The 111,867-nt window shown below is 67.3% G+C and carries 111 protein-coding genes, 1 tRNA gene and 1 pseudogene (2 of these 113 only partly in view); 67 read left to right on the top strand and 46 right to left on the bottom strand.

Annotation, left to right across the window (positions count from 1 at the left end; genetic code table 11):
• Together ABN401_RS04990 and ABN401_RS04985 are read left to right on the top strand one after the other, a co-directional pair.
• A protein-coding gene (locus ABN401_RS04990) for an IS110 family RNA-guided transposase (protein ID WP_349683729.1) crosses the window boundary here: on the top strand, positions 1-33 show its end. It extends 990 nt beyond the left edge of the window; only the last 33 of its 1,023 coding nucleotides appear in the window; its start codon lies beyond the left edge, outside the window; the stop codon is at positions 31-33.
• Positions 34-332: 299 nt separating this feature from the next.
• A complete protein-coding gene (locus ABN401_RS04985; protein ID WP_349683728.1) occupies positions 333-1,301 on the top strand; it encodes a phosphotransferase family protein in 969 nt (322 codons plus the stop codon).
• Between the two features lie 153 nt (positions 1,302-1,454).
• Here ABN401_RS04985 and ABN401_RS04980 read toward each other — a convergent pair whose 3' ends face one another.
• The 3 genes from ABN401_RS04980 to ABN401_RS04970 form a co-directional block, all read right to left on the bottom strand.
• Entirely contained in the window at positions 1,455-2,000 is a 546-nt protein-coding gene (locus ABN401_RS04980; RefSeq protein ID WP_349683727.1) for a hypothetical protein, read from the bottom strand.
• Between the two features lie 411 nt (positions 2,001-2,411).
• A complete protein-coding gene (locus ABN401_RS04975) occupies positions 2,412-3,173 on the bottom strand; it encodes a GntR family transcriptional regulator (RefSeq protein WP_349683726.1) in 762 nt (253 codons plus the stop codon).
• A gap of 34 nt (positions 3,174-3,207) precedes the next feature.
• On the bottom strand, positions 3,208-4,542 hold the full coding sequence (locus tag ABN401_RS04970; RefSeq protein ID WP_432763524.1) for a hypothetical protein: 1,335 nt from the start codon (positions 4,540-4,542) through the stop codon (positions 3,208-3,210).
• Positions 4,543-4,771: 229 nt separating this feature from the next.
• On the opposite strand from ABN401_RS04970, the gene ABN401_RS04965 reads away from it, so the two are divergent.
• The 8 genes from ABN401_RS04965 (at position 4,772) to ABN401_RS04930 (ending at position 14,917) form a co-directional block, all read left to right on the top strand.
• Positions 4,772-5,344: a DUF1214 domain-containing protein gene (locus ABN401_RS04965; protein WP_349683848.1), complete on the top strand. Its 573-nt coding sequence runs from the start codon at positions 4,772-4,774 to the stop codon at positions 5,342-5,344.
• Positions 5,341-5,886, top strand: coding sequence for a DUF1254 domain-containing protein (locus ABN401_RS04960; protein ID WP_349683724.1), 546 nt, complete (start codon positions 5,341-5,343; stop codon positions 5,884-5,886). The genes ABN401_RS04965 and ABN401_RS04960 overlap by 4 nt, the downstream gene beginning before the upstream one ends.
• Complete coding sequence (locus tag ABN401_RS04955) at positions 5,837-8,185, top strand: TonB-dependent receptor (protein ID WP_349683723.1); 2,349 nt, start codon at positions 5,837-5,839, stop codon at positions 8,183-8,185. Before ABN401_RS04960 ends, ABN401_RS04955 begins: the two co-directional genes overlap by 50 nt.
• 46 nt (positions 8,186-8,231) lie before the next feature.
• A complete protein-coding gene (locus ABN401_RS04950) occupies positions 8,232-9,395 on the top strand; it encodes an amidohydrolase family protein (RefSeq protein ID WP_349683722.1) in 1,164 nt (387 codons plus the stop codon).
• Positions 9,396-9,653: 258 nt separating this feature from the next.
• Complete coding sequence (locus ABN401_RS04945; protein ID WP_349683721.1) at positions 9,654-10,682, top strand: hypothetical protein; 1,029 nt, start codon at positions 9,654-9,656, stop codon at positions 10,680-10,682.
• A gap of 41 nt (positions 10,683-10,723) precedes the next feature.
• Positions 10,724-12,718: an outer membrane protein assembly factor BamB family protein gene (locus tag ABN401_RS16405; RefSeq protein WP_349683720.1), complete on the top strand. Its 1,995-nt coding sequence runs from the start codon at positions 10,724-10,726 to the stop codon at positions 12,716-12,718.
• An 11-nt stretch (positions 12,719-12,729) separates the two neighbouring features.
• Positions 12,730-13,563, top strand: coding sequence for an EthD domain-containing protein (locus ABN401_RS04935; protein ID WP_349683719.1), 834 nt, complete (start codon positions 12,730-12,732; stop codon positions 13,561-13,563).
• 31 nt (positions 13,564-13,594) lie between these two features.
• Positions 13,595-14,917, top strand: a complete 1,323-nt coding sequence (locus ABN401_RS04930; protein ID WP_349683718.1) for a serine hydrolase domain-containing protein — start codon at positions 13,595-13,597, stop codon at positions 14,915-14,917.
• Between the two features lie 91 nt (positions 14,918-15,008).
• Here the strand turns inward: ABN401_RS04930 and ABN401_RS04925 are convergent, their stop codons facing one another.
• From ABN401_RS04925 to ABN401_RS04915, 3 genes are all read right to left on the bottom strand, one after another.
• Complete coding sequence (locus ABN401_RS04925) at positions 15,009-16,598, bottom strand: serine hydrolase (RefSeq protein ID WP_349683717.1); 1,590 nt, start codon at positions 16,596-16,598, stop codon at positions 15,009-15,011.
• A 347-nt stretch (positions 16,599-16,945) separates the two neighbouring features.
• On the bottom strand, positions 16,946-17,974 hold the full coding sequence (locus tag ABN401_RS04920; RefSeq protein WP_349683716.1) for a serine hydrolase domain-containing protein: 1,029 nt from the start codon (positions 17,972-17,974) through the stop codon (positions 16,946-16,948).
• 90 nt (positions 17,975-18,064) lie between these two features.
• Positions 18,065-19,531, bottom strand: coding sequence for a serine hydrolase (locus ABN401_RS04915; RefSeq protein ID WP_349683847.1), 1,467 nt, complete (start codon positions 19,529-19,531; stop codon positions 18,065-18,067).
• A gap of 175 nt (positions 19,532-19,706) precedes the next feature.
• Between ABN401_RS04915 and ABN401_RS04910 the strand changes: the two genes are divergently transcribed.
• Both ABN401_RS04910 and ABN401_RS04905 read left to right on the top strand, forming a co-directional pair.
• The gene (locus ABN401_RS04910; RefSeq protein WP_349683715.1) at positions 19,707-20,921 is read left to right on the top strand and encodes an acyl-CoA dehydrogenase family protein; all 1,215 of its coding nucleotides are present in this window, start codon (positions 19,707-19,709) and stop codon (positions 20,919-20,921) included.
• Between the two features lie 43 nt (positions 20,922-20,964).
• Positions 20,965-21,270, top strand: a complete 306-nt coding sequence (locus tag ABN401_RS04905) for a YciI family protein (RefSeq protein WP_349683714.1) — start codon at positions 20,965-20,967, stop codon at positions 21,268-21,270.
• Here ABN401_RS04905 and ABN401_RS04900 read toward each other — a convergent pair.
• Entirely contained in the window at positions 21,224-21,733 is a 510-nt protein-coding gene (locus ABN401_RS04900; RefSeq protein ID WP_349683713.1) for an FCD domain-containing protein, read from the bottom strand. The genes ABN401_RS04905 and ABN401_RS04900 overlap by 47 nt on opposite strands.
• A 9-nt stretch (positions 21,734-21,742) precedes the next feature.
• Positions 21,743-21,958: pseudogene (locus ABN401_RS16320) on the bottom strand (winged helix-turn-helix domain-containing protein); the annotation flags it as partial.
• A 181-nt stretch (positions 21,959-22,139) separates the two neighbouring features.
• Here ABN401_RS16320 and ABN401_RS04895 point away from each other — a divergent pair.
• The 3 genes from ABN401_RS04895 (at position 22,140) to ABN401_RS04885 (ending at position 26,310) form a co-directional block, all read left to right on the top strand.
• Positions 22,140-24,398 carry a TonB-dependent receptor gene (locus tag ABN401_RS04895; protein WP_349683712.1) on the top strand — a complete coding sequence of 753 codons (2,259 nt, stop codon included), beginning with the start codon at positions 22,140-22,142 and terminating at the stop codon, positions 24,396-24,398.
• Between the two features lie 89 nt (positions 24,399-24,487).
• Positions 24,488-25,579 (top strand): alpha/beta hydrolase family protein, encoded by a 1,092-nt coding sequence (locus tag ABN401_RS04890; RefSeq protein WP_349683711.1) that lies wholly within the window; start codon positions 24,488-24,490, stop codon positions 25,577-25,579.
• Positions 25,576-26,310, top strand: a complete 735-nt coding sequence (locus tag ABN401_RS04885) for a hypothetical protein (RefSeq protein WP_349683710.1) — start codon at positions 25,576-25,578, stop codon at positions 26,308-26,310. Before ABN401_RS04890 ends, ABN401_RS04885 begins: the two co-directional genes overlap by 4 nt.
• 120 nt (positions 26,311-26,430) lie before the next feature.
• On the opposite strand, the gene ABN401_RS04880 is transcribed toward ABN401_RS04885, so the two are convergent.
• The 5 genes from ABN401_RS04880 to ABN401_RS04860 all read right to left on the bottom strand — a co-directional run bounded on the left by ABN401_RS04880 (position 26,431) and on the right by ABN401_RS04860 (position 29,611).
• Positions 26,431-26,805, bottom strand: coding sequence for a DUF3106 domain-containing protein (locus ABN401_RS04880; RefSeq protein WP_349683709.1), 375 nt, complete (start codon positions 26,803-26,805; stop codon positions 26,431-26,433).
• A gap of 154 nt (positions 26,806-26,959) precedes the next feature.
• Positions 26,960-27,259 carry a putative quinol monooxygenase gene (locus ABN401_RS04875; RefSeq protein ID WP_349683708.1) on the bottom strand — a complete coding sequence of 100 codons (300 nt, stop codon included), beginning with the start codon at positions 27,257-27,259 and terminating at the stop codon, positions 26,960-26,962.
• Between the two features lie 37 nt (positions 27,260-27,296).
• A complete protein-coding gene (locus ABN401_RS04870; protein WP_349683707.1) occupies positions 27,297-27,743 on the bottom strand; it encodes a putative quinol monooxygenase in 447 nt (148 codons plus the stop codon).
• Between the two features lie 29 nt (positions 27,744-27,772).
• Positions 27,773-28,777 carry a zinc-dependent alcohol dehydrogenase family protein gene (locus tag ABN401_RS04865; protein ID WP_349683706.1) on the bottom strand — a complete coding sequence of 335 codons (1,005 nt, stop codon included), beginning with the start codon at positions 28,775-28,777 and terminating at the stop codon, positions 27,773-27,775.
• A gap of 30 nt (positions 28,778-28,807) precedes the next feature.
• Complete coding sequence (locus ABN401_RS04860) at positions 28,808-29,611, bottom strand: SDR family NAD(P)-dependent oxidoreductase (protein WP_349683705.1); 804 nt, start codon at positions 29,609-29,611, stop codon at positions 28,808-28,810.
• A gap of 121 nt (positions 29,612-29,732) precedes the next feature.
• On the opposite strand from ABN401_RS04860, the gene ABN401_RS04855 reads away from it, so the two are divergent.
• The gene (locus ABN401_RS04855) at positions 29,733-30,647 is read left to right on the top strand and encodes a LysR family transcriptional regulator (protein WP_349683704.1); all 915 of its coding nucleotides are present in this window, start codon (positions 29,733-29,735) and stop codon (positions 30,645-30,647) included.
• A gap of 287 nt (positions 30,648-30,934) precedes the next feature.
• On the opposite strand, the gene ABN401_RS04850 is transcribed toward ABN401_RS04855, so the two are convergent.
• Positions 30,935-31,795 carry an autotransporter domain-containing protein gene (locus ABN401_RS04850; RefSeq protein ID WP_349683703.1) on the bottom strand — a complete coding sequence of 287 codons (861 nt, stop codon included), beginning with the start codon at positions 31,793-31,795 and terminating at the stop codon, positions 30,935-30,937.
• A 128-nt stretch (positions 31,796-31,923) separates the two neighbouring features.
• Here ABN401_RS04850 and ABN401_RS04845 point away from each other — a divergent pair, with 128 nt between their 5' ends.
• Positions 31,924-32,493, top strand: a complete 570-nt coding sequence (locus tag ABN401_RS04845; RefSeq protein ID WP_349683702.1) for an RNA polymerase sigma factor — start codon at positions 31,924-31,926, stop codon at positions 32,491-32,493.
• Positions 32,490-33,503 carry a hypothetical protein gene (locus ABN401_RS04840; RefSeq protein ID WP_349683701.1) on the top strand — a complete coding sequence of 338 codons (1,014 nt, stop codon included), beginning with the start codon at positions 32,490-32,492 and terminating at the stop codon, positions 33,501-33,503. The genes ABN401_RS04845 and ABN401_RS04840 overlap by 4 nt, the downstream gene beginning before the upstream one ends.
• Positions 33,504-34,124: 621 nt before the next feature.
• Here ABN401_RS04840 and ABN401_RS04835 read toward each other — a convergent pair.
• The 3 genes from ABN401_RS04835 to ABN401_RS04825 all read right to left on the bottom strand — a co-directional run bounded on the left by ABN401_RS04835 (position 34,125) and on the right by ABN401_RS04825 (position 37,402).
• Positions 34,125-35,330, bottom strand: coding sequence for a DUF1501 domain-containing protein (locus ABN401_RS04835; RefSeq protein ID WP_349683700.1), 1,206 nt, complete (start codon positions 35,328-35,330; stop codon positions 34,125-34,127).
• Positions 35,331-35,339: 9 nt separating this feature from the next.
• Complete coding sequence (locus ABN401_RS04830; protein ID WP_349683699.1) at positions 35,340-36,749, bottom strand: DUF1800 domain-containing protein; 1,410 nt, start codon at positions 36,747-36,749, stop codon at positions 35,340-35,342.
• 83 nt (positions 36,750-36,832) lie between these two features.
• Positions 36,833-37,402 (bottom strand): hypothetical protein, encoded by a 570-nt coding sequence (locus tag ABN401_RS04825; RefSeq protein WP_349683698.1) that lies wholly within the window; start codon positions 37,400-37,402, stop codon positions 36,833-36,835.
• Between the two features lie 183 nt (positions 37,403-37,585).
• Here ABN401_RS04825 and ABN401_RS04820 point away from each other — a divergent pair, with 183 nt between their 5' ends.
• Positions 37,586-37,936: a YciI family protein gene (locus ABN401_RS04820; RefSeq protein WP_349683697.1), complete on the top strand. Its 351-nt coding sequence runs from the start codon at positions 37,586-37,588 to the stop codon at positions 37,934-37,936.
• Entirely contained in the window at positions 37,936-39,186 is a 1,251-nt protein-coding gene (locus tag ABN401_RS04815) for an RNA polymerase sigma factor (protein WP_349683696.1), read from the top strand. The genes ABN401_RS04820 and ABN401_RS04815 overlap by 1 nt, the downstream gene beginning before the upstream one ends.
• On the opposite strand, the gene ABN401_RS04810 is transcribed toward ABN401_RS04815, so the two are convergent.
• Positions 39,183-40,151, bottom strand: a complete 969-nt coding sequence (locus tag ABN401_RS04810) for a LytTR family DNA-binding domain-containing protein (RefSeq protein ID WP_349683695.1) — start codon at positions 40,149-40,151, stop codon at positions 39,183-39,185. The two genes, ABN401_RS04815 and ABN401_RS04810, sit on opposite strands and share 4 nt — an antisense overlap.
• An 11-nt stretch (positions 40,152-40,162) precedes the next feature.
• Here ABN401_RS04810 and ABN401_RS04805 point away from each other — a divergent pair, with 11 nt between their 5' ends.
• The 3 genes from ABN401_RS04805 to ABN401_RS04795 all read left to right on the top strand — a co-directional run bounded on the left by ABN401_RS04805 (position 40,163) and on the right by ABN401_RS04795 (position 44,784).
• Positions 40,163-41,389, top strand: a complete 1,227-nt coding sequence (locus ABN401_RS04805) for an acyltransferase family protein (protein WP_349683694.1) — start codon at positions 40,163-40,165, stop codon at positions 41,387-41,389.
• Positions 41,390-41,551: 162 nt separating this feature from the next.
• A complete protein-coding gene (locus tag ABN401_RS04800; RefSeq protein ID WP_349683693.1) occupies positions 41,552-43,822 on the top strand; it encodes a TonB-dependent receptor plug domain-containing protein in 2,271 nt (756 codons plus the stop codon).
• A 32-nt stretch (positions 43,823-43,854) separates the two neighbouring features.
• The gene (locus ABN401_RS04795) at positions 43,855-44,784 is read left to right on the top strand and encodes a S1/P1 nuclease (RefSeq protein WP_349683692.1); all 930 of its coding nucleotides are present in this window, start codon (positions 43,855-43,857) and stop codon (positions 44,782-44,784) included.
• On the opposite strand, the gene ABN401_RS04790 is transcribed toward ABN401_RS04795, so the two are convergent.
• The 3 genes from ABN401_RS04790 to ABN401_RS04780 form a co-directional block, all read right to left on the bottom strand.
• On the bottom strand, positions 44,721-45,692 hold the full coding sequence (locus tag ABN401_RS04790) for a LysR family transcriptional regulator (RefSeq protein ID WP_349683691.1): 972 nt from the start codon (positions 45,690-45,692) through the stop codon (positions 44,721-44,723). The genes ABN401_RS04795 and ABN401_RS04790 overlap by 64 nt on opposite strands.
• Positions 45,693-45,881: 189 nt before the next feature.
• The gene (locus ABN401_RS04785) at positions 45,882-47,072 is read right to left on the bottom strand and encodes a hypothetical protein (RefSeq protein WP_349683690.1); all 1,191 of its coding nucleotides are present in this window, start codon (positions 47,070-47,072) and stop codon (positions 45,882-45,884) included.
• Positions 47,069-47,926, bottom strand: a complete 858-nt coding sequence (locus ABN401_RS04780; RefSeq protein WP_349683689.1) for a LytTR family DNA-binding domain-containing protein — start codon at positions 47,924-47,926, stop codon at positions 47,069-47,071. Before ABN401_RS04780 ends, ABN401_RS04785 begins: the two co-directional genes overlap by 4 nt.
• A gap of 131 nt (positions 47,927-48,057) precedes the next feature.
• Between ABN401_RS04780 and ABN401_RS04775 the strand changes: the two genes are divergently transcribed.
• Both ABN401_RS04775 and ABN401_RS04770 read left to right on the top strand, forming a co-directional pair.
• Entirely contained in the window at positions 48,058-48,819 is a 762-nt protein-coding gene (locus ABN401_RS04775) for a DUF8737 domain-containing protein (protein ID WP_349683688.1), read from the top strand.
• Positions 48,816-50,351 carry a hypothetical protein gene (locus ABN401_RS04770; RefSeq protein WP_349683687.1) on the top strand — a complete coding sequence of 512 codons (1,536 nt, stop codon included), beginning with the start codon at positions 48,816-48,818 and terminating at the stop codon, positions 50,349-50,351. Before ABN401_RS04775 ends, ABN401_RS04770 begins: the two co-directional genes overlap by 4 nt.
• 764 nt (positions 50,352-51,115) lie before the next feature.
• On the opposite strand, the gene ABN401_RS04765 is transcribed toward ABN401_RS04770, so the two are convergent.
• Complete coding sequence (locus ABN401_RS04765; RefSeq protein ID WP_349683686.1) at positions 51,116-52,357, bottom strand: ATP-binding protein; 1,242 nt, start codon at positions 52,355-52,357, stop codon at positions 51,116-51,118.
• A 47-nt stretch (positions 52,358-52,404) separates the two neighbouring features.
• The gene (locus tag ABN401_RS04760) at positions 52,405-53,118 is read right to left on the bottom strand and encodes a response regulator (RefSeq protein WP_349683685.1); all 714 of its coding nucleotides are present in this window, start codon (positions 53,116-53,118) and stop codon (positions 52,405-52,407) included.
• Positions 53,119-53,326: 208 nt separating this feature from the next.
• Between ABN401_RS04760 and ABN401_RS04755 the strand changes: the two genes are divergently transcribed.
• The 19 genes from ABN401_RS04755 to ABN401_RS04665 all read left to right on the top strand — a co-directional run bounded on the left by ABN401_RS04755 (position 53,327) and on the right by ABN401_RS04665 (position 70,690).
• Complete coding sequence (locus tag ABN401_RS04755) at positions 53,327-53,827, top strand: hypothetical protein (protein ID WP_349683684.1); 501 nt, start codon at positions 53,327-53,329, stop codon at positions 53,825-53,827.
• Positions 53,828-53,889: 62 nt separating this feature from the next.
• Entirely contained in the window at positions 53,890-54,723 is an 834-nt protein-coding gene (locus ABN401_RS04750) for a sterol desaturase family protein (protein ID WP_349683683.1), read from the top strand.
• Complete coding sequence (locus ABN401_RS04745) at positions 54,720-55,136, top strand: EF-hand domain-containing protein (RefSeq protein WP_349683682.1); 417 nt, start codon at positions 54,720-54,722, stop codon at positions 55,134-55,136. Before ABN401_RS04750 ends, ABN401_RS04745 begins: the two co-directional genes overlap by 4 nt.
• A gap of 316 nt (positions 55,137-55,452) precedes the next feature.
• Positions 55,453-56,778, top strand: coding sequence for a hypothetical protein (locus ABN401_RS04740; RefSeq protein WP_349683681.1), 1,326 nt, complete (start codon positions 55,453-55,455; stop codon positions 56,776-56,778).
• Between the two features lie 180 nt (positions 56,779-56,958).
• A complete protein-coding gene (locus tag ABN401_RS04735; RefSeq protein ID WP_349683680.1) occupies positions 56,959-58,857 on the top strand; it encodes a type IV secretory system conjugative DNA transfer family protein in 1,899 nt (632 codons plus the stop codon).
• Between the two features lie 9 nt (positions 58,858-58,866).
• The gene (locus tag ABN401_RS04730; protein WP_349683679.1) at positions 58,867-59,319 is read left to right on the top strand and encodes a hypothetical protein; all 453 of its coding nucleotides are present in this window, start codon (positions 58,867-58,869) and stop codon (positions 59,317-59,319) included.
• Between the two features lies 1 nt (position 59,320).
• The gene (gene trbB, locus ABN401_RS04725; protein WP_349683678.1) at positions 59,321-60,277 is read left to right on the top strand and encodes a P-type conjugative transfer ATPase TrbB; all 957 of its coding nucleotides are present in this window, start codon (positions 59,321-59,323) and stop codon (positions 60,275-60,277) included.
• A gap of 273 nt (positions 60,278-60,550) precedes the next feature.
• The gene (locus tag ABN401_RS04720; RefSeq protein WP_349683677.1) at positions 60,551-60,871 is read left to right on the top strand and encodes a TrbC/VirB2 family type IV secretion system protein; all 321 of its coding nucleotides are present in this window, start codon (positions 60,551-60,553) and stop codon (positions 60,869-60,871) included.
• Positions 60,871-61,158: a VirB3 family type IV secretion system protein gene (locus ABN401_RS04715; protein ID WP_349683676.1), complete on the top strand. Its 288-nt coding sequence runs from the start codon at positions 60,871-60,873 to the stop codon at positions 61,156-61,158. Before ABN401_RS04720 ends, ABN401_RS04715 begins: the two co-directional genes overlap by 1 nt.
• 7 nt (positions 61,159-61,165) lie before the next feature.
• Positions 61,166-63,631: a conjugal transfer protein TrbE gene (gene trbE / locus ABN401_RS04710; RefSeq protein ID WP_349683675.1), complete on the top strand. Its 2,466-nt coding sequence runs from the start codon at positions 61,166-61,168 to the stop codon at positions 63,629-63,631.
• Positions 63,600-64,382, top strand: coding sequence for a conjugal transfer protein TrbJ (locus ABN401_RS04705; RefSeq protein WP_349683674.1), 783 nt, complete (start codon positions 63,600-63,602; stop codon positions 64,380-64,382). The genes trbE and ABN401_RS04705 overlap by 32 nt, the downstream gene beginning before the upstream one ends.
• Before the next feature lie 13 nt (positions 64,383-64,395).
• Positions 64,396-65,793 carry a type IV secretion system protein gene (locus ABN401_RS04700; RefSeq protein ID WP_349683673.1) on the top strand — a complete coding sequence of 466 codons (1,398 nt, stop codon included), beginning with the start codon at positions 64,396-64,398 and terminating at the stop codon, positions 65,791-65,793.
• Between the two features lie 2 nt (positions 65,794-65,795).
• Entirely contained in the window at positions 65,796-66,479 is a 684-nt protein-coding gene (trbF, locus tag ABN401_RS04695; RefSeq protein ID WP_349683672.1) for a conjugal transfer protein TrbF, read from the top strand.
• A gap of 104 nt (positions 66,480-66,583) precedes the next feature.
• Complete coding sequence (locus tag ABN401_RS04690) at positions 66,584-67,591, top strand: TrbG/VirB9 family P-type conjugative transfer protein (protein WP_349683671.1); 1,008 nt, start codon at positions 66,584-66,586, stop codon at positions 67,589-67,591.
• Entirely contained in the window at positions 67,588-68,751 is a 1,164-nt protein-coding gene (locus ABN401_RS04685; RefSeq protein WP_349683670.1) for a TraB/TrbI/VirB10 family type IV secretion system protein, read from the top strand. Before ABN401_RS04690 ends, ABN401_RS04685 begins: the two co-directional genes overlap by 4 nt.
• On the top strand, positions 68,748-69,260 hold the full coding sequence (locus tag ABN401_RS04680; RefSeq protein ID WP_349683669.1) for a S26 family signal peptidase: 513 nt from the start codon (positions 68,748-68,750) through the stop codon (positions 69,258-69,260). Before ABN401_RS04685 ends, ABN401_RS04680 begins: the two co-directional genes overlap by 4 nt.
• Positions 69,254-69,862, top strand: a complete 609-nt coding sequence (locus ABN401_RS04675; RefSeq protein ID WP_349683668.1) for a lytic transglycosylase domain-containing protein — start codon at positions 69,254-69,256, stop codon at positions 69,860-69,862. Before ABN401_RS04680 ends, ABN401_RS04675 begins: the two co-directional genes overlap by 7 nt.
• The gene (locus tag ABN401_RS04670; protein WP_349683667.1) at positions 69,859-70,137 is read left to right on the top strand and encodes a hypothetical protein; all 279 of its coding nucleotides are present in this window, start codon (positions 69,859-69,861) and stop codon (positions 70,135-70,137) included. The genes ABN401_RS04675 and ABN401_RS04670 overlap by 4 nt, the downstream gene beginning before the upstream one ends.
• A 130-nt stretch (positions 70,138-70,267) precedes the next feature.
• On the top strand, positions 70,268-70,690 hold the full coding sequence (locus ABN401_RS04665) for a helix-turn-helix transcriptional regulator (RefSeq protein WP_349683666.1): 423 nt from the start codon (positions 70,268-70,270) through the stop codon (positions 70,688-70,690).
• Between the two features lie 231 nt (positions 70,691-70,921).
• Here the strand turns inward: ABN401_RS04665 and ABN401_RS04660 are convergent, their stop codons facing one another.
• From ABN401_RS04660 to ABN401_RS04645, 4 genes are all read right to left on the bottom strand, one after another.
• Complete coding sequence (locus ABN401_RS04660) at positions 70,922-72,499, bottom strand: tyrosine-type recombinase/integrase (protein WP_349683665.1); 1,578 nt, start codon at positions 72,497-72,499, stop codon at positions 70,922-70,924.
• 243 nt (positions 72,500-72,742) lie between these two features.
• On the bottom strand, positions 72,743-73,354 hold the full coding sequence (locus tag ABN401_RS04655; protein WP_349683664.1) for a DUF1190 domain-containing protein: 612 nt from the start codon (positions 73,352-73,354) through the stop codon (positions 72,743-72,745).
• A gap of 4 nt (positions 73,355-73,358) precedes the next feature.
• Positions 73,359-73,772, bottom strand: coding sequence for a DUF350 domain-containing protein (locus ABN401_RS04650; RefSeq protein ID WP_349683663.1), 414 nt, complete (start codon positions 73,770-73,772; stop codon positions 73,359-73,361).
• A 22-nt stretch (positions 73,773-73,794) separates the two neighbouring features.
• Positions 73,795-74,442: a DUF2491 family protein gene (locus tag ABN401_RS04645; protein WP_349683662.1), complete on the bottom strand. Its 648-nt coding sequence runs from the start codon at positions 74,440-74,442 to the stop codon at positions 73,795-73,797.
• A gap of 152 nt (positions 74,443-74,594) precedes the next feature.
• On the opposite strand from ABN401_RS04645, the gene ABN401_RS04640 reads away from it, so the two are divergent.
• From ABN401_RS04640 to ABN401_RS04630, 3 genes are read left to right on the top strand one after another with little or no spacing between them, the layout of a single operon-like run.
• Entirely contained in the window at positions 74,595-75,191 is a 597-nt protein-coding gene (locus ABN401_RS04640; protein WP_349683661.1) for a YjfI family protein, read from the top strand.
• Between the two features lie 15 nt (positions 75,192-75,206).
• Positions 75,207-75,950, top strand: coding sequence for a PspA/IM30 family protein (locus tag ABN401_RS04635; RefSeq protein WP_349683660.1), 744 nt, complete (start codon positions 75,207-75,209; stop codon positions 75,948-75,950).
• Between the two features lie 4 nt (positions 75,951-75,954).
• The gene (locus ABN401_RS04630; protein ID WP_349683659.1) at positions 75,955-77,118 is read left to right on the top strand and encodes a glutathionylspermidine synthase family protein; all 1,164 of its coding nucleotides are present in this window, start codon (positions 75,955-75,957) and stop codon (positions 77,116-77,118) included.
• Between the two features lie 38 nt (positions 77,119-77,156).
• Here the strand turns inward: ABN401_RS04630 and ABN401_RS04625 are convergent, their stop codons facing one another.
• Genes ABN401_RS04625 through ABN401_RS04610 form a run of 4 tightly spaced genes read right to left on the bottom strand, consistent with a single transcriptional unit; the run spans position 77,157 to position 80,015 of the window.
• Positions 77,157-78,353, bottom strand: a complete 1,197-nt coding sequence (locus ABN401_RS04625) for a class I SAM-dependent methyltransferase (protein ID WP_349683658.1) — start codon at positions 78,351-78,353, stop codon at positions 77,157-77,159.
• Between the two features lie 2 nt (positions 78,354-78,355).
• On the bottom strand, positions 78,356-79,360 hold the full coding sequence (gene hemB / locus ABN401_RS04620; protein WP_349683657.1) for a porphobilinogen synthase: 1,005 nt from the start codon (positions 79,358-79,360) through the stop codon (positions 78,356-78,358).
• 8 nt (positions 79,361-79,368) lie between these two features.
• Positions 79,369-79,758 (bottom strand): type II toxin-antitoxin system VapC family toxin, encoded by a 390-nt coding sequence (locus ABN401_RS04615; RefSeq protein ID WP_349683656.1) that lies wholly within the window; start codon positions 79,756-79,758, stop codon positions 79,369-79,371.
• Entirely contained in the window at positions 79,758-80,015 is a 258-nt protein-coding gene (locus ABN401_RS04610; protein ID WP_349683655.1) for a type II toxin-antitoxin system VapB family antitoxin, read from the bottom strand. Before ABN401_RS04610 ends, ABN401_RS04615 begins: the two co-directional genes overlap by 1 nt.
• Positions 80,016-80,135: 120 nt before the next feature.
• Here ABN401_RS04610 and ABN401_RS04605 point away from each other — a divergent pair, with 120 nt between their 5' ends.
• The 4 genes from ABN401_RS04605 to ABN401_RS04590 all read left to right on the top strand — a co-directional run bounded on the left by ABN401_RS04605 (position 80,136) and on the right by ABN401_RS04590 (position 82,230).
• Positions 80,136-81,275, top strand: a complete 1,140-nt coding sequence (locus tag ABN401_RS04605; RefSeq protein WP_349683654.1) for an isobutyryl-CoA dehydrogenase — start codon at positions 80,136-80,138, stop codon at positions 81,273-81,275.
• A gap of 75 nt (positions 81,276-81,350) precedes the next feature.
• Complete coding sequence (locus tag ABN401_RS04600; protein ID WP_349683653.1) at positions 81,351-81,656, top strand: ETC complex I subunit; 306 nt, start codon at positions 81,351-81,353, stop codon at positions 81,654-81,656.
• 85 nt (positions 81,657-81,741) lie between these two features.
• Positions 81,742-81,818: transfer RNA gene (locus tag ABN401_RS04595), tRNA-Arg, on the top strand.
• Between the two features lie 79 nt (positions 81,819-81,897).
• Positions 81,898-82,230: a hypothetical protein gene (locus tag ABN401_RS04590; protein WP_349683652.1), complete on the top strand. Its 333-nt coding sequence runs from the start codon at positions 81,898-81,900 to the stop codon at positions 82,228-82,230.
• Here ABN401_RS04590 and metC read toward each other — a convergent pair.
• Positions 82,227-83,393 (bottom strand): cystathionine beta-lyase, encoded by a 1,167-nt coding sequence (gene metC / locus ABN401_RS04585; RefSeq protein ID WP_349683651.1) that lies wholly within the window; start codon positions 83,391-83,393, stop codon positions 82,227-82,229. The two genes, ABN401_RS04590 and metC, sit on opposite strands and share 4 nt — an antisense overlap.
• Positions 83,394-83,495: 102 nt before the next feature.
• On the opposite strand from metC, the gene ABN401_RS04580 reads away from it, so the two are divergent.
• Both ABN401_RS04580 and ABN401_RS04575 read left to right on the top strand, forming a co-directional pair.
• Positions 83,496-84,605, top strand: a complete 1,110-nt coding sequence (locus tag ABN401_RS04580) for an amino acid ABC transporter substrate-binding protein (protein ID WP_349683650.1) — start codon at positions 83,496-83,498, stop codon at positions 84,603-84,605.
• Between the two features lie 50 nt (positions 84,606-84,655).
• Positions 84,656-85,978, top strand: a complete 1,323-nt coding sequence (locus ABN401_RS04575; RefSeq protein WP_349683649.1) for a dicarboxylate/amino acid:cation symporter — start codon at positions 84,656-84,658, stop codon at positions 85,976-85,978.
• A 4-nt stretch (positions 85,979-85,982) separates the two neighbouring features.
• Here the strand turns inward: ABN401_RS04575 and sseA are convergent, their stop codons facing one another.
• On the bottom strand, positions 85,983-86,816 hold the full coding sequence (sseA, locus tag ABN401_RS04570) for a 3-mercaptopyruvate sulfurtransferase (protein ID WP_349683648.1): 834 nt from the start codon (positions 86,814-86,816) through the stop codon (positions 85,983-85,985).
• Between sseA and ABN401_RS04565 the strand changes: the two genes are divergently transcribed.
• A complete protein-coding gene (locus tag ABN401_RS04565; protein ID WP_349683647.1) occupies positions 86,815-88,374 on the top strand; it encodes a cryptochrome/photolyase family protein in 1,560 nt (519 codons plus the stop codon). The genes sseA and ABN401_RS04565 overlap by 2 nt on opposite strands.
• A gap of 6 nt (positions 88,375-88,380) precedes the next feature.
• Here the strand turns inward: ABN401_RS04565 and ABN401_RS04560 are convergent, their stop codons facing one another.
• From ABN401_RS04560 to ABN401_RS04550, 3 genes are read right to left on the bottom strand one after another with little or no spacing between them, the layout of a single operon-like run.
• Positions 88,381-88,605, bottom strand: coding sequence for a YdcH family protein (locus ABN401_RS04560; protein WP_349683646.1), 225 nt, complete (start codon positions 88,603-88,605; stop codon positions 88,381-88,383).
• 39 nt (positions 88,606-88,644) lie between these two features.
• Positions 88,645-89,112: a TIGR02444 family protein gene (locus ABN401_RS04555; RefSeq protein ID WP_349683645.1), complete on the bottom strand. Its 468-nt coding sequence runs from the start codon at positions 89,110-89,112 to the stop codon at positions 88,645-88,647.
• Complete coding sequence (locus ABN401_RS04550; RefSeq protein ID WP_349683644.1) at positions 89,109-89,726, bottom strand: UbiX family flavin prenyltransferase; 618 nt, start codon at positions 89,724-89,726, stop codon at positions 89,109-89,111. The genes ABN401_RS04555 and ABN401_RS04550 overlap by 4 nt, the downstream gene beginning before the upstream one ends.
• A 139-nt stretch (positions 89,727-89,865) precedes the next feature.
• Here ABN401_RS04550 and ABN401_RS04545 point away from each other — a divergent pair, with 139 nt between their 5' ends.
• Positions 89,866-90,039, top strand: coding sequence for a YdcH family protein (locus ABN401_RS04545; RefSeq protein ID WP_349683643.1), 174 nt, complete (start codon positions 89,866-89,868; stop codon positions 90,037-90,039).
• A gap of 66 nt (positions 90,040-90,105) precedes the next feature.
• On the opposite strand, the gene ABN401_RS04540 is transcribed toward ABN401_RS04545, so the two are convergent.
• The gene (locus ABN401_RS04540; protein WP_349683642.1) at positions 90,106-90,336 is read right to left on the bottom strand and encodes a ribbon-helix-helix domain-containing protein; all 231 of its coding nucleotides are present in this window, start codon (positions 90,334-90,336) and stop codon (positions 90,106-90,108) included.
• A 75-nt stretch (positions 90,337-90,411) separates the two neighbouring features.
• Between ABN401_RS04540 and ABN401_RS04535 the strand changes: the two genes are divergently transcribed.
• Both ABN401_RS04535 and ABN401_RS04530 read left to right on the top strand, forming a co-directional pair.
• Entirely contained in the window at positions 90,412-91,173 is a 762-nt protein-coding gene (locus ABN401_RS04535; protein ID WP_349683641.1) for a Coq4 family protein, read from the top strand.
• A 90-nt stretch (positions 91,174-91,263) separates the two neighbouring features.
• Positions 91,264-92,178: a DMT family transporter gene (locus ABN401_RS04530; RefSeq protein ID WP_349683640.1), complete on the top strand. Its 915-nt coding sequence runs from the start codon at positions 91,264-91,266 to the stop codon at positions 92,176-92,178.
• Positions 92,179-92,319: 141 nt separating this feature from the next.
• On the opposite strand, the gene ABN401_RS04525 is transcribed toward ABN401_RS04530, so the two are convergent.
• Positions 92,320-92,505, bottom strand: coding sequence for a DUF4169 family protein (locus tag ABN401_RS04525; protein ID WP_349683639.1), 186 nt, complete (start codon positions 92,503-92,505; stop codon positions 92,320-92,322).
• A gap of 68 nt (positions 92,506-92,573) precedes the next feature.
• On the opposite strand from ABN401_RS04525, the gene ABN401_RS04520 reads away from it, so the two are divergent.
• Both ABN401_RS04520 and ABN401_RS04515 read left to right on the top strand, forming a co-directional pair.
• Positions 92,574-92,810 carry a DUF2171 domain-containing protein gene (locus tag ABN401_RS04520; RefSeq protein ID WP_349683638.1) on the top strand — a complete coding sequence of 79 codons (237 nt, stop codon included), beginning with the start codon at positions 92,574-92,576 and terminating at the stop codon, positions 92,808-92,810.
• Positions 92,811-92,957: 147 nt separating this feature from the next.
• Positions 92,958-93,350, top strand: a complete 393-nt coding sequence (locus tag ABN401_RS04515) for a YccF domain-containing protein (protein WP_349683637.1) — start codon at positions 92,958-92,960, stop codon at positions 93,348-93,350.
• A 9-nt stretch (positions 93,351-93,359) separates the two neighbouring features.
• Here the strand turns inward: ABN401_RS04515 and ABN401_RS04510 are convergent, their stop codons facing one another.
• Both ABN401_RS04510 and purE read right to left on the bottom strand, forming a co-directional pair.
• Positions 93,360-94,445: a 5-(carboxyamino)imidazole ribonucleotide synthase gene (locus ABN401_RS04510; protein ID WP_349683636.1), complete on the bottom strand. Its 1,086-nt coding sequence runs from the start codon at positions 94,443-94,445 to the stop codon at positions 93,360-93,362.
• Between the two features lie 2 nt (positions 94,446-94,447).
• Positions 94,448-94,939: a 5-(carboxyamino)imidazole ribonucleotide mutase gene (gene purE, locus ABN401_RS04505; protein WP_349683635.1), complete on the bottom strand. Its 492-nt coding sequence runs from the start codon at positions 94,937-94,939 to the stop codon at positions 94,448-94,450.
• A gap of 118 nt (positions 94,940-95,057) precedes the next feature.
• On the opposite strand from purE, the gene ABN401_RS04500 reads away from it, so the two are divergent.
• Positions 95,058-95,633 (top strand): GGDEF domain-containing protein, encoded by a 576-nt coding sequence (locus tag ABN401_RS04500; RefSeq protein WP_349683634.1) that lies wholly within the window; start codon positions 95,058-95,060, stop codon positions 95,631-95,633.
• On the opposite strand, the gene ABN401_RS04495 is transcribed toward ABN401_RS04500, so the two are convergent.
• Positions 95,630-96,850 (bottom strand): SAM-dependent methyltransferase, encoded by a 1,221-nt coding sequence (locus ABN401_RS04495; protein WP_349683633.1) that lies wholly within the window; start codon positions 96,848-96,850, stop codon positions 95,630-95,632. The genes ABN401_RS04500 and ABN401_RS04495 overlap by 4 nt on opposite strands.
• A gap of 32 nt (positions 96,851-96,882) precedes the next feature.
• Positions 96,883-98,346 carry a cryptochrome/photolyase family protein gene (locus ABN401_RS04490; RefSeq protein ID WP_349683632.1) on the bottom strand — a complete coding sequence of 488 codons (1,464 nt, stop codon included), beginning with the start codon at positions 98,344-98,346 and terminating at the stop codon, positions 96,883-96,885.
• A gap of 118 nt (positions 98,347-98,464) precedes the next feature.
• Here ABN401_RS04490 and kdsA point away from each other — a divergent pair, with 118 nt between their 5' ends.
• The 4 genes from kdsA to ABN401_RS04470 are packed head-to-tail and all read left to right on the top strand — an operon-like array spanning position 98,465 to position 102,916.
• Positions 98,465-99,331, top strand: a complete 867-nt coding sequence (kdsA, locus tag ABN401_RS04485) for a 3-deoxy-8-phosphooctulonate synthase (RefSeq protein WP_349683631.1) — start codon at positions 98,465-98,467, stop codon at positions 99,329-99,331.
• Between the two features lie 18 nt (positions 99,332-99,349).
• A complete protein-coding gene (rfaE2, locus tag ABN401_RS04480) occupies positions 99,350-100,807 on the top strand; it encodes a D-glycero-beta-D-manno-heptose 1-phosphate adenylyltransferase (protein WP_349683630.1) in 1,458 nt (485 codons plus the stop codon).
• The gene (gene rfaD / locus ABN401_RS04475) at positions 100,804-101,802 is read left to right on the top strand and encodes an ADP-glyceromanno-heptose 6-epimerase (RefSeq protein ID WP_349683629.1); all 999 of its coding nucleotides are present in this window, start codon (positions 100,804-100,806) and stop codon (positions 101,800-101,802) included. Before rfaE2 ends, rfaD begins: the two co-directional genes overlap by 4 nt.
• Before the next feature lie 13 nt (positions 101,803-101,815).
• On the top strand, positions 101,816-102,916 hold the full coding sequence (locus ABN401_RS04470; protein ID WP_432763523.1) for a DUF3089 domain-containing protein: 1,101 nt from the start codon (positions 101,816-101,818) through the stop codon (positions 102,914-102,916).
• Here the strand turns inward: ABN401_RS04470 and recG are convergent.
• The gene (gene recG, locus ABN401_RS04465) at positions 102,913-105,003 is read right to left on the bottom strand and encodes an ATP-dependent DNA helicase RecG (protein ID WP_349683627.1); all 2,091 of its coding nucleotides are present in this window, start codon (positions 105,001-105,003) and stop codon (positions 102,913-102,915) included. The two genes, ABN401_RS04470 and recG, sit on opposite strands and share 4 nt — an antisense overlap.
• A 98-nt stretch (positions 105,004-105,101) precedes the next feature.
• Here recG and ABN401_RS04460 point away from each other — a divergent pair, with 98 nt between their 5' ends.
• Both ABN401_RS04460 and mfd read left to right on the top strand, forming a co-directional pair.
• Positions 105,102-105,437 carry an FAD assembly factor SdhE gene (locus tag ABN401_RS04460; protein ID WP_349683626.1) on the top strand — a complete coding sequence of 112 codons (336 nt, stop codon included), beginning with the start codon at positions 105,102-105,104 and terminating at the stop codon, positions 105,435-105,437.
• Positions 105,437-108,889 carry a transcription-repair coupling factor gene (gene mfd / locus ABN401_RS04455; protein WP_349683625.1) on the top strand — a complete coding sequence of 1,151 codons (3,453 nt, stop codon included), beginning with the start codon at positions 105,437-105,439 and terminating at the stop codon, positions 108,887-108,889. The genes ABN401_RS04460 and mfd overlap by 1 nt, the downstream gene beginning before the upstream one ends.
• Positions 108,890-108,898: 9 nt before the next feature.
• Here mfd and ABN401_RS04450 read toward each other — a convergent pair whose 3' ends face one another.
• A complete protein-coding gene (locus tag ABN401_RS04450; RefSeq protein WP_349683624.1) occupies positions 108,899-110,209 on the bottom strand; it encodes a diguanylate cyclase domain-containing protein in 1,311 nt (436 codons plus the stop codon).
• A gap of 188 nt (positions 110,210-110,397) precedes the next feature.
• Between ABN401_RS04450 and ABN401_RS04445 the strand changes: the two genes are divergently transcribed.
• Positions 110,398-111,330: a YihY/virulence factor BrkB family protein gene (locus ABN401_RS04445; RefSeq protein WP_349683623.1), complete on the top strand. Its 933-nt coding sequence runs from the start codon at positions 110,398-110,400 to the stop codon at positions 111,328-111,330.
• Here ABN401_RS04445 and ABN401_RS04440 read toward each other — a convergent pair.
• Complete coding sequence (locus tag ABN401_RS04440; RefSeq protein WP_349683622.1) at positions 111,296-111,538, bottom strand: sulfurtransferase TusA family protein; 243 nt, start codon at positions 111,536-111,538, stop codon at positions 111,296-111,298. The genes ABN401_RS04445 and ABN401_RS04440 overlap by 35 nt on opposite strands.
• Positions 111,535-111,867: the 3' portion of a CinA family protein gene (locus ABN401_RS04435; RefSeq protein ID WP_349683621.1), read on the bottom strand. 162 nt of this gene lie beyond the right edge of the window; only the last 333 of its 495 coding nucleotides appear in the window; the start codon falls outside the window, past its right edge — the gene reads right to left on this strand; it ends in the stop codon at positions 111,535-111,537. Before ABN401_RS04435 ends, ABN401_RS04440 begins: the two co-directional genes overlap by 4 nt.

Genomic DNA, 111,867 nt, shown 5'->3' with positions numbered 1-111,867 from the left:
GGCGAGAGCTACCGGACCATGGCGATGGTCTAAATGAGATCGCGACGGACCGTCGGTCCGCCGCTCCGAACTGGAAGGGTGCACACGGGTTGATGATGATCAGATAGCGGCCATAGGCCAGGAAAACCCGAGGCGCTGTCGGAGCCCCGAGCTCGATAACCTGATTGGGACCTGGTCCAGCGGACTCCATCAGGGCCAGCGGCCATCGACACCGCACAAACAGGCCGGACAGATGACCGCACCACCCAGATCGTCACTTCAATCCAAATTCACCCTTGCAGTGCAGGGGCCGTCCACAGACGACAGCGCTTGAGGCCTGGCTGGCGGACCATGTGCGCGGCTATGTTGGTCCGCTTTCAGTCCGCCAGTTCAAGGGCGGCCAATCCAATCCCACGTTCGAGCTCACGACGCCGACGAAGCGATATGTCCTGCGTCGCAAGCCCCCGGGGATGTTGCTGTTCAGTGCCCATGCGGTGGACCGGGAGTTCGAGGTGATTTCGGCGCTGCATGCGCAGGGCTTTCCTGTCGCCCAACCGTTGGCGCTCTGTTCGGACGACCGGGTTCTCGGTTCCATGTTCTACGTCATGGAGCGCGTCGATGGCCGGATCTTCTGGGACCTTAAGTTGCCGGGCCTTTCGCCAGACGAGCGGCGCGCTGTCTATTTGGCCCAGGTCGACGCCTTGGCGGCGCTCCACCGAATGACCCCGGACACTGTCGGCCTCCTGAGCTACGGCCGACCGGGAAACTATTTCGGCCGGCAAGTCGCGCGCTGGAGCAAACAGTATCGCGCGTCCGAAACCCGGACGCGCCCGGCCATGGATCGACTGATCGCTTTCCTTCCTAGCAGCCTGCCGACCGAAGGCCGGGCCCGCATCGTCCATGGCGACTATCGGCTCGACAACATCATCTTCAGTCCCACGACGCCGGATATCCTGGCGGTGATTGACTGGGAACTCTCGACCCTCGGCGACCCTTTGGCCGATTTCTCATACCTGCTGCTTGCCTGGGTGCTTCCCGCGACCCAAAGAAACGGCTTGGCGGGAGCCGATCTGGAGGCGTTGGGCATACCGTCGTTGGACGAGGTGCTCGACCGCTATGTCGGTGCGGCGGACGTCACGGTCCCGCCATCGTTCGACTGGCTGCATGCCTACAACCTGTTCCGTCTGGCGGCGATCTGTCAGGGCATCGCGGGTCGTATTCGGGAAGGCACGTCGGTCAGTACGCAAGCCGCCGCCATGGCGGACCAGGTCGAAAGTCTGTCTGATCTGGCTTGGACGTACGCGAAAAGAGCCGGTGCGTGAACGGATATCACTCGGAGACCCTAAGCCAACGTGGCCAGACTCGGCGTCGTGGCCGAGTCGCAGGCGCTTGGCCGCGATACCCGGCGAAACTGTATTCCCGAGATCGCTGGTCCTCCCGCGATTGCCGATTCACACAGGTCTCGGAACCCAATCCTAGCCGCGGGCTATGAGCCGCATGAGGATATAAAGCTGCAACACGAGCGTCTGGGGCCCGATCGATAGACTGAACTGTTGAGCTCGCGTTGGACCGGTCAGCTCTGGGTGCATGAGATCCTCCAGACTTGGCGAGAAAACGGTGCCCCACAGTGTCGCTTCCGCGAGGCCGACCAGGGCAAAAGCCCACGCCACGCCCCGCCACCGCCGACACGGCCGCAGGCTCCAGCCCGCGACGAGAACGGCGATCAGGCCTAGGGCGAGATTGGCCGAGAACGCCACACCGACGGCAGGGCTCTGCAAGAAACCGGACGACGACAGGGCCGTGACCGGCAGCAGCCGGAGCGTGAGCAATCCGATCAGGACGCCGATGGGAACAGCACCAACGAGTTCACCCCATCGCCGAAAAACGAAAACCGCGAGAACGGACGCAGTAACCAACAGCGCTCCCGGCGGCGAAGGGCCGGGCCATCCCGGGACTGTCGATTGCCAGGACCAGCTCAGCCAGATCGCCAGCATGCTCACCACCGTCAGCGATGCGGTCAAAGGCTGGTCGGTTCGGAGGCGCCGACGGTGACGGACGAATGCGATCGCCTTTGCCGGTAGTGCATTGGCGCTGGATCGAGTCACAGCGCGGCCATGGTCAAGACTGGGAGAGATTTGGCTCATGGTGGGGAGGCCTCAGATCGAGCGTCTGAGTGATCCACGGTCCCCGCCGGTGAAACCGTCGCGGCCCTCGAATCCCCTTGAGAAACCGCCGTCGTGTTCGCCGCCACAGCGGCCTAAGCTCTGCGCTTGAGTGGCCTGAATGGTCTTGGAGCCACACGGCACGATCTCGGCCCTGTCGCGTGACGAGGAGTGGGGTCGTCAGGGGCCTTACGGGATGACAGCGCTTCTCGCGGCGCTTGAGACCGCGTGCACCTCTATCGCGGGCGACTCGCTAAAGGTCAGCTTCGTCTAGGCTGCGGGTTCCGGGGTCCGTCGTCGCAGTCTGGCGCGCGGCAGCGCCGGAGACGCGCCAGCGCCTTCCTCGCCTCGGAGCTTGCTCATGGTGAAGGTCTGCGTCCGGCGGACAATGCCTCGGGCGATGGTCTCCGCGCCCTCATCGTCCCGGTCGGAGATGGCTACCCCGAGTCGTCTCCAGTCCGTGAGCGCTTCCTGCTGCCAGGCTTCGTCGGCGGAAAGAGCGACCTTGTGGTTCAGGAAAGCGATGCGTGAGGTGCGGAGCAACATCTCGCTCACCCGGGTCGAGCCACACATCCGGCGCAAGACTCCGGCGGCGTCGAAGGCGATCTTGACCCTTTCGACCGGCGAGACATTTTCGGATCTGGCGCGCCGCATCCGATCCACGGCAGCCTCGAACAGCCGCATGTCGGACCGCGATCCATGCCGCGCGGCAAGTTTGGCGACCAGGCCAAAGAGAGCGCTCAACATCTCGAAGAGGTCGTCGATCTCATCGACGCTCAGCTCTACCACGCTGGCCCCTCGCCAGTGCTGGGTCTCGATCAACCCATCGATCTCGAGGAGACGGATGGCCTCGCGCACAGGGGCCCGGCTTGTTTGAAACCGGTCCGCAAGGTCCTGCTCGCGGATGCGTTGCCCAGGGGCAAATCGCCCCTCCAAGATGTCCTGACTGAGCTCTTCGACGATCTGGGCGACAAGCGTCGGAACGCGACCTTGGCCTTCGCCACCTTGGGTTCCTGTCAGTCGTCTCGCCATGCTCTCGTCCACATAGTCAAAGAATAAGCCGGCGCTAGCCGCGGTTTTCAGAGCGACCGGTCAAGAACTGATCGATGGCCCACTCGAAGGCTTGGCCGGCGTTGGCCACTAATCCCGGTGCGACGCATCGAAGATCGTCGCCGACGGCATGGTGGAACCGATGGGCACCGAAAACCCCAAACGCGTGGGCGTAGCCCCCCGCCTTGATCTCCGCCAACTCCCCTTGAACGCCTCGATCCCAACTGTAGGGATTTTCGAGGCCCGGCAAGCCCGCAAAGGCGCGCGCCAAATCCGGCAACATCGCCTCCGGCGCCGCCAGGAAGCGCTGGGGGTCGGCGCTCGGTAGTGGGGCGAGGCCAGTCCCAACCTCGTGCCAATCTCGCGCTGCCAGATTGGCGCCCAGGTGCGCCCACAACCGGGTTCGGTCCGGGTGCGGGGCTCCATTGGCGAGGAAGCGCTGACCGCCGACGTTGTCATATTCATGCCCGCTCGTCGAAACCCACGTCGCCGATCCCCAACGGCCGTCCGCCGCAAGACGCGCCAGACCTAACCAGGCCGCGATCCCGGGCCCGCGCTCGCCCACACTGCCGAGCCATCCAGATCGGGGGGTGGAGACCACGAGCTGGGGATCCGTCGGCTCTCCCAGACGTCCGATAACGTTGAAGGCCTCGCGCCGCCCAGACCGGCCCGTGATGCAAAGGCGACCCGTCGCGCCCACTCTTGCCGCCTCAATCAGCGGCGCTGCGTCCTTCGGGGCGACGACCGCGGTTGGTCCCGCGAAAGGGGGGGCATCCGGCGGGGCGTTGAGCACGAGGGCCTCCCCGGTCGGACCTGTCGTCACGATGAGGACCGCGACGGCCCCTGCGGCGAAGGCCGCGCGCACCGGCTCTTGTATTTCGCGTTGGCTGGCGGATGACCAGCGCCGGAACGGGAGACTCACAACCGCGATCCCGCTGATCGCGTCTTGCTGTGACCAGAGAAGGAGAGGTGCCGCCGACCCACCGTCGCCGGTCTGGCGAACGGGCGCTTGCGCGACCACGTCCAAGCGGGCTGTTCCGAATTCAAGCAACGATTCCGCCGGTTCAAAGAACGGCGTGTCATAGGTCTGGCGTTCCGTCTCGAAGCCAAGGGTTTGGAGCGATGCCTCGAGCCAGGTGCCCGTCGCGCGGTCACCTTCGCCGCCCGCCGCCTTGATCCCAAAGCCGGCGTAGCGATCCAAGTCGCTCTGCAAGGTGGTTTCGTCCCACCCGGAGCGCTGAGGGGCCGCCACGGCAGGGGCCGTGACCAGCCCGGCCGAGACCGCGCCGACAAGCCCGACAAGGCCACGTCGGGTTGCCCCGGCCGGCGTGCTGACTGGTTCATGGGTCACTGTCGACAAGCTTTTGCTCCGAATGCAGAAGGCGTCAAGCAAACGTGTCACTATCGAGCGACAGGATTGAGAGCCCGTTTCGTTGGGGTATTGACGCACCGATCCTTTTAGCGGCTAACTGATTGTCGACAATAAGGGCGAAAAGCTCAAGTCTGGGAGGACGAAAAGGCATGCGTGAGTTTCGCGCGAGATCTCAGCGGGTCCGATCGTGAGGCCGTGGTTGATCGGCGTGGCGTCCGTCGTTGTCGGGCTCGTTGTCGGTGCGGTTTCCGCGCTGGTTCTCTTGGGCAATGGGCAACTGCTCGGGCGTCAGCAGCACGCGGGCGGTTGGTTCGGAAACGCCAACGCGGGCTCCACGGCAGCGGACCCCTACACGCGCGCCATCATCGCCAGGATCGGGCTGATGGCCCTCAACCGGTCAGAGACCATCTATTTTCACAACTACACCGACGACCGTGGCGATCGGTTGAGCCAAGACTGCGTTTATGAGCTCAGCGGAGGAGACCTGCCGGCGCGTTGGTGGGGCGTGACGATCTACGCCGGCGACGACTTCCTGCCGGTGAACGGTGATGACGCCCAGTCGGTGGACAAGACCCGCATGGTTCGCGACGCGGATGGCCGTTGGACCGCGCGCGTCGCGGCCACGAGGGCCGACGCGTCCAACTGGATCTCGTCGAAGAACGCCGGAACGTTCAGCCTCGGCATCCGGATGTATAATCCGGACCCGGGCGCTCGCGACGATCCCGCGACCATTCCCTTCCCCGTCTTGAAGCGGCTGTCCTGCGCGGGAGATCAGGCATGAAGCGCACGATTTGGCCTTGGGTCGGGCTCGCCGTGGGCGCGGCCGTCGTGGCTCATCTCGGCGTCGTGTTCGCCGCGCCCTATGTCCTGATGAACGCGTCGATGAAGCGGATCGGGCAGGACGGCGAGCGGGAGAATGTCTGGGTTCACCCGCCCCGCACCACGGAGGCTTCGCGCACGGTTGTGAGGCCGTCGCCCGACCTGGCCTATTCCGCCTGCGTCTACGACTTGAGCGACGGCCCGGTTCGCGTCACGGCCGCCCCTTGGGGCGATTACATGTCGGTCTCGGTGTTCGCGGCCAACAGTGACAACATCTTCGTGGTCAACGACCGACAGGCCCCGCAGGGCGTCGATCTGGTGCTGGTCAAGGCGGGCTCTGAAGCCCCCGCAGGCGCAGGCACGGTCGTCATGTCGCCGAGCACGCGAGGCATCGTTCTTCAGCGCCGCCTTGCGCCAACGGCCGAGAGCTGGGCGAGCGCCGCGCGAGCGCGGCGTGGCGACGTCTGTCAATCCATTTCAGCCGGCGCAGACCGGTCAACCTAGAAGACAAACCGGGGAGGGTTTGATGCGTCTCAACAGCCTTTATTGCGGAGCGGCGTTGGCCGCCCTCCTGTCAACACCCGCTTTGGCGCAAACGCCACCCCGGAGCGCGGGCGATCAGGCAAGCACAGTGGAAGACGTCATCGTCACTTCGAGGCGGCGCGAGGAACAGATCCAGGAAGTCCCCGCCTCGGTGTCCGCGCTCTCGGGCCGCCAGCTCGAAGAACTCAACATCAGCACCCAGGGCGGCCTGTCCTACATCTTGCCCGGCGTCGCCTATGTGGATACGGGCAACATCAACGCGGAAAGCAATATTCGAGGCGCCGGGTCGGGCACGTCACGCACGGCGGGCGTGGATGCGCCCATCGCCTACCTCAAGGACGGTGCGTCGATCACGGGCGGCAACATCGGAGGTCGTGGCTATGTCCGGTCCGACCTGTTCGACTTGGAACGGCTTGAGGTCACCCGCGGCCCGCAAGGTTCGCTCTACGGCGTGAACGCCGTCGGCGGCGTGTTGCAGGCGATCAGCAAGCGGCCCGAAGCGGAGTTCGGCTTCTCGGGGCGTATCGGCTACACGTTCGAAACAGAACGGAATGATTTCGAGGCCATCGTCAACCTGCCGCTTTCCGAGACGCTGGCGTTTCGCCTGGGAGGCCAGTTCGCCGAGAAGCACGACGGCTTCTTTCGCAACGCCTTCGACGGCAGTTTCGGCGATGTTGAAGAGTATCAAGGCGGGCGGGCGTCACTGCTGTGGACTCCGACACCAGACGTCACCGTTTTCTCCGCGTTGGACTTGTCGGACGAGACCTCGGCCTCGAACGGCGTCCGCAACCTGAACATTCGCAACGACCCTCTGGCGACGGCGCTTCCCGCCGACACCGATGGGCCGTTCGTGTACGCGTCAAACTTCAACACGCCTGTCGAGCGCAGCGTCATCAATTTCGTGACGGTCATCGACTACGACAGTGATCTTGGCCGCTTCACCTCAACGTCGCTGTATCGGGAACGCGACGCCGTCTTTCCTCAAGACGCGGATGGCACGGCTCCCGGCTACTATCTGACCCCAACGCCTGCGGCGACTTGCGCGACCCGCTCTTGCACCAACGTCAACGCGGATCTGACCGAGCTGATCAGCCAGGAGCTCCGTCTCGACGGAGAGCTCCGCCCCGGCCTGGATTTCTTGATCGGCGGCAATATCGCGCGTCGTGAAACCGAGTTCACCATCGTTCAGGACGGCCGCGTGATCTCGGCGACCAACAGCGCCCCCAGTCCGACCGCCAACATCAGCCAAGCGTCGCGAGAGGAAGAGACCCAGACGGGTCTGTTCGCCTCGCTGACCTGGGCCGCCACCGACCGCCTGTCTCTGGATTTCGCAGCTCGGTACAATTACTCGGACAAGACGCTGGACGCCTATCAGGTGCCTCGTGTGTCCGGCACGACGTTGTGCGCGTATACCGATCCCTTGTCGGTCGATCCGCTGGTCACGCCCCAGTGCGTACGGCAGCGGGCGGTGTTGCAGGAATCCTTTTCCAACGCGGCCCCCACGTTTTCAGCGCGCTATGATCTGACGCCGGATTGGCGCGTTTTCGCCAGCTATGCCCTGGGCTATCGGGCAGGGGGCTTCAACTCGAACACCGTGCTGGACCCCGCCATTCCGGCGGCGTTCGAGCCAGAGCAGACCAAGGCCTTTGAGGCCGGGACCAAGTTCGAGACGCTCGGTGCCCTGTTCAGCTTGACCGGCTTCTTCAATGAGTTCGACGACCTGCTTGTCACCGTGGATAGCCTCGGTCCCGACAACGTCACCCGCAATTACCGTTTCAACGCCGGCGCTGCCGAGTCTTATGGAGTGGATTTCGAAGTCAACGGCCGCGTCGATGTGAACGGCAATGGGGGATCGCTCGGCTACACGGCGGCGGTGAACTATCTGAAGGGCGAGATCACCGGTGGGCGCTTCGATGGTGCCCGCATAGAGGGGTCCCCGGAATGGACCTATACCTTCACCGGCATCTATTCTCAGGACCTCGTCGACGACTGGCGGTTCGGCGCAAACGCCTCCTACCGGGCCCAACGCGGCGGGTTCACCGGCACCGTGGGCCTGACCAATCGTGTCGAGCTCGCGGATCTTGATCTGGTTGGAGCGTCGTTGTGGCTGTCGCGCGGTCCGGTCCGGCTCGAACTGGTGGCGTCCAATCTGCTGGACGAGACCTATGAGTCGATCCGGAACCCCACCACCTCCACCTATGGCGATCCCCGCACCGTGAGGTTGGGCCTCGTCTACCGGTTCGGCAGTGAAGCCCGATGAACCTTAGGTGCTGACATATCCCTGATCCCTTCGAGAGGCCACCGCCATGCACATTCATGATGACGCTTGCGCCTGCGGGCCATCGCGCCGTCGGCTCCTGGGGGCAGGGGCTATTCTGACGGCCGGTCTGGCGGCCGGAAGCGCCTCGGCCAAGACGCAAACCCAGGCGAACCCTCAGGCCGCCGCGCAGGCGATTGGCGGGGTCCAAAAGAGGGGCCCCTGGATTGACGCCCATGTGCACCTCCAAGCCCTCGATTGGTTCAGGGGGAATGTGTTCGAGCGGCGGATGCGAACCCGGCGCAACCGGTCGACCCCTCGGCCCCAAGCGGCAGGGCTGGGGGCGCGCTCGATCGATGAAGCCGCCGCGTCGGGTCCGCGTCGCGCCTATGGGCCCGATCTGGAAGGTCAGACTCAACGGCTGCTGGACCAAATGAACGAGGCCGGGATCGCTACCTCTGTTCTGTTCGCTATGGACTATGACTATACTGGCGAGAAGTTGCGCGTGCCCCACTACGAGCAGCTCATCGCGCTGGCGGGGGTGCGAGATCGTCACCCGGGTCGCTTCGTTCTGTTCGCCGCCATCGACCCGCGGCGGGGCCCAGCCGGCCTCGACCTTCTTCGCCGGGCCCACAATGAGCTCGGCATCGTCGGCATGGGGGAGTTCGCCCCGCATTTCTTCGGCTTCGCGCCCAATGATCGGGAGCGTTGCTATCCCATCTACGAACTTTGTTCGGAGCTCGATCTGCCGATTGCGCCGAACTGTTCGATCGTCGCCAGCCACGTCTCACGCTGGTGCGATCCGATCTACTTCGAAGACGTCGCCTACGATTTCCCCAATCTGAACATCTGCCTGACGAGCTCCGGCATCCCGCTGTGGAGCGAGAGCGCGCTGGCCTTGGCGCAGTCCAAGCAGAACGTCTGGATCGACGTCGCGGACTGGCAGGCGCCGGTGACCTCTGACCCGGTCGGCAATGTGCTCCAGTTCGTTCGACGGGCGCTCGATACCGAGGCGCGCCACAAGATCCTGTTCGGCTCGGACTATCCCGTCTTCGCCCGCGCCGTGAGCGAGAAAAGCTGGGTCGAGGTCTTCACGGTTCAGGCGCGCCAGCGCGGGATCCTCTTCTCGGATGAGGATCTGCATCTGCTGTTCTCCGATAATGTCCAGGAGTTCCTGGACCGCGACCTGCCTATGCCGCCGGGCTTCGGCTGAGCCATGACGCTGAACCTTGATCGACGGACCTTCGCCCTTGCCGGCGGGCTGGTCTTGACGGCCGGTCCCAGCTTCGCCGGTGCGGAGGAGGGCTTCGCCGTGCAAGCGACGCCGAGTGTCCCACTCGGGGACAGTCTGTTCAGCGACCTCGTGCGTTACTCCGCCTACGGTCCCAAGCGCACGGGAACCCCAGCGGATCACGGCGTGTCCCGTTGGCTGGCCGAGGAGGCGCGGGCGGCTGGAGCCGCCGTCGAGGTCGTGCCCTTCACGGTGCGACAATTTCTGCTGGACCGGGCCGTTCTGATCGCAGACGGACACGCTCTGGAGGCGCTGCCCTACTGGTTTCCAAAGGCGACGCCGGGATTGCTTCGCCGACGCTTGGTAGCGGATCCGGGGCAGGCTCGCGATGCCATCCTGCTTGCGCAGGCGCCTGAGGGACTCGCCGGCCTTCGCGCATTGCCGGGCTTGGTTCAGAGCGCCGCCCAGGCAGGCGCAGCAGGGCTGGTGATCGTGTCCAGCACGCCATCAGGCGAGTACTTCGGCCATGGACAGGGCGAGGCCTGCGCCACACCAACCCTGCTGGTCGGATCCAAGGATCTCTCCGCCCTCCAGGCCGCCGTCGCAAGCGGTCAACCCATTGACATGGAGATTGCGGGCGAGGTTAGAAATGACGCTGAGGGCTTCAATGTTGTGGCGCGGGTCGGCACGGCGGGTCCGGTCGTCGGCGTATCGACTCCCACAAGCGCATGGACGACCTCGGCCGGAGAGCGGGGCCCTGGCGTGGCCCTTTGGTTGATGCTGCTGCGCCGCGCCGCCGCGAGGCCCGGTCGTTGGACCTTCGTGGCGTCTTCGGGCCATGAACTTCGTGCCGCTGGTGGCCGCGCCTTCGCCGAAAGCGGTGCGGGTCCCAAGCCTGAAGACACCGCCCTTTGGGTGCATCTGGGTGCCTCGATCGCCACACGACGCTTCGAGCGCGACGCCTTGGGTCGATTCAGCCCGACCGATCAACCTGGGCGGGGCGCTCGCCTTCTCACCAATCAGACGGCCTGGTTGGCACCCCTCACAACGGCGTTTGGCGAGCGAACGCCGTTCACGCCCGTGCTCGCCACCGCAGCCACAGCGCGTGGCGAGCTCCAGCTCTATTTCGGAGAAGGTTACCGCGCCGTCGGCTTCGAAGGATCCCACGACTTTTTCCATGCGCCCGGGGATTTGCCGAATGTGACCTCGCCAGCGCTCCTGGAAGCGGTCGGACTCAGCCTGATCCAATTCATCGACGGAGTTGTCTGACCCGCGCAGGAACCGCCCCATTTCGGAAAGTGCCGCGAACCATGGCTTCATCTACCCGCCCTCTCACGCCGCACCGCCGAGACGTGCTTGCAGGCATGGCAGGCGCGGCGGCGACAGCGCCCCTAGCGTCGTGCGCCTCCGCGCGCTCACGCGAACACGGGCGGAGCCTCGCCGTCGTCCCGGGAGAATGGCGGACCTACGGCGGCGACAATCGGGCGAGCAAATATGCGCCGCTCGACCAGATTGACGCCACGAACGCGGCGCGTCTGGAGGTGGTCTGGATTTGGGAGTCCCCGGACGCCGAGATCATGGCCGCCAACCCCGGTCTGGCGCCTGGTGAGTTCCAGGCCACGCCTCTGATGGTGGGCGAGACCCTCTATCTCACAACGGCCTTCTCGCAGGTTGTCGCCGTAGACGCGGTGACGGGCGAGACGGTTTGGCGCTTCGACCCGGAGAGCTGGCGGGCGGGCCCTCCGACCGCCAAGGGATTTCTACATCGGGGCCTGGCCTGGTGGGATGACGGGGCCGGCGGTCGGCTGTTGGTCGCGACGGGCGACGCACGGCTGTTGGCGCTGGACGCCCGGACCGGCCAGCCGGTTTCGAGCTTCGGATCGAGCGGATCGGTCGACCTGAGCACGGACGGCCTGCAGCGGCCGGCGGATCGGCAGCCTCCCGATCTTTACAGCTGTACGTCGCCGCCGCTGATCTGCCGCGACGTCGTCGTCGTAGGATCCCAGATCCGCGACCGGGTCGGGTCGATCGCGCGGATGCCGCCTGGCGATGTTCGAGGTTACGACGTGCGCTCCGGGGCCCATCTCTGGACCTTCCATACGGTTCCCAAGGACGGGGAATTCGGGTCCGACACCTGGGAGGCCGGTTCCGCGGCGCGAACCGGCAACGCCAATGTCTGGGCGCCGATGAGCGCCGACGACGATCTCGGCCTGATCTACCTGCCCGGCAGTTGCCCCTCCAACAATGTGTTCGGCGGGGCCCGGCCCGGCGACAATCTTTTCGGCAACGCGCTGATCGCGCTCGACGCGCGCACCGGCCTGAGGCGCTGGCACTTCCAGACGGTACGACACGACATCTGGGATTATGATCTGCCCTGCGCGCCCAATTTGGTCGACATCACGGTCGCGGGCCGAGCCCGGCGGGCGGTCGCCCAGGTCACCAAACAGGGGTTCTGCTTTGTCCTCGACCGCGTCACCGGCGAACCGATCTGGCCGATTGAGGACCGTGACGTCCCGGCCAGTCCGCTTGCGGGCGAACGAACGGCCGCAACTCAACCCCATCCGACCCGGCCCGCGCCGTTCGAGAGCCAGGGCGCGTCGATCGAGGATCTGATCGACGTCTCACCCGAGATCCGCAGCGAGGCCGAGACGCTGCTGTCCTCTTACCGACACGGCCCGTTGTTCACCCCTTACGGATCGCAGCCGACGCTGATCCGACCGAGCTGGATCGGCGGCGCCAACTGGGGTGGGGCGGGGGTCGATCCCGAGTCCGGAGTGCTGTTCGTACCCTCACAGTCGACGGTCGCCGCCCTGGCGCTCGACGACGCCGGTCGGCCCGTGAGCGCCGGAGAGGAAACGAGCGAGATCGCCGGCTCGGCCCGGCGGGTGCAGGGACCGCGCGGCCTGCCTTTGTTCAAACCCCCCTACAGTCGCATCACGGCCATCGACCTGAATACAGGGGACCATTTGTGGATGCGTCCCAATGGCCCGGGTGCCACGGACAGTCCGGCGTTTCGTCCGTTCAACCTGGGTTGGATCGGGTCCCAGCAACGGGCCGCGCCGCTGGTCACGCGATCGCTGCTGTTCGTCGGGGAGGGGCCTCACGATCGCCGCTTCGGACAGAAGGTCCTGCGTGCCTATGACAAGGCGAACGGCGCGGTCCAGGCCGAGATCGCCGTGCCCGACCACCCGCTGGGCGCTCCTCTCACCTACATGGCCCGAGGTCGCCAGTTCGTGGTGTTCGCCGCCGGCTACCATACCACGCCGCATCGGCTCATCGCCCTCGCCGTGGGTCCTGCCCGATGAAGGAGACCGCCATGCCTCTGATCGTGTCAAGGCGTGCCATGCTGGCTGTCGGCGTCGCTGGCATGGCCATGGCTCCGAAAAGGAGCAAGGCCCAGACGCCGCCGCCATCACCGGGCAACGACGTCGCGATCAAACACTACATCATGATCGATCTGCTGCCCGGCACCGACATGAACGTGCTGGACCGCTGGTACATGCGCTTCCATGCCCCGGAAGTGCGGCGCATGTCGCGGGCTTGGCAGCGCAACTACCTCTCTTATCGCGCCTATTCCGTGCCGTCGGACGCGGATGTCTATCCGATTTGGCGCGGACGGCTGACGGAGATCCATTTCGATAGTCTGGATGATTTCCGCGAGAGCCGGGTCAACACCATGTACGGCTTCGACACCATGACGCCCCCGCCCGGCGGCTGGGGCGGAGCTGGCTGGCGGACCGAGACGGCGACCCTGCCGATCAACCCTCAACAGGTCTTTCTGGCAGGTCGCGCGCCCCCCAAGGAGACGCCCTATCTGCGCTGGATCGTCTTCGCCCGCGCCCCTGCCGGTGTCGAAAGTGCGGCCTTCGACCGCTGGCTCACCGAGACGCATGTGCCCGAACTCGCGCGTCTGCCGGATCTTCGTCGTTTCGTCGGTTACCGGTCGGTGGCGACCGATCCCGACTACCCCATCGTGATGGAGCTGTGGTTCGACGATTATCCCGCCTGGCAACAGGCCATGTTGACCGTCGCGCCGACCTGGACCGCGCCGCCTTGGGCGGTCCATCCGCCCTTCATGGACATGGTCTCGACCTTCATCGGCGAGAACCCCGACATCGATTTCATCAACGATCGCCGCGTGATCCCGTGAGGGTGCGCCCAGCATTTCATCAGGAGCGACCATGAGCCCTTCCCCCATGATGACCCGCCGCCTCGCGGTCGGCGGAATGATCGCTGGCGGCTTGGCCGCCGCTGCTTGCGCCTCGCCGACGACGGGTGGGGCGACCTTGCCGTCGAGCCAGGCCGCGACCACGCCCGAGGCCTTGACGGCTACGGAGGCCCTGACCGTCGGTCGCGCCGGCCAGATCTACGTTGTCCAGAATGGCCGCAAGCTTCTGGATCGCGGGTTCGGCACGGTGGGCAGCGCCACGGTCGCAGCGGACACGCTGGTCCCATGGGCCTCGGCGGTGAAGCCCACGACCTGCGCCGCCTTCATGAAGCTGGTCGAGGCTGGCCGGGTGGCTCTGACCGATCCGGTGGTGCGCCACATTCCCGAGTTCGGCGCCAACGGCAAGGAGAACGTCCTGGTCCTCCATCTGCTCAACCATTCGGCCCATCTCGGCGGATACGGCGGACCGACCAACCTGCCGTCGTTCCAAGAGACCATCGCCCGGATCGCGGCCGCTCCGCGCGAGCCAGCGCGTTCTCTGGGGACGACCGGCGAGGCCCCCGCACCGGGGACGATGCCTGCCTACAATCCGGCGGGCATCTGGATCCTCGGCGAGATACTCCAACGGATGCACGGCAGGCCGTTCGCCGAACTCATCCGCACGGAGATCTATGAGCCTTGCGGCATGGTCGACAGCTGGAACGGCATCCCTGCCGACCGCCTGGCGGCCTATGGAGCGCGCGCCAACGTGCTGGCCCAAGGCCCCCTGGCGTTGCGGGGCGGTGCGGGGGGGGCCGGTGGACGAGGGGCGGGCCGCGCCGGTCGTGGCGCAGCCGGCGTTGCCGGAGGCGCAGATCCGGCCCTCATCGCCGCTTTCCGAGAGCGAATGGCGGAACGCGGGCAAGTGGGCGCGGGAGCCGGAGGTGGTGCCGGAGCCGGCGCGGGACGACCGAGCGCAGGGCATTCGAATCCGGCGGGCGGAGGCATAGGTCCCAGTCACGATCTGGGGCGCTTTTACCAGATGATGCTGGCGGGCGGCGAGATTGGGGGCAATCGCATCCTTCAGCGCGAGACCGTCCGGGCGATGACCACCCTAACCCTCTCGGACGGGGGCATCTGGGCCTGGGGCCTGGGCTTCAATCTCAACACCAATGGCGCTGGCGCAGGCGTGCAAGGGGCGCAAAGGTTCGGGACCAAAGCCTCTCGCAACGCCTTCGGCCACGCCGGAGCGTCGGGCATCGCTGCCTTCGCCGACCCTGACCACCAACTGGTCGTCGTGGCCATCCCGTCCGGGCCCGTGTTGGATGCGATCTATACAGACCTTGGTATCGGCTAGCGGCGAAACGCCCAGCGGTCGGTTTCCGAGCTAGGGAGGGGGCGATGAGACGCCCGGCCTTGGGGCTGGACGTCTCATCGCCATGACCCGCTTAGACGCGACAAAGACCGATTGACGTTCCGGGGTTGGAGTCGGGCGCACTCGGGAAGGCGAGCTGGATGAAGCAGGCGTCGGACCAGTCATCGGCAAGGAGAAGACCGTCGACTGACGCCATGCGCACGATGATCGTATTCTCCTCAGGGAACACGTACAGACGTTCCTTGCCGGTGCCGGCGGCGAAATACATGCTTCGAGGCGCGCGGGGGTTGATGTTGTTAGTGCCGGGATAGGGCGCGCCGTCGGTTGGCATGCCAGGGTCTTGAAGGGGATTGTAGGTCCCGGTCGAATCGCGATTCAGCCACCACCCCACGCCATAGCCGGAATAGGCGTTGTTCGGCGCGGTGACGCAATCCGTCATGAGCGCTCCGTCCAGGATGCGTTTGCCGCCGTAGGCACCGTTCTGGATCGTCATCACGCCGAACTTCGCCCAGTCTTCGGGAAGCATCACGGCGCCACCTGCCATTTGCGGAGAGCCGATTACATCCCGGGTCCATTGATCGACCGGCACGTTCATCCCGATGCGCTTGAACACACGCTCGTTGATGTAGTTGACGGGGTCATCACCCGGTCGTCCAGGTATCAGGGCCGGCGCGATGTTATTCGGCGCTGCTATTTGAAACGCGTTTGCAAAAGCCTGAAACGAAAGCGGGTCGTAGAGAAAGTATGCGTCATTGGGCGGGTTCGCTGAGACATCTTCCTCTCGGGCCAGTTTGTATGTGTCCAGCGTTGCGACGACCGTCGGCCTGGCGTCGTATGCATCTGCTCCGGTCAGACCGGCGCGGAGCATGAGCAGGTCTCTCAGTCTGATCTCGGCTTTATGTTCAGGCTCGAACGGTGAACCCGGACGCCACTCTGTGATCCAGAGCCGCGCCAGCTGGTTGAACGCGTCCCCCGTCGGATTGCCGAACACCTGATCCATTCGGGCTGCCGTGGCGAAGGCACAGCTGAAGCTTTTCGTCCCGCTGGCGAGCTGAATGGGACCGCCTTCATAGGGGTTCGGATCGTTGGCCCCCGCATCGGCGCGGAAAATCGTGCGGCCGTTGCGCACGACGATCAGGACCTCGCCACCCCGCGCCTCGGAATACTCCGCCGCTGTGCGGAAATCACTCTGTTCTGGGTCGGTGCTGACCGCCCGCTTCTCTACAGTGACGGGCGCTTGGGCGATAACGGGGTCGGAGTAGGTAAAGCCGCCCCCTGACGACGGATACCGCGCCTGCACGGTGATCTCATAGCGTTCTGTCGCCTCAAAGCCGCCCCACTGGAAGACGCCCGTGCTTGGTAGGGCGACCGTCGTGGTGCGTGTCGCGGTGCTGCAGCCGGTCTTGCAGGTCGCGAGCAGGACGTATCGATCCGGATTGCCCCCGGATGGCTTCACCCAGCCGACATCGATCCTTCCGACGTCGTTAGCATCGGCGATGTTGTAGGCCGGTGTCGCGATCACGGTCGTCGGGTTGAGTTCGGCCGGTGCCGCAAGCGGTTTCTGGTCCGCGACTGCGGGCGCAGAGACGCGCCCGAATGCCGCCGAATCGTTCGTCATTTCCGCTGGGCCGCATCCGGACAGCGTCGCGGCGACCAGCGCCATACCAACACCGATTCTGTTCGGCTTGAACCTTGATCCTAACGGCATCTCGTTTTCCTCCGTTTTTTGTCGACGAAACCAGGTCGCCGTCGCACGCGCCGGCCGTTGACCTGGTGGCGTCCTGACAGCCCCGCCCACCGAGATTGGCACCGGTCATGGCCAAACGGAAATTGATTGTCGACAAAACAGAGAGCTCTGCACTGCAGCTGCTTCTTGTCGGCACCGCAATCCGCCCGTTGGCGGGCCCTGTATCCCTAAACCGCCGGAGTCGGATCACGGCGTTTTGATCCACCGACGTTCTGGTCGGCTGTCACGACCGCCCGTCCTAAGCGTGGAGCGTGGGCGTCGCCCTAACGGGCAGGGAGCAGCCGGAGGAACTCGGCGTCTGACCAATGGGCGCGTTGGCCTGAGACGGCCTCCATGATGCCTGCGGCCTGTCGAACGACCACTGTGTTCCGCTCCGGGATCAGATACAGCCTCTGATTTCCGGCGCCCGCCGCCATCCGGACGTCGGGCAGGCCGTCGAACTCGCCCGGCAGGCCAGTGAGCGCGCCGAATGGGCTAGGCGGGACCAATCCCGGCCGCAACAACCACCAGGTGAGGCCATAGCCCGGATTCATTCTGGTCCCTGCGAAACAGGCGGCCAGGGCGTCAGGATCGACGAGCGGGACGCCGTTCAAACGGCCGCCCCCCATAACAAAGCCGCCAAACCGCGCCCAGTCTTGGGCCGTCAAGCGCGCGCCGGACGGCAGGTTGGGCTGGTCTTCCTGGCGCGTCCAGCCCCCCGGTCGAATGCCGATCGGGTCCAGCAAGCGCTCGCTCATATAGTTGTAGACGTTGTTCGATCGGCCGTCGGCGACCAGTTTGCGGCGAACGATTTCGCCGAACACCTGAAACGGGCCGCCGCTGTAGCGAAACACTGTATCGGGCGCTGCGATGACCGGGCTTTCGAGGGACGCCGCATAGGTCGGGGGGCGACCGCGGTCGCCGCCGGCGATCCCGCTGGTGAGGGTCAGCAGGGTTCGGATCGTCGCCGCGGTCTTGGTCGGATCCTGCCGCCATTCTGGGAGGGTCTCGGCGCAGTGCTCATCGAGCGTGAGCAGACGGTCTTGAACCAGCGCGGCGGCGAGAACGCCACAGAAGCTTTTGGTCCCGCTGGCCAACTCGTGCGGTCGGGTCGCCGCGCCACCGTTCGGATAATCCTCCGCTATGACGGCGCCGTCTTGAACGACCAGAAACGATATGCCCCGCGCGGCCGCCGAGTAGGCCTTGGCCGCCTCGAACGCCGACGAAGCGAGCGCTTTTCCGTCAAGCGAGGCTAGCGAGATCGCACCGGCGGCCGTGCCCGCTGCGATCAAGCGACGTCGGGTCAGAGGCATGGCGACGTCTCCAGTCAGTGTCTCCCACGCCATTGTTCGTCCTTTCCGTAGTCGGCCGACGCGCTTTCGTCTTCTCGACCCGGGTCGATTTCAGGGAATGCGACCCAAGGCTTTGGCGAGGAAGGTTTCGTCCGACCACGCTGAACCGCCCCCGACACCAGAGTTGAGTGGGGCATAGCGGACGATGGTTAGCCCCAGGGATGGGATCACATAGAGCCGCTGTTTGCCTGTGCCTGCGGCCATGGCCATGTCTGCAGGGGCGCTAGGGGCAATCTGGCCGGAAGGCCCCGCGCGACCATCTTCAGGGATGCGGTCCAGCGGTCCGATGGTGTCGCCCACCGGCCGGTTCAACCACCATGTCAGCCCATAGCCGGCATAGGCGGCGTTGGGAAAGGTGAGACACCGCTGGAAGCGGTCGGCGTCCAGGACGCGCCGACCCTGCCACGCCCCGTTTTGAACCGCGAGTTGCCCGTACTTCAGCCAATCGCGCGCCGTCATGTTGGCACCACCGGCCATCTGCGGGTTGGCCACGCGATCGCGCTGCCAACTGCTGACGACCAAACCGATGGGATCGAAGACACGCCGCTGCAAGTAGGCGATCGGATCTTCACCTGCTGCCCGACGCTCGAAGATCGCAGCATAGGCCTGAAAGACGAGGGGATCATAGATGAACGTCTCACCGGGTGCGTAGGTCGCCGGATCGGTGTTGATCGCCTGAGTATAGGTGTCGAGGTTCTGGACATTTGTGGCAGAGTAATTGGGATCGCCGGTCATGCCTGCTTGCAGGCTGAGAAGGTCACTGATCTTGATCCGGCTTTTGTTCGGGTCGGTCGTCCACTCAGGTAAATACACCGAGGCCAAGTCGTCGATCTTGACCAATCCGTCCGTTTCCGCCGCTACGGCAAAGGCGCAACTGAAGCTCTTTGTGCCGCTTGCCAAGGGATTGGGACTGGTTTGGCTGAAGCTGGACGCATACTGCTCGAACACGATCAGGCCATCGCGCATGATCACCACAGCGTTGCCCGAAAGGGTGTTGGAATAGGCCGCGGCGGACTGATAGGCCGCCGTTTCCGCAGCCGTCGGCAAGCGAGCGGTGCGGGCCGTGATCGCCGGCGTCACCGCCGAGAGGTCTCCGCCTGCATCCCGTGCGACCAGCGTTAGGGTGTATTCGGCGCCTTCCTGCAAGCCGGTCAGCACCGTCTGGGTCGCTGGAGCGTTCACCACGATCGTCTGGGTCGCGCTGCTTCCGGAGATGTTGAACGTCAGGAGGTAGGCCGCCAGATCGCTCTCGGTGTTGGCGGTCCATCCGACTTCCAACTGCCCTCGCGAAGGCGTCGCTAGCAATCCCTTCGGCGTTGCAGGAGCTCCACTGGGCGGGGGCGGGGGCGGGGGCGGGGGCGGGGATGGCGGCGGAGCAGGCGGGGGCTCGGTCGAGCTTGTTGGAGAACCGCCGCTTCCTCCGCATCCTGCCAAGCCGACGGTCGCAATCAACACATAGGCTATGGCGGCCAAGCGGGGGGACCGCCCCTGACGCGGGGACGCTGTTTTGGAAGTCATGAGTTCGCATGTCCGCTTGATTGTCGACATCTCTTCCACGGTTGGACCCGCCGCGCCTGTCGGTCTGTTTTTCGATGTTTGGTCAACGTTGAACGCGCTTGAGTGAGCGCTGCCTGGTTGTGATTGCTTGCGGGTCAGAGCACATTAGATTGTCGACAAATATTCGGATTTCGCAATGGACTTCAGATTCTCTGACCGCGCCCTGCACTGGCAGGAGCGGGTGACCAGCTTCCTAGACGGGACCGTCCTGCCCCGCGCGGCCGACTACTGGGCCGAGGTCCATGCCGACGCCACGCGCCAGCCGCCGACCATGGAGGCGCTCAAGGCCGAAGCGCGCGAAGCCGGGCTGTGGAACATGTTCCTGCCTGGCGATCACGGTGCCGGTCTGACCAACCTGGAGTATGCGCCGCTCGCCGAGGCCATGGGCAGGGCGGGCCTGTGGACGCCCGAGGTGTTCAACTGCAACGCTCCCGACACCGGCAATATGGAAGTGCTCCATATGTACGGGAACGCGGCTCAACAGGAGCGCTGGCTGACGCCCCTGATGGCCGGCGAGATTCGCTCGGCCTTCCTGATGACCGAGCCCGAGGTCGCCTCGTCGGACGCCACCAACATCCAGACCTCGATCGTGCGCGACGGCGACCACTACGTCATCAACGGCCGCAAATGGTGGTCCACCAACATGGCCCACCCGAACGTCGCCATCGCCATCGTCATGGGCAAGACCGACACGGGTGCCGCGACGCACCAGCAGCAGTCCCAGGTCCTGGTGCCGACCGACACGCCCGGCTTCCGCGTCGAGCGGATGCTCACCGTGTTCGGCTATGACGAAAAGCCCATCGGCCACGCCGAGGTCGTCCTCGACAACGTCCGCGTCCCCGTCGAGAACCTGATCGCGGGCGAGGGGAGGGGTTTCGAGATCGCGCAAGGGCGCCTCGGGCCCGGCCGCATCCACCACTGCATGCGCGTGATCGGCTGCGCCGAGCGGGCGCTGGAGCTGATGTGCGAACGGCTGCTGAACCGCACGGCCTTCCGCAAGCAGATCGCCGAGCATTCGGTCTGGGAACAGCGCGTCGCCGACGCCCGCACCAACATCGAGATGTGCCGCCTGATGGTTTTGAAGGCCGCCTGGATGATCGACCAGGCCGGGGCCAAGAACGCCAAGTCCGAGATCGCCCAGATCAAGGTCGCGGCCCCGCGCATGGCGCTAAACATCATCGACGACGCCATCCAGGCCTTCGGTGGGGCGGGCGTGTCGGGTGACACGGTGCTGGCGGAGATGTACGCCACGGTCCGCACATTGCGCATCGCCGATGGCCCCGACGAGGTCCACAACCGCACCATCGCGCGGCTCGAGTACGCCAAGCACGGGGAACGGCCGGTCCACTAACGGCACCGGCCGAACGACCCTTAAACTGTCGAGGAGATCTGTCATGTCGAGTGTCGAGACGCTGTTCGCCATTGCGGCCTACGACCATCCTGGCTCTGGCGCAGTGCGGAGCGAGAACCGGATGGCCCATCTTGCGTACGTGGGTCGGCATCTCGATCGCCTTCGCCTCGCCGGACCGTTCGTGGATCCCAGCGGCCAGCTGTGCGGGTCGTTGATGATCGTTGCGATGTCGCTCGCGGAGGCTCAGCAGTTCTCGGCCGAAGACCCCTACACGCGCGCTGGTCTCTTCGGTGAGGTCCGCATCACCGCCTGGTCGCCCGTTGTGGGGCCGCTCGCGCCGACCGGCTAGGGTCGGGCGCGTAGCCGGAGGCCACCAGTCGGCGCAGGGTCTCGGCCTGGACGACATGGACGCTTTCGCGCGCGGCCGCGTCAACCGCGTCGCCATCGCGCGCCAAGAAGGCTGCCCGCGCCTTTTGCCAGCAGGCGCCCACGCGGTCGATATAGACGGGCATGTCACGACCGACCTGGGCGTAATGCCAAGCCGCGCGACGGTAGGCGCTCTCTACCATGTCGGTGACGTGAGCGTTCCCGGCCGCCTCCAGGATCGCGCGGGTCAGCCGCGCCCCTTCCTCAAGGAGACGGCGGCCGGCCGTCCCGTCCTCGATCAACGCCAACACCGTATCCAGTTCATCAATGATCGCCTGGATCGCTGTGTCGGTGCCGTTCAAGCAGGCCAGACGGCTCGCCAAGCCCATGAGCGAGGCCCGGATTTCAAACTCCGACTGGATTTCCGCCAAGGTGATGATCGCCACGCGCGCGCCTCGGCGATCTCGCGTTTCCACAAGCCGTTCGTCCGCGAGCGCCGCCAGTGCTTCTCGCACCGGGCCCCGACTGGTCCCAAATCGGGCGGCCAGCTGAGTTTCCAAGAGGGGTTCTCCAGGGCGGAGCAAGCCGCCCAGGATATCGCGTCGAAGATCGTCGTGAAGGCGTGCCGCAATAGGGCCGACAGGTCGATAACGGGTGGGTGGAGGCGTCATTCTACCCTCCTGTATTCACCACATGCCCGTCTTCGCCAACTGGGCTCACGCAAAGGAGGCCCAATCGTCCGTCAACCATTGTCGACAAAAACTGTTGCATTGTCATTCAGGAGTGACAAAGTCCGCGCCAAGGCCGGTCTTGGCTGGCGGGCGCAGACCCGCGCACAGGGGAGGGTAGACAATGAAGATGGCTCATGGAGTCGTCGGCTTCACGCTGAGCGCCGTGGCCGCGAGCGCGGCCCAGGCGCAGGCGCAGACGCGGATGCAGACGGAACAAGAACCCTTCACCGTTGATGAAGTCGTGGTCACTGCCCAGAGGCGGGCGCAGACCCTTCGCGATGTCCCGATCGCGGTGACGGCGATCAACGGCGACCGGCTTGAGGCTGCGGGCGTCCGCGATCTCAAGGATCTGCAGATTCTCGTTCCCTCGCTCACCCTCACCCAGACCAACAGCGAAGAAGGTGGGACCTCGATCCGCATTCGCGGCGTTGGCACCTCGGGCAACAATGCCGGTCTTGAGGCGGCCGTCGGGGTGTTTCTGGACGGCGTCTACCGGAGCCGGTCGGGTGTCGCCATGGGCGACCTCATCGACATCGCCAGGATCGAGGTGCTTCGCGGTCCGCAAGGCACCTTGTTTGGTCGCAATACCTCGTCCGGAGCGATCTCCGTCACGACGCGCGGGCCGGAATTCACACGCTCGGCCTTTATCCAAGGCACCCTTGCAAACTACGACGGCCGCACGGTCGATGCGATGGTGACCGGTCCGCTCTCCGATACGCTGGCCTTCCGCCTCAATGTCGGCGCGAGCCAACGCGACGGCTTTTTCGACGATGTCGTGACGGGGGCGACCTACAACGACCGCGACCGTTACACTGTACGGGGCCAGGTGCTGTATCGCCCGTCCGACGACGCCTCTTTGAGGTTAATCGCAGACTATGCGCGACGCGATGAGGCCTGCTGCGTCGCGGCCTTTTCCGCCATCGGTCCGACCTCGCGAGCGGCCGAGGCCTTGGGCGCGGTCTTCCCAACCCTTGATCCCTACGACCGTCAGGTCGCACTGGACCGCCCGATCGTGTCCGAAGGTGAGGACGCGGGCCTATCGGCCGAGCTGGTCCTGTCTCGCGCCTGGGGTCAGCTGACCGCGATCACCGCCTATCGGGATTTTTCGAGCGCTCAGGCCTACGATTTTGATTATGGCAGCGCGGACATCGCCTATGCGCCGAATGCCGCGCTTGATGTCCGACTGATCTCCCAAGAGGTCCGCCTCAACGGACAATCCGATAGGCTCGACTGGCTGGTCGGCGGTTATGTCGCCGGCGAAACCATCGACCGTGAGGACAGTCGCCTGTTCGGGGCAGACCTGGCTCCACTGTTCCGGGTCCCGGCCGCCTTCCTGCCGGCTGGCCAAGGCTCGCTGAGCGAACGCTACAGGCAGGAGTCGTTCAACGCCTCGGTCTTCACCCACAACACCGTCGCCCTGTCCGACCTCTGGTCCCTGACGGCGGGGTTGCGCCTAACCTATGAAGAGAAGCAGGCGACCGGCACCTTTGTGACCAATAGTCCCGGTTGCCCCGCTCTGCCGCTGCTGTGTCGGGTTCCGGATTTCGACGTGACGACCGAAGAGACCGAGGTCTCGGGCGTCATCAACCTCGCCTACCGGCTGGCGGAGCGGACCCGGACCTATGTCAGCTACAGCCGGGGCTATAAGGGCGGCGGCGTCAATCTCCAGCGCGAATCCGCTGTGGTGGTACTGAACAACGCGACCCTGGTCGGGGATCCGACCTTCGAGCCGGAGTTCGCCGATTCGTTCGAGGCGGGCCTCAAGACCGAGCTTTTCGCACGGCGGCTGTCCGTCAATCTGGCCGCCTTCTACACGCGTTTCACCGATTTTCAGAGCTTACGCTTCGTCAACGGGATCACCTCTCAGGTGATCAATGCGCCCAGTGCGGTCTCGCGCGGCGTCGAGGTGGACGCATCCGCGCGGCTTGCGTCCTGGCTCGCCGCGACGCTTTCGGTGGGTTATGTCGACGCGGCCTACGGCGACGATCTTGTCGACAGCACGGACCCTGTTATTCGCAGCCTCGCCGACCGGCGCATCGAGAACGCGCCGCTCTGGACTCTGTCGAGCTCGCTGGACGCAGAGCGGAACCTCTCGGACGGCCTGAAACTCACCGCTTCGGCCAGCGCGCGCTACCAGAGCAGCACGATCACCGCCAGCGATCCCTCCGTGCCGGGTCGGCAGGCCGCCTACACCCTGGTCAATGCGAGAGTGGGACTTTGGCGTCAGGACGACCGGCTGGGGCTTGAAGTCTGGGCCAACAATCTGTTCGACGCCGACTATCACACCCTGTCCTTCCCCGTTCCGGTCCAGGCCGGCACCCTCGGCCTCTACCTCGGCGACCCTCGGACCTATGGCGTCACCCTGAAGGCCGCGTTCTGAGCCATGAATTCGCTCACGGTCACCGATCTCAGATCCGCCAAACCTTGGGGAGTCGGCCCTTCGTCCTTGGACCGCCCCGGAGGGTTGCGATGACCTTGTCGCGTCGGGCGGTCATTGCGGGCCTCGGCGGCGGATTGACACTGGCGGCGAGCGCCTCGCACGGAGCCCAGACCCTGTGGCCGGCTCTCGATGCGGTGGCGTGGCACCCGGATATCCCGTGGCCGGCTCGTTCTGGCCAACGCAGCATCTCCGTCTCCTTAGCAGTCCCGCGGGCACCCGGCCCGCATCCGGTCGTGATCTATTCCCACAGCGGGGGAGGGGCGGGTTCCGTTAAGCCGCTGCTCCCCTTGTCGTGGGCGGCCGCCGGGTTCGTCTGCATCGCGCCCACCCACGCCGACTCGACCTGGATCGATCCGAACGCTGCGGATCGGTCAGCTCCGCCGCCGATCCCTCTTGCGGTGGGACGCACAGGGGAGGGCGACCCCCGCTTCTACCTCGACCGGATCGCCGACATCACCGGGATCCTCGACACGCTGACACAACAGACGATCTGGCCCCGCGCATTGCGGGACCAAGTCGATCCCGGCCGGATCGCCATGGCCGGACATTCACTGGGCGCCTATACGACCCAGCTCCTGGCCGGGGTGACCGTGGTCGATGCATCGAGGGCGATACAGCGGTTCCGGGATCCGCGGATTCAGTCGGTGGTTCTTCTCTCTGGCCAAGGGCCCGGCGTTCAGGGTTTGACGGACAGCTCCTGGGACGAGGTGGATCTGTCTCTCCTGAATGTGACCGGCTCGCTGGATCGGGGCGCCCAAGGCCAGGGACCCGAGTGGAAGCAGCAACCCTTCGAACGAAGCCCGGAACGCGGCTCGCCGCTTTATGACCTGTTTGTTCCCGGTGCCCACCACAGCGCCCTCACGGGGCCGCTGGTCGCCCCAGGTGTCCAGCCCGGGGGGCGTCGGCGCGAGGCCGCGCCCGAGCCGCGCTTGCCAGGTTCGGTGAACGCCGAAGCGGCCGCGCGAACGGTCGCCGCCGTTTCCACACTGTTTCTGAGGGCGACACAGCTTGGCGACAGAGCCGCCACCGATATCCTCAACGCCTCCGCAGAACTGGACGCTCACCTCGCCGCCCGTGGGGGCGCTCCGGCGCTCCTGCGTCGAAAGGGAGGGGCACGATGATCGCGATCGCCTTTGCGGCTCTGCTCCAGCTCGCGTCGTCGCCCGTTGAGGCCGCGCTGCCGACGCCCTGTCTGCAAGGCGTCGCGGCGGAGGCCGAAGGTCTGGATGGCCTCGCGCGGTCCCTCTACGGGCTGTGCCGCGACCAGCTGGGCGCAGAGAGCTCGATCTGGGCTGGCTTGGCCGCCAATGCCGCCTTGGTGGATGCGCGCCTGGGGATCGCAACCGCCCTCGATGGACCGGCATCGACAGAGCCAAACCCTTCTGAAGCCCAAGCCTATGCCGTCGCCCTCGCGATGGCTTACCGCGGCGATTTCGCGCAAGCACACGATGCGGCGGCGGCCATCGCTGCGGACGCCGTCGACGCCAACGTCAGGACAATGGCCGTCACGCTTAAGACGGAACTGTCGCTCGCGATGGGCCGCTGCGACGGCGGATCTTCGGTCTCGACGGGGTCGACTCCACGCGTGCTTGCGGCGCACGCCTTCGCCTTGTGGTGTGCTGGCGATCTCGAGGCGGCTGCGAAGGCCTTCGACACGGCCCAAGCCGCGAACCCAGCCGACAGAATCCTTGCTGCCGCTCGTGACAGCCTCTCGAGAGCCAAGCCCGGGCACACAGCCTCCGAATCTCCGGCTCCGGTTTGCGCTAGGGCGTTTCAGGACGCCGACCCCAGCCGCGCGCTGCCGTCAGAGCGTGTCGCCGACATCTATCGCTGTTTGTTCCGTGCGCCCTAGGTGTGGGGATCGCGCACGGCCCTGCTTACCCGAGGGCGGCGAGAGAGACGAGCGAGGGGTGACGCCGAAGACCGGCCCGCCGCCGCCGCGACGCGTCGGTCTCCTCAGTGACCCGAGGGCTTACTGCTGGCTTCCCCGCCGCTGCTGAAAGCGCTGGCGCAGAGCGCTACGATCTTCAGCGCTCATGCCCTCGAGGCGTGTGCGCATCTGAGCCTGACGGGCCTCGCGTTGTTCCGGCGTCAGGTTCTGTCGACGCTCTTCGAGCCGCGAACGGGCTGCGGCCTGCTGCTCTGGGGTTGCCGATTGCAGACGGGCCTGACGTTCCGTGCGCTGGGCAGCGCGCTGTTCCGGGGTCATGGCGTTCCACTGCGCCCGGGCGGCCTCCAGCTGCTGGGTGGTGTAGTCGGGGGCTGTTTGGGCCGTGACGCTGGACGCCACGGCCACCGTCGCGAGGATCGTGAGCACAGCGGCGGTGACGAGGGAGGGTTTGATCATGAGACGTCTCCTAATCGGACAGAGCGCGGTGGTTCTGAAGGGGGCTCAGATGCGCTCCTCCAAGACACGCACCGACACGGACATCCTGTCGCGGGGTCAGCGCTTTCTGCGCGAAGCGCTCTGTCCCTCTTGAGATCGTCATGGGGCGAGCGGTCTAGATCGGATCGAGGGGGTCGAAGAAACGCATCTCGATCGAGCCGTCCAGAACCTCATCCTGGCGCGCGATGAAGTCCACAAGGTAGGGGCGGGCGAAATGGGCGTCCAGCGCTTCGCGCGAGGTCCAGCGCTCGAAGATCAAGAACTGCCTTGGATCCGTCTGCGATTGATGCAGACGATAATCGAGGCAGCCCGGCTCCTCCAGCGTGGGGGCCACGAGGGCCAGCAGGCGGGTCTTCATTGCTTCGGCCTGGATCGGCTTGGCGCGGATCTCGGCGATCAGGGAGAACTCGGTCATGAGATAGGGCTCGCGGTTGGGGAGTGGATTTCCGATTTCAGCGGCAGCGAGGATCGGACGCCGGATCTGAGGCAACCGGTGGCGATCGGTCGGCGGGATCGAGGTCGCCCAGATACCGCAGTCCGCCCTCGGTGACCGGGCGAACGAGGGCGCGATCGAACATGGCGAACAGAGCCACGGTGTAGGGTTGCTGGAAGTGGCTTTCCAGCGCGCCGGCGCTGCGCCAGACCTCATACAGGACGTAATGACTTGGGGACTCGACCACCCGGTGGATGTTGAACGTTACATTTCCGGGCTCCAGACGAGAACAATGCGTGGAGCGGGCGAAGGCGGTCTCGAACTCGGCCTCGAGGCCTGGCTTGACCTCGAAATCTACGACGAGGACGACCTCGCCGTTCGGATGGGTGGCGCTGACGGGAACCTGCGCCGCTCCGGGCAGGGCGATGGCCGTGAGAGCGGCGATGGCGAGAAGCGTTCTGAACATGAGGAACTCCTTGGATGGGGCGGAAGCGTTCAGTCGCAGGCGATCGCGAGCTTGCCGAAATGGCCGCCGCGAGCCTGGAATTCGTAGGCGCCGCGCGCCTCCTCGAAGGGGAAGACGCGATCGACCACCGGGCGGAGCCGGAGGGTTTCGACCGCCCGCAGCATGTCGCGGAAATCGGCGACCGAGCCGGTGTTGTTGCCCTTGAGGGTCAGCGTCTTTCCAAGGATCGGAAAGACGGGCGCGGTGATTACACCGCCGGTGAGAAAACCGATCACGAAGACCACGCCGCCAATCGCGGCGGCCTCGAGCGACGCCGCGAAGGTCTCGGCTCCGCCGGTCTCGATGATCAGATCGCCCCCGCGGCCTTGGGTCAGCCGCTTCACCTCGGACGCCCAGTCGGGGGTGGTCCGGTAGTTGAGGGTCTCGTCGGCCCCCAGGGCGCGCGCCCGTTCCAGCTTGGCGTCTGACGAGGAGGTGATGATCACCCGCGCGCCCGCCGCCTTGGCGAACTGAAGCGCCAGAAGACTGACGCCACCCGTGCCCTGCAACACCACGACGGAACCCGGTCGCACCCGGCCCGCGCGCACGGCGTTCCAGGCGGTGGTGCCCGCGATGGGCAGGGCGGCCGCCTCGACCACGGAGAGGTGAGCCGGCGCTCGGGCGGCTCCAGCGGCCGGGACGACGACGAAGTCGGCCAGGGAGCCTGGGGCGGTGACCCCGCGGATCATCGCGATGGCCTCCGGGGTCATCGTTCCCCCCTGCCACTGTGGCATCAGATGGGGAATGATCCGGTCACCGGGGTTGAACCCGGCAACGCCTTCTCCGACAGCCTCGACCGTGCCGGCCCCGTCGGTCACGGGGATCAGGGGGAAGGCCGGCACAGGGAAATGGCCGGAGGCGACGGCGAGATCCAGAAAGTTCAGACTGGCCGCCCCGAGGCGGATCAGAATCTCGCCGGGTCCGGCCGTCGGTCGTGGCATATCCACGCGGACAAGGGCGTCCAGGGTCGGAGCGGTCAGGTGATAGGCGCGCATGGCCTTGTCTCCAGACAAGAAAAAGGGAGATCAGGCGACGCTGTAGCCGCCGTCGGCGAGCAGGCCGTGGCCCGAAAGGAAGGCGGCGTCGTCGCTGGCGAGAAAGGCGACCACCCGCGCCATCTCTTCCGCGGTCCCCGCGCGCCCGGCCACGGTGCCTTCGGCGAAGGCGGCCTTGGCCTCCGCGCTCGGCCAGATCCGGTCCTGGAACGGCGTATCGATGATGCCGGGGCACAGGGCGTTGACGCGAACACCGCGGGCAAACCATTCGAGCGCCGCGGTCTTGGTCAGGCCGAGGACCGCATGTTTTGAGGCGATGTAGGGGGCGGCGTTCTGGAAGCCGATGACCCCTCCCATCGAGGCATTGTTGATGATCACCCCGGCGCCTTGCTCCAGCATGACCCGGCCCTCATGACGCATGGCGTTGAAGACCCCGCGCACATTGGCCTCGAAGACCAGATCGAAGGTTCGGTCGTCTTGGTCGAGGAAAGGGGCGAAATGTCCTTCGGTGCCTGCGTTGTTGAAGGCGATGTCAATCCGGCCGTAGCTGGCGCGGGTCTCGGCGATCAGGCGAGACAGATCCGCATCGTGGGTGACGTCGCAGGGCAGGGCGGTGGCGTCGAGCCCTTCGTCCCGGAGACCGGCAGCGAGTGTTTCGATCTCGGCGCGCCGTCGGGCGCTGACGACGACGGCGGCCCCCCGGCGGGCGAGTTCGATCGCAGCGGCCCGTCCGATGCCCGAGCTCGCGCCGGTCACAATAGCGACCTTGCCGAGCAGCGTTTGGGGGTAGCGGTTATCCGCGGCGACAAATGCGGCGGGAGCGAGAGCGTTCATGAGAGCCTCCGTAAGGTTCGGATTGACGTTGGCTGCTTAAAGCGCGGGGTCGCGCCGATCATGACCCGGCGCGGCATGTCACTCTTGACCCGCACGCAACAATCTTGTCGCTTGCCGTCTCATGGCCGCCGAGCTTCAGGAACTCTCGACTTTCGTCGCCGTGGTCCGGCATTCCAGTTTCGCGCGGGCGGCAGAAGATCTCGCGCTCACGCCCTCGGCCGTCAGCCGCATGATCGCACGGCTCGAAGCCAAGCTGAACGTTCGCCTCATCCAGAGGACCACCCGCCGGCTCGCCCTGACCGAAGCCGGCGCAGTCTTTCACGCCCGCGCCCAGCAACTCCTCGCCGATCTGGCAGAAGCCGAGGCCGAGGCAACCGCCACGACGGTGCGGGCGGCTGGCGTCCTTCGGATCAGTGCTCCCGTGGTTTTCGGGCGTCTCTATCTGGCGCCGGTGGTCTCGGAACTGCTCGCCGTCAATCCCGCTCTCTCGGTCGACGTGACCTTGACGGACCGCTGGGTGGATCTGGTGGAAGAGGGTGTGGACCTCGCGATCCGGATCGGAGCTCTCGCGGATTCGCAACTCGTGGCGCGAAAACTCTGCGCCAATCAGCGCTGGCTCGTCGCCAGTCCCGACTACCTCGCCAGGGCTGGCGTCCCGGTTCGCATCGAGGAACTAACCGCCCACGCCTGCATCGCGTTTTCCGCGATGCCTCAGCCAACAGTCTGGAGCCTCGTGGGGCCGAAGGGGCCCGAGACCGTGACGTTCACGCCCCGCTTGTTCGTCAACAACGGCGATCTGGGTATTGCCGCCGCGCGCGCCGGGATGGGAATCTCTCTGGGCGCTCTTTTCGTGGTGGCTGAGGATCTCCGGGCCGGCCGCCTTGTCCGCGTGCTGCCGGAGTATGCCTTCAAGCCGACCGACGTCCATGCGGTTTTCCCGTCGGCAAAACACCTGTCCGTCAAGGTTCGCGTGGCGGTCGACGCCCTGAGGCGCGCTTTTGCCCCTCCGCTGCCCTGGGATCGACTGCCACCCTGATCCAAAGGTCATTGTTCAGCGCCGCGGGCGATGCCGACTGTTAGACCTCGGAGCGCTGTGCTCGGACAAAAAAGGCGGCGGCGGTCGCTCGGACCGCCGCCGCCTCGCATCGCCCTCAGCTGTCGAGTCTCCCGGGGTAAGAGACGCCAGCGCGGAGAGCGGCCGTCTTCGTGACGGCGGACGCCCGCGGGCAGGGATGATGGCCGCGATCCGTCAGAGGCGGCATTTCGCACACCTCCATGGCTAACACGTGCGAGCCGGACAAACCCGTTGCACCTCGAGCGAGTTTAGAAGGCGCGGCGGATGGTTGCCGACAATAGGGTATAACCGTTCGGCTCTAGACCCGCAGACCGGATGAGGCCGATATCGAGCCGCGTTTTCGGATCCGTCTTGATGCCGGCCATCAGGCCGAGTTCTCCCCAAGTTTCGGCGACGGCGTCCGAGCTCGCCCGAAACGCCTGTCCGCTGGGATCGCGGTCGTCCAGCCGTCCATCCGCGGCGGCGTTCTCGGCGACGACGACCGATCCATAGACGCTCACCGTCGTGCGCGCGGTGAGCGCGCGAGAGGCGGTGACCCCGAAGGTGCCGGTCAGACCGGATTGACGATCAATCCGATCCAGGGTCGCGTCGCCGCGCTCCAGGCGCCGCGTCGTGTCCAGGGCGGCCCACTCCACTGTGACGAACGGCGAAATCAGCCAGACGTCGGCGACCTCCAGATCCAGCGTGCCGGTCGCGCCGATCAACAGGGAGTCGCCCGTCGCCGAGGCGCGAAGGCCCCCCTGCGGTCCAGCCGTGACGGTGTCGAAGCGGCGCGTGCCATAGGCGGCCTGGCCCTCTAAAAGCAGCGGACCGAATTGGCGTCCCGCCGATAGACTGACGGTCACCGTCCGTTTCGGGCCATTCAGGCGGACGGCCGCCGGGTTCTCGACCCAGGACAGGCCCACCCGTTGAAAGCTGACGCCGGCCTCGCGGCGCAGACCGACCGTGCCATACCTTTGGGGATCGCTCTCGGACCCGTCCACGCCGCTCAATCCGCCGCCGCCGCTGATTGACCAGGATGCGGATTGCGGTTCGGATCCCGAGCGCCCAGCATCCTCCATGGCTGGCGAGCCGAGCCCGATCAGACTGAGGAAGGCTAGGCTGATCATCTGTCCCGCTCTTGTTTGGAAGGCTTGTGACGCGCTTGTTCCAGACCCCGAAGAGACAAGCAACACGACCGAGCGACAGGTTTGGATGACATCTGCGTGGAACCAGTTGTCGGCATCCGGGGAGCCACGTGCTGGACGATGATCACAGCCTCGTTCTCCGCGTTGCGCGCGGCGACGAGGCCGCCTTCGCGGGTTTGTTGGGACGGCATGGCCCCGTCATGGTGAGGCTTGCCTACAGAATGCTGGGAGATCGCGCAGAGGCGGAGGACGTGGCGCAAGAAGCGTTCTTGCGTCTGTGGCGCAAGGCGCCGACCTGGCGGGACGGTCCGTCCGGGCCCGGCGGTTGGCTCCAACGCGTCACGATGAATCTCTGTCTTGATCGCCTGCGCCGGCGTCGGTTCGTCGTCGACGGCGCGGCCCCGGAACAAGTCGATCCGGCGGCCAGCACAATCGACCAGCAAAGCCTTATCGAAGCTCGCGCCCAGGTGGCGGCGGCAGTGGGCGGCTTGCCAGCGCGGCAGCGCGCCGCGCTCGTCCTCTGCTATTATGAGGAGCGTTCCAATGCCGAGGCGGCGGCCATCCTCGGAATGAGCGTGAGCGCGGTTGAATCCCTGCTGGCCCGCGCGCGACGCGCGCTACGGAGCATCTTGCGGGCCCAAGGCTTGGAAACCCGAGACGTCATGGAGGCACAGCCATGACCGAGCTTCGCGATCCGCCGAAGCCGATCGCCCTGGACGAGGTTCTGAATCGGTTTGACGCGCCGCAGCCTTCGCCGGAATTCTACACCAGAACCCTTGCCGCAGTGCGCGAAACCCCGCAGCGCCGTCCCCTATCGTGGTCTCGTGTCTTCGGTTGGAAGGCGCTCCTGATCGTCGGGGTGATCGGGGGCGGCGGCCTGGCGGTCGCCGCGACCGGTATCCTGTGGCGATCATCCACCGAAGCGTCGTCATCTTCGGATCTTGTGAAAGATGAGACGGCGACCACCCGACCTGCGGCCCCGCCTCGTCCGGTGGAAACACCCATGGCTCCGTCAGAAGCTTTGGACCCGGTTTGGCAGGACCTGTCACCCCAAAGGCTGACCGAGCTTGAGGCCGCCTACGACGTGTCGAGGCTTGAGCCGCAAGGTCCAATTTCGGCCGGCGCCGCTTCGGAACTGCGGGCGCTCGCCGGTGCGCCGCGGCTCGATCGCCCGCGGTTCGAGGCGGCTCTTGATCGGAACGGTCTGCGTCTGCCGAGGCGACCGGCATCCCAAGGGCCAGTCCCGGCGCGTGAGGTCGACCTCCGCTCGAGGCTCCAGGATCGCCGGGCTTCGATCGAGGCGCGTGATGCGGCCCGTGACCGCACAAGAACCGGCTCTTCCCCGGCTGGACCGACAGTCCCGCCCGATCTGGGACCCGCGGTCGGTTTGGAGACGCTGGTCGACGCGCGATCCCAGCCCGCCGGCGCGGAGAACGGGCTGAGCGCGGCGGCGCGTCCGACCAACCGAGACGATCCGGTCGGACCCGTCGATCTGGAGCGTTTTCGTGCGCTCGACAGGGTTGGTCGCAGCGAGACCGCGGCCCCGACAACGCCTGATGCGCCTGCTCGCCCAGACGCGCGCCTTCCCGAGCGTGGGGTTCTCAGCGAACGCCTCGAACGATCCACCAGACCGCAACGGCCGGAACGCCCAGAGCGTCCGCCTCGTGTAAGCCGACCCGGCCGCGAGTGAGGCTTAGCGATCTGCCTTCAGCCGTCTCGGGTCGCAGCTGTCATGATCGGGGCGAGCCGTGATCAAGCAAGGACAGACAGAGGATTCCTGCGGCAAGACATCTCCGATCGACGCTAGCTGGTCGAGGCTCGCGCTGGCCAGCTGTCATCGCAGGGTCTGACGCCTGCACCGTCTGCGTCGGCGTGTGACATCCGCAGGCGCTTGATCGGAGGATACCGCCTTGCCTACTGATCGAACACTGGACAGGAAGACCATCGACGGTTCGTCTGTCCGTTTAGCAGCGAGTGATCCATCGCCTTTACCGGGGGCCTTGACACAGCCAGGCACCATTTCGGCGTGCGATAACCCCATGGGTCAAGCCCGGTCCTGAAGACACGGTCTTGCCGGTACTCGCGACCTCTCTCATCCCCATCGCATCCGGCCAGAACGAAGATCATCATGGCCAGGCTGAAGATCTTGGTTGCCTCCCACACCTTGGACCTCGCGGTTGCTTGACATTCACGGACTAATCCTTGCCCCGACCCGGTCGGTCATGACCTCGTGCCGGCTCGGCGGCGCTGGCCTCTGATGGCCCACCTCACGGCCAGGATCATCATCCCGGTCAGCAGAGGTGTCCGACGCTCAGGCGAGCAAACCGTCGAGCGGGCGGAACTCGTGACCTTCCGGGAAGATCCGGCGACGCAGATCGGCCTGGTCGAGCCCCCAGTGATCCCGGAGCACGCCGGCGAACAGGCCGCGGAGGTCGTTGACCGGTGCCAGATCCCGTCCCTCGAACAGGGCGTTGGACGACAGGGTCGGCCAGTCGCGCAGCACCCGTCCGCCGCGAACAGCACCCCCCAAAACAAAGGCGGCGCCGCCGGTCCCATGGTCCGTCCCGCCGGTCCCGTTCTCGGCGACCGTCCGCCCGAACTCGGTCGCCACGACGACCACAGTATCCTTCCAGACCGGACCCAGATCGGTCTTCAGGGTCCGCATGGCGGTATCCAGGCCTTGGAGTCGCAGCGCCAGGGCTCCGTTCGCGCCCCCTTGATTGGCGTGGGTGTCCCACCCTTCGAAGGACATGACGGCGGCGGCCGGCCCACCCGGGGCGGACAGGATGCGCGCTGCGGCTGCGGCCAGGATGCGATAGCCGCCTGGTAGATTACGCCCCGCCATTCCACCCTGCATGGCCGCATCGCCGACGATCGACGCGGTGTCGACGGCCCGGGCCAGAGCTGGAGAGAGAAGGGTGTCACCGGCATAGAGGTCGGTTAGTCGCGCGATCGTGTCTTCCGGCACGGCCGGCGCGGTCGACGGCGCCCAGGACGACACAGGGGCGGATCCGCGGAGGACGATCGGGATCGATCCACCGATCGCGACCGCCGCGGCGCTGTTCGTCGTGGGCAGGAGCGATATCGCCCGGTTCAACCAGCCGTCGGCCAGACCGAAGACATTGGCGCCGCCGTTCTCCAGAACATCCTGACCATCGAAATGCGACCGCGACCGATAGGGTGAACAGGTGGCGTGGAGCACGGACAGCTCGTTCGCCGACCAGGCCTCGTGCAGGAAGGGCAGGCGGGGATGAAGCCCGAACCCTTCCGCGATCGGCAGAACGCCGTCCGCTTGTCCCGGCAACGCCAGTGCCAGTCGTCCCCGGGCCGCCGCATAGGCCGGATCGGCGTAGGGCGCGACGGCGGCCAGGCCGTCCATCGCCCCACGGAGGATCACGAGAACGAACTTCTTCGATCCCGAGGACTGGGCGAAAGACACCTGGCCGGCGCTCAGCGCCAGTCCGGCGGCTCCCATGCCGATCAGGGCGTGACGGCGGTTCATGATCATCCGGGTCATTGCGATCCCCTATCGGCGTTGGAATTCGGGAGACATCAGTGCCAGAACCAGGCCCTGCGACGGCGACTCGGCGCGCCGTACGGACTGGCGACTGGCGTCGCTGAACAGAGAGCCCAGCGCCGCCGCAGCGATGTCTTCAGGTCTTTGAGACAGCGTCACGCCCTCGGCATAGGCCTGTGCCCATTCGATACGCTTCATCAGGGCGTCGGGGCCTGACCAGCTCGCCGCGTCATCCGGCCATCCGGCCGGTGACGGCGCGCGGAACGGGGGTTGGCCCAGCGTCTGATAGGTCTGCAGCAGGGCCCGACTGTCGGGCCGGGTCTGGCCTGTCAGGCGCATCGCAGACAGAAGAAACTCGTTCGGCGTCTTCAGTTTTTGCTGCTCGGGTCGCCAGGCCGCGTCGTGCGTCACGAGAGCCCGATGCAGCGACGGCAAGTCGCCCTCCGTCTGCAGGTAGACGCCTTCCAGATGGGCGACCAGTTCCGCCGGTGGGGTATCCGCGACGAAGTGCCGGGCCAGTTTGGTGGCGACATGGCGGGCGGTCGCCGGTCGTCGGGCGAGGTCCCTGAGGATGCCCAGGCCCTGGTCGACGCCTCCTTCGGGATACCGCACACCGAGCACAGTTCGGGCACCCGGCTCATGCATGGCGGCCAAGAATACAAAAGCGCCGGGCTCGGCCTGCGGCATAAAGCGCTGAGTGCGCTCACCTGCCAGAACCCAGCCGGTGAGGGCCCTGGCGAACTCGATGACATCGTCTTGGGTATAGCCGGCATGAACCCCGACCGTATGAAGCTCGAGGATTTCGCGGGCGAGGTTTTCGTTCAACCCGCCGTCTCGCCGTTGTCCGATCTGGGAGTTCGGTCCTGTGGACTGGACCTGGTCGAGATAGAGCAGCATCCCAGGGTGCTGGATCGCTGCGATCAGAAGATCAGCGAACGAGCCAGTCAGGTGAGGACGGATCGCCTCCCGTTCGAACGGACCGACGAACGGGATGGTCTGGGCCTTGGTCGCAGCGACCGTAAAATGGTTGGACCAGAAATAGACGAGCCGCTCGGCGAACCCCGTCTCCGTCGTCAGTCCGTGAGACACCCGCGCTGCGACGTCACGGTAGGCCGCCTGGTTAAGCTGGCGCAGCGGTTGCACGACCGCCGCCATCTGCGCCTGCTCGCTCATCGACGGCGACCCGGCCGGATCGGGCGCGGCCGTCCTGGCCTGACGACGGCTGGCGAGATAGGCGGTCAGCGACGCCCCGGCCTGTGCCGACGTCGGCAGGTTCCGAACGGGTAGAAGGAATGCCGAGGGGTTGCTGATCTGATCATTCAACCACCCCCGCGGGTCAGATCCGGCGCGGGCGACGTCTGCCGTGGTCGCGCCCAGACCGAAACGGTTGACGGCGATCGACGCTTCCAGGGTCATCATGGCTGGGTCTCCGAGCTCAGCATGTCAGACTAACGCAGAGATCCGGACTTTCCGGCGATCTGATTTGTTACTGGATGTGACAATCAAGCCGCGAACAGCTGAAGCCCGTAGAGACCGATCAAGATGCTGAGGAGCGCCATGTTCGCGCGACGGTGGCGCACCAGAATGACCGCCGCCGCCAGGAGGTAGTAGAGGCCTATCGTCAGCGCATAATCGGGCCGCGACCAGATCTCGAGGCGAGCCTGAAAGCTTTGGCCGGAGAGCAGCGGTAGGATCTGGAAGGCCAGAGTATTGGCCGTCACGACCCCCAACATGACCTGGCTCTTGTGGCGGTCGAAGTAGTCATCAAAGCTCGGCCAGGCCGCGAAATCGTCCGGGATCACCAGGGAGGCGGACAGATAGTAGACCGCAGCGATGGTCAGACCGGCGATCAGGAAGGCATAGGTGATTTGGATGGATTGCAAAAGCAGCCAGGCACCGGCCCAGAAACTGGCCAAGTCCATGAGCACGAACAGGGCCAGCAGAGGCGTGAGCCAGCCGACGCGCAGACTCTGGCGCGTTCGCAGCGCGCGGGCGAAGCCGGTGATGATCTCGGCGACGGACAGACCCAGGATCAGTCCGTAGAAGCTGAAGAAGAACTCGAAGGCGCTCACGCGGCTCTCCCCACAGCGCTGTAAATCGAGAACCTAGAGCGGACCGAGGATGAGGTCATCCGGCAAACCTTGTCAGCTGAACGCGGGAATGAGATTTTTTTGGCGGGCCTGTCGATTGGCGAGCCATCGGGACGACATGCCATGACGCGATGGGCGTCGCATCGACGGAAGAGAGACCTGACCATGAAGTACATGTTCCTGCTTTACGGCAACGAAGCCGCCTTCGGCTCCATGACCGAGGACCAGCGCAATCAGGCCTTCGGGGCCTATATGGCCTATAACTCGGCCCTCCAGGCCGAGGGCGTGATGGTGTCGGGTGACCCGCTGCAACCGAGCTTCACCGCCTCGCGGGTGAGGGCCCCCGACGGCAAGACCGAGATCCTGAATGGACCCTATGCCGACACTCAGGAACAGCTCGGCGGCACCTATGTGATCGACGTTCCGGACCTCGACGCGGCCTTGGCCTGGGCGGCGCGCTGCCCGATGTCGGCCTGGGGCACTGTGGAGGTTCGACCCTTGATGGTCTTGGGCTGATGACCCAAGACGGGGGCGAGCCGCCCGATCGCCTGGCCGAACGCATCGCGCGCGAAAGCTACGGTCGCCTGCTCGCCCTCGTCGCCACACGGACCCGCGACATCGCGGCGGCCGAGGATGCCTTGGCCGAGGCCTTTGCCGCCGCGCTTTCCCGTTGGCCGGCGACGGGACCTCCGGCCAATCCGCTCGGGTGGCTGGTTCAGGTGGCCCGCAACCGTTTGGTGGATGAGGCCCGACGGGGCGCGCGCAGAGATCGGGCCGCAGCGGATCTGACGCTGATCGAGATCGAACGTCTGGACGCGATCCAGCCGCAAGCCGACCGCCGCCTCGCCTTGATGTACGCTGCGGCGCATCCCTCCCTGGATCCGCTGATGCGCACCGCCCTGGTGTTGCAAGTCGTTCTGGGCATGGAAGCCGAGCGCATCGCCTCGGCCTGTCTCGTGTCGCCGACGGCCATGGCCCAGCGCCTTGTCCGCGCAAAGCGCAAGCTGAAGGACAGTGGCGTCTCCTTCGAAGAGCCGGAGCCGGAACACCGTCTGGCACGTCTGGCCACACTGCTCGACGCGATCTACGCCGCCTTCTGCGAGGGCGCGTTTGGCATCGATGCCGTTGACGGGGGTGGTCTCGCCGACGAGGCGCTTTGGCTGGGCCGCGTCTTGGTCGCTCAGGCGCCTCAGGAACCCGAGGCCGCCGGGCTGTTGGCCCTCATGCTCTTCGTCCATGCCCGGCGCGGCGCGCGACGCGAGGCCGGGCGCTACATCCCCTTGTCGGACCAGGATCCGCGGCTCTGGGACGCTGCGGCTCTGCGAGCCGCCGAGAGCCTGTTGTCGGGCGCCGCCCGCGCGGGACGGCCGGGCCGCTTTCAGCTAGAGGCGGCGCTGCAGTCCGCGCAACTCGCGGCACGGGTCGAGGGCCGGACGGACTGGGAGGCGATCGACCGCCTCTATGGCGCGCTGGAACGAGCGACCACGTCGCCGGTTGTGACGTTGAACCGCGCGGTGGCCTGGGCCCGTGCCGGCCACATCGCCGAGGCGGTGACGACTCTCGACCGGCTGGCCCAGACCCCGGGGATGGCGACCTACCAGCCCTACTGGGCCGCCGCCGGCGCGATCCTGGCTACGGCGGGACGTGCGGACGCCGCGACCGCCTTTGATCGCGCCATCGGCCTGACCGTGGATCCGGCCGTGCGCGCCTTCTTGCTGGATCGACGCGCTGCCGCGAACCCGCCGTCCACACAAGGTGTCGACTAGAGGGGCGTTTTCAAACGGTCGAGCGCCTCCGGATAGCGGCGCGAGACGGGAGCGCTGACCCGGCCCAGTTCGACCGTCCAATCCCCCGAGCCGTCCGGGGCCAGGCCGGTCACTCGCCGGGTGTTGACCAGCCAGGAGCGGTGGGCCCGCACGAAACCGAACGGAGCCAACTCGCCCTCGATGGCCGCCAAGGTGGCGCGCATCAGGGGTCTGCGCCCGTCCGCCAGCCAGACCTCGACATAGTTTCCGGCCGAGGAGACCGCGAGGATATCCTCCACCGGCGCGCGAATGACGCGGGCGCCGTCGCGGATATCGAAGCTGACGGGACGAAGCGGCCCCTCCGCCCGCTTGCGGAGCCGGCCACATATCCAGAAAACGGCGACGAAGGCGGCGTAGCTCAGCAAGTCCTTCCTTAATTCGTAAAGGAAGCCGCTCGCCACGGAGCCGAACTCGTAGGGTCGCGCTCCCATGAGGTCATAGGCCCAGCCTCGGAGCCCGACGAAGCCTGTGACGTGAAGCAGGCTGTAGAGGCCCGCGCCCGCCAGGTGAAGGACGCCGAACCGGATCGCGAGACGCAATCCCCGGTTCCAGGCGTCTGTCGGCGGGGCGGCGTTCGTCGTCAACCAGGGCAGCCACAGCAGAACGACCACCATGAGTGCGCTGGAGCTTTCCCACACCCAAGGCTCCCAAGGCCGCACAGACGGATTGTCGTTCAGCTCGGTGAGGGCGTTTACGACCATGACGGCCACAGTGATGGCGGCCACCACCCCCCAACCCAGACCCAGATCGCGCCGATCGGCCCGACGCAGTCTCGCCCGCAAACCGATCGGCTCGCCGTCCGTCCCGACAGGACCGCCGTTCGTCACCACAGCCATGTCGCCGTCCCTGAACGGCGGCCGGACGACCCTTCGCTGTTGGCCCACGATCATCCGTCGTGCCCTGTCGGGCTCCTGATCAGTCTTCATGGATCCGCCCCGTGTCGTCCGCCACCATCGCCCTCGCTCGGTCTCCCCGTCGCCATGACCTGGACTGGATCCGCGTCGCCGCCTTCTTCCTGCTGATCCTTTATCACGTGGGTATGCTCTATGTGTCCTGGGACTTCCACGTGAAGAGCCCGCGTATCGTCGAGGCCATCCAGCCGGTGATGATGCTGACCAACCCGTGGCGCCTGACCCTGCTGTTTTTGGTGTCTGGTGCGGCGACGCGCTTTCTGGCCGACAGTTTCGCCGCGCGGGGCGGGCGGCCCGGCGCGCGGCTGGCCGGGTCGCGGCTGCTGCGGCTGTTGCCAGCGCTGGTCTTCGGTATGCTCGTGATCGTTCCACCCCAAAGCTATTTCGAAGTCTGGCATGCGCTGGAGGACATGGGCGTCGCCGAACCGGCCGCGTCACCTCTGCTTCAGGACTTCTGGGTCCGCTACGCAACCGGGTCCGGCGGCTGGTGCGACGCGGATGGGTGCCTAACGACCCCGACCTGGAACCATCAGTGGTTCATCGCCTATTTGCTGCCCTACGGCTTGATCGTGGCCGCCCTCATCGCTTTCGCCGGTCCGCTGATCCGCATGGCGGAGGGGGGTCTGGAAACGGCGCTCTCCGGTTGGGGTCTGTTGGTCTGGCCGGTCGTGTGGTTCGCTCTCCTGCGGTTCACCTTGGCGCCCCTGTTCGAAATCACCCACGCCCTGACCGACGACTGGTACAATCACGCCCTGTCGTTCAGCGCCTATCTGTTCGGCTTCCTTACGGCGCGGTCGGAGCGTCTGAAAACGGCTTACATCGGTCTGCGTCGCCCCGCCCTGGTCCTGGCCGTCCTCAGCTGGGCGGGATGGGCGACGTACGCTTGGATCTATCGCGCGGACGGGGCCGTGCCCTCGGACGCCCTGCGCGATGCGATGCGCGTCGTCTACGCCGTCGATCAATGGGCCTTCATGGCTGCCATACTCGGCTATGGGGCGCGCTACCTGACCCACGGGGGGCCGGCGCTGCGCTATCTCAGCGTTGGCGTCTTCCCCTTCTACATCGTCCATCAGACGGTGATCATCGTGGCCGCGCACTTCCTGATGCCGCTGTCCTTGCCGGTGGCACTCGAAGCGCTGGTCATCGTCGGGGTGACCTTCGCGGGCTGTTTCATGGTCTATGAATTCGCAAGACGACTGGGTTGGCTCGGGCTCGTCCTGGGGATCAGGCCACCGACTGGGAAACCAGATTGATCAGACGTCTCCCAAAATGGGAGCGAAGGCGCTCTCCCAACGCCGCACACTAGGCGAGTTGCGTCCGGCGCAATCGGGTTGCGTTTTTTGCGTTCGACCCCCTTGATCCTGTCGGGAATAAGCCGCCCGTCACAGGACAGGGGGATCGTCGTGATGAGAACGATGGGTTTGGCAACGGGCGCCGTTCTGGCGGCCATCACCACACAGGCGCAGGCCCAGGTCCCGGAACCCGACCCGTCCGCCGTGGCGGATGTGCTGGTCGTCGGCTCGCGGGTGCCCGGACGGTTGGCCACGGAGACCGCCGCGCCCGTTGACGTCTTCTCGGGTGAGTCGCTGGCGGAGCGCGGTTTCACGGACCTCGGCAAGATCCTCGGGTTCCTCGCCCCGTCGTTCAACTATCCGCGCTCCCAGACGGCCCCCTCGTCCAGCAGCACCCGAGGGTTCTCGCTACGGGGCCTCGGTCCGGATCAGGTTCTGATCCTGATCAACGGGCGCAGGCGGCACGCCTCGTCGGTCCTGAACTTCAACAACGGCGTCGGTCGCGGTACCGTGCCGGTGGACATCAACACCATCCCGGTTGCGGCCATCGCCCGGATCGAGGTCCTCAGAGATGGCGCGGCCGCCCAGTATGGCTCGGACGCGATCGCGGGGGTCATCAATATCGTGCTTAGGTCGGACGCAGGCGGTCGGGACGTCACCGCCACCGCCGGCGTGACCGAGGACGACGACGGGCAGTCCGGAGTGCTCACCGGCCGGATCGGCCTGCCACTGGGCGAGGACGGTTTCCTCACCTTGACCGGGGAGGCCCGGACCCGCGAGCCGACCAACTCGGCCGAAATCGATCCGCGTGTCGGACGCGTCAGCCAACGGACGGGGGATCCCGACGCCACCAATCTGCTGTTCAGCGCCAACGCCGAGGCCGCCTTGGCCGGCGGTGCGCGACTCTACGGCTTCGGCACCTTGGCGCTGCGCGACTCGACCAGCGTGCCGCTGTTCCGGCTGCCCAGCGTTGCCCCAGCACTCTATCCGCAGGGATTTCTGCCCAACATCAACCTCGACATGCTGGACTTGGGCGGATCGATCGGAGTGCGCGGGGAGATCGCAGGCTGGCGCTACGATCTCAGCAACACAGCCGGCTATAACCGCGGCGATTTCGAGGTTTCGAACACGGTCAATACGTCACTCGGGGCGACAAGCCCGACGCGGTTCGACTCCGGCGGAGTGACTTACGGGCAGAACATCCTCAACCTTACGGTCAGCCGGGGGTTTGACGCTCTGGCCGGGGCCAATCTGGCGGCTGGCCTGGAATACCGGACCGAGACGTTTGAAATCCGTTCTGGCGAACCGCTGTCGTTCACCGGCGCAGGCGCGCAAGGCTTTCCGGGGTTCAACCCCCCCACGCCGGTTGATGTCGACCGCAATGCGCTCAGCGCCTTCATCGATGCCGAGATCAGCCCTTTCGCGGGGCTGGATATCGGCGTGGCGGGGCGAACCGAGGACTATAGCGACTTCGGTCGCGAGACGACCGGCAAGGCCTCGATCTTCTGGCGCGTCGCGCCCTGGCTGGCCGGGCGGGCCACCGCCAGCACCGGCTTCCGAGCCCCGTCGCTGCAGCAGCAGTATTTCTCGACGGTCACCAGCCAGCTGAGCGGAGGGGTCCTCGTCAATGTCGGCACGTTCGCGGTCACTGATCCGGTGGCGAGGGCACTGGGGGCCAGCGACCTGCGGCCCGAGACCTCCACCCACTATTCCGGCGGTTTCGTGCTGACACCGCGCGCGGGTCTGACCTTCAGCCTGGACGCCTTCCGCATCGAGATCGAGGACCGGATCGCTCTGAGTGAATCGCTGACCGGCCCAGCGGTCGTCGCCATCCTTCAGCGCGCGGGCATCACCAACGCGACACAAGTTCGCTTCTTCACCAATGCGATCGACACCGAGACCGAGGGCTTCGAGGCGACCGGAAACTGGCGCACGCGGTTTGGTGAGGACGGGCGGCTGAACCTCTCTCTCGGCTATGCGGCGTTCGACACGGATCCTGTGAACCTACGCAGCAATCCGGTGGTCCCAACTTTGCCCCTGCTCGCGGCCTCGTCCCTGAACACGCTGGCGGACGCTGAGCCCCGAAACAAACTGACGGTTTCGGCCGAAATCGAGATCGGGCCCTGGAGGGTGACCGCCGACGCCGCGCGGTTTGGCAAGTACAAGGCCAGTCCACTCGGGCCGACCCAGGTCTTCGGTTCGGACACGACCTTTGACCTCACATTGGCCTACCAGCTGACCGAGACCGTCCGAGTGCAGGTTGGAGCGCTCAACCTGACCGATGCCTACCCCGATCGGGTGGTCGGCCAAACCGATGGTCGGCCCTATACTGAGGCGGGGGGCATCGGCGTGGATGGCCGCGAGTACTTCCTGCGGTTGGGGGCCAGTTTCTGATGTCGGCCCTCGGTCGGACAGGATCGCGGTTGATGGCCGGAATGGTGGCGTGGGCCCTTGCGCTCTCACCGGCCTTGGCCTGGACCCGGCCCGGGCACATGGTGACGGCGGCCATCGCTTTTGATGATCTGGAGGCGACCGATCCAGACATAATCGATCGTGTCGCGGCCCTTTTGGACAACCACCCGGATCGGGGGCCGTTCGAAGTCGCCGAGGACCGGAGCGAAGGACGTGAGCGGGCGCTGCGGCTCATGATGGAATGCGCACGCTGGCCCGACGACGCGCGCCTGACGGTCCATGATCAGCCTAGCTGGCATGTCCAGCTTCGCCCCGTGGTCCGAGCCGAGGATCCGCCGTTGGTCGAACCGGATCATGGTATCGTGATGGACGGGCTGGAAGCCTTCCGCCTCAATGCCCGGGTGATGGCGAACGCGGCCGCGACTCCGGCGCAGCGGGCCGTCTCGCTTTGCTGGGTCATGCATCTGGCGGGCGACGTGCATCAGCCGCTGCATACGGCGCAACTGTTCTCCTCTGCCTATCCAGAAGGAGACCGGGCCGGCAGCCTGCAGTTCGTGATCGATCCTGTCTCGCGTCGGCCCGAGACCCTGCACTGGTTCTGGGACGACAGTGTGCACCGCTCTGGGGATCTGGACAGCGTCAGGGCCCGGGCAGACGACCTGCAACGGCGGTTACCCCGTACCCGCCTGCTTCAGGGCACCGCGCCAGCCGTCGCGGCGGATTACCCGCGCTGGGCAGAAGAGAGCTTCGGCTTGGCGGTGTCGTTCGCCTACGCGTCTGGTCCGCTCGGAGGGCCGTCGCAGAGCGAGGCCCGCGAACTTCCGGTCCCTTATGCGCGGCAGGCAGTGACGATCGCCGAACGTCGTGTCGCTCTGGCAGGTTATAGGCTCGCCGACCTGCTCAGGGAAGCGTTCGCGACGCCGACTCTGAGCGAGGGCGTTTGACGGGCCTGCGCCTCCAACCAGCTCCAGACCGTGGCCACGGGTCGTCGTCGTCGCCCCGCGGGCGTGGCGGCGAGACAGTATTGACCCGGATATCGAAACCACGGGAGACCGATTTCTACGAGCCGACCGTCCTTCAGATAGGGCTCCACGGTCGGCAATGCGCCAAGGACGATGCCCATGCCCTGGGCAGCGGCCTCATATGCCGCCTGCATGATATCGAACTGGGTTGTAGCTGTGATGGGAGGCTGTTGAGCCTGTTCCGTCCACCACTCCCATAGCCCTGACGGAACAGTGACCGACAGTCTCGGGAATTCGGCCAAGTCTGGATTATCTCGAAACCGCCGCGCGAGTTCGGGTGAAGCCAAAGGCCCTCCGGCGACGCCGATCAGTCGGCGCGAGGCGAGCCCCGAGAGGTCTGAGTCGCTGAAGCACAGGGCGAGGTCGACGCTGCCGCGTCGTAGCGCGGACTCATCCCGAACCGTATCAAGCGACAGCTCGATGTCCGGCGCGACGTCCCGGAGACCACCGAGGCGTGGGATCAGCCAACCCACGGCAAGGGAGTGGGATAGGGACAGCCGCACCTGTAAGGACTCACGGCGTCCGCTGGCCGTCGCTGCGGCTCGCAACAGCTCAAGATAGGCCGGCTCGAGCTGGGCCAAGCAGCGTTTGCCGGCCTCAGTAAGCCGTAGACCTTCGCCGGTCCGGTCAAACAGATCCACGCCCAGCCGCTGCGAGAGGGCCTGAATACGCCGGGAGAAAGCGGCGGGGCTTATGGCGCAGCGCGCTGCAGCGACCTTGAAGCTCGGGCCATGTGCCGCTTCGATGAAAGCCTCGATGGTCTCAAGCGGTGGGGGGCGGTTCATCGGGTTCGGTAGCGTGGTTGTTCGGTCGCGATAGCAGGTCTTCATGACGTTTCGCGTCTCCTGGTCGACCCTCCGTGGTTCGGTCCAACCGGCGACCGCTCCCGCGTCGCCCGCTCCCGCGTCGGCCACAACCGATACATTGAAAAACAACAGCGGAGGTGAGCGCGCTCTCACCGCATCAGACCCCTTGCCGTTTTCCGTACGCATTCGTGAGACAGGGATCGGCTCGCCACTCTAGAGCCGCATCGCCGCCATCACCGCGGGGTAGAGGGCCTCTAGGTTGACACCCCGTCGACGTTCGCCGCTCACGGCGTCGGCAAAGCGAGCGAACCGGATAAACCCGCGGCGCTCCATCAGGCGTCGGGTCTCGGTTTCCGTCCGGGCTAGGTCTTCCCCCGCGAGCCTGTCCTGCGCGTAGGCAAGGAAGGCTGAGAACGTCATGTATTCGTTAATGATCAGCTCGGCCGTACCGTAGTTCGACCACGCTTCGGGGGTCGCCCAGCCATTCGCCTCTGTCATGAATCCAAAGGCCGACGGACCCAACCGCGCCGTGGCCGGATTGACGTAGTTGTGGTCCATTTCCGTGAAGATGGCTCGCACGATCCGGAACCGATCATAGGGGGTCGCCGGCCGCGTCGCCGCCGGCACCCACAGTCTCGGCGTCTCAGGATCGAGATTGGTGAAATTCCAGCCGCCTGTGACCGGCGAAACAAACACCGTCATCGCCCCGGGACGCGCCACGAACTGAACTTCCAGCCAGGATTGCATGTCCGCCAATTCGACGGCTCCAGCCAGGGTCGAACGACTTTCCTCGAGCGTGTCGCGCTGCGCATCGAAAAACGCCAGGGCGCGGCTCTCTAGCCCAAACGACGCGATCAGGTCACGGTGGCGGCTGAACAGGTCGCCGGCCGGATCGTCCCACATCGCCCGACTGCCCGGTGAGCGGGTCAGGTCCCCTTGCGCGTTCATGGTGTAGTTGGCGGCATTGCCGATCAGACGCGGCAGATTGAAGTCGTCGCCCAGCGCGGTCACGGCCGGGTGATCCTGAAACGCCCCGAACCAAGTCTCGGCCGCCCTCCAATAAGCGGTGTCGCGATTGAGGGCATTGCCGCCTCGGTCCAGTGGGCTCAACCCGGCGAGGATCCAAGCTAGTTCCGTGGGGCGATGAACGACGACCTCAGCACCGTCCGGGGTTTGAGCCAGTCCCGGCTCGGGATGCAAAGCCAGGCCCAGCAGAGCGGCGTTGATCGCGAACTTTCGACGATCAAGGCGGAACGCGCCGATGTCGACCCCGAAGGTCGAACGTCGAGACCGGCGCTGCGCCACCTGAATGCGGTCCGCCAGGGCCTGACCGTCAGTGCGATCAGCGTTGCGGCCCTCGATGGAACCCGACATCACATTGAGATCCGGTCTCGGCTTTTTCATAGGGTCCATCCTGATCTTCGGAAGGCAGCAACGCTGGCTCGACTGACGGGTACGATCGTCCCATTGCTAAGTTCAATGGACAGCCGGCGGCCCTGTTTTCGAAGCCGCCGGGCCGCCGCCCGCGCGACCCACCAAGACCGGTGGACGCGCAGACCCTCGATCCCGGCGACGAGGGCCTCGGCGTCGCTCATCCGCCCATGGATCAAGACGTTGCCCCGATCGGTGTGGACGCGCACATAGTGGTCGTTCATCTCAAGGCACATCAGGTCAGTGCCAAGATGGTGTGGAATGCGGTCCCAAAGCGGTGCGCGGGCCGTAGGCGGCGTTGGCGCTTCATTCTCGTCGATGGCCCTGTATGAATCGCTAGTTCCCAAGCCGACAGGCCCGTCGGCGGAATGCGCATCCGGCGTCTTGCGTCCCGTCCGGGCAGGCGTTTTCAAACCGTTCGTCGATCGGACGACGCCGTAGCTCAGCCATTGCATGGGGAGGCTGATGGCGAACACATAGCCGAGCTTGTTGGCGAAGCCTTGCGGGTCTGCGGTTCCGTAAAGCAGCGCGATGACGCCGACCAAAAGAAGGGTCGACGGCAAAGCCGCCAGCCCCGCTGCGCCGATCACCCAAACGACGGCCGGAAGCCCGAGCCTTCGCCCGGCCTGCTGGCAGAGCCACAGAGCCGGAATGTGGACCAAAGCGGCGCTCAGCAGCACCAAGCACCAGAACAGAACACGGTCCGGCGGGTTCATCCGCGAGAAGGTGCCGAAAGGCCCCAGCACGGCCAGAACGCCTCCCGCCAGCCCCGCGAGGCCAAAGAGCTGGCCGACCTTGGACAGGGTCCAGGCCGAGACCGGCGACACGGCTGGCGATGTCTCAAAAGTCGCCGACTGCCCGTTCACGCAAAACCCCGTCCCGTCCGCGAAGCATTGATGCCCGTCAGCGTAATTCCGGTGGCCGATGGCCTCAATCGTACCCAACGTCGCGGCGAGCGATGTCGATGACCCCCATGGGAAAGCCTGTGCGACCTGATCTCCTGACCGTCTTTAACATCCTTTTCATCGGGGCGACGGCAACGCTCGCGGCCATGCCTGCGCTGGTCTTGGCGCTGTGGCGGGGCAGGGGGGGCGCGACTCTCGGCGGTCTCAGCGAGAGCGCGCTCTGGGCCACCTTGCTGTTCGGCTGGTTCGCGTTTGCCCTGTCCGTCATGCGGCCGTCGCTCTTTTCCGACGACCTGGTCTCGGTTCCCTACGGATTCCTGCTGACGTTCGTAGGTGGGATCGGCGTGGGTTGGATCCTGATCGCCGTCCATCCGACGGTCCGGAGAAGGGTCTTGGAAATCCCCCTGGAATGGCCGGTCGGTCTGCAGACCGCGCGTCTGATCGGAGGCGCGTTCATCGTGTGGGCCATGCTCGGGGTCGCCAGCTGGCCATTCGCCCTGATCGCGGGACTGGGTGACATTCTGGTCGGAACGACAGCGCCCTTCGTCGCTCGCGCCATCGCGCGACGCCCGGCGCGGGCGCGCGGATGGGTTGTCGCCCACGCGCTTCTCGGCCTCGCCGATTTTGTCATAGCCTTTTCGAGCGCCATCCTGACGAAGGCCGATCTGCCCTGGCCGGGTCAGATGATCCCGGCCTTTCTCGTTCCGCTGGCCATCGTCATGCACATCTGGGTCCTGGTCGCCTTGTGGCGATCACGCGATCGTCGAGCAATCCACAAGGAGGAGCCTGGTTTGAGCCGGCAACCGCAAACATGAACAATCCTGTTTCATCACCGCGCACGCGGTCTGGCCTGACGGCCGCGATTCTCCTGTCTGTCGCAGCCGCAACCCCCACGGGTGCCCAGTCGGCACCAGATGGCTGGCGTCAGCTGGCGGTCGGCGACGTCGAGGCCCTGCACGACGCTGTGGTTACCCTGCACCCCGGCATCCGCGATCCTGAAACGCCCGCTTTCGCCGGGCGGGTCGAGGCTGCCTATGCCGAGGCCCGCTCGCGGGCCGAGACGGCGGACAGCTTTCTGGCCTGGCGGTCCGCGACCCTGGGCTTCATGCTCTCGTTTCGCGATGGCCACACGATCTACCGGACCAATGTCGCACCGGTCAGGGTCCGGTGGCCGGGCTTCCTGATCGACGGCCGTGAAGGCGGATGGGTCGTGCGCCGTCCCACCGGGTTCTCGGCGACGGCGGGCCCGCCGGAAGGCGCGCGGCTTGTGTCATGCGACGGGATCGAGGTCGAGACGCTGCTGCGCGACCGGCTGGACAAGGTCGAGGCCGACTGGTCCAAGGCCCCGGAGCGGCTTCGGCAGGCCTATCGGCTTTTCATCGACTACCGGACCGACGGGCCGGTCCCCCTGACCCGCTGCCGCTTTGCGGTCGATGGTGGCGAGAGCGACGTCGACCTGACCTGGACGGTCGAGACCTGGTCCCGGCTGAGCCCGCAACTGGCCCCCTTCAACCGCGAGGTCTCGCGGCCGATCGGCCTGGAGACATTACCGGACGGCGGGGTCTGGGTGGGTCTCGGGTCATTCGGCGACGAGACGGCGCTGGAGGCCATGGCCACGGCGTTCGAGGGCGACATCGAGCGCATCCGCGCAGCCCCCTATGTGGTGTTCGATGTCCGGGGCAACCGTGGTGGCAACTCGGGCTGGGGCGACCGTTTCGCCACCGCCCTTTGGGGACAGGCGGCCTATGAGGCGCGCGAGGCCCGACGGATCCGTGAGACCGCCGGCCGAGGCGGCAAGTTCTGGCGAACCTCGCCGGAGGCACAGGCCCAAGCCCGCGCGACGGCCGCCGAGTTCGCGACGCGAGGACCGGACTATGAGTCGGTGGTGGCCTATTTCAGCGGCGTGGCCGACGGGATGGCCGCCTGGCCAGGCGGAGATCGCTCCCTGTATCCCGACCCGTGCTGCACGCCCGATCCGCCGGCAAGCTCCAACCCAAGCGTCACGACCTCGTCCGCGTCTCTCATGACCCACCCCGTCTTCTTACTCACGGACGCGGCATGCTTCAGCTCCTGTGTCCTTGGGGTCAACAAGATCCGCATGATGGGCGCGGTCCAGGTCGGCGAGACGACCGGCCAGAACGAGGAATACGGCGAAGTGGCCGGCCCGTTGGACACACCTTCGGGGCTAGGTCGCTATCTGATCCCGCTGACGATCATTCGGCAGCCCCAATCTGCCCTCGTCTCCGACGTGGACATCAGGTGGCCGGGGGCGTTGGATGATGAAACTGGGCTGCGCCGATGGATCGCTGAACTCGCAGCAACAGCGGCAGCGGGCCAGACCGATTAGGCGCTGACCGCTGGGGATCCCTGCGCGGCCAGCGACCAGATCGTCGGTCGAGGTTGGCGGTCGTCCGAAATCGCATGGGCCCGCCGAGGCGGGCCCATGCCATCAACGGCAGCGCCCAAATCGATCGGGCGATGAGCCCGGTCCGCCGCGCGCCCCGGGGGGATTTTCCCAGTTCGTGCCCGGGCCGCCGGCCCGCCCCGGCGGATTGTCGTCGCGATCGATCCAGCATCGCGCTGCCTGGTTCCACCAGCCGAATGTCGGGTGCCAGTAACCGAAGTTTGCATTGTAGTAATACCCACCGCGTCGCGGCGTAAATCTGTACGGTTGTCCGCTGTAACGATAGATACGGTCCGGCGAAGCGCCGGGTCCTCCCCGCGGACCAGGTGGGTTCTCCCAGTTCGTCCCCGGGCCGCCTGCTCGGCCGGGCGGGTTGTAGTCCCGATCTTGGGCAGATCCCGGCGGCGCGGCGCACAGAACGCCGAGCAGGACCGCTAACGCGGGCGTGAGAGGGCGACGAGTCATCATTGTTACTCCTCGAGAAGGGCTCCCCTGTCGTCTGTTCCACGTAGAACCCGGTCTCATCCGTCGCTCTGGTCTAGCGCGACGGGCGCACCGCGCGTGGTCTTCACGCAACACGTGGTTCCAAGGGGCCCCAGTCTCGTACTGCAGGCGCCTGGCCGTGATCGCCCCCAGAATGACATTGCCTCCGGCACCCGGTCGATGGACGGGCTCGCATTGGCCGTCGAGAGGAGACAGCCGGCACATCATATCGGCCAGTCGAGCCTCGCCTCAAATCCAACCGGCTCGCGATTGCTGAGGGTCAGGGTTCCGCCTTGCGCCTGCATGGTGTTGGCGACGATCGCCAGCCCCAGTCCGGTCCCGGGCGAGCCGCGGGCGCTGTCGCCTCGTACGAACGGCTGATCCAGGTCCGACAGCCGATCCGGCGGCGCGCCGGGACCAAGGTCGCTAACGGCCAGGGCGACACCCGGACCCGTCCTTGCCGTCCAGATCACAATCGGGGGCGCACCATACTGGATGGCGTTCTGGACGAGGTTGACGATCCCTCGTCTTAGCGCCTCCGGGCGGCCCCGGATCATACCGATCGGAACACCCTCTCGCTCGATTGGCACGGCGTCCGCAGCGAAGTAGGCGACGACCTCGTCTACGAGGGCGTCCACGTCGAATACCGTCTCGGGTTCACCCTCCGGACCCCGGCCGAACGCAAGGAATTGAGCGAGGATGCGATCGATCTCCCCGATCTGGCGACGGGCCGTCTGAACAAGGTCCCCATCCGGGTCGGCGGCCATTTCAAGGACCAAGCGCAGCTTGGCCAAGGGCGTCCGAATGTCGTGAGAGACCCCTGCCAGCATGACGGCGCGGGCCCGCTCATCCCTGGCCAGACGGCCCGTCATGGCGTTGAAGGCCTTGCTTACGGCGGCGATTTCCGCAGGCCCCGTCTCGGGCAGCGATGACGCGACACCAGGCTTCAGTGTGGCGGCGGCATCGGCCAGTCTGCCCAGAGGTCTCGCAAGACGTCGCTGGGCGGCCATGGCCATCGCAAGAGCCAGGAGCAGAGTCACGAACATGGCCGCGAGAAGGGCGTTGACGGGTTGAAGTCCGCCGGGGGGCTTGACCGAGACCCAGTAGAGGTCCGGACCGATCGCAAGGTGAAGCCAGAGCCGATCCGATGCATCTGTGCGCCATTCCAGATCGCGTTGCCCGCCCAGTTTGTCGACCAGGCTCTGCATGAAGAGGCGTTCCAGAAGCTGGGGACGACGTCCCCGCGCGGCCGGCGGCTCGGCGCCGGACCAGACGTCCAGATAGTCGGACTGGCCAAGCTGGGAGACGAGCCGGGATCGATCCGCCGGCGGCAGCCGCTCGGCGGCGGTCGAAACCATCACGAAGGTCTGCGCCATCACCTCGGCGACGCGTTGGGTCTGCGGCATGAGGATGAAGGTGAAGAAGATGCCGAGGGTCAACGCCTGGGCCAGGATCAGACTGGCCATGGTCGCTGCCACCGCGCGCCCGACGAAGCTTGTGGGCCACAAGCGACTCACGGCTGCGGCGTCCCGGCGAAGACATAGCCGACTCCCCAGACCGTCCGGACCCATCGGGGCTCGGCTGGATCCTCCTCGATCGCCTTTCTGAGACGCGCGACCTGGACGTCGATCGCACGGTCGGTCACGTCTGCATCCCGGCCTAGTGCCCGTTCGATGAGCTGGGCGCGGGACAGCGGCCGGCCGGCGTGGGTCGCCAGTGCCTTCAGTAGGGCGAACTCCCGCGATGAAAGGTCAATAATCTGCCCGTCTCGCGTCAAGGTCATCGCCGCCAGATCAAGGCGAAACGCCCCGAAGGTCACCGTCTCCGCATGCGCTGGTGCTGTCGACCCCTGGCCCGCGCGGCGAAGGATTGACGCGAGCCTCGCAAGAAGCTCGCGCGGTTCGAACGGCTTGGCCAGATAGTCGTCAGCGCCCATTTCGAGTCCGAGGATACGATCGACGGACTCCCCGCGCGCGGTCAGCATCAGGATCGGCGTCCCATCCCCCCCGCCTCTGAGACGTCGACACAACTCCAGTCCGGTCTCGTGCGGCATCATCAGATCGACCACCAGAATATCGGCCGGCTCGCGTGCGACCATGGCCTCGAGCGGGCGCGGATCGGACAGGGTGCGCACATGAAAGCCGTTGTCGCCGAGATAGCGTTGCAGCAGCGCCCGCAGCTCGGCGTCGTCGTCAATCACGATCACGCGTGGGGTCTTCTGGGCCATCAGCCGTCGTGTCTCCAAGGGTCGTCGATCTCACCTAGGGGAGGCTGCCCCCGGTGTGTTGGCGAAAGATGTTTCAAGCCATGACAGGGTCGGGCTGACGCAACGGTTCGAAACACCTTGGGCGTTTCGCGACATCACCCTCGCATGGCGGTCGGACATTGTCTGGGGAGCCGCAGCGTATCGCTCCGGCCTAACAGGAGATTGTCTGATGAAGTATGCAGCCACACTCGCGGCGGCGACCGCCATGCTGGCCTTTACCGCCGTAGAAGCCAGCGCCCAGAGCCGTGGTGTCGTCCGCGCCCAGGGCCAGAACGGTGCCGTTGCCGCCGGTGCCGGACCCAATGGCGCGTTCGTCCGCGGCCGCGGTGCCGTCCAGAACAGCGACGGTTCAGTCACCGCCGGCAGCGCCGGGGCGGTCCGCGGCCCCGCCGGCGCGCGGGCGGCGCGCGGCTCCACAACTACGGTCAATCCCGACGGCTCGGCCACCCGCCAGAGCCGCCTCGGTGCGGCGGGCGCCAACGGCGCCGTCAGCTCAAGCGGGTCCACTACCCGCAATGCCGACGGCACCTATACCGGGGCCCGCAGCACCCAGGCGGTCGGCGTCCAAGGCGGCACTTATCAGGGCTCGACCACCTATGACCCGGTGACGGGCCTGACCCGTTCGACGACCTGCACCAACCCTGCAGGCGTCGTAGTTCCCTGCAACTGATTGCTCTTGAACGGTGGCGCGTCGTTCTCCGGCGCGCCACAGTCCCTTGATGAGGACATATCATGCTTCATGCCTTCCCCGACCTCGCGGACCAGAGCGTCTGGCTGGTCGTCCCCCTGGTCGCCGGCCTTATCGCCCTGCGCTATGTCGTCCTGGCAGGCGGTGCACTGGCCCTGATCACGACCTTTGGCCGCCGTCTTCGCCACCGCCGCATTCAGCCGATCCCCTTCGCGCGCAGACAGCTCTGGCGTGAGTTCGGCTACTCCATGCTGACGGCCCTGATCTTCACCCTTGTGGGGCTTTTCACCGTCACCGTGGGACGGGAATGGGGCCTGTCGAAGGTCTATCTGGATCCTGACCAGCACGGGCTTGTCTGGCTGCTGTTGAGCGTGCCGGTCGTCGTCCTGATCCACGATACCTATTTCTACTGGACCCACCGGTTCATGCATCTGCCCAGCGTTTACGAGCGGGTACACAAGGTCCATCATCTGTCGACCAATCCTTCGCCCTTAGCTGCGATGGCCTTCCATCCGCTGGAGGCGGTGATCGAGGCCGGGGTGATCGTGTTCCTGACGATGCTGGTCCCGATCCATATCGGCGTTCTGGCGGTCTGGGCCCTCTATATGTTCGCCACAAACGTCATGGGGCACCTGGGCTATGAGCTCTTGCCGCGTGGTCTGGCCACCCATCCCCTGTTCGGGTGGCTCAACACCGCGACGGGCCACAACCAGCATCACCGGACCTTCCGGAGCAATTACGGTCTCTACACCACGATCTGGGATCGCCTGATGGGAACCCTGCACCCCCGCTATGCCGAACTCTACGATCGGACCACCGGATCGAGACCGACGCCTGACGCAGCAGAGCGCCCCGTCAACACGGGAGCCCCGTCATGATCGCCGCTATTGGACGATATGCCGGCCTCTTGGCCATATTGGCCTGGAGTGCCCCTGCCAGTGCCCAGAGCCTGTTGTCTGACCCTTCGGCTCTATTGGCCGAGGCCGATCGGAACCGTGACGGTTCGGTCTCTCGCGCTGAGTTCATCGCCGCGCGCGCGGCCCAGTTCGACCGCATCGACACAAACGGCGATGGTGGCCTGTCAGCAGGCGAGTTGGCTGCTCTCGCCCCGGGTCAGGCGGAGCGGATGGCGATCCGAGTTGGGTTTGGCCAGTTCGACACCAACCATGACGGAAAGCTCTCGCGGGCGGAGCTCGATGCGGGCCCGACCGTGGCCTTCGATCGAATAGACACCGATCGCGACGGGGTGGCGAGTGGCCAGGAGATTGAGGCTTTTCGATCGCGATCCTGAGTCCCCACGACAGGCGAAGGCCGTTCGGGCGTGGACCGGGTAGGCCAGTCGTCGGGCCTTGGAGCGCCCCGCAATGCCGAAATCACTGCTCGACCCCGGGACCTCACCTGGCGATGTTAAACCGCGTCCCCCTCGCCATCGGGGCTGTGACCTCCTGGGGTTGGTCTTGGCCGCTTTCCTAGTTGCGGGCTGTGGGGGCAGTGGCGGTGGTGACGCTGGGCCGGCCCCCGGCGAGCCGGCCCCGCCGCCGCCCGCCCCGCCGCCGCCGTCGCCCCCTCCGCCGGTTCCGCCGTCGGGGTTTGAGTGGCGCACGGCCGTGGCGATCACAGGGGAATCCGTCTTCGCGCGCGGCGTGGCTCCGGGGCCCGCGGAAAGCTTTTACGTCGTCGGATCGTTCGGTGCCGGTCGCGCCCTGACGATCGGCTCAGAAAGCCGGCAGAGTTCCGGTGGCGACGATCTATTCGTGGCCCGCGTGTCTTCCTCCGGCGATTTGATATGGTTCAAGACCTTCGGAGGATCGGGCGGCGATTTCGCCTTCGACGTAGACAGCGACGGGGCCGGCAATGCCTATGTCACGGGGCGCGCCGTCGGGCGGGTCGCCTTCGGTGGGCAAACGATCGACGCGGGTGACGGTGATGCCGTTCTGTTCAAATTAAGCGGGAGCGGTGATGTCGTGTGGGTTCGACAAACCGCTGGTCCGGGGGGATCCGCCGGCAACGAGGTCGCCACCGACGCGGCCGGTAACTCGGCGATCGTCGGACCGCAAAGCGGCCCTCTCTCAATTGGATCGGGCGTAACCGTGACGGGACCCGCAAGCGGCACGGACCCTTTCGTGGCCTATTTCCGAAGCGATGGCACGCCGGTCTGGGGTGCGCGGCTGGCGGGACAGGATCCCGGCTCGTCTGAAACCGAGGCCGCGCGCGGGGTCGCTATCGCCCCAGATGGTCGGACCATGATCACCGGCCCCTTTAGCGGCAGCCTCTCGATAGCGGGCCTGACTGGCTTTGGCGTGACCAGTGTCGGCGATCTGTCCGACTGCTATGTGCTCATCATCTACCCTGACGGACAGCCGGCTGCCTTGCGACGCTATGGCGGTCCGGGCCAGGACGTTTGCCGGGGGATCGATGGAGCCTCCGATGGAGGCGCGCGGTTGAGCGGCACGTTCGACGTCTCGATCTTCGAAGGGACAAACCAACTGGTTTCTGCCGGAGAGAGCGACCTTTTCGTCGCGGCCCTGGCTTCCGGTGGTGAGGTTCTCTGGGCGCGGGGCATCGGAAGTCCGGGCGATGAACAAGGTTCTGAACTGGAGATTGGTCCGGGCGATCGCACCTTCCTCTTCGGAAACACTACGGGGATGGCGGCGATCACGGGTGGGCCCTTGATCATGTCGGGCGGTTTACGCGATCAGGTCGTGATCAGCTTCACTGCCAACGGTGGCTTCGACAGCGTGTCCCAGGCGCGAGGTACCGGCGATGACATCGCCTTCGCACTTGCGCTTCTGCCCAGCGGCATGGTGGGCGTGGCGGGTACGATCGGCGGCGGGCCCGCTGAAACGGCGACCACCGACTTCGGGGCAACACGCTTGACCACGTCTGGCCTGCAGTCCTTTTTCGCAGTGTTGCAGCCGATCCCAAGGGGTTGAGTCTTCTTCTTTATGCACTTGGGCATCGGCGTACGACGCCTGGCTGGTGCCCGTGGCGACTAAAGATCGGCCGAGTCATGTCTCGATTTGGTCGCGAGATTGCCGACAATTTGGGTTGTTAGACATCCCGCCGCGACAACCTGGCGGTGGTGATGGCCTTGGCGCGGCCAGGATGGGTCCGTGAATTCTCAGATCGGCATGCGGATCGCCGCGGGCGGCGCGGGATTGCTGAGTGGATTGCAGGCTGCCACTCAATACATCGCCTGGTCGTTTCGATGGCCCCGGGTCCTCGGCGAGGGGTGGCTCAGTACGGAATGGGGCGTCTGGTACGCGCCTTGGTCGATCCTGATATGGCGACACCGCTTCGGCGCGGAGGAACCGGAGGCGTTCGGTGCCGCCACCTCGCTTGTGTTGCTGGGGGTCTGCGCGGGGCTGGGTCTGGCGGTTCTCTTCGAAGGCGAGGGGGGCATTCGACGCACCCGCGGCTGGGGCAACGGCGTCGTGGTCAAGGCGGCGGGATTGAGGGCGCAGGCCGGTTGCGTGATCGGGCAATGGCGGGGACGCGTGATCGCGACCCGTGACCTTCGCCCGACGCTGGTGACAGGCGGGACGCGCTCCGGAAAGGGCAGAGGGCATGTCCTACCCACGCTGCTATCTTGGGGCGACAGCCTGTTAGCGCATGATCCCAAGCGCGAACTCTTCCAGCTATCCGCGGGGTGGCGTTCGTCTTTTTCTCACTGCCTGTTCTTCAATCCGCGTGATCCGGCCTCCGTCCGCTGGAGTCCGCTCGCCGAGATCCAACCAGGCCCTGGCGAACTCGCTCAGGTTCAGCGCCTGGTGGCGATCCTCTCCGATCCCGGCGGCGCGCGTGACGACGAGGCTATCTGGGACAAGGCCGCCTCGGAAATCCTTGAGGCTGTCATCCTCCACGTCCTCTACACAGCCGAGGACGCCGACAAGACCTTGCTGCAGGTCCGCGAGCTCCTCGCCGACCTCGACGATGTCGCCGACGTCATGGTCAAGACACTGCATCGACCCGGCCCGAACGGCGAGCCCGAAACCCATCCCTTCATCAAGACGGCGGTCAAGGGCTACGCCGCCATGCACGACCGCTTCCGCACCTCGGTCCAGGGCACGGCGCGGTCCTATCTCAAATGGCTGGCCGGCGAGGACGTCGAGCGCTGCCTGTCCGCCTCGGACTTCCGCATGGGCGACCTGATGTGCGCCGAGGCCCCGGTCTCGCTCTACGTTCAGGTTGCTCCGGCCGATGCGGCTGCGCTCCGTCCCCTGGTCCGGCTTTTGTTCTACGCCGCCGCCCAGTCCCTGACCGCGCATGAGACGACCGACGCCACCGGCCGACACAAACGTCACAAGCTCCTCATGCTGATGGACGAGTTCCCGCTGTTGGGTCGTCTCGCCTTCTTCGAGAAGTCGCTGCGGCTGATGAGCGGCTACGGCATCAAGACGATGTTCGTAGCCCAGTCCCTGAACGACATCGTCGAGACCTATGGCCCGCACAACACCATCCTCGACAACTGCCACGTCTACACGGCCTTCGCCGCATTAGATCCCCTGACCCAGGACAAGGTCTCCAAGCTCACCGGCACGGTCACCGAGACCCGAACCAGCCGGAGCGGCCCTGCCGGCCTGGGTGCCGGTCGCAGCTCAGTCTCTCGCTCGGAGGTCGAGCGCCCCCTGATGGAGCCGGGCGAAATCCGCGCCTTGCCGGACGACGACCAGCTGGTCTTCGTCGCCGGGTTCAAACCGCTGCGGACCAAGAAACTCAAATACGACCGCCGCGAGCCGTTCCGGTCACGGGCCAAGCTCCCGCCACCCGATCAGGCCGCGCGGATCGACACCCCCGGCCGCGCGCCGCATCCTTGGGCCGGCCGCCGTGCGCTCGGAGAAAATCCCGACGCGAGCCTACCCCTGTTCAAGGAGGTCGCCGGGGCGATCGACGACAAGAAGGCGGCCGCCAAGGCCGCGGAAATCTACGAACGGGTCGCGGGGGAGATGGCCGCCCAGCAGGCGGCCCTGGATCAGTTGCAAGGCCAGAGTCAGGAACGAAGTCAGTTGTAGGAGTATCCCATGCCCAAGACGGTCGCCGCCCGCACGCGGGTTCAGGTCTATCTCACCGACGCCCGGGTGATCGCCGGCCTCAACCGCGAGGCCAAGGCCTCCAGGGCCACTCTGAGCCAAGCGGCAGGGCGGGCCATAGCGCGCGGGCTGGCAAAGGCGCCCCAGGCCGATCCCGAGGATCGTTTGTTGCAGATGGAGAGATCCCTCCGCGATCACATGCGGTCGAACTCGCGCGACATGCAGATCGTCCAGGAAGTCCTGATCGAGGTGGCCAAGGCCATGTTCCTGCGCCTGCCGGACGCGGTCGCCGATCAGGATCCGACCGTCCAGGCGGCGGTGGACCGGCGCATCGACCGGCTGCTGGATGCGGCGGCCTCCCGCATCGTCCAGGGCCGCGACCCCCGGCCGGAGCCGGCGTCGCGGTTCGACTCGGAGCCCAGAACGTTCGGCGCGGCCAACTGAGATGCGGGCTCATCCCATCGTCGCCGAGCGCAAGCTGGAGGCCCTGCGGCACGCGCTCGGGGATACCGTGTTGGCGGCCCTGGTCGAGCCCACCGTGGTCGAGATTCTCGCCAATCCCGACGGCCGCATCGTACTCGACGTGCTCGGGTCGGGACGCCGCGATTCCGGCGAGCGGCTGTCGGCCGAGGCCCGCGACCGGACCATCAAGCTGATCGCGGACTACGTCGGCGAGCCCGTGACGCGGGACGATCCGCGTCTGTCGGGCGTCCTGCCCGAGACCGGCGAGCGGTTTCAGGGGGTTTTGCCGCCGGTGTCGTCGGCGCCGGCGTTTTCGATCCGCAAACGCCCGGCAATGATCTGGCGACTGGACGATTATGTCCGTGACGGCGTGATGAGCGAGGGACAGGCGGAGGCGCTGCGCTCCGCCGCCGTTGAGCGCCGGAACATCCTGATCTCCGGCGGGACCGGGTCGGGCAAGACCACCCTGGCCAATGCGGTGCTGGCGGAGCCAGCCTTCGCCGATGATCGCGTCTTCCTGGTCGAGGACACGCCGGAACTGCAATGCTCGGCCTGGGATGTGGTCTCGGTGCTCACGCGCCGATATCCCAAGGTCATCGGCGTGGTCGATCTGGTGCGCGACGCCCTGCGGATGCGGCCGGACCGGATCGTGGTCGGCGAGATGCGCGAAGGGGCGGCGGCCCTGGAGACGCTCAAGAGCTGGAACACCGGCCATCCGGGTGGGCTGTCGACCCTGCACGCCAACTCCGCCGAGGAGGCCCTGCGCCGATTGGAGGATCTCATCGCCGAGGTTTCGAGCACGGTACCCAGACGTGCGATCGGCCAGGCTGTGGACCGGATCGTGCATATCCGGCGCACGCCGGAGGGACGGCGCGTCGAAACTGTGCTCGCGGTCGATGGTATTGACGATGACGACTATCGCTTACGCACACTCGCTTGAGGCGCCGAACAAACGGGGATCGCACCGAGGCAAGGTCCAGAAAACCTCCGCCACTGCTGAATAGCACGCAAGTCACGGCAAGTCGCGGAATGACTTACACCAAGTCACTCCTTAGGGTCAGTTTGAGTTCGCGGTGTGAGTTAATACAAGTCATCTCTAACTCGAAATTGAGTTGTGCAAAAATACTCTTCATCACTGTTGACAACATGTGGATGAGTTTGCTTGCCTTGAGTCGCGGCGCCGGCTGACGCGCCAACAAACAGGAAGCAACCGATGCGTAGAATACTTCTACGCGGCCTTTCGGCCGCGACGGCGACCTGCGGCCTGCTGGTGGCAGGCCAGGCCCTGGCGGGCGGGTCAGGGATGCCCTGGGAAGGGCCGCTGCAGCAGGTGGTGGCGTCCATCACCGGTCCCGTGGTCCAGGCCGCGGCCGTGGTGGCCGTGGTGCTGTTCGGAGCCGGGATCGCCATGAGCGAGAACGGCTCGTCGATGCGGCGCGGGCTAGGCATCATGTTCGGCCTCTCCATCGCCTTCGCCGCCTCGACCTTCTTCCTCGACTTCTTCGGCTTCGCCGGCGGCGTGGAGATCGGGTGATGGGCCAGACCGCACAGATGGCGCTCGACCGTCGACCGGAGGGCTATGAACTGCCGGTGGCCCAGGCTTTGGTCGAGCCGGTGCTGATGGCGGGGATGCCGCGCGACTACGCCATCCTCATGGGCACCATCGCCCTGATGCTGGGCCTGGCGCTGCGCATCTGGTGGCTCGGCCTGCTGTGGTGGGCGGTCGCCCATGCGATCGGTCTCTATGCCGCCCGCACCGACCGGCGCTTCTTCGATGTCCTGCGGCGTCACCTGGCGCTGCCCGGCCATCTGGACGGGTGAGGCGGCCATGCGGTTCCTCGACGAGCATCGCCGTCGACCGGCGGCCTTGGCGGACCATCTGCCTTGGGCGGCGCTCGTCGCCCCCGGCGTGGTGCTGAACAAGGACGGCTCCTTCACCTCGGGCTTCCGGTTCCGGGGGCCGGATCTGGAATCCTCGACCGAGGACGAGCTGATGGCGGTGCGGGCCCGACTCAACAACGCCTTGAAGCGGCTCGGCACCGGCTGGTGCCTGCATGTCGAGGCCAGCCGCCGACCGGCCGCCGCCTATCCCGACGGCGAGATCCAGGTCGAGGCGGCCTGGCTGATCGACGCCGAGCGCCGCGCCCTGTTCGAGGGCGCCGATCCCGCCTTCGAGACCGATTTCCGCGCCGCCCTGACCTGGCTCCCGCCGATAGACGACGCCCGGCGAATGGAGCGCTGGTTGTTCGACGGTCTGGAGAAGGGCGGTCGGGATTGGCGCACGGCGCTCGACACCTTCCGCCGCGAGGCCGGCGGTGTGATGGACCTCCTGACCGACGCCCTGCCGGAAGTGGGCGCCTTGGACGATCAGGCCCTGCTGACCTGGCTGCACGACTGCGTCTCGCCCAAGGCCTTCGCTGTCCGCCCACCGGAGACGCCGATGTTTTTGGACGCCTGGCTGACGGACGCGGGCCTCACCGGCGGCGTGGCTCCTAAGCTCGGGGATCGCTGGCTGAAGGTGGTTTCGGTGCGCGGGCTGCCCTCGACGACGCGCCCTGGATTACTCGATGCCCTTGGATCTCTGCCCTTCGACTATCGCTGGAGCGCGCGGTGGATCGGGCTCGACAAGGCCGAGGCCGAGCGGGAGATCGTCAAGCTGCGGAAGCGCTGGTTCGCCAAGCGGAAGGGCGTCGGCACCCTGCTGCGTGAGGCCATCACCAAGGAGGAGGTGCCGCTTCTCGACACCGACGCCGCCTCCAAGACCGAGGAGTGCGACGGGGCGCTAGAGGCTCTCGGGGGCGAGGCCTGCGCCTTCGGCTATCTGACCCTGACCGTCACGGTGATGGACACGAGCGAGGCGGTCGCCGCCGAGAAGGCCCGCGCGATCGAAGCGGCGCTGAACGCCCAGGGGCTGGTGGCCCGGATCGAGGATTTGAACGCCGTCGAGGCCTGGCTCGGCTCCCTGCCCGGCGAACCCTATGCCGACGTGCGCCGCCCTCTGGTCTCCACCCTGAACCTCGCCGATCTGCTACCGGTGTCGGCGGTTTGGGCCGGGCCGGCGAGGGACGCCAACCTCGACGGTCCGCCTCTGGCCGTGGCGCGGACGACGGGCTCCACCCCGTTCCGCCTGGTGCTTCATGTCGGCGACGTGGGTCACGCCATGGTCGTGGGGCCCACCGGCTCGGGCAAGTCGGCGCTTCTGTCCTTCCTGGCCCTGCAATGGTTACGTTACCCCGGGGCCCGGGTGGTGTTCTTCGACAAGGGCCGTTCGGCCCGGGCCGCGACCCTGGCGGCCGGCGGCCGCTGGCGGGCGCTGGAGGCGGGGACGCCCTTCGCCCTGCAACCTTTGGCGCGGGTCGATCAGGAGCCGGAGCGGGCCTGGGCGGCGGAATGGCTGGCCGAGACCTGCAAACTGGCGGGGCTCGACCCGAGCCCGCGTCTGCGTGAAGAGATCTGGATCGCCCTGGCCGCGCTGGCCGACGCGCCCGTCGCCCAGCGGACGCTGACGGTGTTCTGCGCCCTGGTGCAGGACCGGGCCGTGGCCGCCGCCCTGGAACCCTTGACCCTGAAGGGTCCGCACGGTGCCCTGCTGGACGGAGCCTTCGAAGCGCTGGAGCCGACCCGGTTCGACACCTTTGAACTGGAAAGTCTGATGGCCACGCCCTCGGCCGTGGCCCCGGTGCTCTCGGCCCTGTTCCATCACCTGGAGCGGGAGTTCGACGGCCGGCCGACGATGCTCATCCTCGACGAGGCCTGGCTGTTCCTCGGCGAGACCGCCTTCGCCGCCAAGATCCGCGAATGGCTGAAGACGCTGAGGAAGAAGCGCGTCGCCGTGGTCTTCGCCACCCAGTCGCTGGACGACATCGCCGCCTCGCCGATCGCGGCCAGTCTGATCGAGAGCTGCCTGACCCAGGTCTTCCTGCCCAATCCCCGGGCGCTCGAGCCGTCCTCGGCCGAGCTCTATCGCGGCTTCGGTCTCAATCGTCGGCAGTTGGAGCTGATCGCCTTCGCCACCCCCAAGCGCGCCTACTATTGGCGTCAGCCTCGTGGGCGGCGGCTGTTCGATCTGAAGCTTTCAGGCGTCGGTCTCGCGCTCTGCGGCGCGTCCTCGCCCGAGGATCAGACGCTGATCGACGACGTGCTGGAGCAGCTCGGCCAAACCGATGGCGATGCGACGCCAGCCCCAGCCGCCTTCGCCCGAGAATTCCTCAAAGCCAAGGGAGTGACCCATGTGGACACCATCTTCGATTCAATGGGCTTCGATGCTTTCGATCTGCCCATCGCGGCGGAGTAGGGGGCTTCTGCTCGCCGGTATCGCCGTCACCTTGGCGGCCTGTTCCGAGCCCGAGCCAGCCAAGGCCAATCCGCCGCCCGCGCCGCCGCCGGCCCCGCCCCAAGCCGTGGTGTTTGACCCGCGCAATCATATCGAGAACGCGCTCCAGGCCTCGCGCCAACTCGACAGTCTCGCCAACGAGGCCCGGATGCTGGCGAACCAGGCCCGCGAGCTGGCCGCCTCGCCCTACAGCCATCTGGGCGAGACCACCTCCACCCTGCGCGACATCGGCGAGCTGGCCCGGAATGTCCGGGGCGTCGCGTCGACGGTGACCCAGCTCGAGGACCAGTTCACCGACCTCTATCCGACCGCCGTCGAAGGCCTCGATCCCGCGAATGCGCTTCAGCAGAGCGAACGGCGGACGACGGCGGCCCGTGAAACCGCTCAGGACCTGGCCCGCACCGCCGCCGAACTGGAGCGGCTGAGCCAGGGGCGTGACCGGCGTCTCCAGGGCGCGCTGTCGGCCAGCGAACGAGCGGAAGGCCAGACCGCCGCCATCCAGTCCTCCACCCAGATTCTCGCCGTCCTGGCCGAAGACCTGAGCTCGATGCGCACCATCATGCTCGCCCAGTCGCGGCTGATGGCCGAGGAGACGGCGCGGACAGCAGCCGAGCGCGCCGCCGGGGCCGAGGCCCGCCGTCAGTTCTGGGGCCGGGACGGTGCGACGCCGGCCGCCCCGAGCTTCAACCCGCTTCCGAACGCGCGGAACTGAGGGCGCGACGGTCATGGCGGTTAGCCCGGAGACAACCAATGAGCTGATGGTGGTGTTCTCCAACACCGTCTCGGCCGGCTTCAACGCCCTGCAAGGCGCGGTCAACGGCGTGTTCGGGCTGATGATCGTCCTCGTCGTGGCCCTGACCGCCATCCAGTGGTTGCTGTCTCCCAACAGAGAGATCCTGGCGTCGGGCTTCGGCAAGATTCTGCTGATCGGGTTTTTCGCTTACGTCATCAACGACTGGCACGCCCTGTCCGAGACGCTCTATGCGGGCTTCATCGAACTGGGGCTCACGGCCGGCGGCGGTTCGCTCTCCCAAGGCGAGTTCCTCAACCCCGGCGCCATCCTCCAGCAGGGCTGGGAGATCGTGAAGGCGCTGGGCGAGACCCCGGCGCCGGTCAACAACCCGCTCGACGTAGCCGGCAACCTGACCGACGCCCTGATCCTGGGCCTGGCCATGATCGGCATCATGCTCGCCTTCGGCATCCTGGCGCTGCAGATCATCGTCACCCTGCTGGAGTTCAAGATCGTCACCCTGGGCGGCTTCGTGCTGTTGCCCTTCGGGATCTGGTCCAAGTCCGCCTTCCTGGCCGAACGGCCGCTCGGCTATGTCGTGTCCTCGGGATTGAAGGTGCTGGCCCTCGCCATCGTGGTCTCGGGCGCCCGGACCGTGTTCGATCAGCTCCAGCCCTCCGCCAATCCCGACCTCTACGAAGCCCTGACCATCCTGGTGGCCTCGATGCTGCTGGCCATGCTGGCCATCTTCATTCCCAATCTCGCCTCCGCCCTGGTCACCGGTGGCCCGGCGCTCGGCGCCGGCTCGGCCGTCACCGGCGCGCTGGCCGTTGGCGGAGCGGGGCTGCTCGCCGGCGCGGGGATCGCCGGCGCGGGGGCGGCCGCCGGTGGCGCCGCGTCCAAGGTCGCGGGGTCGGCGCGCGCTGCGGCCGGCGCGGGGGCAGGGCGACCGCCAACCCCGCCCTCAACCCCGCCGCGCCCGTCGAACGACAATCTCTCGCCGTCCGGGGGGGGTTCGCCCACGTCAGGATCTGCGTCCCATCCATGGACCTCGACGCGATCCGCCTCAGGTCCCTCCGGCGTTGCCGAGTCGGCGACCGCCTGGACCGGCGCGCCGCAGAAGGACAGCGCTCCATCCGCCACCGAAGGCGATCCCGGCCAGGCGGCCCCCGCCCGCCCCGCCGCGCAGATCACCGCCGAGGCCGAGGCCGCGCGCCGCGCCTTCCACAAGGCGGCGGGCGCCACCGCAACCTCAGGTCAACCGGCAGGCCGCCCTGCGGCCCGCGCGGCGGCGATGCAGGCGTTCTTTGTGGCCAACCATGGGCGAGGGTTGTTGCCCGCTGGCGAGACCAGCGGGGCGGTGTCGCCCAGCCTTAGATCGGAGGAGTCCTGATCATGCATCCCTTCTTCAAACCCAAGCGCGCCCTGGCGTCCGCACCGGAGAGCACGCCGTATCAGCGCGCCGGCCAGGTCTGGGACGACCGCATGGGTCTGTCGCTGGCCCATGCCCGGAACTGGCGGCGTATCGCCCTGGCCAATCTGGTGCTGGCCGGTTTTCTCGGCGCGGGCTGGTGGGTCCAGGCCGAGCGGGCCGTGGTCAAGCCCTTCGTGGTGGAGGTCTCCGACCTCGGCCAGACCCAGCGTATCACCGCGATCGGCGGTCGCTACGAGCCGACCGAGGCCCAGACGGGGAGGGCGCTGGCCGACTGGATCCGCGATGTGCGGTCCAAGTCGATCGACCCCATCGTCATCCGTCAGAACTGGCTTCGCGCCTATGACCTGGTCACACCCAAAGCCGCCTCCTTCCTGAACAGCTGGGCCCAGGCTCATGACCCCTTCGCCGAGGTCGGACGCGAGGCGATCAATGTCGAGGTGCTCAACGTCGTGCGCCGCACCGAGCGCACCTACGACCTGCAATGGCGCGAGACCCGCTTCGTCAACGGCCAGGCCGCCGGGACCGAACGCTGGCGCGCCCTGATCACCACCACCCTGCAGCCGCCCCGCACCGAGGCGGAGCTGATGAAAAACCCCCTGGGACTGAAAATCGAGGACGTGTCATGGACCCCCGACGCTTCTTGAGTTTGGCCGCCTGCGGCCTCCTCCTCTCGGGCTGCGCCATCCTCCGACCTTTGGCGGGCGGCGGCGGCGAAGCACCGCTGCCGGAGGTGCCGCGGTTAGCCCCGATGCCGGTGAGCCTCCCGGCGGCCCCTGTCCTGCCTTTGAGTCCGACCGAGCGGGCCTATCTCGATGTGGTCGCGGGCGTTGACGCCGGCGTCGATGTCGTGGCTGAGGGCGACGCGGTCGAGGATGAGGCGATTACCGCGGACGCTGTCGCTGCGCGCGATGCACCGCCCACCGATCAGCCGCCGGAACCCGCCCCTCGGCCGCAACCCGTTGTCGGCCCGACCGCCATCGCGGCGGCCAACGCCGAGGCCCGCGCCGCCTCCAGCTCAGACAGTTTTGTGGGCGGGGTGCAGGTATTCTCCTACGACCCGGGCCGGGTCTATGAGGTCTGGACTGCGCCCCTCCGGGTCACGACCCTGACCCTGGCTCCCGGCGAAACCGTCACGTCGAAGGCGGCGGGCGACACGGTGCGCTGGCAGATCGGCGAGGCCAGCTCCGGCTCGGGTTCCAACCAGCGTGCCCATGTGCTGCTCAAGCCCCTCGAACGCGGCCTGGAGACCAACCTCGTCCTGACCACCTCGCAGCGGGTGTATTTCTTGCAGCTAAAGAGCGGCTCGCCGGAGGGCTTCAACGCCGCCGTCGCCTGGGACATCGGTGCCGTCATCCCGCCGGGCGGGGCAGGGGCCTTTGGCGGCGTCGAGGAGCGGGTCGCCGATCCCGTGGCGGTCCCGACGGGTCCTCTGGACGCCCGCTACCGGATCGATCCGCGCGGTCGCGCCCCGCGCTGGACTCCGACGTCGGTGTTCAACGACGGGACGCGCACCTTCATCACTTTCTCGCCCGATCTGCAGGTCGACGAGGCACCGGCCCTGTTCGTCATCGCCCCGGATGGCGAGGCGCAGATGGTCAACTATCGCCAGCAGGGCGCACTGTTCGTCGTCGACCGGGTGTTCGACCGCGCCGAGCTGCGGCTTGGGGACCGTCGGCCGCAGATCGTCCGGCTCCATCGCCTCGGCAGCGCCGATCGCATCGGTCGCACCGACCGCGTCGCGGGAGGCCGCTCATGACCGACCCCATTCATCCAGATGCGCCTCTGCCCAAGGCGCCGCCGCCGGGCCTGTCGACGCGGGCCCCGCGACCGACGACCGTGCGCCTGCGCAAATCCGTCGTCCAGATCGTGGTGATCGGTGCCGCCGCGCTCCTGTCCGGCTCCCTGGCCTGGGCCTTCGTGGTTCAGCCCGAACTCCGGGCCAATGCGCGGGAGCGGGTGGAGGAGGGACGGCTCGACGAGGCGCGCGGCACGGTCCGCCCCGCCGATGTGGTGACCGAACAGCCGTCCAGCTACGATCGTCTGACCCCGGGCGATCAGCTGCCCGAGCCCCGCACGCGGTCGGATGAGTCCGAGCCGGCTGTGGCTGCCACGCGCGCCACGGACCGGGTGAGGTCGCCCGACTACGGTTACGCTGGCGCCGCCGCGCCTGCCGCCCCTCGCGGCCGCAGCGTGGCCCAGGAGGCGGCAGGCTCGGGTCTGTTCTTCGGCGGCGGACCGGGCGCGCAGTCAGGGGGCGGCGCCGCGCCGGCCGGTGGCGCGTCGTCGGCTGGCCCGGGTCTGGACTATGGCGCGGTCTACAACGGCCACGCCCTGATGAGCCCCTTGTCGCCCTTCGAGCTGAAGGCGGGAGCCATCGTGCCGGCCACGCTCCTCACCGGGATCGATACGTCGCGCACCGGGCCGGTTGTCGCCACCGTGACTCAGAACGTCTTCGACACCGTCAGCGGCAGGCATCTGCTGTTGCCGCAGGGCACCCGTCTGATCGGTCGCCACGACGGGGAGAGCAGCTACGGCGACCGCAGGGCCTTCCTGACCTGGGAGCGGCTGATCTTGCCCAATGGCAAGAGCCTGATCCTGACCGAGGAGCCCGGGGTCGACGCCCAAGGCGCCGTCGGGGTCCAGGGCCGGGTCGACCGGCGGCTGTTCCCCCTGGCGGTCGCCACCCTGTTCGCCGGGGCGATCACCACCCTGGGCCAGATCGCCCGCGACGACGATGACGGCGGCGGCGGCCTGCTCGGCGACGTCGGCGACGCCACGGCCATCGAGGGCGCGCGCGTCGGCGGCAGTCTGATCGACCGCGAGCTCCAGGTCAGCCCGTCCATCCGTCTGCGCGCCGGCGCACCGGTGCGGGTGCTGATCACCCGCGATCTCATCCTGGAGCCCTATCGGCCATGATGCTCTTCTTGCAGTACCGACAATGGGCCGCCTGGACGCTCGTCCCGGTCGCCGGATTGGCCTTGATGGCGGCGTCCGCCAACCGCGCTCCCGACCTGGCGCTCGTGAATGAGAGCCCGAGCCTGCCCGAGGGCCTTTATGTCAGACAGACCGGGGCTTCGATCGCGTCCGGCAGCGTGGTCGCCATCGGCCAGCCCCCCAGCATCCGGCCCTACCTGGCCAGCCTCGGCATGCCGGCCGAGGTGAAGCTGATAAAGCGCGTCGCGGCCGTCGGCGGCGACCGTGTCTGCGCAGAAGACGGCGCGGTTCAAACGCCATTGAGGGTCTCGCCCGTCCTTGAGCATGACCGGCGCGGCGTCGCGCTGCCGGTTTGGCGCGGCTGCCGGACGCTCTCACCCGATGAACTGTTCCTGCTCGGCGACACGCCGGGGAGTTTCGACAGCCGCTATTTCGGTCCGGTCCGCCGGGCCGAGGTCGACGGCGTCTACAAGGAGACCCTGACATGGTGAGACGGACCCTCATCACCCTCGCGGCTCTGCTCAGCGCCAGCACGGCCTCGGCCCAGACCGTCGACTGGCGCGCGGCCGGCGGCGATCTGTTCGCGGCGGTCGACACGTCCGAACCCGTCGCCGGGCCTTCGGCGGACGAACCACTCGACGTCCCGCGTCTGGCTCCCCTCAGCCAGCCGTTCATGGCCGCCATTGCGACGGCGGCGGAGCGGCACGGGCTGGATCCCAAGCTGCTGCATGCGCTGGTCGTGGTCGAAAGCGCCTATCGCAACGAGGCCTGTTCCCCGGTCGGGGCCTGCGGCCTCGCCCAGCTCATGCCCGGAACCGCCGCCGAGCTCGGTGTGCACGACCGCTTCGATCCGGCCGAGAATCTGTCCGGCGGCGCGGCCTATCTGGCGCGGCAGATGCTCCGGTTTGGCGATCTCCGCTTGGCTCTTGCCGCCTACAATGCCGGGCCCAGCCGCGTCGCACGGCTGGGCCGCATCCCCGATATCCGCGAGACCCAGGAGTACGTTGTGAGCGTCGTGGACTGCTACCTTGCTCTGGCCGCCGGTCGTGGTGTGCGCAGTTCGCGGGAATGCCGCACGGGAGCCGCGCGATGACCCCCAATCAGCATGATGCGGAAAGTGCCGTCGAGCGGGATGACGATCTGCTCACCCGCAACCAGGCCTCCGAGTTCCTCCAGCGGTTCGGCATCCGCATGAAGCCGACCACCCTGGCGCGGGCCTGGTCGGTCGGCAACGGACCGCCGTGCCGCCACATACGCGGCAAGCCCCTCTATCCGCGCGGCGTGCTGCGCGGCTGGGCCGAGGCTCAGGACTCCGGATTGCGGCGGGCGTCGTGGGAGCGGCCAGCGGGTGCAAGGCGGGCCCCATGACGCGAGCGCACGAGGGCGTACGGCTTGACCTTCAAGCCCCTTCGATCCTGACACCGCTTCCGGCGCAGTCGGCGAATGCCTGTCCGCTTGGGATCAGAGCGGCCTCGCGGATTCCGGAAAGGAGCGTGTCATGCCTTTCCGGCTGAACGGCGCGGCCGTCGAAAGCGGCGGACCCGAGGACCGTCTGCTGCCCTGGGACCGCGTCCAGGACATGGCCGGGATCAGCCGGACCACGGCCTGGAGGATGCAGCGGAGCGGAGCCTTTCCCACGCCGGTCGTGGTGTCGCCGGGGCGCGTCGCGTGGTGGGAAAGCGAGCTGACAGCCTGGAAGGGCGCGCGTGGCAATGTCGCGTCGCTTCAGCCGCCGACGCGACCGCGCCTGCCGGGTATGCCGCGGAGGGCCCCAATCCGGACTCCACAGGTGGCGGCTCCACCGCCGCCTGTGGTGCAGCCGGATCTGCTGATCGAGCCGGAAGCACCGCTGGAGAAACCGACCAGGACGCGACGGAGATCCGGGCGACTGAACGCCGATCAAATCGATTTCGGGTTCTGATCGGGTCGATCACGACGTGACTAAGACTTTGGGTAGGCTGGCTAGCGAATTTATGGTCACGAGCGATCTCTCAGCAGCGCTCATTGCGGACTTTTGGGTTTAAGGGTTGTCGGACGCAAGGGAGCGTCTCTCGCACGACCTTGCGTCCCATCTGTCCTAGTCCGACAATTCACCGCCGTTGCTAGGCCCCGGCGGTTCGTTCGGGACTATAGCCGCGAAACTGCGGTCACGTTATCGCAACGGCGACGATGGCGGGGCGAGCGCAACGGCCGGCTCTTGGCCAAAGCCGTTGATCCAGGCCTCCAGCTCGGCCCAGTCGTTCTTGCCGGCGAGCTCCAAGCCAATGTTCGCGAGGAGGTCCAGATGCGATGCCGAAACCGCGCCGACCCGGCTAGCGGCCATGCACATCGTCATGACCGCCTGCTGGGTTCGACCCTCGGCGCACAGGTCGAGCGCACGACGCTTTGCCGTCTCCATATCCTCGGCGCCGTCGGCGGCCGCGGCGGTCGTATTCTCCCCGGCTGCGGGTAATCCCACAGGAACGCCGGTGAGATGCCCGGCCCACTTGACCAGTGCCTCCCGCTTTTCCGGGACATAGGTATAGCGGTCGTAGACGGCGGTGACCGCCGCGCCGTCCTTGGGCGTGTGGCCCAGAACGAGGCCCACGATGAAGCGGGTCACGCCATAACGCCCCGTCAAGGTCGTCGCCCCGGTCCGGCGGACGTCGTGAGGGGATCGCAGCGGCAGCTTCCTGCGCTCGAAGATGCGTGAAAAGGTGCGCGTGATGGCCTGCTCGTCAATGCATTGCTCGGCGACGCGGGGGGAGGGGAAGACGAAAGGGCTGGCGGGATCGAGCGCGAAGGCCTCCGTGAGCACGTTCAGAGCCTGCGGGCTCAACGGCACGACGTGCTGGTGGTTCGCCTTGGCGCGCTCGGCCGGAATAACCCAGAGCCCAGCGTCCAGGTCGAACTCTGCCTTTCGGGCCCCCGCGACCTCGTTGCGACGAGTAAGGGTGAGCATTAGCAGCTGAATGGCTAGCGCCATCACCGGCTCCGGCCGGGCCGCGAGCCCGATGTTCAGATAGCCAGGCGGGCGAGGCTGAGCGCCGTCTAACGCGATGTCCCAGACGAGCTTCAGGCCAGCATCATCGAGCAGCCGGTCGCGCGAGACGAGAGCCAGGGGACGCGCTAGCCCCACGACAGGATTGGCGTCGATCAGTTCCTCCTGAACACAGTAGGCCATGACGCTGTGCAGGAGACCGCCGATGGAGGCCGCGCTGGCGGCCGAGAGGCGCCGCTGGGTCACGAGTGAGCGCATGAACGTCTTGACCTCGGCCCGCTTCAGTTCGCGCGGCGCCGTCGGGCCGAGGGACGCCGAGATGTGGCGTTTCCAGAGGTGTCGTTCGTTGGCGATCGTCCGGGGGCGCTTGGGCCGTCGACGGCCCCCGTGAAGACCCAGTTCGGCCGCCGCCCAGTAAATCTCCGCCACTTCGTCCAGCGTCCCTTGCGGCGGCGCTGGACGCTGCGCGGCGATGCGCTCTGCGACGGGATCAACGCCCTTGAGGACGTCCAGCCTGAGCGCCGTCGCCTTTTCTCGCGCATCGGCGAGAGAGACCGCAGGATAGTCGCCCAAGATCGTGCGCCGCCGGGGCCCGCCCCCAACGGCGTACCGCACCTCGAACTGGGTCAGACCTGACGGCCAGACGCGCACGCTCAGACCGCGCGCCCCCGAGACACGACGTTCGTATCTCTGGTCGAGCGGCTTGAGACCCGCGAGCTGACGATCGGTCGTGATGACGAGGCTGGGCATCGGGGAGCTGTCCTGTAAATCCGACGCAGCCAGCTTACCATAAAGGGGGGCAATAGGGGGGCAGTTTGTGCACGTTTCGCTGCAAAGCGCCGCAAAAGCGTGATCGGGCCGCACGGATAACTATCAGTAACTTAGGTCCACTTTGACATGTAATGAAACTGGCTGAAAAGCTATCTGGGTCGCTTTACACCGAGAGGGTCGGCGGTTCGAACCCGTCGCCGCCTACCACTCCGTCGTTCGCGGTTATCCGCCGTAGCCCCGACCGCCCCCGCCGAAGCCGCCGCGAGACACGACCGTCGTGCGGCTTTGCACGCGGCTGGGCGCCTGACGCGCGACGGGGAAGTCGTTGCGGTTGGCATAGGCGCGACCGGTCCGGTAGTCGCGAGCCAGATAGCCGCCGCCATAGCCGTTCGAGAACTGCCCATTGCGGTCCCGGTACAGCGGGCCGCCCCCGCGATAGCCGCCGTTCAGAAGCTGGCCGATGATGAAGCCGGTCGCCAGCGGACCGAAGAAGGAGCCGCCGCCGTTGTTCAGGGGACGGCATTGCTCGGGGCCCCATTCGCCCTCGCACTCGGCCTGGGTGGCGTAGCGCGGTCCGCTCGTCTCGGCCAGGCGCTGGGCTTCGGCATAGGCGGCGTCGCAGGCGGTGTCCTCGATGTCGTTGGCGGCCTTGCACTCGGTCAGGGAGGTGTAGGCCAGGGCCGGATCGGCGGCCGGGGCGGGGCCAGCGAGCTGGGGCGAACCGCAGGCGGCCATCGAGAAGCTGACGGTCGCCATCAGGCTGGAGACCTGCAGCGTTCGCGACCGCTTCATGCGGCGCATCGTCGTGGTTTGAGGCAGGGTGGGCTCTGTCATCGGATCAGGCCGTCATGCAGGCGGCGTTCAGCAGGCCGACGCCGATCGAGATGGAGGCCAGATACACGCCTGCGGCCAGTTCGCCCGCCTCGATCCGCGCCGCCAGCGCCTTGTAGAGCACCCGGCTGACCACCAGGAAGGCCAGGATCTGGATGATGCCCGCCAACAGGGCCCAGGCGGCGAACTCCGGCAGGCTGACGGTCTGCGACAGAGCCGAGGCCAGCGGCAGGACATAGCCGATCAGGGCCCCGCCGAGGGCCACGGCGGCGGCGGTGTTGCCCTGTCGGATCAGCTCGCGCTCATGATACGGCGTGATGATCTGGTAGACGAACTTGAACGCCGAAAAGAAGGCGATCGCGGCGACGAAGGCGATCAGGAAGGCCGTCGCCCCCGCCTGGAATGCGAACCAGTCGAACATCTAGAAAACCTCTCTTGCGCGCTCAGGCACGGAACTCGGCCATGTCCAGGGGGATGCCGAGCATGATTTCGTGGGTGACCTCGCCGCCCTCGGGCTCCTGCTCGATGGCCAGCATCAGCTCGCGGCCCGCCGCCAGATCACGGGCGTACAGCATGCAGGTCTGGAAGATCTTCGCATAGGGCTCGGTCGCGACGCGGTCGGTATAGACGGTCTCCCACAGGGTGACCGGCGGCTGGCTGGCGTCGCTCTCGGCGAACCAGAAGCGGGGATAGTCCGGCAGGTTCTCGGCCGCGCCGTGGAACACGGGGGCCGACAGCCGGTCGCGCCAGGCCCCGCGCGCCCGGTCGTTGGGGGGATAGGCCGACGACCACGGGGTGAACAGGGTGAAGTCATAGGCGGCCAGGCCCTCGGCGTCGTCGCTCATGGCCTGCAGCATGATGTGGTCGTCGGTATAGAAGCGGTGGACGAAGGGGCCGTCGTCAAGGTGGATCACGCTCTGGGCCGTGATCTCCAGCGCGTCGCGGTCCAGGGTGAAGTGGGTCTCGTCGCCCAGCCGCCGCCAGGCCAGGGGGTCGAGCGCCACGGTCCGGCCGACGGTGATGTTGCGCACGATCGCCAGGCTGGGCACCGCCTGCGCCTTGTCCCCCGATCCGAACAGCCTCTTGAACATCGATCCTCTGGCGACAGTCGAAGACGCACCCTAGCTCAGGCCTCGCCTTCCTGTTAGGCGTAACATGAAACATGCGTGAGCCAGCCCCTTTTTCTTCCTCGCCGGCCAACGATCGCATCCGTGCGTGGCGTCGGGCCCGTCGTGAAGCGGGAATGATCAAACTGGAACTCTGGGTTCCGCGCGCCGCTCGCGACGACGTCAAGGCCGCCGTGCGGGCCATCGTCGTGGACTCCACCCGTGGGCCCAACATCCCTCGCCGCCCTCGCCCCCTGTCCGACCTCACTGGAGCAAGCCCCCACATGGACGCCGTGATCGAAACCTCCTGGACCGTGCCGACCATCAAGGCCGCGCTGGACGCCTCCGAACTGGTCCGTGAGGGCGAAATGACGCTGCGGGTGCTGGAGGGGGCAGAGCCGGTGCTGCTGGCCACCATGCACGAGTACGGCGACCTGCCGATCTACCTCAGCGTCGGCGGGGCCCAGATCGTCTGTTCGGTGCTGTTATGGCCCGTGGCCGAACAGGCCGACCGGCACGCCTTCAACGAGTTCCTGCTGAAGGCCCAGCGCGTCGTGCCCCTGTCGAACTTCGCCATCACCTCGGTGAACGGCGAGGACATCTATGAGCTTATGGGCGAGCTGGCGTGCAAGACGACGCTCCAGACCATTCTCATCGAGCTGCGCACCCTGGCCGAGAACGCCATCGATGCGACCACCCTGCGCGACACCTTCGGCGCTCAAGCCGCCGCCTGATCCGGGAGAGACCGTATGTCCATGCTCGCCAAATTGTCCGCCCTGTTCCGCGGCACCGCCCATGACGCCGGCCAGGCCGTCGTCGACGCCAATGCGCTGAAGATCCTGGATCAGGAAATCCGCGACGCCGACACCGCCCAGGGCAAGGCCCGCGACGATCTCGCCGGCCTGGTCGCGCGCCGCCGCATGGCCGAAAACGAGATGAAGAGCTTCGGCGAGCAGATCGCCAAATACGAAAGCTCGGCCCGGGCCGCCATGTCCCAGGGCAAGGCCGACCTGGCCCGAGAGGTCGCCGGCCGCATCGCCGAGCTGGAGACCGAGATCGGCACGCGCGGACCCTTGATCGAGGGCATGAAGGAGGCCGAGGCCCGGCTGCGTCAGGCCATCGCCCAGACCGACCAGAAGATCGAGACGCTGCGGCGCGAGATCGACATCGTGAAGGTCAACGATTCCGTCCAGAAGGCCCAGACCTCGGTCGCGCTCCAGTCCCAGGGGGCCCATTCGCGCATCGGTTCTGCCGCCGAGAGCCTGCAGCGGATCAAGCAGCGCCAGGCGGTACAGGAAGAACGCCTGCGCGTGGGCCAGGAGCTGGAGGACCGCCGGTCGGGCGCCGATCTGGACGCCAAGCTGCGCGACGCCGGCATCCTGCCCGGCCATGCCTCGGCCGATGACGTCCTGGCGCGGCTGACGGCGCAGGACGTCAAGGTGGTGACGCCGATGATCGGCCAGTCGGTTCCGGCGTCCAAGGACCCGGCCTGAGGTCATGGAACGCCTCAGCCTGACGCCCCGGCCCGACTGGCCCGCCCGGGCCGAGGCCGTGGGCTTCGTCTGGCACCATGACGACGGCAAGACCTATTGGGACGAGAGCGTCGCCTATGCCTTCACCCTCGCGCAGATCGAGGACGGCATCGAAGCGCCGACCGCGGAACTGCACGGTCTGTGCCTCGATCTGGTGGACGAGGTCGTGGGGTCGGACCGGCTCATGGCCCAGCTCGAAATCCCGGAACCGCTGAGGGACTATGTCGCCGACAGCTGGCGACGCGGGGACCCTTCGCTCTATGGGCGCTTCGATTTCGCCTATGACGGCACGGGGCCGGCGAAGCTGTATGAATACAACGCCGACACCCCGACCAGCGTGTTCGAGACGGCGGTGTTTCAGTGGCTGTGGCTCGAGGACCAGATCGCGGCCGGGGTCCTGCCGGCCGATGCCGACCAGTTCAACAGCCTGCACGAGGCGCTGGTCCAGCGGTTCAGGGAGATCTTTCCGGATGGCGGCTTCGTCCACTTCACCTCGGATCCCGACTTTGTCGAGGATCGGCAGACGGTGCGGTTTCTGGAGGACCTCGCCCGACAGGCGGGGCTGGACCCCCGGTTCGTCGCGCTGGGCGAGATCGGTCTGAACGCGGACGGCCGCTTCGTCGATGACGAGAACTGGCTGATCCAGGCGATGTTCAAACTCTATCCGTGGGAGCAGATGCTGCGCGACGATTATGCGCGCCCGCTGCCGCACGCCGACGTCACGGTGCTGGAGCCCGCCTGGAAGGCGATCCTGTCCAATAAGGGGCTGCTGCCACTTCTGTGGGAGCGTCATCCGGGCCACCCGAACCTGTTGCCGTCCTTCTTCGAGACGGATGAGGGCCAGACGGCTCTGGGCGCGAACTATGTCCGTAAGCCCCTGTTCTCGCGCGAGGGTGCCAACATCTCGATCGTCGAGGGACCTAATCGCGAGGAGGGCGAGGATGGGGGATACGGCGGGGGCCGCCATATCCGCCAGGCGCTTCACACCCCGCCCAGGTTCGACGGCCAGCACGTCATCGTCGGATCATGGGTGGTCGGCGACGCCCCGGCTGGCATCGCTCTGCGCGAGGATCCGGGACGGATCACCCGCAACACCTCGCGCTTCGTTCCGCACTTCATCCGGGACTGATCGAGGCCCAGGCGGGATAGCGTCGGGCCCAGCGATCCTCAGAGCGGCGGCAACGATCGCCGTGACCAGCCGGAATAGGTAAGGGCGGGGTCGGACGGCATGCGGGCAAAGGCATGGGTCTCGAGCCCCGAGGTGCTTCGCAAGGTCAGGCGAATCGCGCTGTCGGTGTCCGCATCGGCCCGCCCGAGGCGGAACCGCCAGGCGAACGGCGGCATAGGCGAGGCCGGAAACATCGGCTGAACATCGGGACGGTCGTCCATCGCCTCGGCCATGCGAACGGGGCGGTCGTCGACGTGAACCGCCAGCGCCAGCGTCTGGCCAGGAGTCCGCTCGATGGCCCAGCCGGAGAACTCGACCGAGCCATCGGTCAACAGGGTCGCCCGCTCGAAGCCGCCCATCGGCGGGCTCGCGACCGACAGGTCGGACAGATCGCGGTCGGACCCGCCGACGACATACAGGGCCTGGTTCTCGTACAGCCCCTTGTGGAACACCCGCCACGAAGGCGACGCCTCGGGGCCAACATCGCCGATGGCCTCGGCGACGAAGGCCTCGGTGACATAGGTCATGCCGTAGATGGCCGGGTCCAGACTGCCGCTTTCGCTCCACGGAAAGAAGCGGATGCCGCTCTCGTCCATCGCCTCTGCCGAGGGCAGGATCGACTGGTCGTGGACGCTGAAGGCCAGCACGCCGCCGGGCGTCAGCATGCCGTGCAGCCGCGCCAGCCAGGCCCGGAACAGGTCGGCCGGCAGATGCGAGAACAGCGATCCGACGAAGATGACGTCGTGCTTTCCGTCGTGCGCGAGGGCCGCCGGATCGGGCACGGAGGCGAAGCCGTTGACCCCGAAGTTGCGGACCTGCCAGTCGATCGCCTCGGCATAGATGTCCGACACCCAGATCCGCTCGGCCGGCATGCGTTGCAGCAGGGCGCGCGTCAGACGGCCGTATCCAGAAGCGAAATCCAGAAGGCTCCCGACCTCATTGAACCCGCCGAAGCTCTGGTCGACGATCTGCCGCAGCGCCTCGTAGTGGCGCATCGTCGCCTCGACGAATTTGAACGCGCCGATCCCCCGGTCCCCCTCGAAATTGGGCAGCAGGGCCTTGAAGAACATCTCGTCCTCGGCCGGCTGGGCCACGGCGAGAAATGCCGAAGGGTCGAAGCCCGACAGCCGCAGGTAGTCGTCAGCCCAGGCGCGATAGACCGGGTCGATCCGGTCGAAGTCCAGCGGCGCGGTCATGCTCAAGCGCCGAGAAGGCGCGCGGCCTGGGGCGCGAAATAGGTCAGAACGCCCGCGCAGCCTGCTCGCTTGAAGCCGTGCAGCGTCTCCAGAATGGCGCGGTCCTCGTCCAGCCAGCCGTTGGCGATCGAGGCCTTCATCATCGCGTACTCGCCCGACACCTGATAGGCCAGCGTCGGCACCTTGAACGTCTCGGAGACGCGCCGGACGATGTCGAGATAGGGCATCCCCGGCTTGACCATCACCATGTCCGCGCCCTCGGCGATGTCCATGGCGACCTCGCGCAGCGCCTCGTCGGTGTTGGCGTAGTCCATCTGATAGGTCTTCTTGTCGCCGCTCAGTTGCCTGGCCGAGCCGACGGCGTCGCGATAGGGCCCGTAGAAGGCCGAGGCGTATTTGGCGGCGTAGGACAGGATCAGCGTGTCCTGGAAGCCGTTGGCCTCCAGCGCCTCGCGGATGGCCTGGACGCGGCCGTCCATCATGTCCGAGGGGGCCACCACATTGGCCCCGGCGTGGGCATGGATGAAGGCCTGTTCGGCCAGGCGTTCCAGCGTCGGATCGTTGACGATACGGCCATCCTGCAGCACGCCATCGTGGCCGTGGTCGGTGTAACAGTCCAGCGCCACGTCGGTCATGACGCCGATGTCGGGCACGGCGTCCTTGATGGCCCGGATGCACTCCGGGACCAGGCCGTCGGGATCGGTGGCGCCGGTGCCGACCGTGTCCTTCATGGACGGATCGACGTTGGGGAACAGGCCGACCATTGGAATGCCCAGGCCGTGCGCCTCCTTCGCCGCCTCGGCCGCGGCTTTCGGTGACAGGCGGAACACGCCGGGCATGGACGGCACCGGCACCCGGTCCTCGGCTCCGTCGTGCACGATCAGCGGCCAGATCAGGTCCGAGGGGCTCAACGTCGTCTCTGCCACCATGCGCCGAACCCAGGGGCTGGACCTCAGCCGGCGAGGACGGGCGAGGGGATAGGGGGCGGGGGCGAAGGGTGCGGTCATGACGTCCGCTATACCGCAGGCTTCACGTCGGTGTGAACGAAGTCGTCGCCCTTGAAGAGCAATGGCAGCCCGGTGGCCTTGGCCAGGGCATAGGAGAAGCAATCGCCCATGTTCAGCCCGGCGCGATGGCGGCCCTTGCCGTACCGGCGAAAGGCGTCGAGGGCGAGGCTGGCGTGTCGAGCGTCGAAGGGGACGATCCAGATGTCGGATGACGCGATGAGGTCGTCTAGCTCTGCTATCCCCTGTTCCTGCTGGCGGCCGAGGATGACCATCGAGGTCTCCAGAAGGGTCGTCGCACTCACCAACCGTGTCGAAGCCCGAGCGATGGCGTGTCGGAAAGGAACGTGCTCTGCCTCGAACTGCAGGATGGCAAGGAGCGCTGAGCTGTCGACGATCATCAGGTGGGCAAGCCATTTTCATCGTAGCCGATGATCTCGTCCGGGGTCCGGTCGTCGAGGATCGGCAAGGCAGAGAACCGCTTTGCGATCTCCTCGATGCGCATTTCGAGATCGGCCGGTCGGCCGCGCTTCACTTCCTCGCGCATCAGCCGTTCGCTGAGAGAGGTTCGTACCGCTTCCGTCAGGCTTTCGCCGGTCAGCTTGGCGATCCGACGCGCCAGCGCATCAGTCTCGGGATCTTTCAGGCTGAGCGCCATAGCCATACCCTTTCTAGAAACAGGGCCTGAATATAGAACAGGTGGTTGCAAGCGGCAACGCGGCCGCTCCCCATCGCCGGGGGATCGGTCTAGACACCGCGCCAGACGACAGGAGACCCCATGGATTTCGCCCTCACCGACGACCAGCGCGCCATTCAGGACGCGGCGCGCGCCTTCGCCGACGCCGAGCTCGCGCCCCATTCCGCCGAGTGGGACGAGACCAAGCATTTCCCGGTCGACGTCATGCGCCGCGCCGCCGAGACCGGTTTCGCTGCCATCTATGCGGGCGAGGAGCACGGCGGCATGGCTCTGGGCCGGGTCGAGGCGGCGGTGATCTTCGAGGAGCTGTCGCGCGGCGACGTCTCGACCGCCGCCTTCATCTCGATCCACAACATGGCGACCTGGATGATCGACCGCTTCGGGTCGGACGATCTGCGCGGGCGGTATGTGCCGCGGCTGGCGACGATGGAACTGATCGCGTCGTACTGCCTGACCGAGCCGGGCTCGGGCTCCGATGCGGCGGCGATGCGGACCTCGGCGACCCGCGACGGCGATCACTTCGTGCTGAACGGGTCCAAGGCCTTCATCTCCGGCGCGGGGACCAGCGACGTCTATGTCGTGATGGCGCGAACAGGCGAAGCGGGCCCCAAGGGCATCTCGGCCTTCGTGGTCGAGAAGGACACGGCGGGCCTCAGCTTTGGAGCCCAGGAGAAAAAGATGGGCTGGAACAGCCAGCCCACGGCGGTCGTGTCGTTCGACGATTGCCGCGTGCCGGCCGCCAATCTGCTAGGCAAGGAGGGTGACGGCTTCCGCTATGCGATGATGGGGCTGGACGGCGGGCGGCTGAACATCGCGGCCTGTTCGCTGGGCGGGGCGCGGCTGGCGCTGGAGACGGCGCAGGCCTATGTCGCGACGCGAAAACAGTTCGGCAAGTCTCTGGATCAGTTCCAGAACATCCAGTTCAAGCTGGCGGATATGGCGACCCAGCTGGAGGCGGCGCGGCTGATGGTTATGCGTGGGGCCTGGGCCATCGACACGAGCCATCCGGAGAAGACCAAATGGTGCGCCATGGCCAAGCGGCTGGCCACCGACGCCTGCTTCCAGATCGCCGACGAGGCTCTACAGTTGCACGGCGGCTACGGCTATCTGAAGGACTATCCGCTGGAGCGCATCGTCCGTGACCTGCGTGTCCACCGCATCCTGGAAGGCACCAACGAGATCATGCGGGTCATCACGGCGCGGGAGATGATGCGGCAATAGGGCAGGGCGGCCCTCGACGCCGGGGGCCGACCGGCTATAAGTCCGCCCACACCGACCCAAAGACCGAGACCGCCCATGTTCGCCCGCATCTATCGCCCCGCCAAGACCGCCATGCAGTCCGGCAAGGCCAAGACCAAGGACTGGCGTCTGGAGTTCGAGCCGGCCTCGGCGCGGACCATCGACCCCCTGATGGGCTGGACGTCCTCGTCGGACATGAACGGTCAGGTGCGGCTGTCCTTCGAGACCAAGGAGGAGGCCGTCGCCTATGCCGAGCGTCACGGCATCGCTTTCCGCCTGCACGAGCCGCAGGAGCCGCCGGTGATCCTCAAGGCCTACGCAGACAACTTCGCCACCAACCGCAAGCAGCCCTGGACGCATTAATCTGTTAGGGCGGCTACCGCTCGCGACGCGGTCGCTCTCTGCTTGAGCCGCAGGGGCGTTTGCGGCTAACGCTCACGCGCTGTCCGCGCCCATAGCTCAACCGGATAGAGCACCCGCCTTCTAAGCGGACGGTTGCAGGTTCGAGTCCTGCTGGGCGCGCCAGGCCGCGAACGTCGCGACGTCGCTTGGCGATCATAGGGTTCTCGCGATAGCTTCACCGTAAAACTGTTGGAGTCGGCGCATGAGCTTGACCGAATCGCCTCGTCCCGCCCGCAGTCGGCTCCTACTCGTCGTACTCGTGATCGAGACGGTCGCCGCCGTTCTGGCCGTGCTGCCGGCGCTCGGCATGGCGGTCATGTCTCCGATGGCCGTGGCGCAGGGGAACATCCTCTGGGTCTCGGCCTTCGTGATTGTGGCCGTGACCTTCCCGCTCGTCATCGTCGGGGGACCGGTACTGGGGTGGATGGCCTGGGGAGAGAGGCGGGACCGCCGAGCCTGGACGGCCGTCGCGGCGCCCTTCGCCTGGCTGGGTCTGTTCGCGGCCTTGTTCGCCGCTTCGGGCATGTCGATCTAGACGGACCGCAGCGCCTTCAGTCCGTCGGCCAGATCAGCGATCAGGTCGGCGGGCTCCTCCAGCCCGACGTGCAGGCGCAGCAGCGGGCCCTCCAGCGCGGGCGGCGAGCGGCGGAACGCCAACTGAGGCGTCTCATGCGTGGCCAGGCTCTCGAACCCGCCCCATGAATAGCCGAGGCCGAACAGGGTCAGGGCCTCGAGGAAGGCCTCGGCCCCGGCTGCGTCACCGCCGCGCATGACCACGCCGAGGATCGAGGCCGCACCGGAATAGTCGCGGGCCCACAGGGCGTGGCCGGGATCACCGGGCAGGGCAGGGTGCAGCACCCGGGCCACCTCCGGGCGGCCGGCCAGCCACACGGCGACCTTGAGCGCCGACCGCGCCTGTTCGGCGTAGCGCAGAGGCAGCGTCCGGAATCCCCGTAGCGCCAGCCAGGCGTCGTCAGGCGAGACGCACAGGCCCAGGTCCTCGATCGTGTCCGCCAGCCGCCTGGACACCGCAGGGTCCGAGGCGCAGATCGAGCCCAGCAGCAGGTCCGAATGGCCGCCGGCGTATTTGGTCAGGGCCTGCGTACTGACGTCGACGCCATGGCCCAGCGGCTTGAACGCCAGACCCGCAGCCCAGGTGTTGTCCATGACGGTGACGACCCCCCGTGCCCGAGCGGCGGTGGCCAGGGCAGGGACGTCGATCATCTCGAACGTCAGCGAGGCGGGCGATTCCATCAGGATCAGCCTGGTCCGCTCGGTCGCCGTCGCCATGATCTGTTCGACCGTGGCGTCGGGCGCGTGAAACCGTGTCGCCACCCCACGCGCCGCCAGATGGCGCGTCAGGAAGCGTCGCACCGGGCCATAGAGGGCGTCGGTCGTCAGCACCTCGTCGCCCGGTCGCGTCAGGGCCAGGATCGGCACCGTGACGGCGGACAGCCCCGACGGCGTCAGCCAGCAGTTCTCGGCATCCTCCAGATCGGCGACGGCCGCCCGCAGCGCCGCCTGCGAGGCCGTGCCCTCGATCCCGTAGACGGGGCCGAGGCTGTCGTCGCGCATGTCGCCGATCCGGTCGGAAAGCAGGGTCGAGGCGCGCTCGATCGGCGGATTGACCGGGCGGCGGCCGCCACCGCGCCGGGTGGCGGCGGCGATCAGGCGGGTCCGGTCGGAAAGGCGGTCCATCTGGCGCTCCACGGGTTGCGATCCGTCGCTCAAAGGCCTCTATAGCCACCGGGACGCGAAGGGACGACGCGAGTCGTCGCAAACCGTGACGCGGGACGGATCATGGGTGTGAGTTCAGGCCGGATTTCGCTGTGGACGGCGTCGCTCGCCGCCATCGTCGCCCTGGCCGCCTGCGGGCGCGACGCCGAACCCGAGGTGCCGGTCGAGACCGAGGGGCCGGCGCGGACCGCCGCTTCCGTCGAGACCGTGGAGAGCCCGACGCTGCAGGCCATCAAGCGGCGCGGACGCCTGAACTGCGGCGTGCATCAGGGTCTGGTCGGCTTCGCCTACACCGACAATCGTGGCGAGTGGCGGGGCTTCGACGCCGACTTTTGCCGGGGCCTGGCGGCCGCGATCCTCGGCGACGCCGACGCTGTGCGCTTCGTGCCCCTGACCGCCGAGAACCGGTTTCAGGCCCTGGCCGACGACCGTATCGACGTGCTGTGGCGCAACACCTCCTGGACCATGGAGCGCGACACGGGTGGACAACTGGCCTTCGCCGGCGTGAACTACTACGACGGCCAGGGATTTCTGGTGCGGCGGTCGCTGAACCTGTCCAGCGCGGCCGAACTGACCGGGGCGCGGGTCTGCGTCCAGTCGGGCTCGACCAGCGCGCTGAACGCCGAGGACTATTTCCGCAGCCGGAGCATCGACTACGAGGCCGTGGTCCAGCCCTCGGAAGAAGCCGCCCGCGAGGCCTACGGGCGCGAGGAATGCGACGCCTTCTCGGCCGACATCTCGGCGTTGGCGGCGGCCCGCACGACCCTGTCGAGTCCGGCCCAGCACGTCCTGCTTCCGGAGGTGATCTCCAAGGAGCCCCTTGGCCCCGTCACGCGGCGCGGCGACGAGCAGTGGACGGCGGTCGTCCGCTGGACGCTTAACGCCCTGATCCTGGCCGAGGAGTACGGCGTCACCCAGGCCAATGTCGAGGAACAGTCCAAGGCGGCGCGCGACCCCCGCGTCCGACGCCTGCTGGGGGCCGAGGGCGAATTCGGTCAGCGGCTGGGCCTGTCGGCCACCTGGGCGGTCGACGCCGTCGGCGCCGTCGGGAACTACGGCGAGATCTTCGAGCGGAACCTGGGCACGCAATCGCCCCTCGACCTGGCGCGCGGGTTGAATGCACAATGGAACGCGCGACCGGGCGGCCTGATCTACGGCCTGCCGGTCCGATAGCGACATCTGAAGCCGACCCGTCAGTCGCGGGCGGCACCTTCGGGGGACGAATGGATACGACGAAACGCGGCGGGGTCCCGCTTCACTGGCTGATGCTGATCGGGTTCGCGGTCGGCCTGGGCGCGGGTCTCTACGTCAACCAGTTCGTCGGTCCTGACGTCGTCTGGGTGCAGTGGCTGACGTCGAACGTCACCGGTCCCGCCGGTCAGATCTTCCTGCGGCTTCTGTTCATGCTGGTGATCCCGCTGCTGTTCTCGGCCCTGGTGGTCGGAGTGGCAGAGATGGGCGATCTGAAGTCGCTGGGGCGGGCGGGCTTCAAGACCCTGGCCCTCACGGTCGTGGTCTCGACGATCGCCGTGATCATCGGCCTGGGCATGGTCAACTATTTCAGGCCGGGTGACGGCGTCGATCCGGCCCTGGCCCAGCGCCTGCTGGCGGAAGGCGCCGAGGGCGCCGCAGGGATCGTCGAGAACGCGCCCGAGAGCGTCCAGTTCGGCCAGTTCTTCCTCGACCTGATTCCGTCCAACGTGTTCACGGCGGCGGCGGAGAACCAGATCCTGCCGATCATGATCTTCGCCCTGCTGTTCGGCATCGGCCTGGTCATGGCCAGGGGGCCGAACGTCGATCACCTCAAGCTCACCATCGAGGGTCTGCTCGAGGTGACGATGAAGCTCATCAACATGGTCATCAAGCTGGCGCCGATCGCCATCGCCTGCCTGATGTTCAACCTCGCTGCTCTGTTCGGCTGGGACCTGCTGGTGCGGCTGGCGGCCTTCGTCGGCGTGGCCGTGGGTGCCATGGCGATTCACATGTTCGTGGTCTATCCGCTGGTCGTGCTGATCGGCGCGGGTCGTAGTCCGCTGTGGTTCTTCAAGGGGGTGCAGCGTCCCATGCTGGTCGCCTTCACAACCGCCTCGTCGAACGCCACCCTGCCGGTGTCGCTGAAGGCGGCGGAGGACGAGCTGAAGCTTCCCCGCAAGATCTCCCGCTTCGTGCTGACGGTCGGGGCCACCGCCAACCAGAACGGCACGGCCCTGTTCGAGGGGGTGACCGTCCTGTTCCTCGCCCAGTTCTTTGGCATCGAGCTGTCGATCACCCAGCAGGTGGTGGTGATGCTGGTCTGCATCCTGGGCGGGGTCGGCACGGCGGGCGTGCCGGCGGGCTCGCTGCCGGTGATCGCCATGATCCTGGTCATGGTCGGCATTCCGCCAGAGGGGATCGGCCTGATCCTGGGCGTCGATCGCTTTTTGGACATGTGCCGGACCGTGCTGAACGTGACCGGCGACCTGGTTCTGGCCACCGTCGTGTCGCGCGGGGAGAAGGACGAGCCGGTTTCGCCAGAACCTCAGCCTACGGTGGCGAGCGTCGCCTGAGTCGTCAGGGGCCGGTCGTGACCGGCGTGTCGGATCGGCCGCCCCATTCGGCCCAGGCCCCGTCGTAGAGGGCGCTGTCCTCTCCGAGTTCCGCAAGGGCCAGGGTGAGGATGGCGGCCGTTACACCAGAGCCGCAGCTGGTGATGATGGGCCGGTCGAAGGTCACGCCCGCCTGCCGGAACCGGTCGCGCAGAGCCTCGGCCGGCAGCAGACGGCCGTCGGCGTCGAGCACCGACTTGAACGGCAGGTTCAAGGCGCCCGGCATATGCCCCGAGCGCAGGCCGGGGCGCGGCTCGGTGGCCTCTCCGGAGAAGCGCGCGGCGGGCCTGGCGTCGATGATCTGGGCGTCGCCGGACAGGGCCGCCAGCACCGTGGGCATGTCGACGACGGCTCCAGGACGAGGCGAGGTGACGAACACCGCCAGGCGCGGAGTTTCTGCTGAGCCGGACGCCAGCGGGTGTCCTTCGGCCCGCCAGCGCGGCAGGCCACCGTCCAGCACGCGCACGTCCTCGGCACCCATCAGCCGGAAGGTCCACCAGACCCGCGCCGCCGAGAACAGACCCTGGCTGTCATAGACGACGATACGGTCGCTCGCCGCGATGCCCAGGGCCCCCGCGGCTTTCGCGAAGGCTGCGGCGTCGGGCAGCATGTGCGGCAGGTCGCTGGTGTGGTCAGACACGGCGTCCAGGTCGAAGAAGACCGCGCCGGGAATCCTCGCCTGGTCGAACTCCGCGCGGGCGTCGCCGCCGTCCAGATGCCAACTGGCGTCGACGATCCGCAGATCGGGCGCGTTCAGGTCGGCGGCGAGGTCGTCGGTCGAGATCAGGAAGGATGCCATGTCCCAGCCTAGCACGACCGGCGCGCGCACGCTTAGGCTGGTGCTGGGAGATCAGCTCTCGGATGGTCTCTCGGCACTGGCCGATCTCGACGCCGACAGCGACGTGGTCCTGATGGCCGAGGTCCGCGACGAGGCCACCTATGTCCGGCACCACAAGCAGAAGATCGCCCTGATCTTCGCCGCCATGCGCAGCTTTGCCCGGCGGCTTGAGGCGCGGGGCGTGACCGTCCGCCATGTCCGCATCGACGATCCGGACAACACCCAGTCCATCGTCGGCGAACTGCATCGCGCGCTGGACGACCAGCCCTTCGGCGCGGTCGCGATGACCGAGTGCGGAGAGTGGCGGCTGGCCGAGATGCTGTCGGCCTTCGCCGGCGTGGCCGCCGTGCCCGTCGACATCCGCCCCGATACCCGCTTCCTCTGCTCGCACGACCGGTTCCGCCGCTGGGCTTCGAGCAAGAGCCAGCTGCGGATGGAGTTCTTCTATCGCGAGATGCGCCGCGAGACCGGCATCCTGCTCGATGATGGCCAGCCGGTCGGCGGTCAGTGGAACTACGACGCCGAGAACCGCAAGAAGCTGTCCAAGGGCCTGCGCCCGCCGCGCCGGCTGCGCATCCCGCCCGACGCGGTGGCGCAGGGAGCGATCGCCGACGTCGCCCGTCTGTTCCCCGATCATTTCGGCACGCTGGATGCCTTCGGGTGGCCGACCACGGCAGAGCAGGCCGAGACGGTGCTGGCGGACTTCCTGTCAAACATCCTGCCCGGCTTCGGCGATTGGCAGGATGCGATGGCCGAAGGCGAGCCCTGGATGTGGCACGGCCTGATCTCGACCTCGATCAACCTGGGCCTGCTCGATCCACTCGACGTCTGTCGCCGCGCCGAGGTCGAGTACCGCGCCGGTCGCGCGCCGCTGAACGCGGTCGAGGGCTTCATCCGCCAGATCCTGGGCTGGCGCGAGTTCGTGCGGGGCATCTATTGGCTCAAAGTGCCGGAGTATCGGCAGCGCAACTTCCTGGACGGCGACCGAACCCTGCCGTGGTTCTTCTGGTCCGGAGAGACCGACATGGCCTGCGTGGCCGACACCGTCGCCTCGACGCGCGACCACGCCTATGCCCATCACATCCAGCGGCTGATGGTGACCGGCAACCTCGCCATGCTTCTGGGCGTCCACCCGGACGAGATCGACGATTGGTACATGGTGGTCTACGCCGACGCCTATGAATGGGTGGAGATGCCCAACACCCGGGGGATGGCGACCTTCGCCGATGGGGGGATCGTGGGGTCCAAGCCCTATGCGGCGTCCGGGGCCTACATCGACCGGATGAGCGACTATTGCGCCGGCTGTCGCTACGACGTGAAGGCCAAGACGGGCGAGGGGGCCTGCCCCTTCAACCGGCTGTACTGGGGGTTCCTCGAGCGGAACCGCGCTCGGCTACGCGACAACGTCCGTCTGGCCATGCCCTATCGCACGCTCGACACCTTCGGGCCCGACAAGCGCGCGTTGCTGGTGGCCGAGGCCGAGGCCGCGCGAGAGGCGCTGGGCGCCGCCAGGCGATGACGGCCGCTACGCGATGATGTCGGGCAGGATGCGGCTCTCGATCTTCACGATCTCGTCGCGCAGCGAAAGCTTCTTGCGCTTAAGCCGCGCGATCAGCAGCTGATCGGGGATCGGCATATGCGACAGGGCCTCGATCGAGGCGTCGAGGTCGGCATGCTCCAGTCGCAGCAGCTTGACCTGCGCGTGCAGTGCCAATTCATCGTCGGTCAGAAAGGGCTGGTCGTCGTTCATCGCGGGTCCCGGAACGGCGGGCTTATAGCCGAGCCCGCGTCACGCCGGAAGACGTTCGGCGAGCGTGGTCAGGGCCTGGCGCGGCACCACGCGGCTCCACACCCGCGCGACGGCGACCAGGGCCTCGACTGTGGGGCGGGGCGCGCCAGGGACGGCCTCGATCAGCGCCTCCAGATCGGCCATCAGGTGGCGCTCGGCGGCCAGTTCAACCGCCTTGACCTGATCGCGCAGGGCCTCGCGTCCGGCGTCGCCGATGTCGGGGATCGGCTTCTTCAGGGTCCGGCGCACGCTCCGCAGCGGCAGGACGGCGATACTCTCCCACGCCCGGGCGGCGTCGCAGGCGGCCTCGATCGTGTCGTCGTCGAGCGCGCGGCCGGTCGCGGCCGTCCAGCCGGCCCACAGCAGCAGGGGCACGTTCTGACCGGCTCCGTCCTGCAGCTCCAGACAGGCCTCCGACACCCCGGGCGCGCGATAGGCCACCAGCGCCCAGTCCCAGAACGCGCTCACGCCTCCTCCGCCGCCGGACCCTTCAGCCCGTCCCAGCGCCGGACGGCCGCCCATTCCAGGCCGAACAGGTCCAGCGCCCGCCCGACCGACTGATCGATCATCTCGGCGATCGATGCGGGGCGGGCGTAGAGAGCGGGCAGGGGCGGGGCGATGATCGCACCCATCTCCGTCAGGGCCGTCATGGTCCTCAAATGGCCGAGGTGGAACGGCGTCTCGCGCACCATCAGCACCAGCGGCCGTCGCTCCTTCAGCACCACATCGGCGGCGCGGGTCAGCAGGGTCGAGGTCACGCCGGTGGCGATCTCGCTCATGGTCCGCACAGAGCAGGGCGCGACGATCATCCCAAGCGTCCGGAACGAGCCCGAGGCGATGCTGGCACCGACATCGTTCAGCCGATGCACGACCGTGGCCTTGGATGTCAGATCATCGGGCGTCAGATCCGTTTCCTGCGACAGGGTCAGCAGGGCGGCGCGCGTCACGACCAGGTGGCTTTCGACACCCATTTCGTTCAGCGCATCCAGCACCCGCGCGCCGTAAACGACGCCTGACGCCCCGGAAATGCCGACCACCAGGCGGCGCGGGGTTTGTGCGGCTCCGTTCACATCTTGGTCCATATTCAGAGGGAGGCTGCGAGTGAGGATGCGGGCATCCGGATGTTTGGATAACGATGTCTTGCGTCACCGAAACGTGATTCTACAGGTCGTCAATCCGGGCGCTCACTACCCTCGTCCCTTAGACATGGAGGCGCAAGCCATGACCATCGAAGCTCGTATCCGCGAACTGGGAAACCGTCACCGCGTGCTGGATGAGACCATTCAGCGCGAGTTCGGTCATCCTTCCGTGGATGACTTGCAGGTCAGGAAGCTCAAGCGACAGAAGCTCCGGATCAAGGAGGAGATCACCAGCCTGGAGGCCCGCACCGGTTAGGCGCGGTGTCTCCTATACCAGCGACGGCCCCGGAGCGATCCGGGGCCGTTTTTCATGGCGAGCCCGCTAATGATGAAAGCGCGGCCCGGTGGGAAGGGCGGCGGCATGCTCCAGCGCCAGGAGCCGGCAGGCCGAGGCCAGGGAGCGTCGTCCGCGCGTCTGGTCGACCCAGGCCAGCAGCCCGGCCTGGCTGAGATCCCGGTCCGCCGCCACCCGGTCCAGCACCGCCCAGAACTCCGGCTCCAGCGCCACGGAGGTGGCGTGGCCGGCGAGGACGACGGAGCGTTTCTTGAGCATGGAAAGGACCGTCTGATCGCTTGGGCCGGGCCGTGGGTTGCGATAGACTATCGGCTCCGCAGCCGGATGTAAGCGATGACGATGGATGCCGCCGTCTATCCCGACGATTTCCAGGAGCTCGCGCCCCAGCGGCTGCGTCCGCTGACGGCGCTTCGCGCCTTCCGCAAGCTGATCCGCGACAAGGAAGACACCGCCCAGGTGTTCGAGATCATGCGGGCCCTGACCGGCGGCTCGGGTGCCAGGGGCTACAACCGCATGCTCCGCACCGTCGAGGGCGGACGCCAGGCCTTCCTGCGAGAGGAACTGGCGCACAAGCTGGACGACCCCGCCTGGCTGGCCCGGTTCGAACCCGGCACCGTGGGAGCCGAGTACCGCGCCTTCCGCGAGGCCCGGGGCTTCACCGCCGACGGCCTGGCCGAGACGGCGCGGGAGGTCGCGCCCGAGATCGACGCGCCGCATCCCGTCGTCTGGTATTCGCGGCGGCTGCGCGACGTTCACGACATCTGGCACGTCCTGACCGGCTACGGCACCGACGCGCTGGGCGAGGCCTGCGTGGTCAGCTTTTCCTATGGCCAGACCCACAATCTGGGCTTCGGCTTCATCGGCTGGGGCGCGGCGCGAGAGATCCAGCGCGAGAACCGGGCCATCCCGGCCCGCCGCGCCGTACTTCAGGCCTGGCGCAACGGGCGCGTCGCGCGCTGGCTTCCCGGCCTGGACTACGAGGCCCTGTTCGCCGAACCGCTGGAGACCGCGCGTTATCGTCTCCGCATCCGGCCCGCGACGGTCTATGCGGCGGTTCCGGAAGCGGATCGCGCGGCGTTGAAGCTGCGGGCCTGACTCTTCTGCCAGCATAAACAGCGACCGCTGTTGCGTCGCGCGGCGGCGACAGGCAAGCGGGCGGCCCCGACCCGCCAGCCTGAGTCCACCTTGACCGCTCCGACCTTCCGCAGACCCTCGGCCAGCGCCCTCGCGATCGCGGGCGTGGTGCTGTGCGCCGTGATCTGGGGCACGACCTGGTACGCCATCACCTGGCAGCTCGGCGTGGTCGATCCGGTCGCCTCCCTGACGTGGCGGTTCGGGTTGGCTGCGCTTATCCTGCTGCTCGGCTGCGCGGTCACGGGCCGGTCGTTGCGGCTGACGCGGTCCCAGCATCTGGCCGCCGTGGGGCAGGGGGCCTTCGTCTTCGCGATCAGCTACTCCTTCACCTACGGTGCCGAACAGAATGTCACCTCGGCCATCGTCGCCGTGGTGTTCGCGACCCTGGCGTTCCTGAACCTCGTCCTGTTCCGGGTCGTGGTGGGCCAGAGGGCGGCCCCGGCGGCCTGGATCGGCGCGACGCTCGGCATTGTCGGCGTGGCGGTTCTGTCGGGCGGCGAGGCCGTGGCCGAGGGGTTCGATCGCCGCGCCCTCATCGGCATCGGCCTGGCCCTGCTAGCCGTCGCCAGTTCGGCGGTTGGCAACTACTTTTCGTGGAAGGGCCAGCAGGCGGGCTCCGCCATCCTGCCCCAGACCGGCTGGGCCATGGCCTATGGAACGGGCATGCTGGCGCTGTACGGGCTCGTCGCGGGCGCGACCTTCACCATCGACCCGAGCTGGGGATACGTCGTCTCGCTGCTGTATCTGTCGGTGTTCGGCTCGGTCGTCGCCTTCGTCACCTATTTCGCCGTGGCGCGGGCCCGGGGCTATGCCCTGGCCAGCTATATCTCGGCCCTGACGCCGCCCATCGCCATGGTCGTGTCGTTTCTGTTCGAGGGGGCCCGCTTCGGCTGGCCGGCCGCCGTGGGACTGGCCCTGGTCCTGGGCGGGCAGGTGCTGCTGATCCGCGCGCCGCGTCAGGATTAGCCGAACCAGCCGCGCTTCCTGGGCTTGGGGGCATCCGGAGCCTCAGCCGCCTCGCGCTCGCGCCGCTCCTTGATGGCCTTGGCCTGACGCAGGGCGATCAGAGCGATCAAGCCATGACGTGTGCGACCGTCGGACTTTGGATCAGTCATCGCGATCCTCGCGCCTGGCCTGGTCGAGCAGCCGGGCCGCCCGCGCCTTCTCCGATTCTGCCGCCTTTCGCTCGGTCTTGGTGCGCCCGTGGGCGACCCGGTTCACCGAGGCGGCATCCTTCGCCGCCGCCTTGTCGCGAGCCTTGCGGGCGTGGTTCAGGTTGATGATCTCGCCCATGTCGCCTCGCAACCGCCAGGACCTGCCGGCGTTTCCCGGTCTCCCCCAACGGCAAAGGAGACCGCCCCATGGTAGACGCCAGCCTCATCAAGGAACACCTCGAAGTCGTCGGCTCCGACGGCGGCCATGTCGGCCGGGTCGATCACGTCCTGGGCGATCAGATAGAGTTGGCCAAGCTCGACCTCGCCGGTGGCTTCAAGCACCACATGATTCCGGTCAGTTGGGTCGATTATGTCGACGACGACAAGGTCCGCCTGACCCTGACCAAGGACGAGGCCAAGTCCCGCTGGACCGAGAAGCACTGATGCTTGCGCCTATGGTCGCGACGCGGTCACTTCCGGCTTGAGGCGCGACGTTGCTTACGACGAATTCACCCGATACCCCGCTGCCAAAGGCGGGGCCTCGGCCTATGTGACGGAGGTCGGCGAACGGCCGACGGGGAGGAAACACGCGTGATCCGTCTGATACTGAACATCCTGTGGTTCATCCTCGGCGGATGGATCAGCGGCCTGTTGTGGTTGCTGGGCGGCGCGATCCTGGCGATCACGGTCGTCGGCCTGCCCTGGACCTTCGCCGCCTGGAGGATTGCCAGCTATTCGTTCTGGCCGTTCGGACGCGAGGTGGTCTGGGGCGGTGAGGCCGATGGGCGTGGCATCGGCTGCTTCGGCGTTGGGTTGAACGTGATCTGGTTCGTCTTCGCAGGCTGGTACATCGCCCTGACGCACGTCCTGATCGCCTTCGCCGAGGCCATCACCATCATCGGCATCCCCTTCGCCCTGAAGGACCTGGAACTGGCCAAGCTGGCTCTCGCCCCGGTGGGGGCCACCATCCGCGACAAGCCCTGACCCCGTCCGTCAGAGCGGCCTGACCCGGTTGACGTGGGCCATCTTGCGTCCCGGCCGAGCCTCGGTCTTGCCGTAGAGGTGCAGCCGGGCGTCGGCCTTTGCGGCAAGCTTCGACCACTGCTCGACCTCTTCGCCCAGCAGGTTCTGCATCTCGACGCGCGCATGGGCGGCGGTGGGACCCAGCGGCCATCCCGCGACGGCGCGGATATGCTGTTCGAACTGGTCGCAGACGCAGCCGTCCTGGGTCCAGTGGCCGGTGTTGTGGACCCGCGGCGCGATCTCGTTCACCAGAAGCTGGCCGTTCCCGAGATCGAACAGTTCGATGCCGATGACGCCGACGTATTCCAGGCCCTCCATCACCGCCCTGGCGATGGCACGGGCGCGGCGCTCGGTCCTTGCATCGACCACGGCTGGGGCGAGGGTGGTGCGCAAAACGCCGCCCGCATGCCGGTTCTCGCCCAAGGGATAGACCGCGACGGCCCCGTCGCGGCCCCGCGCAGCGATGATCGACAGCTCGCGCGCGAAATCGGCCCTGGCCTCCAGCACGGCGGGCCGGCCCTCGATCGCTTCGAAGGCGGCCTCGGCCTGTCTCGGCGACTTGATCCAGACCTGACCCTTGCCGTCATAGCCTTCACGGCGGGTCTTGAGCACCGACGGGGTGCCCAGCGTGTCCAGCGCGGCGGTCAGGTCGTCCAGGCTGTCTATGGCGGCGAAGGCGACGGTCGCGGCTCCGACGCCGTTGAGGAAGGTCTTCTCCTCGACCCGGTCCTGGGTCACCGCCAGGGCGACCGGACCCGGCGCCACCAGGGCCCCGGCCTCGGCCAGCCGCTCCATCGAGGTCGCCGGCACGTTCTCGAACTCGAAGGTCACCACGTCACAGACGCGGCCGAATACGTTCAGGGCCGTGGGATCGTCATAGGCGGCGACGATCTGGCCGCGCGAGACCCGCCCCGCCGGGCTGTTGTCCTCGGGGTCCAGGATGACGACGTCGAAGCCCAGCCGTCCGGCAGCCTGGGACAGCATCCGGCCCAACTGGCCACCGCCGAGAATGCCGATGGTCGAGCCGGGCGCGAGGGGGGCGAAGGGCGTGGCCAAGGTCAGTCTTCGACCGTCTCGTGGACCGCCTCGGTCTGGGCCTCTCGGAAGGCGTCGAGGCGTCCGGCCAGGGTCGAATCGGACAGCGCCAGGATCTGAGCCGCCAGGATGCCGGCGTTCTTTGCCCCCGCCTCGCCGATGGCCAGGGTCGCGACCGGCACGCCGCCGGGCATCTGCACGATCGACAGCAGCGAATCGAGACCCTGCAGCGCCCTGGACTGCACCGGCACGCCGAGCACCGGCAGCGGCGTCATGGAGGCTGCCATGCCGGGCAGGTGCGCGGCTCCACCGGCGCCGGCGATGATGACCTTGAACCCGGCGGATTTGGCCCCCGTCGCGAACTGGACCAGTCGCTCCGGCGTCCTGTGCGCGGACACCACCCGCGCGTCCCAGGCGACCCCCAGCCGGTCCAGGGTGTCGGCGGCGTGCTTCAGGGTGGGCCAGTCCGAACGGCTGCCCATGATGATCGCGACGGGCGGGGTCTCGGTCGCCATGCGGTCGAGGTTCCTGTTCCGGGAAAGCGGCCGGTTACAGCACGCGCGTTGCGCCCGCAACCAAGGGCGCTAGCCTGTGGGGGTGCGGCCGTCGTCTGAGTCGCCCCGGAGCCCGACCGTGACCGACGCGGCCGACATCGACGTCCTCGCCGATCCGCATGCCGAGATCGCCCGCCTGCGCGCCGAGGTCGAGGCTCTGCGCGCGCGCGCCGAGGCGGCTGAGGCTGCAGCGGAGCACGATGTGTTGGTGCCGGTGCTGAACCGCAGGGGCTTCGTCGCGGCCATGACGCGGACCATGGCCTATTGCACCCGGTACAAGGTGCCGGCGGCGCTGCTGTATCTCGATCTCGACGGCTTCAAGGGCGTCAATGACGCGCTCGGCCACGCCGCCGGCGACGCGGCCCTGGTGCGGGTGGCGGAGCTGTTGCTGGAGAATGTGCGCGCGACCGACGCCGTCGGTCGGCTGGGCGGCGACGAGTTCGCGGTCCTGCTGCTCAACGCTGGGCTGGAGGAGGGGCGCGAGAAGGCGGCGTCGCTGAAGGCCGCTCTGGAGGCCGCCGACTTCCGCTGGGAAGGTCAGCCGGCGACGCTCGCGGGTTCGTTCGGCGTGCGGGCCTTCGCCGGCCAGACCGACGTCGAGGCCTGGCTGGCCGAGGCCGACGCCGCCATGTGGGTGCGAAAGCGCGGGCGCTAGGCCCGGGTCAGCGCCAGCTGGATCACATCGGTCCGGCGCGACCGGAACCCCGCCTCGCAATAGGCCAGGTAGAAGTGCCACAGCCGCCGGAACCGCTCGTCGAAGCCGCCCATCTTGCGGATGTCGCCCCAGGCGGCCTGAAAGCTGCGGTCCCAGCGCGCCAGGGTGTCGGCATAGTCGACGCCGAACCGCTCGACCGCGTCCCATCGCAGCCCCGCCGCCTCGACGACCGGCTGCAGCCGCGCCTCACTGGGCAGCATCCCGCCGGGGAAGACGTATTTCTGGATGAAGTCGACGCGGGCGTTGTACTCGTCGAACAGGTCGTCCTGGATGGTGATGATCTGCAGGCCCGCGCGGCCGCCGGGGACCAGGACCTCTCGGACCTTGTCGAAATAGGCCCCCCAGTATTCCTTGCCGACGGCCTCGAACATCTCGATCGAGGCGACCCGGTCGAACGTCCCCTCGATGTCGCGATAGTCCATCAGTCGGATGTCGGTCTTCTCCGACAGGCCCGCGTTGAACAGCCGCTGCCGAGCGAGGCCGTGCTGTTCCTGGCTGATGGTCACGCCGGTGACATGGGCCCCGATCTCGCGCGCCGCATAGTCGGCGAACCCGCCCCAGCCGCAGCCGATCTCCAGCACCCGCATGCCCGGCTTCAAGTCCATAGCCCGGGCCAGGTCGGCATATTTGCGGGTCTGCGCGGCCTCCAGCGGCTCGGACACGCTGTCGAACCGGGCGGCGGAATAGGTCATCGTCCGATCCAGCCACGCCGCGTAGAAGGCGTTGCCCAGGTCGTAGTGGGCGTGGATGTTCTTCTTCGACCCCGTCCGGCTGTTGCGATTAAGCCGGTGAGAGACCCAGTTCACCGCCAGCATCACCGCATTGCCGTCGAACAGACGGCGGATGTGGTCGTAGTTGGACGCCAGAACCTCCAGCAGCACCGCCAGATGCGGGCTGTCCCACTCACCGGCGATGAAGCCCTCGGCGTATCCGATGTCGCCGTTGGCCAGCACGCGGCGGGCGAAGCGGTAGTCGTTGACCTGCATCACCGCGCTGGGTCCAGGCGTGTCCCCATCCAGACGGTGGATTTCGCCGTTCGGCAGGCTCAGCGTCAGCGACCCATAGGTCCAATTCCGCGACAGCAGACGGATCAACCCGGCGAAAACGCGGGGCGTCCGCTCAAGGCTCGAGACGTGGTCGGCGGTGAAGACGGTCATGGGGATCAACCTGTGGCTCGCTACAGCTACGGTCAATCCTCCGGCCAGGCTTCACCTTGGCTGTTGATTGTCTTCAGCGCCGCGAGCGCGCGCTGGCGGGCCTCGGCGTGGTCCACGAGCGGTTTCGGGTAGGTGCGACCCAGCGTCACGCCGGCCGCGCGCAGGATCTCGGGCGGCGCGGTCCAGGGCGAATGGACGAAGGCGGGCGACAGCCGCTTCAGTTCCGGCACCCACCGCGTCACATAGACCCCGTCCGGATCGAACTTCTGGCCCTGGGTGATCGGGTTGAAGATGCGGAAATAGGGCGAGGCGTCTGCCCCCGACCCCGCGACCCACTGCCAGTTCTGGGCGTTCTGGGCCAAGTCGGCGTCCATCAGACAGTCCCAGAACCAGGCCTCGCCCTTTCGCCAGTCGATCAGCAGGTGCTTGATCAGGAAGGACGCAACGATCATCCGCACCCGGTTGTGCATGAAGCCCGTGGTCCACAGCTCGCGCATGCCCGCGTCGACGATGGGATAGCCCGTCTGGCCCTTCGTCCAGGCCTCGATCTGGGCCGCGTCGTTGATCCACGGCATCCGGTCGTATTCGGGCCGGAAGGCGTCCGTCGGCAGGGTCGGGAAATGGTGAAACAGATGAGCCGAGAAGTCGCGCCAGATCAGTTCGTTGGTGAACTTGTCGGCTTGACCCGCTGAACTCCCATCGGAACCAGCCGCGTCATAGGCCGCCGTCCAGGCCCGCCACGGACTGATCTCGCCGAAATGCAGATGCGGCGACAGCCGGCTGGTGCCCTCCCGGTCGGGCCGATTCCGGTCGTCATCGTAGGACTTCAGCCCCGACTGGAGGAACGCCGAGAGCGCCCGCGTCGCCCCGGCCTCGCCCGGCTCTCCCAGAAAACCGCCCGACCAGTCCGGCCGGGTGGGATGCAGGCCCCAGGCGTCGATGTCGTCGCTGTCGACTTCGGGCGCGCCAGACAGGTCGCATGGGCCGGTCGTGTGGGCGGGCGGCTCCAGCTGCGCCCGCAGCGCCTTCATGAAGGGCGTGTAGACCTTGTAGGGTCCGCCCGAGCCGTTCAGCACCGAGCCGGGTCGGGTCAGCAGCGTGCCGTTGAACCCCTTCACCTCGACGCCATCGGCCTTCAGCGCATGGGCGATGTCGGTGTCGCGCGCCCAGCCGTCCGGCTCGAAAAGCCGGTTCATCATCACGCAGGTCGCGCCGGTCTGGTCGATAAGCCGGCGCAGCTCCGCTTCCGAATCACCGCGTCGCAGAACAAGCGATCCCCCGCGCTCCATGATCGACGCCGCCAGCGCCTTCAGCGACTTGTCCAGCCACCAGCGGCTGGCCCCGCCGATCGGCCGCACGGCCGAGCCCTCGTCGAGGATATAGACCGGCACGATCGGCCGCCCCGTCGCATGGGCGGCCTGCAGGGCCGGATTATCGGCCAGTCTCAGGTCGCGGCGGAACCACAGGATGACGGGCGGCTCGCGGTCTGTGGTCACGCGCTCGGGCTCCGTGATAGGTTGCGAAATCCGGCGGACAGGCCCACCTGACCGCCCCATAGGCTGGCCCATTCGAACGCGCCAGCCGCCAAACCGTCGCTAGAAGAAGGCCGCCGCCTTGAACGCTCCGAACGCCGTCATCACCCTGTCCGGAAACGGTATCACCGCGCCCGTCGTCATCGGCGGCGGGGCCCGCATCGTCTTCATCGCCGGCCCGTGCCAGTTGGAGAGCCGCCAGCACGCGCTGGAAATGGCCCATGCGCTGAAGGAGATCGGCCAGCGGCTGAACGTCGGCATCATCTACAAGACCAGTTTCGACAAGGCGAACCGCACCAGCGCCAACGCCGCGCGGGGCTTCGGGCTTGAAGGCTCGCTGCCCATCTTCGCCGAGATCCGCGAGACGCTGGGCCTGCCGGTCCTTACCGACGTCCACACAGAGGAACACTGCCGTATCGCCGGCGAGGTCGTGGACGTGCTGCAAATCCCGGCCTTCCTGAGCCGCCAGACCGACCTGCTGCTGGCCGCCGCCGCGACCGGCCGCGCCATCAACATCAAGAAGGGCCAGTTCCTGGCCCCCTGGGACATGAAGAACGTCATCGCCAAGGTGACCGGCGCGGGCAATCCCAACGTCATGGCCTGCGAGCGGGGTGCCAGCTTCGGCTACAATACGCTCGTCAGCGACATGCGGGCTCTGCCGGTGCTGCGCGACATCGGCTGCCCGGTGGTGTTCGACGCGACCCACAGCGTCCAGCAGCCGGGCGGGCAGGGGACGTCGTCCGGTGGCCAGCGCGAGTTCGTGCCGGTCCTGGCCCGCGCCGCCGTGGCCGTCGGCGTCGACGCCGTCTTCATGGAGACGCATCAGGACCCGGACAATGCCCCGTCCGACGGTCCGAACATGGTGCCCCTGTCGGAGTTCGAGGCCCTGGCCGCCGACCTGATCGCCTACGACGACCTCAGCAAGGCCCGGATGGCGAAGGCGGCGTGAATCCGATAGGCGGTGGGTATGGCTGACACCCACCTCGACCTCGGCGGACTGCAGGCGCTGCTCGAAAAGGCGCGCAGCCTGACGATCGCCTGCGTCGGCGACCTGATGCTGGACCGCTATATCTATGGCGAGGTCAGCCGCATTTCGCCCGAGGCCCCCATTCCGGTCCTGCGCGCCCGACGCATGGTCGCCATGCCGGGGGGCGTCGGCAATGTGGCACGCAACGTCGCGGCGCTGGGCGCGACCGCCCGCCTGGGCGGTGTCGCCGGTGACGACGCCCCCGGGACCGAGTTGGGCGCGCTCGTGGCGGTCGAAGACCGGATCGAGGATTTCATCGCCCGACCGCCCGCCGCCGCCACTATCGTCAAGACCCGCTATGTGTCCGGCGGCCAACAGCTGATGCGGCTCGACGAGGAGGAACCCGTCATCGGAGCCTTCGAGCGGGATGACGTGTTTTCAAATACTTCGGCCATTCTCCTGTCAGATTACAGTAAGGGCGTCGTCACCGAACGGCTGATCCGGTCCGCCGTTTGGCAGGCCCAGAACGCGGGCATTCCCGTCATCGTCGATCCCAAGGGGCGCGATTTCGCCCGCTACGGCGCCGTCGACGTCATCAAGCCCAACGCGTCTGAGCTCGCGGGAGCCACCGGTCTGCCGGTCGAGACCGATGCGGACATCGAGGCGGCGCTCCCGGCCCTGCTGGAGGCTACGACCGCCAAGGCCATCGTCGTGACTCGCGCCGGCAAGGGCATGAGCCTGATGCGGCGCGGTGGCCCTGTGCGCCACTTCCCTGGCCGGGCGCGCGAGGTGTTCGACGTCTCCGGCGCCGGCGACACGGGCCTTGCGGCGCTGGGCCTCGCGCTCGGGGCCGGGGCCTCGCTGGAACAGGCGGTGCAGCTGGCCATCCTGGCCTCGGGCGTCGTCGTCGGAAAGAGCGGCACGGCCGTGGTCACGCCGGCCGAACTCATCGAAGCCGAGGTCAGCCAGCACGCGGGGGCCACGCTCGCCAAGGTCACGGGCCTCGACGATCTCGCCGCCGAGGTGGAAGCCTGGCGGGCCCAGGGGCTGAAGGTCGGCTTCACCAACGGCTGTTTCGACATCCTGCACCGGGGCCATGTCGCCTACCTGGCCCAGGCGCGGTCGTGGTGCGACCGGCTGGTGGTGGCGCTGAACACCGACGCCTCCGTCCGCGCGCTGAAGGGCGAGGGGCGGCCGGTCAACGATCTCGACAGCCGCGCCGTCGTCATCGGCGGCCTGGCCAGCGTGGACCGGGTCACCGCATTCGATGACCCCACGCCCATCCGGCTGATCGAACGGCTGCGGCCCGACGTGCTCATCAAGGGGGCGGACTATACCCGCGAAGGTGTGGTTGGTGGCGATCTGGTCGAGAGCTGGGGCGGAGAGGTGCGGCTGGCCGCCTTCTCAGACGGCTATTCCACCACAAGGACCATCGAGACGATGAAGGGGTCGGCATGAGGCGGGCGGTCGTGATCACGGGCGGAGCCGGCTTCATCGGCTCCAACATCGTCTCGCGCCTGTGCGCGGAGGACCGCTGGGACGTCATCGTCTGCGACCGACTGGAGAGCGCCGACCTGGGCAAGTGGAGGAACATCGCCAAGTCCCCCCTCGCCGACTTCTGGCAGCCGGAAGAGCTGTTCACCCAGCTGGATCGCCACGTCGACCGGGTCACCGCCATCGTCCACATGGGGGCGATCTCGTCGACGACCGAACAGGACGCCGACCTGATCCTGAAGACCAACTTCAGCCTGTCGCGAGACCTCTGGGACTGGTGCGCGCTGAACGACACCCGACTGATCTACGCGTCGTCCGCCGCCACCTACGGCGACGGATCGGCGGGGTTCGAGGACGCAGACGATCTTGCGTCCATCTCCCGGCTTCTGCCGCTAAACGCCTATGGATACTCCAAAAGACTGTTCGACCAGTATGCTGTCCGTGAGGCCTCCCGCGGCCATGCGCCCAAGCAGTGGGCGGGGCTGAAGTTTTTCAACGTCTATGGCCCCAACGAAGGCCACAAGGGCGGGATGAAGTCGGTCATCGCCCAGATCTGGCCACGGGTCGCGGCCGGCGAGACCGTCAGCCTGTTCCGCTCGCACCACCCCGACTACGCCGACGGCGGCCAGCTGCGTGACTTCGTCTTCGTCGACGACGTGGTCGACCTCATCGACTGGCTGCTGTGCGAACCGCAGATCAGCGGCGTCTTCAACGCCGGCTCGGGCCAGGCGCGGTCCTTCCTGGATCTTGCGAACGCCACCTTCGCGGCGGCCGGCAAGGAGCCCAAGGTCGCCTACATCGACATGCCCGAGGTCATCCGTGACCGCTACCAGTACTTCACCCAGGCCTCGATGGACCGGGTGCGCTCGCTCGGCTTCTCCGGCCAGTCGACGCCACTGGAGGAGGGCGTGCGCCGCTACGTCCAGACCTACCTCAGCCAGTCGGACCCCTACCGGTGAGGGGCCGGTGATCCTGCCTCGCCTGACGCTGCGCCAGTGGATCGGCTGGACGGGGTTCGCCCTGGTGTTCCTGCTGACCGCGGCGGTGGCAGTCTGGCGCGGCGACATCCTCAGGGCGGGGCTGGATCCGCAGATCCCTTTCCAGACCTATGAGCCGCCGCCCGCGCCGGACTACGCCAGTCCGGCGGCCTGGGCGCTGCGGGACGTTCGCACGCCGAACGCCGGGCCCGCCGCGGTCTTCTTCCTGCACTCCACGACCTTTGATGGCGGCAGCGACTGGAACGGTCCCATCGATGATGCGGACGCTCAGGCCTACCTCCGCCGCGTGGTCTTGCCCAACTACGCCGGGCCGTTCGCGCGGGCCGGATCGGTCAGCGCGCCGCTGTATCGCCAAGGATCGCTCTACACCCGCCTGACGCTTCGGGACGACGCCCGCGACGCCCGGGCCTTCGCCTACGGCGATGCGCTGGCGGCATTCGAGACCTGGTTGGCGGACCATCCGACCGGACCGCTGGTCCTCGCAGGCGTAGAGCAAGGCGGCGAGCTGATCGACAGACTGGTCCGCGAGCGCGTCGTGTCCGACCCCGCGCTCCGCGCCCGGGTCGCAGCCGTCTATCTGATGGACGTGATCGTCGCCCGTGAGCCCCTGTCGCCTTCGCTCCCGGCCTGCGCCACCGCCACCACGGTCGGGTGCGTCATGGCATGGTCCGGCGTGGACGAGGACAACGACGGCGCGGCCCGACGTCGGCTCCGCAGGGCTCTCGTCTGGAATGGAACCGGGCAGTTGGTCGATCTGGACAAGCGACCCGCACTTTGCGTCAATCCGGTCAGCGGCGCGGCCGACGGGGCGGCCGTCCCGGCCCGGCGTCATCACGGCGCGGCCAATGCCACGGGACTGGAATGGGGCGTGCGACCCGCCTTCATCGACCGGGCGGTGGCCACGCACTGCGAGGACGGTATCCTTCGCCACACCGAACTGACGACCGAATCCTTCCGCGAGGTTGGCAACTGGGCAGACCGAAGAAAGGCTCGCCAGTACAACCTGTTCTACGCCGATCTTGAGCGTGACGTGGAACGCCGGCTCAACGTCTGGATGGCGTCCCAGGCGGGTTAGTCCAGGGCAGAGCGGTCGGTCTTCCAGTCGAACAAGGCCTCCAGCACCTGGACCGCACTGCCGCGCTCCGACGCCAGGTCCGGGTCGCGGCCCAGCACCAGCCGCGCATCGTCAGCCGCCGCCAGCAGCAGCGCCCGGTGCCGGACCGGATCGGCAAACCGATAGGCGGGAAAGCCGCTCTGGCGCAGGCCCAGCGGATCGCCTCCGCCGCGCAGCCGGAAATCCTCCTCGGCGATCTCGAACCCGTCCTCGGTCCGGCGCAGCGTCTTCAGGCGGACCCGGGCCGTCTCGCCGAGCGCCCCGTCCTCGCCGCCGTACAACAGGATGCAGGCGCTGGACTTGGCTCCCCGGCCGACCCGCCCACGCAGCTGATGCAGCTGGGCCAGGCCGAAGCGGTCGGCATGCTCGATGACCATGATGGTGGCGTTGGGCACATCCACCCCGACCTCGACAACCGTCGTCGCCACCAGGACCGGCAGGCGGCCGTCGGCGAAATCGGCCATCACGGCCTCCCGCTCCGCGCCCGGCATCTGGCCGTGCGCCAGGCCGACGTCGGTCTGCAGCAGGCGGCGCAGATCGATGGCGCGTTCCTCGGCGGCCGCCAGGTCGACGGCCTCGGACTCGGCCACCAGCGGACAGATCCAGTAGGCCTGGGCCCCGCTCTCGACCGCCGCCTTCAGCCGCTGGGCCACCTCGCCGATGCGCGCCAAAGGCAGGACTGCCGTGGCCACCGGCGTGCGGCCAGGCGGCTTCTCCGTCAGCCGGCTGACCTCCAGTTCGCCATACTGGGTCAGCTCCAGGGTGCGCGGGATCGGCGTGGCCGACATGGTCAGTAGGTGGACGCCACCGACGCGCGGATCGCCCTTGGCCTGCAGCCGCGCCCGCTCGTTCACGCCGAACCGGTGCTGTTCGTCGATCACCGCCAGGGCCAGCCGGTCGAAACGCACCGCGTCCTGGAACAGGGCGTGCGTGCCTATCGCCACCCGCACGGCCCCGGACGCCAGCGCCGCCAGCTTCTCGCGCCGCTCGCCCGGCGTGTCGCGCCCGGTCAGCAGCAGGGCGGGCGCTCCGGCCGCGTCCAGCATCGGACCCAGCCGCTGGAAATGCTGTCGAGCCAGGATCTCCGTCGGAGCCATCAGAGCGGACTGGAAGCCGCTGGAGGCCGCATCAGCCATGGCCACGGCCGCAACCGCCGTCTTGCCCGAGCCCACATCGCCCTGCAGCAGCCGCCCCATCTGCTCGCCGGACGCCAGGTCGGCGCGGATCTCGACCACGGCCTGCGCCTGGGCCCCGGTCAGGGTGAAGGGCAGGGCGGCCAGCAGGCCCTCGGACACCGATCCCGGCCGGATTGCCGGCGCCGACGTGATCTTGCGGGCGCGGCGACGACGGGCCAGTGCCAGCTGGTGGGCCAGCAACTCGTCATAGGCCAGGCGCTGGCGAGCGGGGGCATCGGCCTCCAGATCCGCCTCCGCCGAGGGCGCGTGCAGGACCTCGATCGCCGCACGCCAGCCGGGCCAGCGCTGCTTCGACAGCCACGCCGGATCCTGCCATTCCGCCAGGTCCGGCGCGACGGCGAGCGCCCCCAGCGCGATCTTTCGCACCTGGCGCGAGGTGATGCCCTGGGTCGCCGGATAGACGGGCTCGACGGCGGGGATCTCCTCGCCCTTGTCCAGCGGCACGATCCAGTCCGGATGGACGATCTGGACCTCGTTGTTGTACCGCTCCACCTTGCCGGAGACGAGCCGGCGCTCCCCGCGAGGCAACTGCCGGTCGATGTGCTGGGGGCTGCCACCGAACCAGATCAGGTGGACGAAGCCGGTCTCGTCCGAGGCCCGGACCTTCAGCGGGGCCCCCGGTCGCCCGGGCGGGATCATCCGGTCGACGACGACGTCGAACACCCCGACCTCGCCCTCGATCGCCCCGACGGCATTGGTACGCCGCCGCGTGATGACGCCCGTCGGCCCCGTGAACAGCACATCGCGCACCAGCGGCCCGGCCAGCTTCTGCACCAGCGGCAGGGTTCGCGGACCGACTCCCTTCAGGGTGTCGACCGGAGCGAACAGGGGAAAGAGAATCTCCGGGCGCATTCGCCGCGATCATAGCGACCGCCGCGACGCTGGCGAAACGGCTGACGGAACGCTATGTCCGCGCCTCTGTTGATGACCTGGACCGGGCAAGGATTCTTGTGGCCGAACACGACGCGCGTGCCGAAACGACCTCCAACGCCGACACCGCGCGGCGCGAGCGGCTGGGCCGGATCACCTTCCGTGCCTGGCGGCGGGGCTTCCGCGAGGCCGATCTGGTGCTCGGGCCGTTCATGGAACGCGAGGGCGCGGCGCTGTCGGATGATGAACTGGATCAGCTCGAGGCCCTCCTGGCCGAAGACAACGATCACGAGCTCTATGCCTGGATCATCGAGACCCAGCCGACGCCGCCTCAGCACGACACCTCGCTGATGGTGAAGGTTCGCGCCTTCATGCGCGCCCATGTCGCCAGCGCCGTCGCCCAGGGAGCCGGCTGATGGACGGATCAGCGGTCGAGCGCCGCGTGGATCAGGACCTGGGCGGCGCGCCGGAGGGCATGGACGCCCTGGTCGTGGCGGAACGGCTGAAGGCGTCCGGCGGCGTCGGTGTGTTCGTCGCGCGCGACTTCTCGCGGTCCAGCGCCCTGGTTCAGGCTTTCCGGTTCTTCGCTAAAGACATTGAGATCGTTGAGTTCCCGGCCTGGGACTGCCTGCCCTACGACCGTCTCAGCCCGACCTCGGCCGTGTCCGCCGAGCGGATGGCGGCGCTGACGGCCCTGGCCCGCCGCGAGCCGGACGATCGAAAGCCCCTGCTGATCGTCACCACGGTGGCCGCCGCGCTCCAGCGCACGCCCCCGCGCGAAGCCACGGCCTCGGCCGCCTTTGACGCCGTCGTGGGACGCGAGCTCGATCTGCCGGCGCTGGAAGCCTATTTCGCCACCAATGGCTATATGCGCGCCTCGACGGTCAACGACCGGGGGGAATACGCCGTGCGCGGCGGGGTGGTCGACGTCTTTCCGCCCGGGTTCGCCGAGCCGGTCCGGCTGGACATGTTCGGGGCCGAGCTGGAATCGATCCGAACCTTTGACCCGGAGACCCAGCGTTCGACCGGCCAGCGCCGCGACGTGTCCCTGTCGCCCGTGTCCGAGGCGCTGCTGAACGCCGAGAGCATCAGCCGCTTCCGCAGCGGCTACCTGAATCTTTTCGGCGCGCCGGGCGAGGACCCGATCTACGCCGCGGTCAGCGAGGGCGCGCGTCGCCAGGGCTTCGAACACTGGTTGCCGCTGCTCTATGACCGGCTGGAGACCCTGTTCGACTATCTGCCGGAGCGGGCGACGATCTTCCTGGACCACCAGGCCGACGCGGCCCGGACCGAGCGCTGGAACCTGACCCGCGACGCCTACGAGGCCCGCCAGGAGGCGTCCAAGGCCAAGGGAGGCGCGGCCAACCGGGCGCTGCCGCCGGAACGGCTGTATCTACCCGATGCCGAATGGAACGGCGCGCTGGCGGGCAGGGCGGTGCGTCGCCTCAGCCCCTTCGACGGAGCGGCCGAGGACGCGGGCGGCCGGCTGGGCCGCACCTTCGCCGCCGAGCGCGCTCAGGACAGCGTCAATCTGTTCGAGGCCGTCGCCGCCCACGCCGCCACCCTGAAAGCCGACGGCAAGCGCGTGCTGTTCGCCTCCTGGACCGAGGGCTCCTCGGACCGTCTGGGCGTTATGCTGTCCGACCACGGGCTCGAACCCGTCGTGCCCGTCCGCGACTGGGCCGACGTGCAATCGGCGTCCAAGGCCATGTTCCTGCGCGCCGTCCTGCCGGTGGAGCACGGCTTCGTCACCGACGAGATCGCCGTCATCTCCGAGACCGACATCCTGGGAGATCGGCTTGCGCGGCCGAAGCGGAAGCGCCGCGCCTCCAACTTCCTCGCCGAGGCCTCGGCCCTGACCACCGGCGATCTGGTCGTCCACCTCGATCACGGCATCGGTCGCTACGAAGGTCTGAAGACCCTGGAGATCCAGGAGGCCCCGCACGACTGCCTGGAACTGCTCTACGCCGGTGACAGCAAGCTCTACCTGCCGGTTGAAAACATTGATCTTCTGACCCGCTACGGCACCGAGTCCGACGGGGTCCAACTGGACCGCCTGGGCGGGGCCGGCTGGCAGGCGAGGAAGGCCAAGGCCAAGGCCCGCCTGCGCGACATGGCCGAGGGTCTGATCGCGCTCGCTGCCAAGCGCGCGCTGAAGTCTGGCGACGCGATCACCCCGCCGCAGGGCCTGTTCGACGAGTTCTGCGCCCGTTTCCCGTACGAGGAAACCGACGACCAGCTGAACGCCATCGGCGACGTGCTGGAGGACCTGGGCAAGGGCTCGCCGATGGACCGCCTGATCTGCGGCGACGTCGGCTTCGGCAAGACCGAGGTCGCCATCCGCGCCGCCTTCGTCGTGGCCATGTCGGGGCAACAGGTCGCCATCGTCTGCCCGACGACGCTGCTGGCCCGCCAGCACTTCAAGACTTTCAGCGAGCGCTTCGCCGGCTGGCCCATCAAGGTGCGGCACCTGTCGCGCATGGTCACGGCGAAAGACGCTGCCGAGACCCGCAGCGGTCTGAAGGACGGCGGCTTCGAGATCGTCGTCGGCACCCATGCGGTGCTGTCCGATCAGGTCGGCTTCAAAGACCTGGGCCTCGTCATCGTCGATGAGGAGCAGCACTTCGGCGTCAAGCACAAGGAGAAGCTCAAATCCTTGCGCGCCAACGTCCACCTGCTGACCCTGACCGCCACGCCGATCCCGCGCACGCTTCAGATGGCGCTGTCGGGCATCCGCGAGATGTCGATCATCGCCACCCCGCCGGTCGATCGCCTGGCCGTGCGGACCTATGTCGCGCCCTGGGACCCGGTCATGGTGCGAGAGGCCCTGCTGCGCGAGAAGTATCGCGGGGGACAGGCTTTCTACGTCTGCCCGCGCCTGTCGGACCTGCCCGACATCGAGCGGTTCCTTCGCGAACAGGTGCCCGAGATCAAGTTCGTCGTCGGCCACGGACAGATGAGCCCGACCCAGCTGGAAGATGTGATGAGCGCCTTCTACGACGGCAGCTACGACGTGCTGGTCTCGACCACCATCGTCGAGAGCGGCATCGACATTCCGACCGCCAACACCCTGATCGTCCACAGGGCCGACATGTTCGGCCTGGCCCAGTTGCACCAGATACGGGGCCGGATCGGCCGCTCCAAGGCCCGCGCCTTCGCCTATCTGACGACCGACGCGACCAAGCCCATGACCCTGTCGGCCGAGCGCCGGCTGCAGGTGCTGCAGTCCCTCGACAACCTGGGCGCCGGGTTCCAGCTGGCCAGCCACGACCTGGATCAGCGAGGCGGCGGCAATCTGCTGGGCGACGAACAGTCCGGCCACATCCGCGAGGTCGGCGTCGAACTCTACCAGCAGATGCTGGAGGACGCGGTCGCCGAGCTGCGCCAGAACGGGGAGGCCGGCGCGATCGATCGCGGTTGGTCGCCGGCCATCAACGTCGGTGCCGCCGTCCTGATTCCAGAGGATTACGTTCCGGACCTGAACGTCCGTCTCAGCCTCTATCGCCGCCTGTCGGACGCCGAGAACACCGAGAGCCGTGAGGCCCTCGCCGCCGAACTGATCGACCGTTTCGGCCCCTTGCCGGACGAGGCGAAACAGCTGCTGCGGATCGTCGGCATCAAGGCGAACTGCAAGATCGCCTGCATCGAGCGCATCGACATCGGGCCCAAGGGCTGTGTCCTGACCCTGCGCGACAACCGCTTCCCCAACCCGGCGGGCCTGGTCGGCCTGATCCAGAAGAACCACGCGAGCTGGAAGATCCGGCCGGATCAGAAGGTCGTGGTCATGGGCGACTGGCCCTCGGCCGAGGACCGGCTGAAGGTCGCCGAGCGGATCACCGCCGATCTGGCGCGGGTGGCGGGCGCTTAACGGAGAGGCTCAGGCCGCTCTCGCCGCGTGCAGGTCGGCGGAGGCGCGTTCCAGCACCGCCGCCGCGCTCTCGCCGGGCTTCAGTTCGGCGATGCCGACCCGGAACTCGACCACGAAGGGTGATCGCTCCGCGCCCGCGTCGAACGCCGTACAGCCGATGACCGCCGCGATCCGCTCAGCCGCCAGTCGCGCGGCGGGCCCGGGCGTGGCGGGCAGGGCCAGGGCGAAGACCTCGGGGGCAAGCCGCGCCGCCGTGTCCTCGACACGCACCAGCCGCGACACCATGGCCCCGATCTGGGGCATGGCCCGGTCCAGCCAGCCGCCCTTGCGCGCATGCGTCAGCGGTTCGGTCTCGGAAACCTTGAGCACGCAGATCGACAGAGGTCTCCGCCGCGCTGTCGCGGCATCGGCCACCCGGCCCAGATGGCTGGCGAACAGGGTGGGGGTGAACAGCCCCGTGGTCGGGTCCATGACGCCCGATCCCCGCGCCCCTTCCAGTGCCCGCCGGATGGCCAAATGCCGTCGGTGCGTGTGCGCCAGGGCCAACACCCGCGCGGCGATGTCGGGCTCCGGCGTGGAGGCCGCCGCGACCTCCGAGAAGCCCCGGTTGTACAGCTCGCCCAGATTGATCTCACCCTCAGAGCGCAGATAGAGGGCCAGCGGGATATGATAGAGGCGCGTGTTCCGCTTCATCCCCGAGGCGATGCTCAGCGCCGGCGCATGGTCGGGCGCCCCCCACAGGACGGCGGCGTCGAAGGCGCTTTCATGCAGATAGTCGAAGGCGGTGTAGGGCGTGGGCGCGGCCACGATCTCGGCCCCCGCCTGGGTCAGGGTGTTCGACAGGCCGATGAAGCGATGGTCCGGCGCGCCGGCGATCAGAATGCGCAGGGGTCGCGGATCGGGCTCTCCGGCGTCCAGCGCGGCGCCGTGCAACGCCAGCGTCTGGCGGCGCAGGCGGAACTCCTCCTCGGTGATCGCGGCGCGAACCAGCTGTTCCAGCCTCAGGCCCAGCTGCGTGGGGTGAGGGGGCTCGGCCATGGCCAGGTCGACGCCGTCTTCCGCCGTCGCCGAACCGATCGACACGACCGGCAGACGCCGTGCACCGGCGGCCAGACGCAGGGCTTCCGGAAGGGCCGCGGCCTCGGGATGGTCGGCGTCGATGATGGCGGCTTCCAGCTTGAAGTCGCTCAGGGCCGCGATCGCCGCGCCGCCGCTCCGCGCCGTCATTGTGCGCCAGCCGAGGCTGTCCAGCCCGCGACACAGCGCTTCGATCCTGCCGTCGGTCAGGGCGACGACCAGAACGCGTGGATCCGAATACAAGTCAGCCGTCCCCCTCAAGCTCCGATCCGGAGCCGCGCCGATGGCGCGGCGTGACCATACCGACCCGGTCGCCGGGCGCGCAATGCGGGAATGCCCCTGACGAGCGAAAAGGCCGCCTCGGGGTCGAGGCTTCCCACCATGGGAATTTGCGCTAGTTTACCTCGACCTTGGCTGCGGCGGGAACCGGCTTGAACGGCTTGAATACGGACATCGCCACACCGGGCTATTGGGCGCGCCTGTCCGGCCGTGCCTTCGCCCGCAGCTGGGGCCGGGACGTCATGCTCTATACGGGCGGGGTGTCCTTCTTCGCCCTGCTGGCGGTCTTTCCGGCCATCGCCATCCTGATCGGCTTCTACAAGGCGGTCCTCTCGATCGGACAGGTCAGCGAACAGGCGGCGGCCCTGGCCGACGTCATGCCCTATGCGGCCCGCTCCATCTTCCAGGCCGAGGTCGAACGGCTGGCCAATGCCTCGGCCCGCACCGTGTCGGCCCAGAGCGCCTTCGCCCTGATCGTCGGCGCCTATGCCGCCCATCGCGGCTTCAAGGCCCTGCTGGCGGGGCTGAACCTGATCCACGACGAGACCGAGCCGCACGGATTTCTGAAGTTCAACATGCTGGCCTTCTTCGTGGCCCTGTTCGCCTTCGCCCTGTTCACCGTGGTGTCCGGCGCGGTCGTGACCGCGCGGCTGCTGCAGCACACATCGTCGGAGACCATCGACGGCGGCTTCTTCCTGGAGGGGATGACCCCGTCCATCGGCCTCGCCCTGGGGCTGACCATGCTCTACCGCTACGCCATGTCCCATCGCACGCCGGTGGCCTGGGCGCCGGCCATCGCGGGCGGGACGGTTGCGACGGTACTGTCGATGATTTCGTCGTGGCTTTGCGCCATCTATGTCGAGCAGATCGCGCCGCTGGGCGCGACCTACGGCTCCGTCGGCGCGGTCGTGGTGCTGCTGATCTGGCTGTCGTGGAACGTCAACGCCATCTTCTACGGCGGGGCCTTCGCGACCGAGATGGAGATCGCCCATCGCGCCAAGGGCGCGCCCGATCTGGACGAAGACCCCGACGAGCCCTCGGCCGCCATCGTCAATCTGTCGGAGCGGCGCGCGTCTCGACGGTGAGGGTCAGGACGCCGTCGGCCTCCTCGACCGAGACCACCCGCCCGCCCAGTGCCGCCATCAGATAGGGCGCGTCGATCCGGGCCATCGGATCGGTGGCCAGCAGGACGGCGCGCGACCCCGGCGGCAATCCGTCGAGCGCCCTGCGCAGCCGCAAGGTCGGCACAGGGCAGCGGTGACCCCGCGCATCCACGACCGTCGGCACCCTCATGCACCCTCGCAGGCGTCGCGCAGCATGCCCAGCGCGACCCGGATGGCCGCCAGCCGCACGCCCTCTCGCCCCAGGTCGCCGAACGCGTGGCGCGCGTGGGCCGTGCCGCCCGGTCCCGCACAGGCGAAATGCACCAGCCCCACGGGTTTGTCCGCCGATCCTCCGTCCGGTCCCGCGATCCCGGTGATCGACACGGTCAGGGATACACCCGCCCGCTCACGCGCGCCCTCGGCCATCGCGCGGGCCACCGCCTCCGACACCGCGCCGTGTTCGGCCAGAGCCGCCCCCGCCACGCCCAACAGATCGGTCTTGGCGGCGTTGGAATAGGT

This window comes from Brevundimonas aurifodinae, assembly GCF_040195595.1.
Lineage (GTDB): Bacteria > Pseudomonadota > Alphaproteobacteria > Caulobacterales > Caulobacteraceae > Brevundimonas > Brevundimonas aurifodinae.
This window is presented reverse-complemented; position numbering and strand designations above follow the sequence as displayed.

Coding starts and splice junctions, on each gene's coding strand:
- ABN401_RS04975 (WP_349683726.1), bottom strand. CDS start 3,173: ATGGCGAGACGACTGACAGGAACCCAAGGTGGCGAAGGCCAAGGTCGC.
- ABN401_RS04960 (WP_349683724.1), top strand. CDS start 5,341: ATGAAGCGCACGATTTGGCCTTGGGTCGGGCTCGCCGTGGGCGCGGCC.
- ABN401_RS04950 (WP_349683722.1), top strand. CDS start 8,232: ATGCACATTCATGATGACGCTTGCGCCTGCGGGCCATCGCGCCGTCGG.
- ABN401_RS16405 (WP_349683720.1), top strand. CDS start 10,724: ATGGCTTCATCTACCCGCCCTCTCACGCCGCACCGCCGAGACGTGCTT.
- ABN401_RS04935 (WP_349683719.1), top strand. CDS start 12,730: ATGCCTCTGATCGTGTCAAGGCGTGCCATGCTGGCTGTCGGCGTCGCT.
- ABN401_RS04930 (WP_349683718.1), top strand. CDS start 13,595: ATGAGCCCTTCCCCCATGATGACCCGCCGCCTCGCGGTCGGCGGAATG.
- ABN401_RS04925 (WP_349683717.1), bottom strand. CDS start 16,598: ATGGCGCTGGTCGCCGCGACGCTGTCCGGATGCGGCCCAGCGGAAATG.
- ABN401_RS04920 (WP_349683716.1), bottom strand. CDS start 17,974: ATGCCTCTGACCCGACGTCGCTTGATCGCAGCGGGCACGGCCGCCGGT.
- ABN401_RS04915 (WP_349683847.1), bottom strand. CDS start 19,531: ATGACTTCCAAAACAGCGTCCCCGCGTCAGGGGCGGTCCCCCCGCTTG.
- ABN401_RS04910 (WP_349683715.1), top strand. CDS start 19,707: ATGGACTTCAGATTCTCTGACCGCGCCCTGCACTGGCAGGAGCGGGTG.
- ABN401_RS04905 (WP_349683714.1), top strand. CDS start 20,965: ATGTCGAGTGTCGAGACGCTGTTCGCCATTGCGGCCTACGACCATCCT.
- ABN401_RS04895 (WP_349683712.1), top strand. CDS start 22,140: ATGAAGATGGCTCATGGAGTCGTCGGCTTCACGCTGAGCGCCGTGGCC.
- ABN401_RS04890 (WP_349683711.1), top strand. CDS start 24,488: ATGACCTTGTCGCGTCGGGCGGTCATTGCGGGCCTCGGCGGCGGATTG.
- ABN401_RS04885 (WP_349683710.1), top strand. CDS start 25,576: ATGATCGCGATCGCCTTTGCGGCTCTGCTCCAGCTCGCGTCGTCGCCC.
- ABN401_RS04880 (WP_349683709.1), bottom strand. CDS start 26,805: ATGATCAAACCCTCCCTCGTCACCGCCGCTGTGCTCACGATCCTCGCG.
- ABN401_RS04875 (WP_349683708.1), bottom strand. CDS start 27,259: ATGACCGAGTTCTCCCTGATCGCCGAGATCCGCGCCAAGCCGATCCAG.
- ABN401_RS04870 (WP_349683707.1), bottom strand. CDS start 27,743: ATGTTCAGAACGCTTCTCGCCATCGCCGCTCTCACGGCCATCGCCCTG.
- ABN401_RS04865 (WP_349683706.1), bottom strand. CDS start 28,777: ATGCGCGCCTATCACCTGACCGCTCCGACCCTGGACGCCCTTGTCCGC.
- ABN401_RS04860 (WP_349683705.1), bottom strand. CDS start 29,611: ATGAACGCTCTCGCTCCCGCCGCATTTGTCGCCGCGGATAACCGCTAC.
- ABN401_RS04855 (WP_349683704.1), top strand. CDS start 29,733: ATGGCCGCCGAGCTTCAGGAACTCTCGACTTTCGTCGCCGTGGTCCGG.
- ABN401_RS04850 (WP_349683703.1), bottom strand. CDS start 31,795: ATGATCAGCCTAGCCTTCCTCAGTCTGATCGGGCTCGGCTCGCCAGCC.
- ABN401_RS04840 (WP_349683701.1), top strand. CDS start 32,490: ATGACCGAGCTTCGCGATCCGCCGAAGCCGATCGCCCTGGACGAGGTT.
- ABN401_RS04835 (WP_349683700.1), bottom strand. CDS start 35,330: ATGACCCGGATGATCATGAACCGCCGTCACGCCCTGATCGGCATGGGA.
- ABN401_RS04830 (WP_349683699.1), bottom strand. CDS start 36,749: ATGATGACCCTGGAAGCGTCGATCGCCGTCAACCGTTTCGGTCTGGGC.
- ABN401_RS04820 (WP_349683697.1), top strand. CDS start 37,586: ATGAAGTACATGTTCCTGCTTTACGGCAACGAAGCCGCCTTCGGCTCC.
- ABN401_RS04815 (WP_349683696.1), top strand. CDS start 37,936: ATGACCCAAGACGGGGGCGAGCCGCCCGATCGCCTGGCCGAACGCATC.
- ABN401_RS04810 (WP_349683695.1), bottom strand. CDS start 40,151: ATGAAGACTGATCAGGAGCCCGACAGGGCACGACGGATGATCGTGGGC.
- ABN401_RS04800 (WP_349683693.1), top strand. CDS start 41,552: ATGGGTTTGGCAACGGGCGCCGTTCTGGCGGCCATCACCACACAGGCG.
- ABN401_RS04795 (WP_349683692.1), top strand. CDS start 43,855: ATGGCCGGAATGGTGGCGTGGGCCCTTGCGCTCTCACCGGCCTTGGCC.
- ABN401_RS04790 (WP_349683691.1), bottom strand. CDS start 45,692: ATGAAGACCTGCTATCGCGACCGAACAACCACGCTACCGAACCCGATG.
- ABN401_RS04785 (WP_349683690.1), bottom strand. CDS start 47,072: ATGAAAAAGCCGAGACCGGATCTCAATGTGATGTCGGGTTCCATCGAG.
- ABN401_RS04775 (WP_349683688.1), top strand. CDS start 48,058: ATGTCGATGACCCCCATGGGAAAGCCTGTGCGACCTGATCTCCTGACC.
- ABN401_RS04770 (WP_349683687.1), top strand. CDS start 48,816: ATGAACAATCCTGTTTCATCACCGCGCACGCGGTCTGGCCTGACGGCC.
- ABN401_RS04765 (WP_349683686.1), bottom strand. CDS start 52,357: ATGGCCAGTCTGATCCTGGCCCAGGCGTTGACCCTCGGCATCTTCTTC.
- ABN401_RS04760 (WP_349683685.1), bottom strand. CDS start 53,118: ATGGCCCAGAAGACCCCACGCGTGATCGTGATTGACGACGACGCCGAG.
- ABN401_RS04755 (WP_349683684.1), top strand. CDS start 53,327: ATGAAGTATGCAGCCACACTCGCGGCGGCGACCGCCATGCTGGCCTTT.
- ABN401_RS04750 (WP_349683683.1), top strand. CDS start 53,890: ATGCTTCATGCCTTCCCCGACCTCGCGGACCAGAGCGTCTGGCTGGTC.
- ABN401_RS04745 (WP_349683682.1), top strand. CDS start 54,720: ATGATCGCCGCTATTGGACGATATGCCGGCCTCTTGGCCATATTGGCC.
- ABN401_RS04730 (WP_349683679.1), top strand. CDS start 58,867: ATGCCCAAGACGGTCGCCGCCCGCACGCGGGTTCAGGTCTATCTCACC.
- trbB (WP_349683678.1), top strand. CDS start 59,321: ATGCGGGCTCATCCCATCGTCGCCGAGCGCAAGCTGGAGGCCCTGCGG.
- ABN401_RS04720 (WP_349683677.1), top strand. CDS start 60,551: ATGCGTAGAATACTTCTACGCGGCCTTTCGGCCGCGACGGCGACCTGC.
- ABN401_RS04715 (WP_349683676.1), top strand. CDS start 60,871: ATGGGCCAGACCGCACAGATGGCGCTCGACCGTCGACCGGAGGGCTAT.
- trbE (WP_349683675.1), top strand. CDS start 61,166: ATGCGGTTCCTCGACGAGCATCGCCGTCGACCGGCGGCCTTGGCGGAC.
- ABN401_RS04705 (WP_349683674.1), top strand. CDS start 63,600: ATGCTTTCGATCTGCCCATCGCGGCGGAGTAGGGGGCTTCTGCTCGCC.
- ABN401_RS04700 (WP_349683673.1), top strand. CDS start 64,396: ATGGCGGTTAGCCCGGAGACAACCAATGAGCTGATGGTGGTGTTCTCC.
- trbF (WP_349683672.1), top strand. CDS start 65,796: ATGCATCCCTTCTTCAAACCCAAGCGCGCCCTGGCGTCCGCACCGGAG.
- ABN401_RS04690 (WP_349683671.1), top strand. CDS start 66,584: ATGCCGGTGAGCCTCCCGGCGGCCCCTGTCCTGCCTTTGAGTCCGACC.
- ABN401_RS04685 (WP_349683670.1), top strand. CDS start 67,588: ATGACCGACCCCATTCATCCAGATGCGCCTCTGCCCAAGGCGCCGCCG.
- ABN401_RS04680 (WP_349683669.1), top strand. CDS start 68,748: ATGATGCTCTTCTTGCAGTACCGACAATGGGCCGCCTGGACGCTCGTC.
- ABN401_RS04675 (WP_349683668.1), top strand. CDS start 69,254: ATGGTGAGACGGACCCTCATCACCCTCGCGGCTCTGCTCAGCGCCAGC.
- ABN401_RS04670 (WP_349683667.1), top strand. CDS start 69,859: ATGACCCCCAATCAGCATGATGCGGAAAGTGCCGTCGAGCGGGATGAC.
- ABN401_RS04665 (WP_349683666.1), top strand. CDS start 70,268: ATGCCTTTCCGGCTGAACGGCGCGGCCGTCGAAAGCGGCGGACCCGAG.
- ABN401_RS04660 (WP_349683665.1), bottom strand. CDS start 72,499: ATGCCCAGCCTCGTCATCACGACCGATCGTCAGCTCGCGGGTCTCAAG.
- ABN401_RS04655 (WP_349683664.1), bottom strand. CDS start 73,354: ATGACAGAGCCCACCCTGCCTCAAACCACGACGATGCGCCGCATGAAG.
- ABN401_RS04650 (WP_349683663.1), bottom strand. CDS start 73,772: ATGTTCGACTGGTTCGCATTCCAGGCGGGGGCGACGGCCTTCCTGATC.
- ABN401_RS04645 (WP_349683662.1), bottom strand. CDS start 74,442: ATGTTCAAGAGGCTGTTCGGATCGGGGGACAAGGCGCAGGCGGTGCCC.
- ABN401_RS04640 (WP_349683661.1), top strand. CDS start 74,595: ATGATCAAACTGGAACTCTGGGTTCCGCGCGCCGCTCGCGACGACGTC.
- ABN401_RS04635 (WP_349683660.1), top strand. CDS start 75,207: ATGTCCATGCTCGCCAAATTGTCCGCCCTGTTCCGCGGCACCGCCCAT.
- ABN401_RS04630 (WP_349683659.1), top strand. CDS start 75,955: ATGGAACGCCTCAGCCTGACGCCCCGGCCCGACTGGCCCGCCCGGGCC.
- ABN401_RS04625 (WP_349683658.1), bottom strand. CDS start 78,353: ATGACCGCGCCGCTGGACTTCGACCGGATCGACCCGGTCTATCGCGCC.
- hemB (WP_349683657.1), bottom strand. CDS start 79,360: ATGACCGCACCCTTCGCCCCCGCCCCCTATCCCCTCGCCCGTCCTCGC.
- ABN401_RS04615 (WP_349683656.1), bottom strand. CDS start 79,758: ATGATCGTCGACAGCTCAGCGCTCCTTGCCATCCTGCAGTTCGAGGCA.
- ABN401_RS04610 (WP_349683655.1), bottom strand. CDS start 80,015: ATGGCGCTCAGCCTGAAAGATCCCGAGACTGATGCGCTGGCGCGTCGG.
- ABN401_RS04605 (WP_349683654.1), top strand. CDS start 80,136: ATGGATTTCGCCCTCACCGACGACCAGCGCGCCATTCAGGACGCGGCG.
- ABN401_RS04600 (WP_349683653.1), top strand. CDS start 81,351: ATGTTCGCCCGCATCTATCGCCCCGCCAAGACCGCCATGCAGTCCGGC.
- ABN401_RS04590 (WP_349683652.1), top strand. CDS start 81,898: ATGAGCTTGACCGAATCGCCTCGTCCCGCCCGCAGTCGGCTCCTACTC.
- metC (WP_349683651.1), bottom strand. CDS start 83,393: ATGGACCGCCTTTCCGACCGGACCCGCCTGATCGCCGCCGCCACCCGG.
- ABN401_RS04580 (WP_349683650.1), top strand. CDS start 83,496: ATGGGTGTGAGTTCAGGCCGGATTTCGCTGTGGACGGCGTCGCTCGCC.
- ABN401_RS04575 (WP_349683649.1), top strand. CDS start 84,656: ATGGATACGACGAAACGCGGCGGGGTCCCGCTTCACTGGCTGATGCTG.
- ABN401_RS04565 (WP_349683647.1), top strand. CDS start 86,815: ATGTCCCAGCCTAGCACGACCGGCGCGCGCACGCTTAGGCTGGTGCTG.
- sseA (WP_349683648.1), bottom strand. CDS start 86,816: ATGGCATCCTTCCTGATCTCGACCGACGACCTCGCCGCCGACCTGAAC.
- ABN401_RS04560 (WP_349683646.1), bottom strand. CDS start 88,605: ATGAACGACGACCAGCCCTTTCTGACCGACGATGAATTGGCACTGCAC.
- ABN401_RS04550 (WP_349683644.1), bottom strand. CDS start 89,726: ATGGACCAAGATGTGAACGGAGCCGCACAAACCCCGCGCCGCCTGGTG.
- ABN401_RS04545 (WP_349683643.1), top strand. CDS start 89,866: ATGACCATCGAAGCTCGTATCCGCGAACTGGGAAACCGTCACCGCGTG.
- ABN401_RS04540 (WP_349683642.1), bottom strand. CDS start 90,336: ATGCTCAAGAAACGCTCCGTCGTCCTCGCCGGCCACGCCACCTCCGTG.
- ABN401_RS04535 (WP_349683641.1), top strand. CDS start 90,412: ATGACGATGGATGCCGCCGTCTATCCCGACGATTTCCAGGAGCTCGCG.
- ABN401_RS04525 (WP_349683639.1), bottom strand. CDS start 92,505: ATGGGCGAGATCATCAACCTGAACCACGCCCGCAAGGCTCGCGACAAG.
- ABN401_RS04520 (WP_349683638.1), top strand. CDS start 92,574: ATGGTAGACGCCAGCCTCATCAAGGAACACCTCGAAGTCGTCGGCTCC.
- purE (WP_349683635.1), bottom strand. CDS start 94,939: ATGGCGACCGAGACCCCGCCCGTCGCGATCATCATGGGCAGCCGTTCG.
- ABN401_RS04495 (WP_349683633.1), bottom strand. CDS start 96,850: ATGACCGTCTTCACCGCCGACCACGTCTCGAGCCTTGAGCGGACGCCC.
- rfaE2 (WP_349683630.1), top strand. CDS start 99,350: ATGGCTGACACCCACCTCGACCTCGGCGGACTGCAGGCGCTGCTCGAA.
- rfaD (WP_349683629.1), top strand. CDS start 100,804: ATGAGGCGGGCGGTCGTGATCACGGGCGGAGCCGGCTTCATCGGCTCC.
- recG (WP_349683627.1), bottom strand. CDS start 105,003: ATGCGCCCGGAGATTCTCTTTCCCCTGTTCGCTCCGGTCGACACCCTG.
- mfd (WP_349683625.1), top strand. CDS start 105,437: ATGGACGGATCAGCGGTCGAGCGCCGCGTGGATCAGGACCTGGGCGGC.
- ABN401_RS04440 (WP_349683622.1), bottom strand. CDS start 111,538: ATGAGGGTGCCGACGGTCGTGGATGCGCGGGGTCACCGCTGCCCTGTG.